Annotated in this window: 108 protein-coding genes, 2 tRNA genes and 1 pseudogene (2 of these 111 only partly in view); 57 read left to right on the top strand and 54 right to left on the bottom strand. The window is 60.7% G+C overall.

All coding sequences use genetic code 11. From position 1 onward, the window contains the following. From hutH to hutC, 8 genes are all read right to left on the bottom strand, one after another. Positions 1-353, bottom strand: partial view of a histidine ammonia-lyase gene (gene hutH, locus M1D99_RS28040; RefSeq protein WP_458132171.1) — the beginning only. Its footprint begins 1,171 nt before the window's first position; 353 of the gene's 1,524 nt are visible here — the first part of the coding sequence; it begins with the start codon at positions 351-353; its stop codon lies off the left edge, out of view. Between the two features lie 172 nt (positions 354-525). Then, positions 526-1,356, bottom strand: a complete 831-nt coding sequence (locus tag M1D99_RS28045; RefSeq protein ID WP_050586211.1) for a quaternary amine ABC transporter ATP-binding protein — start codon at positions 1,354-1,356, stop codon at positions 526-528. Further along, on the bottom strand, positions 1,353-2,204 hold the full coding sequence (locus tag M1D99_RS28050; RefSeq protein ID WP_181290757.1) for an ABC transporter permease: 852 nt from the start codon (positions 2,202-2,204) through the stop codon (positions 1,353-1,355). Before M1D99_RS28050 ends, M1D99_RS28045 begins: the two co-directional genes overlap by 4 nt. A 71-nt stretch (positions 2,205-2,275) precedes the next feature. Next, on the bottom strand, positions 2,276-3,244 hold the full coding sequence (locus M1D99_RS28055; RefSeq protein WP_458131122.1) for an ABC transporter substrate-binding protein: 969 nt from the start codon (positions 3,242-3,244) through the stop codon (positions 2,276-2,278). A 70-nt stretch (positions 3,245-3,314) separates the two neighbouring features. Continuing rightward, positions 3,315-4,781, bottom strand: a complete 1,467-nt coding sequence (locus M1D99_RS28060; RefSeq protein ID WP_434572926.1) for a purine-cytosine permease family protein — start codon at positions 4,779-4,781, stop codon at positions 3,315-3,317. 145 nt (positions 4,782-4,926) lie between these two features. Next, positions 4,927-6,615, bottom strand: a complete 1,689-nt coding sequence (gene hutU / locus M1D99_RS28065; RefSeq protein WP_434572928.1) for a urocanate hydratase — start codon at positions 6,613-6,615, stop codon at positions 4,927-4,929. Between the two features lie 467 nt (positions 6,616-7,082). Further along, entirely contained in the window at positions 7,083-7,652 is a 570-nt protein-coding gene (locus M1D99_RS28070) for a HutD/Ves family protein (RefSeq protein WP_434572930.1), read from the bottom strand. Next, a complete protein-coding gene (gene hutC, locus M1D99_RS28075; RefSeq protein ID WP_014336125.1) occupies positions 7,649-8,359 on the bottom strand; it encodes a histidine utilization repressor in 711 nt (236 codons plus the stop codon). Before hutC ends, M1D99_RS28070 begins: the two co-directional genes overlap by 4 nt. Before the next feature lie 143 nt (positions 8,360-8,502). Here hutC and M1D99_RS28080 point away from each other — a divergent pair, with 143 nt between their 5' ends. Further along, a complete protein-coding gene (locus tag M1D99_RS28080; protein ID WP_458131123.1) occupies positions 8,503-9,867 on the top strand; it encodes a formimidoylglutamate deiminase in 1,365 nt (454 codons plus the stop codon). 137 nt (positions 9,868-10,004) lie between these two features. On the opposite strand, the gene M1D99_RS28085 is transcribed toward M1D99_RS28080, so the two are convergent. Next, on the bottom strand, positions 10,005-10,574 hold the full coding sequence (locus M1D99_RS28085; protein ID WP_250961905.1) for a lipocalin family protein: 570 nt from the start codon (positions 10,572-10,574) through the stop codon (positions 10,005-10,007). Positions 10,575-10,605: 31 nt separating this feature from the next. Further along, positions 10,606-10,860: a hypothetical protein gene (locus M1D99_RS28090; RefSeq protein WP_003186715.1), complete on the bottom strand. Its 255-nt coding sequence runs from the start codon at positions 10,858-10,860 to the stop codon at positions 10,606-10,608. A gap of 284 nt (positions 10,861-11,144) precedes the next feature. On the opposite strand from M1D99_RS28090, the gene M1D99_RS28095 reads away from it, so the two are divergent. Then, positions 11,145-13,037 carry a methyl-accepting chemotaxis protein gene (locus tag M1D99_RS28095; RefSeq protein WP_458131124.1) on the top strand — a complete coding sequence of 631 codons (1,893 nt, stop codon included), beginning with the start codon at positions 11,145-11,147 and terminating at the stop codon, positions 13,035-13,037. Between the two features lie 398 nt (positions 13,038-13,435). Here the strand turns inward: M1D99_RS28095 and M1D99_RS28100 are convergent, their stop codons facing one another. The 5 genes from M1D99_RS28100 to M1D99_RS28120 form a co-directional block, all read right to left on the bottom strand. Beyond that, positions 13,436-14,032 carry a DUF924 family protein gene (locus M1D99_RS28100; protein WP_434572937.1) on the bottom strand — a complete coding sequence of 199 codons (597 nt, stop codon included), beginning with the start codon at positions 14,030-14,032 and terminating at the stop codon, positions 13,436-13,438. A gap of 3 nt (positions 14,033-14,035) precedes the next feature. After that, positions 14,036-15,046 carry a class 1 fructose-bisphosphatase gene (locus M1D99_RS28105; RefSeq protein ID WP_030141457.1) on the bottom strand — a complete coding sequence of 337 codons (1,011 nt, stop codon included), beginning with the start codon at positions 15,044-15,046 and terminating at the stop codon, positions 14,036-14,038. 239 nt (positions 15,047-15,285) lie between these two features. Beyond that, entirely contained in the window at positions 15,286-16,662 is a 1,377-nt protein-coding gene (locus M1D99_RS28110) for a DUF3999 domain-containing protein (protein WP_434572939.1), read from the bottom strand. Further along, positions 16,659-20,282, bottom strand: coding sequence for a DUF2339 domain-containing protein (locus M1D99_RS28115; protein WP_434572941.1), 3,624 nt, complete (start codon positions 20,280-20,282; stop codon positions 16,659-16,661). The genes M1D99_RS28110 and M1D99_RS28115 overlap by 4 nt, the downstream gene beginning before the upstream one ends. 319 nt (positions 20,283-20,601) lie before the next feature. After that, positions 20,602-23,052, bottom strand: coding sequence for a glycogen/starch/alpha-glucan phosphorylase (locus tag M1D99_RS28120; protein WP_434572943.1), 2,451 nt, complete (start codon positions 23,050-23,052; stop codon positions 20,602-20,604). 255 nt (positions 23,053-23,307) lie between these two features. On the opposite strand from M1D99_RS28120, the gene M1D99_RS28125 reads away from it, so the two are divergent. Continuing rightward, the gene (locus tag M1D99_RS28125; protein WP_003196865.1) at positions 23,308-23,745 is read left to right on the top strand and encodes a YkgJ family cysteine cluster protein; all 438 of its coding nucleotides are present in this window, start codon (positions 23,308-23,310) and stop codon (positions 23,743-23,745) included. 227 nt (positions 23,746-23,972) lie between these two features. Here M1D99_RS28125 and typA read toward each other — a convergent pair whose 3' ends face one another. Both typA and thiI read right to left on the bottom strand, forming a co-directional pair. Continuing rightward, the gene (typA, locus tag M1D99_RS28130; protein ID WP_250961897.1) at positions 23,973-25,793 is read right to left on the bottom strand and encodes a translational GTPase TypA; all 1,821 of its coding nucleotides are present in this window, start codon (positions 25,791-25,793) and stop codon (positions 23,973-23,975) included. 133 nt (positions 25,794-25,926) lie between these two features. Next, the gene (gene thiI / locus M1D99_RS28135) at positions 25,927-27,381 is read right to left on the bottom strand and encodes a tRNA uracil 4-sulfurtransferase ThiI (RefSeq protein ID WP_434572946.1); all 1,455 of its coding nucleotides are present in this window, start codon (positions 27,379-27,381) and stop codon (positions 25,927-25,929) included. Between the two features lie 328 nt (positions 27,382-27,709). Between thiI and glnA the strand changes: the two genes are divergently transcribed. From glnA to M1D99_RS28170, 7 genes are all read left to right on the top strand, one after another. After that, on the top strand, positions 27,710-29,116 hold the full coding sequence (gene glnA, locus M1D99_RS28140; protein WP_014336114.1) for a type I glutamate--ammonia ligase: 1,407 nt from the start codon (positions 27,710-27,712) through the stop codon (positions 29,114-29,116). A 122-nt stretch (positions 29,117-29,238) separates the two neighbouring features. After that, positions 29,239-29,802 (top strand): chorismate mutase, encoded by a 564-nt coding sequence (locus M1D99_RS28145; RefSeq protein ID WP_434572948.1) that lies wholly within the window; start codon positions 29,239-29,241, stop codon positions 29,800-29,802. A 327-nt stretch (positions 29,803-30,129) separates the two neighbouring features. Continuing rightward, on the top strand, positions 30,130-30,648 hold the full coding sequence (locus tag M1D99_RS28150) for a DUF4124 domain-containing protein (RefSeq protein WP_434576643.1): 519 nt from the start codon (positions 30,130-30,132) through the stop codon (positions 30,646-30,648). Beyond that, positions 30,645-31,268: a DUF4124 domain-containing protein gene (locus M1D99_RS28155; protein ID WP_434572950.1), complete on the top strand. Its 624-nt coding sequence runs from the start codon at positions 30,645-30,647 to the stop codon at positions 31,266-31,268. The genes M1D99_RS28150 and M1D99_RS28155 overlap by 4 nt, the downstream gene beginning before the upstream one ends. Positions 31,269-31,521: 253 nt before the next feature. Further along, positions 31,522-32,607, top strand: coding sequence for a nitrogen regulation protein NR(II) (gene glnL / locus M1D99_RS28160; RefSeq protein WP_003186732.1), 1,086 nt, complete (start codon positions 31,522-31,524; stop codon positions 32,605-32,607). Further along, positions 32,604-34,040 (top strand): nitrogen regulation protein NR(I), encoded by a 1,437-nt coding sequence (gene ntrC / locus M1D99_RS28165; RefSeq protein WP_186706133.1) that lies wholly within the window; start codon positions 32,604-32,606, stop codon positions 34,038-34,040. The genes glnL and ntrC overlap by 4 nt, the downstream gene beginning before the upstream one ends. 128 nt (positions 34,041-34,168) lie before the next feature. Further along, complete coding sequence (locus M1D99_RS28170) at positions 34,169-34,348, top strand: hypothetical protein (RefSeq protein ID WP_434572952.1); 180 nt, start codon at positions 34,169-34,171, stop codon at positions 34,346-34,348. A 202-nt stretch (positions 34,349-34,550) separates the two neighbouring features. On the opposite strand, the gene M1D99_RS28175 is transcribed toward M1D99_RS28170, so the two are convergent. Next, complete coding sequence (locus M1D99_RS28175; RefSeq protein WP_186706134.1) at positions 34,551-34,991, bottom strand: hypothetical protein; 441 nt, start codon at positions 34,989-34,991, stop codon at positions 34,551-34,553. Between M1D99_RS28175 and trmL the strand changes: the two genes are divergently transcribed. Beyond that, complete coding sequence (gene trmL / locus M1D99_RS28180) at positions 34,990-35,445, top strand: tRNA (uridine(34)/cytosine(34)/5-carboxymethylaminomethyluridine(34)-2'-O)-methyltransferase TrmL (RefSeq protein WP_434572956.1); 456 nt, start codon at positions 34,990-34,992, stop codon at positions 35,443-35,445. The two genes, M1D99_RS28175 and trmL, sit on opposite strands and share 2 nt — an antisense overlap. A gap of 124 nt (positions 35,446-35,569) precedes the next feature. On the opposite strand, the gene secB is transcribed toward trmL, so the two are convergent. From secB to M1D99_RS28195, 3 genes are read right to left on the bottom strand one after another with little or no spacing between them, the layout of a single operon-like run. Next, positions 35,570-36,052 carry a protein-export chaperone SecB gene (gene secB, locus M1D99_RS28185; RefSeq protein ID WP_058546235.1) on the bottom strand — a complete coding sequence of 161 codons (483 nt, stop codon included), beginning with the start codon at positions 36,050-36,052 and terminating at the stop codon, positions 35,570-35,572. A 40-nt stretch (positions 36,053-36,092) separates the two neighbouring features. Beyond that, entirely contained in the window at positions 36,093-36,347 is a 255-nt protein-coding gene (gene grxC / locus M1D99_RS28190; RefSeq protein ID WP_186710850.1) for a glutaredoxin 3, read from the bottom strand. 1 nt (position 36,348) lies between these two features. Continuing rightward, a complete protein-coding gene (locus M1D99_RS28195) occupies positions 36,349-36,762 on the bottom strand; it encodes a rhodanese-like domain-containing protein (protein ID WP_186710851.1) in 414 nt (137 codons plus the stop codon). A gap of 152 nt (positions 36,763-36,914) precedes the next feature. Here M1D99_RS28195 and gpmI point away from each other — a divergent pair, with 152 nt between their 5' ends. The 4 genes from gpmI to M1D99_RS28215 all read left to right on the top strand — a co-directional run bounded on the left by gpmI (position 36,915) and on the right by M1D99_RS28215 (position 42,113). Continuing rightward, positions 36,915-38,444: a 2,3-bisphosphoglycerate-independent phosphoglycerate mutase gene (gene gpmI / locus M1D99_RS28200; protein ID WP_186729733.1), complete on the top strand. Its 1,530-nt coding sequence runs from the start codon at positions 36,915-36,917 to the stop codon at positions 38,442-38,444. 238 nt (positions 38,445-38,682) lie between these two features. Beyond that, on the top strand, positions 38,683-39,975 hold the full coding sequence (locus M1D99_RS28205) for a murein hydrolase activator EnvC family protein (RefSeq protein ID WP_434572959.1): 1,293 nt from the start codon (positions 38,683-38,685) through the stop codon (positions 39,973-39,975). A gap of 31 nt (positions 39,976-40,006) precedes the next feature. Next, entirely contained in the window at positions 40,007-41,332 is a 1,326-nt protein-coding gene (locus M1D99_RS28210) for a S41 family peptidase (protein ID WP_434572961.1), read from the top strand. Between the two features lies 1 nt (position 41,333). Beyond that, positions 41,334-42,113 (top strand): divergent polysaccharide deacetylase family protein, encoded by a 780-nt coding sequence (locus M1D99_RS28215; protein WP_434572963.1) that lies wholly within the window; start codon positions 41,334-41,336, stop codon positions 42,111-42,113. 401 nt (positions 42,114-42,514) lie between these two features. On the opposite strand, the gene M1D99_RS28220 is transcribed toward M1D99_RS28215, so the two are convergent. From M1D99_RS28220 to M1D99_RS28250, 7 genes are all read right to left on the bottom strand, one after another. Beyond that, positions 42,515-43,261, bottom strand: coding sequence for a substrate-binding periplasmic protein (locus tag M1D99_RS28220; RefSeq protein WP_186707247.1), 747 nt, complete (start codon positions 43,259-43,261; stop codon positions 42,515-42,517). Between the two features lie 63 nt (positions 43,262-43,324). Continuing rightward, on the bottom strand, positions 43,325-44,095 hold the full coding sequence (gene hisF / locus M1D99_RS28225) for an imidazole glycerol phosphate synthase subunit HisF (protein ID WP_072409089.1): 771 nt from the start codon (positions 44,093-44,095) through the stop codon (positions 43,325-43,327). A 9-nt stretch (positions 44,096-44,104) separates the two neighbouring features. Then, positions 44,105-44,842, bottom strand: a complete 738-nt coding sequence (hisA, locus tag M1D99_RS28230) for a 1-(5-phosphoribosyl)-5-[(5-phosphoribosylamino)methylideneamino]imidazole-4-carboxamide isomerase (RefSeq protein WP_434572968.1) — start codon at positions 44,840-44,842, stop codon at positions 44,105-44,107. Between the two features lie 42 nt (positions 44,843-44,884). After that, positions 44,885-45,139 carry a DUF2164 domain-containing protein gene (locus tag M1D99_RS28235; protein WP_030141479.1) on the bottom strand — a complete coding sequence of 85 codons (255 nt, stop codon included), beginning with the start codon at positions 45,137-45,139 and terminating at the stop codon, positions 44,885-44,887. Continuing rightward, complete coding sequence (gene hisH, locus M1D99_RS28240) at positions 45,139-45,777, bottom strand: imidazole glycerol phosphate synthase subunit HisH (RefSeq protein WP_458131125.1); 639 nt, start codon at positions 45,775-45,777, stop codon at positions 45,139-45,141. Before hisH ends, M1D99_RS28235 begins: the two co-directional genes overlap by 1 nt. Continuing rightward, complete coding sequence (gene hisB, locus M1D99_RS28245) at positions 45,777-46,370, bottom strand: imidazoleglycerol-phosphate dehydratase HisB (protein WP_186707249.1); 594 nt, start codon at positions 46,368-46,370, stop codon at positions 45,777-45,779. Before hisB ends, hisH begins: the two co-directional genes overlap by 1 nt. A 283-nt stretch (positions 46,371-46,653) precedes the next feature. Further along, positions 46,654-48,315 (bottom strand): OFA family MFS transporter, encoded by a 1,662-nt coding sequence (locus M1D99_RS28250; protein ID WP_186707250.1) that lies wholly within the window; start codon positions 48,313-48,315, stop codon positions 46,654-46,656. Positions 48,316-48,701: 386 nt separating this feature from the next. Here M1D99_RS28250 and M1D99_RS28255 point away from each other — a divergent pair, with 386 nt between their 5' ends. From M1D99_RS28255 to M1D99_RS28300, 10 genes and pseudogenes are all read left to right on the top strand, one after another. Then, complete coding sequence (locus M1D99_RS28255; protein ID WP_434572971.1) at positions 48,702-50,933, top strand: AsmA family protein; 2,232 nt, start codon at positions 48,702-48,704, stop codon at positions 50,931-50,933. Further along, on the top strand, positions 50,930-51,997 hold the full coding sequence (gene mutY, locus M1D99_RS28260) for an A/G-specific adenine glycosylase (RefSeq protein ID WP_434572973.1): 1,068 nt from the start codon (positions 50,930-50,932) through the stop codon (positions 51,995-51,997). The genes M1D99_RS28255 and mutY overlap by 4 nt, the downstream gene beginning before the upstream one ends. Then, positions 51,994-52,266 carry an oxidative damage protection protein gene (locus tag M1D99_RS28265; RefSeq protein WP_003186755.1) on the top strand — a complete coding sequence of 91 codons (273 nt, stop codon included), beginning with the start codon at positions 51,994-51,996 and terminating at the stop codon, positions 52,264-52,266. The genes mutY and M1D99_RS28265 overlap by 4 nt, the downstream gene beginning before the upstream one ends. A gap of 102 nt (positions 52,267-52,368) precedes the next feature. Next, a tRNA-Phe gene (locus M1D99_RS28270) sits at positions 52,369-52,444 on the top strand. Between the two features lie 115 nt (positions 52,445-52,559). Continuing rightward, complete coding sequence (locus tag M1D99_RS28275) at positions 52,560-52,889, top strand: DHCW motif cupin fold protein (RefSeq protein WP_434572975.1); 330 nt, start codon at positions 52,560-52,562, stop codon at positions 52,887-52,889. A 65-nt stretch (positions 52,890-52,954) separates the two neighbouring features. Continuing rightward, complete coding sequence (locus tag M1D99_RS28280; RefSeq protein ID WP_250961883.1) at positions 52,955-53,362, top strand: hypothetical protein; 408 nt, start codon at positions 52,955-52,957, stop codon at positions 53,360-53,362. A gap of 278 nt (positions 53,363-53,640) precedes the next feature. Beyond that, positions 53,641-54,213, top strand: a pseudogene (locus M1D99_RS28285) (PDDEXK nuclease domain-containing protein); the annotation flags it as partial. A gap of 84 nt (positions 54,214-54,297) precedes the next feature. Beyond that, positions 54,298-54,903 carry a biliverdin-producing heme oxygenase gene (locus M1D99_RS28290; RefSeq protein ID WP_458131126.1) on the top strand — a complete coding sequence of 202 codons (606 nt, stop codon included), beginning with the start codon at positions 54,298-54,300 and terminating at the stop codon, positions 54,901-54,903. Further along, a complete protein-coding gene (locus M1D99_RS28295; RefSeq protein WP_458131127.1) occupies positions 54,900-57,134 on the top strand; it encodes an ATP-binding protein in 2,235 nt (744 codons plus the stop codon). The genes M1D99_RS28290 and M1D99_RS28295 overlap by 4 nt, the downstream gene beginning before the upstream one ends. 40 nt (positions 57,135-57,174) lie before the next feature. Further along, entirely contained in the window at positions 57,175-57,624 is a 450-nt protein-coding gene (locus M1D99_RS28300; protein ID WP_458131128.1) for a hypothetical protein, read from the top strand. A gap of 9 nt (positions 57,625-57,633) precedes the next feature. Here M1D99_RS28300 and M1D99_RS28305 read toward each other — a convergent pair whose 3' ends face one another. Continuing rightward, positions 57,634-58,083 carry a carboxypeptidase regulatory-like domain-containing protein gene (locus tag M1D99_RS28305; protein ID WP_458131129.1) on the bottom strand — a complete coding sequence of 150 codons (450 nt, stop codon included), beginning with the start codon at positions 58,081-58,083 and terminating at the stop codon, positions 57,634-57,636. A gap of 182 nt (positions 58,084-58,265) precedes the next feature. Here M1D99_RS28305 and vapB point away from each other — a divergent pair, with 182 nt between their 5' ends. The 12 genes from vapB (at position 58,266) to M1D99_RS28365 (ending at position 68,831) form a co-directional block, all read left to right on the top strand. After that, positions 58,266-58,496, top strand: a complete 231-nt coding sequence (vapB, locus tag M1D99_RS28310; protein ID WP_058546214.1) for a type II toxin-antitoxin system VapB family antitoxin — start codon at positions 58,266-58,268, stop codon at positions 58,494-58,496. Next, positions 58,496-58,915 carry a type II toxin-antitoxin system tRNA(fMet)-specific endonuclease VapC gene (vapC, locus tag M1D99_RS28315; RefSeq protein WP_458131130.1) on the top strand — a complete coding sequence of 140 codons (420 nt, stop codon included), beginning with the start codon at positions 58,496-58,498 and terminating at the stop codon, positions 58,913-58,915. Before vapB ends, vapC begins: the two co-directional genes overlap by 1 nt. A gap of 175 nt (positions 58,916-59,090) precedes the next feature. Next, positions 59,091-59,591 carry a hypothetical protein gene (locus tag M1D99_RS28320; RefSeq protein WP_434572985.1) on the top strand — a complete coding sequence of 167 codons (501 nt, stop codon included), beginning with the start codon at positions 59,091-59,093 and terminating at the stop codon, positions 59,589-59,591. Positions 59,592-59,892: 301 nt separating this feature from the next. Further along, a complete protein-coding gene (locus tag M1D99_RS28325) occupies positions 59,893-60,666 on the top strand; it encodes an ABC transporter ATP-binding protein (protein WP_079301527.1) in 774 nt (257 codons plus the stop codon). Positions 60,667-60,679: 13 nt separating this feature from the next. Beyond that, positions 60,680-61,432: an ABC transporter substrate-binding protein gene (locus M1D99_RS28330; protein WP_186707262.1), complete on the top strand. Its 753-nt coding sequence runs from the start codon at positions 60,680-60,682 to the stop codon at positions 61,430-61,432. Between the two features lie 78 nt (positions 61,433-61,510). Further along, positions 61,511-62,206 (top strand): ABC transporter permease, encoded by a 696-nt coding sequence (locus M1D99_RS28335; RefSeq protein WP_186707263.1) that lies wholly within the window; start codon positions 61,511-61,513, stop codon positions 62,204-62,206. Further along, positions 62,203-62,892 (top strand): ABC transporter permease, encoded by a 690-nt coding sequence (locus M1D99_RS28340; protein WP_039592683.1) that lies wholly within the window; start codon positions 62,203-62,205, stop codon positions 62,890-62,892. The genes M1D99_RS28335 and M1D99_RS28340 overlap by 4 nt, the downstream gene beginning before the upstream one ends. Next, positions 62,873-64,105 carry a methyltransferase gene (locus M1D99_RS28345; protein ID WP_458132172.1) on the top strand — a complete coding sequence of 411 codons (1,233 nt, stop codon included), beginning with the start codon at positions 62,873-62,875 and terminating at the stop codon, positions 64,103-64,105. The genes M1D99_RS28340 and M1D99_RS28345 overlap by 20 nt, the downstream gene beginning before the upstream one ends. 331 nt (positions 64,106-64,436) lie before the next feature. Then, positions 64,437-65,261, top strand: a complete 825-nt coding sequence (locus M1D99_RS28350; RefSeq protein WP_458131131.1) for an FkbM family methyltransferase — start codon at positions 64,437-64,439, stop codon at positions 65,259-65,261. A 75-nt stretch (positions 65,262-65,336) separates the two neighbouring features. Continuing rightward, a tRNA-Thr gene (locus M1D99_RS28355) sits at positions 65,337-65,412 on the top strand. Between the two features lie 164 nt (positions 65,413-65,576). Continuing rightward, entirely contained in the window at positions 65,577-66,905 is a 1,329-nt protein-coding gene (locus M1D99_RS28360) for a tyrosine-type recombinase/integrase (RefSeq protein ID WP_458131132.1), read from the top strand. A 1,272-nt stretch (positions 66,906-68,177) separates the two neighbouring features. Continuing rightward, positions 68,178-68,831: an RES family NAD+ phosphorylase gene (locus M1D99_RS28365; protein ID WP_458131133.1), complete on the top strand. Its 654-nt coding sequence runs from the start codon at positions 68,178-68,180 to the stop codon at positions 68,829-68,831. Between the two features lie 35 nt (positions 68,832-68,866). On the opposite strand, the gene M1D99_RS28370 is transcribed toward M1D99_RS28365, so the two are convergent. Next, positions 68,867-69,475, bottom strand: coding sequence for a hypothetical protein (locus M1D99_RS28370; RefSeq protein WP_458131134.1), 609 nt, complete (start codon positions 69,473-69,475; stop codon positions 68,867-68,869). 365 nt (positions 69,476-69,840) lie between these two features. Here M1D99_RS28370 and M1D99_RS28375 point away from each other — a divergent pair, with 365 nt between their 5' ends. Together M1D99_RS28375 and M1D99_RS28380 are read left to right on the top strand one after the other, a co-directional pair. After that, positions 69,841-70,497 carry a GNAT family N-acetyltransferase gene (locus tag M1D99_RS28375; RefSeq protein ID WP_458131135.1) on the top strand — a complete coding sequence of 219 codons (657 nt, stop codon included), beginning with the start codon at positions 69,841-69,843 and terminating at the stop codon, positions 70,495-70,497. A 725-nt stretch (positions 70,498-71,222) separates the two neighbouring features. Beyond that, positions 71,223-71,567, top strand: a complete 345-nt coding sequence (locus M1D99_RS28380) for an Abi family protein (RefSeq protein WP_458131136.1) — start codon at positions 71,223-71,225, stop codon at positions 71,565-71,567. Positions 71,568-71,795: 228 nt separating this feature from the next. Here M1D99_RS28380 and M1D99_RS28385 read toward each other — a convergent pair whose 3' ends face one another. Together M1D99_RS28385 and M1D99_RS28390 are read right to left on the bottom strand one after the other, a co-directional pair. Further along, positions 71,796-72,221, bottom strand: coding sequence for a type II toxin-antitoxin system HicB family antitoxin (locus M1D99_RS28385; RefSeq protein ID WP_458131137.1), 426 nt, complete (start codon positions 72,219-72,221; stop codon positions 71,796-71,798). 38 nt (positions 72,222-72,259) lie between these two features. Beyond that, a complete protein-coding gene (locus tag M1D99_RS28390) occupies positions 72,260-72,442 on the bottom strand; it encodes a type II toxin-antitoxin system HicA family toxin (protein WP_045154859.1) in 183 nt (60 codons plus the stop codon). 1,030 nt (positions 72,443-73,472) lie between these two features. Here M1D99_RS28390 and M1D99_RS28395 point away from each other — a divergent pair. Continuing rightward, positions 73,473-73,751 carry a DUF3077 domain-containing protein gene (locus tag M1D99_RS28395; protein ID WP_411386221.1) on the top strand — a complete coding sequence of 93 codons (279 nt, stop codon included), beginning with the start codon at positions 73,473-73,475 and terminating at the stop codon, positions 73,749-73,751. A gap of 230 nt (positions 73,752-73,981) precedes the next feature. Beyond that, positions 73,982-75,589 carry a methyl-accepting chemotaxis protein gene (locus M1D99_RS28400; protein WP_458131138.1) on the top strand — a complete coding sequence of 536 codons (1,608 nt, stop codon included), beginning with the start codon at positions 73,982-73,984 and terminating at the stop codon, positions 75,587-75,589. 138 nt (positions 75,590-75,727) lie between these two features. Here M1D99_RS28400 and M1D99_RS28405 read toward each other — a convergent pair whose 3' ends face one another. The 3 genes from M1D99_RS28405 to M1D99_RS28415 form a co-directional block, all read right to left on the bottom strand. Beyond that, on the bottom strand, positions 75,728-76,405 hold the full coding sequence (locus M1D99_RS28405) for an RES family NAD+ phosphorylase (protein ID WP_458131139.1): 678 nt from the start codon (positions 76,403-76,405) through the stop codon (positions 75,728-75,730). After that, positions 76,405-76,815, bottom strand: coding sequence for an MbcA/ParS/Xre antitoxin family protein (locus M1D99_RS28410; protein ID WP_060739641.1), 411 nt, complete (start codon positions 76,813-76,815; stop codon positions 76,405-76,407). The genes M1D99_RS28405 and M1D99_RS28410 overlap by 1 nt, the downstream gene beginning before the upstream one ends. Positions 76,816-77,167: 352 nt before the next feature. Beyond that, positions 77,168-77,689, bottom strand: a complete 522-nt coding sequence (locus tag M1D99_RS28415; protein WP_458131140.1) for a PBECR2 nuclease fold domain-containing protein — start codon at positions 77,687-77,689, stop codon at positions 77,168-77,170. A gap of 392 nt (positions 77,690-78,081) precedes the next feature. Between M1D99_RS28415 and M1D99_RS28420 the strand changes: the two genes are divergently transcribed. Next, positions 78,082-79,008, top strand: coding sequence for a LysR family transcriptional regulator (locus M1D99_RS28420; protein ID WP_458131141.1), 927 nt, complete (start codon positions 78,082-78,084; stop codon positions 79,006-79,008). Here the strand turns inward: M1D99_RS28420 and M1D99_RS28425 are convergent. The 9 genes from M1D99_RS28425 to M1D99_RS28465 form a co-directional block, all read right to left on the bottom strand. Continuing rightward, positions 78,925-79,242 (bottom strand): AzlD domain-containing protein, encoded by a 318-nt coding sequence (locus M1D99_RS28425; RefSeq protein WP_186707272.1) that lies wholly within the window; start codon positions 79,240-79,242, stop codon positions 78,925-78,927. The two genes, M1D99_RS28420 and M1D99_RS28425, sit on opposite strands and share 84 nt — an antisense overlap. Beyond that, the gene (locus tag M1D99_RS28430; RefSeq protein ID WP_186707273.1) at positions 79,221-79,934 is read right to left on the bottom strand and encodes an AzlC family ABC transporter permease; all 714 of its coding nucleotides are present in this window, start codon (positions 79,932-79,934) and stop codon (positions 79,221-79,223) included. The genes M1D99_RS28425 and M1D99_RS28430 overlap by 22 nt, the downstream gene beginning before the upstream one ends. Continuing rightward, complete coding sequence (locus M1D99_RS28435) at positions 79,931-80,368, bottom strand: GNAT family N-acetyltransferase (protein WP_434573011.1); 438 nt, start codon at positions 80,366-80,368, stop codon at positions 79,931-79,933. The genes M1D99_RS28430 and M1D99_RS28435 overlap by 4 nt, the downstream gene beginning before the upstream one ends. A gap of 13 nt (positions 80,369-80,381) precedes the next feature. Then, positions 80,382-81,128, bottom strand: a complete 747-nt coding sequence (locus tag M1D99_RS28440; RefSeq protein ID WP_186707275.1) for a 2OG-Fe dioxygenase family protein — start codon at positions 81,126-81,128, stop codon at positions 80,382-80,384. A 290-nt stretch (positions 81,129-81,418) separates the two neighbouring features. Beyond that, positions 81,419-82,705 carry an OprD family porin gene (locus M1D99_RS28445; RefSeq protein ID WP_434573013.1) on the bottom strand — a complete coding sequence of 429 codons (1,287 nt, stop codon included), beginning with the start codon at positions 82,703-82,705 and terminating at the stop codon, positions 81,419-81,421. 248 nt (positions 82,706-82,953) lie between these two features. Continuing rightward, positions 82,954-83,625 carry a DsbA family protein gene (locus M1D99_RS28450; RefSeq protein ID WP_458131142.1) on the bottom strand — a complete coding sequence of 224 codons (672 nt, stop codon included), beginning with the start codon at positions 83,623-83,625 and terminating at the stop codon, positions 82,954-82,956. A 303-nt stretch (positions 83,626-83,928) separates the two neighbouring features. Beyond that, complete coding sequence (locus tag M1D99_RS28455; RefSeq protein WP_057449186.1) at positions 83,929-84,129, bottom strand: hypothetical protein; 201 nt, start codon at positions 84,127-84,129, stop codon at positions 83,929-83,931. A 244-nt stretch (positions 84,130-84,373) separates the two neighbouring features. Next, complete coding sequence (aguA, locus tag M1D99_RS28460; RefSeq protein ID WP_458131143.1) at positions 84,374-85,480, bottom strand: agmatine deiminase; 1,107 nt, start codon at positions 85,478-85,480, stop codon at positions 84,374-84,376. A 271-nt stretch (positions 85,481-85,751) separates the two neighbouring features. After that, a complete protein-coding gene (locus tag M1D99_RS28465) occupies positions 85,752-88,664 on the bottom strand; it encodes an aminotransferase (RefSeq protein WP_458131144.1) in 2,913 nt (970 codons plus the stop codon). A 207-nt stretch (positions 88,665-88,871) separates the two neighbouring features. Here M1D99_RS28465 and rfbB point away from each other — a divergent pair, with 207 nt between their 5' ends. From rfbB to M1D99_RS28500, 7 genes are all read left to right on the top strand, one after another. Next, the gene (gene rfbB, locus M1D99_RS28470; protein ID WP_458131145.1) at positions 88,872-89,954 is read left to right on the top strand and encodes a dTDP-glucose 4,6-dehydratase; all 1,083 of its coding nucleotides are present in this window, start codon (positions 88,872-88,874) and stop codon (positions 89,952-89,954) included. Next, positions 89,951-90,826: a glucose-1-phosphate thymidylyltransferase RfbA gene (rfbA, locus tag M1D99_RS28475; protein WP_458131146.1), complete on the top strand. Its 876-nt coding sequence runs from the start codon at positions 89,951-89,953 to the stop codon at positions 90,824-90,826. Before rfbB ends, rfbA begins: the two co-directional genes overlap by 4 nt. Next, positions 90,823-91,368: a dTDP-4-dehydrorhamnose 3,5-epimerase gene (gene rfbC, locus M1D99_RS28480; RefSeq protein ID WP_458131147.1), complete on the top strand. Its 546-nt coding sequence runs from the start codon at positions 90,823-90,825 to the stop codon at positions 91,366-91,368. Before rfbA ends, rfbC begins: the two co-directional genes overlap by 4 nt. Further along, positions 91,365-92,249, top strand: a complete 885-nt coding sequence (gene rfbD, locus M1D99_RS28485; RefSeq protein ID WP_458131148.1) for a dTDP-4-dehydrorhamnose reductase — start codon at positions 91,365-91,367, stop codon at positions 92,247-92,249. The genes rfbC and rfbD overlap by 4 nt, the downstream gene beginning before the upstream one ends. Positions 92,250-92,317: 68 nt before the next feature. Then, positions 92,318-94,126: a sensor histidine kinase gene (locus tag M1D99_RS28490; RefSeq protein WP_434573030.1), complete on the top strand. Its 1,809-nt coding sequence runs from the start codon at positions 92,318-92,320 to the stop codon at positions 94,124-94,126. After that, entirely contained in the window at positions 94,123-95,514 is a 1,392-nt protein-coding gene (locus M1D99_RS28495) for a sigma-54-dependent transcriptional regulator (protein ID WP_458131149.1), read from the top strand. Before M1D99_RS28490 ends, M1D99_RS28495 begins: the two co-directional genes overlap by 4 nt. A 37-nt stretch (positions 95,515-95,551) precedes the next feature. Continuing rightward, positions 95,552-96,007, top strand: coding sequence for a YiiD C-terminal domain-containing protein (locus tag M1D99_RS28500; protein ID WP_186707286.1), 456 nt, complete (start codon positions 95,552-95,554; stop codon positions 96,005-96,007). A gap of 214 nt (positions 96,008-96,221) precedes the next feature. On the opposite strand, the gene cysQ is transcribed toward M1D99_RS28500, so the two are convergent. Both cysQ and nudE read right to left on the bottom strand, forming a co-directional pair. Further along, positions 96,222-97,049, bottom strand: a complete 828-nt coding sequence (cysQ, locus tag M1D99_RS28505) for a 3'(2'),5'-bisphosphate nucleotidase CysQ (RefSeq protein ID WP_458131150.1) — start codon at positions 97,047-97,049, stop codon at positions 96,222-96,224. Further along, positions 97,046-97,612, bottom strand: a complete 567-nt coding sequence (gene nudE / locus M1D99_RS28510) for an ADP compounds hydrolase NudE (RefSeq protein WP_186707288.1) — start codon at positions 97,610-97,612, stop codon at positions 97,046-97,048. Before nudE ends, cysQ begins: the two co-directional genes overlap by 4 nt. 88 nt (positions 97,613-97,700) lie before the next feature. On the opposite strand from nudE, the gene yrfG reads away from it, so the two are divergent. Then, entirely contained in the window at positions 97,701-98,363 is a 663-nt protein-coding gene (gene yrfG / locus M1D99_RS28515; RefSeq protein ID WP_186707289.1) for a GMP/IMP nucleotidase, read from the top strand. A 107-nt stretch (positions 98,364-98,470) separates the two neighbouring features. Here the strand turns inward: yrfG and lysM are convergent, their stop codons facing one another. Then, positions 98,471-98,911, bottom strand: coding sequence for a peptidoglycan-binding protein LysM (lysM, locus tag M1D99_RS28520; RefSeq protein WP_186707290.1), 441 nt, complete (start codon positions 98,909-98,911; stop codon positions 98,471-98,473). Between the two features lie 133 nt (positions 98,912-99,044). Here lysM and M1D99_RS28525 point away from each other — a divergent pair, with 133 nt between their 5' ends. The 4 genes from M1D99_RS28525 (at position 99,045) to M1D99_RS28540 (ending at position 104,056) form a co-directional block, all read left to right on the top strand. Further along, positions 99,045-99,932, top strand: coding sequence for a LysR family transcriptional regulator (locus M1D99_RS28525; protein WP_186707291.1), 888 nt, complete (start codon positions 99,045-99,047; stop codon positions 99,930-99,932). Positions 99,933-100,025: 93 nt separating this feature from the next. After that, positions 100,026-100,865, top strand: coding sequence for a formate dehydrogenase accessory sulfurtransferase FdhD (gene fdhD / locus M1D99_RS28530; protein WP_434573038.1), 840 nt, complete (start codon positions 100,026-100,028; stop codon positions 100,863-100,865). Further along, positions 100,862-103,210: an FdhF/YdeP family oxidoreductase gene (locus M1D99_RS28535; protein ID WP_458131151.1), complete on the top strand. Its 2,349-nt coding sequence runs from the start codon at positions 100,862-100,864 to the stop codon at positions 103,208-103,210. Before fdhD ends, M1D99_RS28535 begins: the two co-directional genes overlap by 4 nt. 360 nt (positions 103,211-103,570) lie before the next feature. Then, positions 103,571-104,056, top strand: a complete 486-nt coding sequence (locus M1D99_RS28540) for a glycine zipper domain-containing protein (RefSeq protein ID WP_053181061.1) — start codon at positions 103,571-103,573, stop codon at positions 104,054-104,056. 84 nt (positions 104,057-104,140) lie between these two features. Here M1D99_RS28540 and M1D99_RS28545 read toward each other — a convergent pair whose 3' ends face one another. The 4 genes from M1D99_RS28545 to M1D99_RS28560 all read right to left on the bottom strand — a co-directional run bounded on the left by M1D99_RS28545 (position 104,141) and on the right by M1D99_RS28560 (position 108,317). Beyond that, the gene (locus M1D99_RS28545) at positions 104,141-104,560 is read right to left on the bottom strand and encodes an acyl-CoA thioesterase (RefSeq protein ID WP_458131152.1); all 420 of its coding nucleotides are present in this window, start codon (positions 104,558-104,560) and stop codon (positions 104,141-104,143) included. A gap of 42 nt (positions 104,561-104,602) precedes the next feature. Further along, complete coding sequence (locus M1D99_RS28550; protein WP_458131153.1) at positions 104,603-105,829, bottom strand: 3-hydroxyacyl-CoA dehydrogenase NAD-binding domain-containing protein; 1,227 nt, start codon at positions 105,827-105,829, stop codon at positions 104,603-104,605. A gap of 109 nt (positions 105,830-105,938) precedes the next feature. Beyond that, positions 105,939-107,867: a RecQ family ATP-dependent DNA helicase gene (locus M1D99_RS28555; protein ID WP_458131154.1), complete on the bottom strand. Its 1,929-nt coding sequence runs from the start codon at positions 107,865-107,867 to the stop codon at positions 105,939-105,941. A 195-nt stretch (positions 107,868-108,062) separates the two neighbouring features. Further along, complete coding sequence (locus M1D99_RS28560) at positions 108,063-108,317, bottom strand: hypothetical protein (RefSeq protein ID WP_458131155.1); 255 nt, start codon at positions 108,315-108,317, stop codon at positions 108,063-108,065. Here M1D99_RS28560 and M1D99_RS28565 point away from each other — a divergent pair. After that, positions 108,316-108,669 (top strand): DUF1493 family protein, encoded by a 354-nt coding sequence (locus tag M1D99_RS28565; RefSeq protein WP_458131156.1) that lies wholly within the window; start codon positions 108,316-108,318, stop codon positions 108,667-108,669. The two genes, M1D99_RS28560 and M1D99_RS28565, sit on opposite strands and share 2 nt — an antisense overlap. Before the next feature lie 77 nt (positions 108,670-108,746). Here M1D99_RS28565 and M1D99_RS28570 read toward each other — a convergent pair whose 3' ends face one another. From M1D99_RS28570 to M1D99_RS28580, 3 genes are all read right to left on the bottom strand, one after another. Then, positions 108,747-110,291: a phosphoenolpyruvate carboxykinase gene (locus M1D99_RS28570; protein ID WP_458131157.1), complete on the bottom strand. Its 1,545-nt coding sequence runs from the start codon at positions 110,289-110,291 to the stop codon at positions 108,747-108,749. Between the two features lie 178 nt (positions 110,292-110,469). Continuing rightward, entirely contained in the window at positions 110,470-111,372 is a 903-nt protein-coding gene (hslO, locus tag M1D99_RS28575) for an Hsp33 family molecular chaperone HslO (RefSeq protein WP_458131158.1), read from the bottom strand. A 244-nt stretch (positions 111,373-111,616) separates the two neighbouring features. Next, on the bottom strand, positions 111,617-112,021 hold the full coding sequence (locus M1D99_RS28580; protein ID WP_060739670.1) for an RNA-binding S4 domain-containing protein: 405 nt from the start codon (positions 112,019-112,021) through the stop codon (positions 111,617-111,619). A gap of 237 nt (positions 112,022-112,258) precedes the next feature. Between M1D99_RS28580 and rimB the strand changes: the two genes are divergently transcribed. Together rimB and rimK are read left to right on the top strand one after the other, a co-directional pair. Continuing rightward, positions 112,259-112,741, top strand: a complete 483-nt coding sequence (gene rimB / locus M1D99_RS28585; protein ID WP_458131159.1) for a retropepsin-like aspartic endopeptidase RimB — start codon at positions 112,259-112,261, stop codon at positions 112,739-112,741. Then, a protein-coding gene (rimK, locus tag M1D99_RS28590; protein WP_053117324.1) for a 30S ribosomal protein S6--L-glutamate ligase crosses the window boundary here: on the top strand, positions 112,738-113,191 show its 5' portion. The gene runs 452 nt beyond the window's last position; the window shows 454 of its 906 coding nt (coding positions 1-454); the start codon lies at positions 112,738-112,740; its stop codon lies beyond the right edge, outside the window. Before rimB ends, rimK begins: the two co-directional genes overlap by 4 nt.

Here is a 113,191-nt window from a genome sequence, read left to right on the forward strand (position 1 = left end):
ATGCCGGACTTGCCTTGGCTGTAGTTGTGGATGGCCGCGCAGAGAATCGCCCGGGTCTGCTCGTCGCAGAGCACCGGGCCGACGCCACAGGCATGGCTGAGCAGGGTATTGCGCGACAGTTGGCTGAGTTGTTCGTCCTTGAGCGAGACATTGCACAAGGCGCCCAGGCCGGTGTTGACGCCATAGGCACGCTCGCCGCTGGCGACGATGCGCTGGACGATGGCCTGGGCATTGTCGATCCGTGCCCAGGTCTGGGTCGACAGCTCGAGCACAGCGCCGAAGCGGGCGACGGCGACCACGTCCTGCCAGCGCAACGGGGCGCCGGTGATGATGATTTTTTCAGCCTGGGACATCTCAAACCTCATGGAAAATTCTTTTCAGCAGCACATCTGGCTAAAGGCACAGCCTCTGTGGCGAGGGAGCTTGCTCCCGCTGGACTGCGCAGCAGGCCCAAAAGAAGCGGCCGCTACGCGCCCGAGCGGGAGCAAGCTCCCTCGCCACAAAAGCGCGCCAGCCACCACAACCTCAAACCACCGCAGCCCTGCGCTGCACGAACCGATCGACATACTCATCCGCCGGCGAGTGCAGGATCTCCCGCGGCGTGCCGACCTGGATCAGCTTGCCGTCCTTGAGAATCGCAATGCGATTGCCGATGCGCACGGCCTCGTCGAGGTCGTGGGTGATGAAGACGATGGTCTTGTGCAGGGTCTTTTGCAGTTCCAGCAACTGGTCCTGCATTTCCGCGCGGATCAGCGGGTCGAGGGCACTGAACGCTTCGTCCATCAGGATGATGTCCGTGTCCGCCGCCAAGGCCCGGGCCAAACCGACGCGCTGGCGCATGCCGCCGGAGAGCTGGTGCGGGTATTTGTTCTCGTAGCCTTTCAGGCCCACGGTGTTGATCCAGTGCAGCGCTCGCTCGGCGCACACCTGCTTGCTCTCGCCGCGCACTTTCAAGCCATAGGCGACGTTGTCCAGCACACTCTTGTGGGGCAGCAGGCCGAAGCTCTGGAACACCATGCTGATCTTGTGCCGGCGAAACTCGCGCAAGGCGTCCATGTCCAGTTGCAGGATGTCTTCGCCGTCCACCAGGATCGCGCCGCTAGTGGGATCGATCAGCCGGTTGAAATGGCGCACCAACGTGGATTTGCCGGAGCCGGACAGGCCCATGATCACGAAGATCTCACCGGTGCCGATGCTCAGCGACAGGTCGTTCACGCCGACCACGCAGCCGGTTTCGGCCAGCACCTGGTCCTTGGTCTTGTTCTGGCGGATCAGCTCCAGGGCTTCCTTGGAGCGGTTGCCGAAAATCTTGAAGACGTTTTTGACTTCTATCTTGCTGATGGCTGCGTTGCTCATTTGCTCACCTCATGCCGAGGACGACCATAGGCCTGGGTAATGCGGTCGATGACCACGGCGAGAATCACAATGGCCAGGCCCGCTTCCAGGCCACGCCCGACGTTGAGGGTCTGGATGCCCACCAACACGTCTTCACCCAAGCCACGGGCACCGATCATCGAGGCGATGACGACCATCGACAGGGCCATCATGGTGGTCTGGTTGATCCCGGCCATGATGCTCGGCAGGGCCAGGGGCAGTTGCACGCCGAACAGCTGCTGCCAGCGGTTGGCGCCGAAGGCGTTGATCGCCTCCATCACTTCGCCGTCCACCTGGCGGATACCCAGGTCGGTCAGGCGAATCAACGGTGGCGCGGCGTAGATCACCGTGGCGAAGATCGCCGGGACCTTGCCCAGGCCGAACAGCATCAATACCGGAATCAGGTACACGAAGCTCGGCATGGTCTGCATGATGTCCAGCAACGGCATCAGCACCGAACGCAGGCGATTGCTGCGCGCCGAGAGAATGCCCAGGGGAATGCCGATCATCACCGAGATCAGCGTCGCCACCAGCATCAGGGCGAGGGTCTGCATCAATTTGTCCCACAGGCCCACCGCACCCACCAGGAACAACAGGCCGACGATCACCGCCGTAGCGACGACCTTGCGGGTGGCGTGCCAGGCAACGCCGCCGACGATGGCCAGCATCAACCACCACGGCGCCATGCGCAGCAGGCCTTCGAGGTTGACGATGGCCCACAGCAGGGTGTCGGAGATGTGCCGGAACACATCGCCATAATTGGTCACCAGGGAATCGACCCAACCGTTGACCCAGTCGGCGATGGAGAAGGTAAAGCTTTCGGGAAACATAAGAGACTCTCGATCAGGTGGATGCGGTGAATGTCCCGGCCAGCCCCACGGTTGGCCGGGAAAGATTCGACCTACAGAGCCGCGTCGATTTTCTTGGCAGCGTCTTCACTGACCCAGGCGTGCCAGACTTCAGGATGTTCCTTCAGGAAGATCTTCGCCAGTTTCGGCGACTCGATCCGCTCTTTGGCCATGCGCCCGAGGTTCTGGTTCAGGATATCGATCGGCAGGTTGACCTTTTCCAGCACCGCCACCAGCTCCGGGGCTTCGTCGTGGAAGGTCTTGGACAGGCCGACCTTGATGCTCACGCTTTTATCCACGCCGGGTTTTTCTTCGAGTTTGACCAAGTCCACCTGGCCCATCAGCGGCGTTGGCGACCAGTAGTAGAACAGGATCGGCTCGCCACGCTTGTAGCTCGACAGCACCGCCGCATCCAGGGCCGGGCCGGTGCCTGGACGGAAGTTGGTGTAGGTTTTTTCCAGGCCGTAGCTCTTCAGCATTTCGCTGTTGTCCAGCTCGCAGGTCCAGCCGGCCGGGCAGTTGTAGAAGCGGCCCTTGGACGGCTCTTCCTGGTCCTTGAACACGGCGGCGTACTGGCCCAGGTCGGCGATGCTCTTCAGGCCCGGGGCCTTGGCTTCGAGCTTGCGCTTGGCATCGCCTTCGATCACGTAGCGCGGCACGTACCAGCCTTCGATGGCGCCCACCACCGGGGCTCCGACGCCGACCACCTTGCCGGCCTTCTCGGCCTTGTTCCAGACCTCACTGCGGCCGACCCACTCTTCGGCAAATACCTGGATGTCGTTGCTGCTCAGGGCGTTTTCCATGGTGATGGAGTTGCCGGGCAGGCTGTCGGTCTTGCAGTCGTAGCCTTTTTCCAGCACCACTTGCAGGACGTCGGTCAGCAGCATGCCGCTTTCCCAGTTCAGGCCGGCGAATTTCACCGGTTTACCCGACTCGCACCAACCGGCCGCTTGCGTGGCGCCGGCGCTGGCCAGCAGGCCCATGGAAAGCAATGTGGTCAGCAGGGTCTTGTTCGACTTCATTATGTGACGCTCCTAATCAGTTGGATTGGCTTACGGCAGTCAAGAGGCATCCAGCCCTGTCAACGTCCCATCAGACCGCTTGGATGCGGCCCGCCCTGCTCGGTTGTGCGTCAACCGCGTCCTGCTCGACCGGCAGGATCAATTGATCGGGTACTGCGCTGTGCCACTTCCTGGCGAGGACGTAATACAGCGCCGCCGGGACCACCAGGCCGATGATCCAGGAGATGTCCACACCGCCCATGGCTTTCACCAACGGACCGGTATAGAACTTGGTGGCAATGAACGGCAACTGAACCAATACACCAAAGACGTAGACGCTGATGCCGAGGGCATTCCAGCGACCGTAGCGACCCTTCGGATCGTTCAATGCCGGCACGTCATAGCGCTCGCGCGTGATGCAGTAGTAGTCCACCAGGTTGATTGCGCTCCACGGCGTGAAGAACGCCAGCAAGAACAAGATGAAAGACTTGAACGCACCGAGGAACGAGTGCTGGCCGAGCAGCGCGATCAAGGTCGCCGCGCCGACAATGAACAGCACGAACACCAGACGCTGCACACGCGTTACGTTCAGGTGCCCCCGGAACCCGCTGATGATGGTCGCAATGCACATGAAGCTGCCGTAGGAGTTCAGCGTGGAGATGGTGACCTTGCCGAACGCGATGCTGAAGTACAGCAACGCAGCCGTGGCACCGGTACCGCCCAGGCCAACGATGTAGGCCACTTCGTGACCGGCGAACTGCCCGTTGGCCGAGGCGGCGGCAAACACGCCGAGGATCATCGCCACTTGTGCGCCGATGACTGAACCGGCACCTGCGGCAAAAAAAGTTTTCACCGAAGAGGTCTTGCTCGGCAGGTAACGCGAATAGTCCGCCACGTAGGGGCCGAAGGCGATCTGCCAGGAGGCCGCGAGCGACACCGCCAGCAGGAAACTGCTCCAGCTGAAATGGCGGATTTGCAGGAGTGCGCCCACGTCGGTCTGGCTGATCAGGCGAGCAAACAGGTAAACAAAGGCAATCACACCAATCACGCTGGCGACACGGCCAATGAAGTGAATCACCCGATACCCGAGCACCGTGACCAACACGATGACACTGGCGAAAATGAGGATGCCGACACTGTCGCTGACGCCGAACAACTGGCCCAGTGCCTGGCCGGAAAGCACCGTGCCCGTTGCGGTGAAACCCAGGTACATCAGGCACACCAGCACGATCGGGATGGCCGCGCCATACACACCAAACTGCACCCGGCTGGAGATCATCTGCGGCAGGCCCAGCTTTGGCCCCTGGGCGGCATGCAACGCCATGACGCCACCGCCGAGCACTTGGCCTATCAGCAAACCGATCAACGACCAGAACACATCACCGCCCAGCACCACCGCCAATGCACCGGTGACGATTGCAGTGATTTGCAGGTTGGCCCCCATCCAGAGGGTGAACTGGCTCAACAGCCGACCGTGTCGCTCCGCTTCCGGGATGTAGTCGATCGAACGTTTCTCGATCAACGGCTTGCTGCTTGCGCGTGTGCTGGTGACAGCCATGGTTCAACCTCTGTGGATTGTTCGGGTTCGGGCGATATTTTTTTGTGGGAGCGGGCTTGCTCGCGAAAGCGGTGTGTCATTCAACACCTGCCTCGGATGTAAAACCGCCTTCGCGAGCAAGCCCGCTCCCACATGGAGTGTTGCGTTATTTGCCAGTAATCATCGGCAGGTTCAGCCCCTGCTCCTTCGCGCAATCAATGGCGATCTGGTAACCGGCATCGGCATGGCGCATCACCCCGGTACCCGGGTCGTTGTGCAGTACGCGAGCAATCCGCTCGGCCGCTTCGTCGGTGCCGTCGCAGACGATCACCATGCCCGAATGCTGGGAGAAGCCCATGCCGACGCCGCCACCGTGGTGCAGCGATACCCACGTCGCGCCGCTGGCGGTGTTGAGCAAGGCATTGAGCAGCGGCCAGTCGGAAACGGCGTCGGAGCCGTCCTGCATGGATTCGGTTTCACGGTTCGGGCTGGCCACGGAGCCAGAGTCGAGGTGGTCGCGGCCGATGACGATCGGCGCCGACAACTCACCGCTGCGCACCATCTCGTTGAACGCCAGGCCCAACTTGGCGCGCTGGCCCAGGCCAACCCAGCAGATACGTGCCGGCAAGCCCTGGAAGCTGATGCGCTCGCGAGCCATGTCCAACCAGTTATGCAGGTGGGCGTCGTCGGGGATCAGTTCCTTGACCTTGGCGTCGGTCTTGTAGATGTCCTGCGGGTCACCCGACAGCGCCGCCCAGCGGAACGGGCCGATGCCACGGCAGAACAGCGGACGGATGTACGCCGGGACGAAGCCGGGGAAGTCGAAGGCATTTTCGACGCCTTCTTCCTGGGCCATCTGGCGGATGTTGTTGCCGTAGTCGAAAGTCGGCACACCCATTTTCTGGAAGGCCAACATGGCTTTGACGTGGACGGCCATCGATTGCTTGGCGGCCTTCACCACGGCGGCGGGCTCGGTCTTGGCGCGGGCACGGTATTCGTCCCAGGTCCAGCCGGCCGGCAGGTAGCCGTTGAGGGGGTCGTGGGCGCTGGTCTGGTCGGTGACCATGTCCGGGCGCACACCCCGACGGACCATTTCCGGCAGGATTTCAGCCGCGTTCCCACACAGCGCAATGGAAATCGCCTTGCCTTCGGCGGTGTATTTCTCGATGCGCGCCAGGGCATCGTCGAGGTCGGTGGCTTGCTCGTCGACGTAGCGGGTTTTCAGGCGGAAATCGATGCTCACCTGCTGGCACTCGATGTTCAGCGAGCATGCACCGGCCAAGGTCGCGGCCAGCGGTTGTGCGCCGCCCATGCCGCCCAGGCCGGCGGTCAGGACCCAACGGCCCTTGAGGTTGGAATCGTAGTGCTGGCGACCAGCCTCGACGAAGGTTTCATACGTGCCTTGGACGATGCCCTGGCTGCCGATGTAGATCCAGCTGCCGGCGGTCATCTGGCCGTACATGGCCAGGCCCTTGGCGTCGAGTTCGTTGAAGTGCTCCCAACTGGCCCAGTGCGGCACCAGGTTGGAGTTGGCAATCAGGACGCGAGGCGCGTTGCTGTGGGTCTTGAACACACCCACCGGCTTGCCGGATTGCACCAGCAGGGTTTCGTCGTCGTTCAGGTGGGTGAGGCTTTCGACGATCTTGTCGTAGCACTCCCAGTTGCGCGCCGCGCGGCCGATGCCACCGTAGACCACCAACTCCTTGGGGTTCTCGGCCACTTCCGGGTCGAGGTTGTTCATCAGCATGCGCAGCGGCGCTTCGGTCAGCCAGCTCTTGGCGGTCAGCGTGTTACCGCGAGGGGCGCGAATTTCAACGTCACGGTATTTTTCGGGTTTGCGGGTAGCGTCGGTCACAGCAAAAACTCCTCAGCGATCAATCCAGACCAGCCCGGGCAGTGGGCAGCGATTTCTATGAACATTGCGTTGAATATCGGCGACTCATACGCATACGTCTTTACTTGTATGTACAAGCATATGCAATCAAGCGGCCAACTTGTTAGAGGTAGTGTTCAGAAACGGTTGGGGAATTGCTGAAAGCCTTGTGATTCAAGGGCTGCTGAGCGGCATGAAATTTTTGACGGGGGGTTTCAAAGGGAGGAATCGGGGGGACACAAAAGCGTGATATTGCGCCACGCTGGGGCATTCAGTAACAAGTTGGTGCGTGCGGAAGGAACAATAAACACGCTTTTTGTGGCGAGGGAGCTTGCTCCCGCTGGGCTGCGAAGCAGACCCCAAAAAACAGGGCCGCTGCGCGCTGGAGCGCCAGCCCGGCCCAGCGGGAGCAAGCTCCCTCGCCACAAAAGCTCTGTCGCAGGATTTCTTTAGTGGGCCGTCAGCTCGATCACGCAGCATTGGCCGTGGGTGGTGATTTCCAGCAGCCCGGTGTTGCCGCTCAGTTGCAGGCAGTCATAAAGCCCCAGCGCCTCGACAGCCTCATCCATCTTGATCCTCAGCGTCGGCGCGGCACTAAACACCAACACCGTTCCCGCCTCGCTGAAAAACCGCTGCTGCCCGCCCAACCATTGCAATCGCGCGCGGTAACGCTGCGGTGCGTAGATCAGGTTGAAGTCACGAATCGGTCCGCCCAGCAGCGTGCAATGCACATGGCTCTCGCCGCTGAACGCAAAAGCGTCCAGCGGATAAAGCGCCCGCGTAGCCTGACCATCGACATTCAACGTCATGCCGTCACCCTGCAAGACACTGATGACCCGCTCGTAGCCGGCGAAGGTGGAAAAACCACCCGACTCACCGATATCGGCAATCGACAGTCTCCAGCCGAAACCTTCCAGGCCCGTGCCGGCATCGCGAGTGATTTCCTCGGTGCTGCCGCCACCGTTCTTCCAAGGCATGCGCGGGTAATCCGCGGCACGTAACACTTTCAACTGGCTCATTTATGAAAACGCCCTTCCAGACTGTGACGGGAGCCCGGATGGATCAGGCGTGCGGCGGTGACCGGCTGGCGTCCAGACCAAGTGCGGCGGCGAATCAACAAGCACGGCTCGCCCCTTTCGATCTGCAACAGCTTGCACTCACTCGGCTCGGCCAGGATCGCCTCCACTACGTGCTCGCCTTCGGTCAGCGGTGCAACCTGGTTCAGGTAGGCGTAGGGGGTTTGCACGGTGAAGTCCTGCTTGAGGTACTCAGGTGCCACCAGTGCGTTGACGAAACGGTCCTCGATTTGCACGGGGATGTCGTTCTCGAAATGCACGATCAGTGAATGGAACACCTTCTGGCCTTCACGCATGTCCAGGGCCAGGGCCCGCTCGGAACCGGCCGCCTCTTCTTCCAGGGTGATGACCTTGCAGCTGTGACGATGACCACGGGAGGCGATTTCATCCGCGATGTTATGCACTTCGAACAACGCGGACTGGCTCTTGGGCTCGGCCACGAAGGTGCCGACACCCTGCATGCGCACCAACAGGCCGTCCGCGGTCATTTCCCGCAGGGCACGGTTGATGGTCATGCGGCTGAATCCCAGCTGGCTGACCAGCTCGCTTTCCGACGGCACACGGTAATGCGGCGGCCAGTTTCCACTGTCGATCTGCTGGGTGATCATTTGTTTAACGCGGGCGTACAAGGGCGCCGGACTGTCACCCATGTTTGCGGCCAGCGGTGGTTTGGCAGGCGGAGTCGGCACGGCGGTTCCCTGTTCTGCGAATAAGGTTGCTAGCTTGCCGGAGTTTACCGGCCAGGCAAACGTCTGTATATGTATATACAAATTACGCACGATGAGGTTGAACCATGTCCGCCTTCTTTGCCGAACGCGCGCTGCTGCCTAGTGGATGGGCCGATGATGTACGTCTTGAGGTGGATGCCGCAGGCGTCCTGACCCATATCCAGGTCGGCTCCCACGCAGACGGCGCCGAACGGCTGGGCGGTCCGCTATTGCCGGGCATGCCGAACCTGCACTCCCACGCCTTCCAACGGGCGATGGCCGGGCTGGCGGAAGTGGCGGGCAATCCCAACGACAGTTTCTGGACCTGGCGCGACTTGATGTACCGCCTCGTCGGAAAAATCAGCCCCGACCAACTCGGCGTCATCGCCCGCCAGCTGTACATCGAAATGCTCAAGGCCGGCTACACCTCGGTCGCCGAATTCCACTACGTCCACCATGACACCGACGGCGCGCCCTACGCCGACCCGGCGGAGCTGGCCCTGCGTATCAGCCACGCCGCCAGCGCCGCCGGCATTGGCCTGACGCTGCTGCCGGTGCTCTACAGCCATTCCGGCTTTGGCGGCCAGGCACCCAACGACGGGCAGCGCCGGTTCATCAACAGCACCGAAAACTACTTGAAACTTCAGTCGCGCTTGCAGCCGATCCTGGCCGGGCAAGCGTCCCAGGCGCTGGGCCTGTGCTTCCACTCCCTGCGCGCCGTGACACCCGGGCAGATCCAGGACGTGCTGGCCGCCAGCGACCGTGATTGCCCGGTGCACATCCATATTGCCGAGCAGCAAAAGGAAGTCGATGACTGCCTGGACTGGAGCGGCGCGCGTCCGCTGCAATGGCTGTATGACAACACCGAGGTCGATCAGCGCTGGTGCCTGGTCCACGCCACCCACGCCAACGCCCAGGAAGTCAGCCTCATGGCCAAGAGCCGGGCGATTGCCGGCCTGTGCCTGACCACCGAAGCCAACCTGGGGGACGGGATTTTCCCGGCCGTGGATTTCCTCGCCCAGGGCGGACGCCTCGGTATCGGCTCCGACAGCCATGTGTCCTTGAGCGTGGTCGAAGAATTGCGCTGGCTGGAATATGGCCAGCGCCTGCGGGATCAACGGCGCAATCGCTTGTATCGGGCGGATCAGCCGATGGTTGGTCGCACCTTGTTTGACGCCGCATTGGAAGGCGGCGCCCAGGCCCTGGGGCAGCCGATCGGCGCTCTCGAAATCGGCAAGCGCGCCGACTGGCTGGTGCTCGATGGCCACGACCCATACCTGGCCACGGCCCAGGGCGACGGGATCCTCAATCGCTGGCTGTTCGCCGGCGGCGATCGCCAGGTGCGCGATGTGATGGTCGGCGGACAGTGGGTGGTGCGTGAGAGGCGTCATGCCGGCGAAGAAGAAAGCGCCCGGGCGTTTACCCAGGTACTGCGCGAACTGCTGGGCTGACCCCAAGAATCAATGTGACAGATACCAAATGTGGGAGCGGGCTTGCTCGCGAATGCGTTGTACCAGACACCTAGATGTTGACTGATACACCGCATTCGCGAGCAAGCCCGCTCCCACACTATGATCCCAGGCGTCGCTTAGTCCGAAGTCTTGGCCATCTGCCGGTCCGACGCGCGCCAGACCAGGCGTGTCGTGTCGTAGCCCTGCTGGCGCGCCTTGCTCAGCAATTCCTCGCGCACAACGCTGTTGACGGTCGGTGTGCGGGACAGCAGCCACATGTAGCGACGGCTCGGGTCGCCGACGATGGCGGTCTTGTAGTCATCGCTGACATAGAGCACCCAGTATTGCCCCTTCGCCACGCCCGGGACGATCCGGGAAAACCAGTTATCAAATTCGACCCAGAGCTTGTCGGTCTTGCCCGGCACCTGCGGCGTCGCGGTGCCCCTGGCTTCTTCCCACTGCCAGTCCGAGGTCAGGCAGCGATTGAGCACGCCCACGTTGCCGTCTGGCTTGAGGGTGTAGTGCGCTTCCGATTGCGCGCAATTGCGCTGGAAATACATGGGCAGGCGGGCCAACTCATACCAGGTCCCCTGGTAACGCTTGAGATTGACGCTGTTGACCGTCTTGGGTGCCAACGGATCTTCGCCAGAAGTGGCACAGCCAGCCAATACCAGGCCAGCCAAAAGCACAAACACTAACCGCATCATTATTTTTCTCCCGCAGGCCACTGGCCTCGGTTTACTTCAGGCCTTGGCCGGAAAACATCAACACTTTGTCACCGGCGTACTGCACGCTGATAAAGCTTTTCTGGTCGCCCCAGGTGCAGCTGGACATGCCGAGGGCGCCTGAGCAATCGGTCGGTTTCCCCAGCAACGTTTCGACTTCGGCCTTGGGCATGCCAGCCGACAGCTTCGAATAGTTTTCCTGGTTGACCTTGCTGCATGCGGTCAGCACGACGCACATAAACAGCAGAGCGATAGAACGCAGCGACATGGTGTAACTCCTGGAGCGGAAGGGAGGTGGCAGGGTGCCAACCTGATCCTTAGAAGAGAAAACCCCTATCTGGTTCCCTCGCGCCGCCAGTATTTATTGGCCGTGCAGAGGTGTTTCATCGGTGAATCACTCGGTTTGTGACGCCGTCGTACCTTTCGTCGGGATTGGACCCTGGACGCCTGATGAGCCGGGCTTCTACGCCGATAAAAAGTCACAGCGCAAAATCCTGCGTTATGGCAAATTGACAGCCCGTCCTGACCCGTCCCTCCGCGGTAGTGTTCTTAATGACCAGAAACATGAAATTCAGCCATAAAATTCTGCTGGCTGCTGCCCTCGTGGTGGCTGTTGCTTTCGCCTGTTTCATCCTGTTCAACGACTATCGTCAACGCCAGAGCCTGCACGCCAGCACCGAGACTTCCATGCAGGAACTCGGCAGCCTGACCAGCCGTAACATCCAGACATGGGTCGACGGCCGCATCCAATTGCTGCAATCGCTGGCCCAACAGATCGCCGTGGACGGCAGCAGTGCCGACAGCCTCAAGCGCGCCGTGGGCCTGCCGGCCTATACCGGCAACTTCCAGCTCAGCTATTTCGGCGGCACCGACGGCGTGATGTTCTCGGTCCCGGCCGGCAATCGCGCCGCCGACTATGACCCGCGCGCCCGCGGCTGGTACAAGGCTGCCAACAGCGCACAGCAAACCATCGTCACTGAACCCTACATCGCCGCCTCGTCGGGCAAGCTGGTGATCACCGTCGCCACTCCGGTACAACGCCAGAACCAGATGATCGGCGTGGCCGGTGCGGACATCGACCTGTCCAACGTCAGCGCCATCATCAACTCGCTGAACTTCGGCGGCCACGGCCACGCGTTCATCGTCAGCGCCGACGGCAAGATCCTGATCCACCCCGACAGCAAGCGCGTGCTCAAGACCCTGGCCGAGGCCTACCCCAACGGCGCGCCGCAAATCAGCCCGGGCGTGAAAGAAGTCGATCTCGACGGCAAGTCCCAATTCATCTCCTTCACCCGGGTCAATGGTGTGCCGGGCGCCGATTGGTACGTGGCGCTGGTGCTCGACAAGGACACCGCCCTGGCGATGCTCAGTGAGTTCCGCACTTCGGCACTGATCGCCATGTTCATCGCCGTGGTGTTCATCATCGCTTTGCTGGGCATGTTGATCCGCGTGTTGATGCAACCGCTGCTGACCATGGGCCGCGCCATGCATGACATCGCCGAAGGCGAAGGCGACCTGACTCGGCGCCTGGTGATCCACGGCCAGGACGAATTCGGCGCCCTGGGCACGTCGTTCAACCGTTTTGTCGAGCGCATTCACACCTCGATCCGCGAAGTGGCCTCGGCCACCGGCCAGGTCAACGAAGTCGCCCTGCGCGTGGTCAGTGCATCCAACTCGTCGATGTTCAACTCCGACCAACAGGCGTCGCGCACCAGCAGCGTGGCCGCGGCCATCAACCAGCTCGGCGCCGCCGCCCAGGAAATCGCCCAGAATGCCGCCCTCGCCTCGCAACATTCCAGCGAGGCCCGCAACCTGGCCGAAGATGGCCAGCAAGTGGTGGATAAAACCATCGCGGCCATGCAGCAGTTGTCAGCCAAGATCAGCGATTCGTGCGGCAACATCGAAACCTTGAACAGCAACACGGTGAACATCGGCCAGATCCTCGAGGTGATCACCAGCATCTCCCAGCAAACCAACCTGCTCGCCCTCAACGCCGCCATCGAAGCGGCACGGGCCGGTGAAGCCGGGCGCGGCTTCGCGGTGGTGGCCGATGAGGTGCGCAACCTGGCCCACCGCACCCAGGACTCGGCGCAACAAGTGCAGAAGATGATCGAAGAACTGCAAGTCGGCGCACGGGAAGCGGTACTGACCATGACCGACAGCCAGCGCCAGAGCGAAGGCAGCGTCAGCATCGCCAACCAGGCTGGCGAACGACTGGGCAGCGTGACCCAACGCATCGGTGAAATCGACGGCATGAATCAATCCGTGGCAACCGCCACCGAAGAACAGACCGCCGTGGTGGAATCGATCAACGTCGACATTACCGAGATCAACACGCTGAACCAGGAAGGCGTGGAAAACCTGCAAGCCACCTTGCAGGCCTGTGCCGACCTCGAACAACAGGCGGCGCGGCTTAAGCAGTTGGTGGGCAGTTTCCGGATCTAGTGCTTTCAAGGGCCCTTTCGCGAGCAAGCCCGCTCCCACAGTTGACCGCGTTCCGTCAGGGAAACCTGATCAGCTGTGGGAGCGGGCTTGCTCGCGAAGAGGCCGGCACATCCAACATTTTCGTCGACTGTGGCACCCCTATCGCGAGCAAGCTCGCTCCCACAATGGTCTTGCGGTGTCACCGAATTGGATGAGATGGATCTTCAATGAGCGTACATGGAGAATTTACAGACTTGCCCCGCTCTTAAGCAGCAAGCATCGCGGTTGAAGCATCTGGCCCCATCGCGAGCAGGCTCGCTCCCACACTGGGTTTCTGTTGAGCAGCAAAAGGTGCGTCCGTGGAAGATCAACTGTGGGAGCGAGCCTGCTCGCGATGGCGATAGCGGCCACAACACTATTTAGAACCTGGACCCAGGCCTACTCAAGAACTCCACTTCCTCAGCCGTGGACTCGCGCCCCAACACCGCATTGCGATGGGGAAAGCGGCCAAACCGCGCAATGATCTTCTGATGCCGTTCGGCATAATCCAGGTTGTCCTCAAACACCGCACGCTGCGCCTCGGGCTGTTCTCGAACCAACTCGATGAACCGTGACACGGCTTCGTTCTGCACCGCGAGGTTTTCGCAGTGTTCGAGTACGAGGTAGATGAATACGCGCTGGATGGGTTTGAGTTGCCGGTCGAAGCCCGCCGCCAGTCCTTGAGCCACCAGCGCTTGGGCACGCAGGTCGCCGGAAAAACCTTCGGGGGTGTTGCGATAGATCATCCGGGGAAGTTGATCCAGTAGCAGCACCAAGGCCAGCCAACCTTCCGGGCGTTGCGCCCAATCGGTCAATCCGCCGGCCAGTGCCTGCTCGACCTGATCACCGAAGCGCTCTTCCGCCTGGCGATCATGGCCTTTGCCAAACCATAGCTTGCCCTTGTCAGCCGCGATCTCATCTGGTTTTTCGGCTGTGCCAAACCACCAATCGAGCAACGGCTGCCAGGGCTCGGCCATGATTTACTCCTTGTGGTAAGCCGTGGCGCGGGCCACTTCTTCCTTCGAACCGAGGAACACGGCCACGCGCTGGTGCAGGCCTTCAGGCTTGATATCGAGAATGCGCTGGTGCCCATCGGTGGAAGCGCCACCGGCCTGCTCCACCAGGAACGACATCGGGTTGGCTTCGTACATCAGGCGCAGCTTGCCTGGCTTGGAGGGCTCGCGGCTGTCGCGCGGGTACATGAACAGGCCGCCACGGGTCAGGATCCGGTGCACATCGGCAACCATCGCGGCGACCCAGCGCATGTTGTAGTTCTTCTTCAGCGGGCCTTCTTCACCGGCCAGCAACTCACTGACGTAGCGTTGTACCGGAGCTTCCCAGTGACGCTGGTTGGACATGTTGATGGCGAATTCCTGGGTGGTTTCAGGAATGGTGATGTCTTCGTGGGTCAGGACGAAGCTGCCCATCTCGCGGTCCAGGGTGAAGCCCTTGACGCCGTCGCCCAAGGTCAGCACCAGCATGGTCTGCGGGCCATAGATGGCATAACCGGCGGCAACCTGCTCGGTGCCTGGCTGCAAGAAGGCCTTTTCATTCAGGGCTTCGTTCTGGCTCAGGTACTCGTTCGGGCAACGCAGAACCGAGAAGATGGTGCCGACCGGCGCGTTGATGTCGATGTTCGACGAACCGTCCAGTGGGTCGAACACCAGCAGGTAGGCACCCTTGGGGTATTTGCCCGGGATCTGGTAGGCATTGTCCATTTCCTCGGATGCCATGCCGGCCAGGTGACCGCCCCATTCGTTGGCTTCGAGCAGGATTTCGTTGGACAGCACGTCCAGCTTCTTCTGCACTTCGCCCTGCACGTTTTCGGTGCCCATGCTGCCCAGGACACCACCCAAGGCGCCTTTGGAGACGGCGTGGCTGATCTCCTTGCACGCACGCGCCACCACTTCGATCAAAAAGCGCAGATCGGCAGGGGTATTGTTGCTGCGGGTCTGCTCAATCAAATAGCGACTCAAGGTAACGCGGGACATGGACGGCTCCGAAGAATAGGGGGCGGAAAACCCGCGCAGTTTAGCGCGAGTCGGGACTTAATTCCTCCTATGAGACGGGATATGGAGGATTGAGTTCACAGGCCGGCGGTTGCTCGTGGATTTTGGGTGGATGGAAGACCGCTTTCGCGAGCAAGCCCGCTCCCACATTGGAATGCGGACTCCTGTGGGAGCGGGCTTGCTCGCGAAACAGGCGACTCGGTTTATCGGTTGTCCCAAACTCAGGATTTGACCGGCGGCTTGCGCAGCAGGCTGAAGGCCATCGCCGCGAGGAACAGCACACTGAGCAGCAACACCGCCCACAAGCCGATTTTCTTCCAGTTGGTATCGACCGTCGCCGGCACAGTGGCAGCGGCCGCAGTCGGCGTCGAAGTGGCCGAGCCGTTCACTGTCGCCGTCCCCAGCGTCGCCAGGCGCGACGGCTTGTAATCGGGCACCAGCGTGGTCAATGGCAGGCTGGCCGTCTTGGCTGTCGCGCTGCCCAGCGCCAGGCGGTAGGGGCCTTCGCCCCGCGCCAGGAACACCACTTGGGTCGGACGCACGGCAAAGCGCAACGCCGGGGCTTCGGCTCCCAAGCCACCGCCGCGCTCGTCCACGGTCAATTTCAGTTGCTGCACGGTCTGGCCGGACAGTTGCAAACGGTTTTGCAGCACGTCCTGGCCGTTCTGGGTCAGGCGATAAAGCAAACCAGCGCCCAGCGGCTGCCACGGATGGCTGCTTTCGCGGCGGCCAGCCAGGGTCACCGGCGCCAGGCTGTTGGCCTGGCTCAGTTCGACCTCCACCTGTTCGATGTTCAGCCCCATGGGCAGCTGCCAGGTGTATTCACCGGTCTTCGTCGTGCTGCCGGCCAACGGCTGCGACCAGGCCAGTGGCAACGGCAGGTTTTCGCGGCTGGCGCTTTGCAACTGGGCCGAGGTCAGCACCGGCGCCGAGGATGGCGAATCCCACAGCAGCCGCAAATAGCGCGCCGGCTGCCCCGGCAGGTTCACTTCATGCTGTTCGACCTGCTCGTCGGCAAAGGTCAGGCGCGCCACCTGGCCTTCGCCCCATGACTGCCAGTGCTGCAAATCGTCGCTGGCTTCGATGGTGAATCGCTGGAAGCCGTCGCGCTCGCTGGTCCAGTCAAGGATCAACTGCTGCAGCGGTGCCTTGATCGCACTGGCATCCAACAACCAGCCACGCAACGCCTCTTCCCCGGCTTCGAGCCGGCTGGCGGGTTGGACTTCCACCAGGGTGCCATTGGCGTTCGATTGCACCCGCACACTAGGCGCACGCTCGTTATCATCGGCGGCGTTGTACAGCGGGAACCACTTCACGTCGGTGAGGGTGCGGTTTTCCCGGCTCTGGGCCGACTCGCGCACCAAGGCGTAGGCCTGGGCCTGGCCGGCGGCGTTGAAGACCCGCAGGTCACTCAGGTCGGTCTGCCGCGCTTGCAATTGAACGTCCAATGGCAATGGCAGGCGATACCACGGCCCTTCGCCGCTCAGGGCCAACGGCACCTGATGGGCGAAATCCGCCGGTTGCTCCTGGGCCGTAGCCGACAAGGCCACCCACAACCCGACCACACCCAGCCCGATCCGATTCAACGTGCGACTCAAGATGACACTCCCTCACTGACAGGCATCGGCGGCTCGACCGGTGAGGCCGTTTCCGGACGTTTTGGCGGCAGCGGCGCGAAGTAGCCCACCACCAGCAACAACACGCCCACGCCGATAAACGACACGATCCGCGCCAGACCGCCACGGTTACTCAATTCGACAAAGAACAGCTTCGCCACGACCACGGCGATCAACGCCGCGCCCACCAGCCACACTTCCCGGCGATGGCGCAGGTGCCCCCCGATCATCAGGCCCAGGGCGATCAGGGTCCAGACAATGGACAAGCCGGCCTGCACGAACATTGACTCGAGCAGCGCATCCAGCTCGTACGGGACGCCCATCCACTGGTGAGCCGTGCGCATCACCAGGGCAGTGAAGAAGGCGAACAGCGACACACCGGCGATCAACTGGGCGATGTGCCCGACGCGACTCCAGCGGTTCGTCGATTGCGCCACGGCGTTGCGGGCCCACACATAGATACCGAACAAGGCGAACAGCAGGCCCAGTTCCAGGGGATTGAGCAACGGCACATAAGGCAGTGGCTCTGAGTTGCCATCGCTGAAGGTGTTGGTCAGCCAGAACCAACCGAGCATCAACAGCGCCATGGGCGCCGCCGCATAGACCCGGTATTCGCGCGGCTGGGCCGAGACCGGCCATGGCAAGGTACGCGGCGTGGCCATCAGCACCAGGTACAAGCCAGGCAGGATCGCCCAGGCCAGCCAGCGCCAGGCATTGTACTGCTCGGACAGCAACAGCAGGCCGTAACGCAACTCCAGCATCAACACCGCCATCAGCAACCAGCAACCGAGGACGTGGGCCGTGCTGCGCGCCTGCGCCGGCAGCGTCTCGGCCAAGCGCTTGAGCGAGAGGAAATGCACGGCGAATACCGCCAGCCAGGCCAGCCAACCAAAGTTCGCCGCCGGGTGGTAATGGCTGTGCCCCGTTGCCACCAGCACACAACCCGCCGCCGGGATCAACAAGGTGCACAGCAGCCCCAGCGCCGGCCATTTCAAGCGCAGCGACAATACGCTCCACACCGCCACGCTGAGCGCCGCGACCGCCAACAACAAGCTGCCTTGCAGATTCGCCGGGGCGAAGCGCAGCACTTCGCTGACCCACGCCAGCGCCCACCAACCGGCGCCCCAGATCAGCAACAGCTCGGACAGGCGCTGCAAGCTCAAGGCATCGAGTTCCTGCGCCGCATGCGCCCGCTGCAGGCGCCATGCCCCTACCAGCGCTGCCAGCCCCAGCACCAACGGCGTCCAGAAGCCGCTATGGGCCAGGGGCCGCAGGTCCTCGGCATTGAGCGGCCCCAACAGCGCCGGCCCCGCCGTCAGGAACGCCGCACCGCCCAGCAGTTGCAGCAGCAGGCCGAAGACAAAGCTCACCCGTTGTTTCAGGTACAGGCTCAGCCAGATGATCAACAGGCCGCTGGCCGCCCATACGCCGCTCGCCGTTTGCCACGGCAGGACGAACAGCACCGCGAGATTGATCAGCACCAGCCCCGCCAGCAATACCACCGACAAGCCGCGCAGCAACCGCACATCGTTGCGCACCATGTCGTCGCGCGCCGCCAGCAACATGCCGCCGATCAACGCCAGGCCGATCAGCGAGGCACTGAGCAAACCGCTCCAACCCGCGCTGAACACCGCTGACGCATCGCCCTCGGCACCTTGCAAGCGCAACAGGAACAGCGCGCCGCCGAGCAATTGCACCGCAAACGCCGTGAACAGGAAGCTACGCGATTGCAGGCGCAGGCCGACAAACAGCGTCGCCAAACCGGCGAGGGCCCAGGCAATGGCAGTGCCGTGGGTGAGGAAGAACAGCGGCGCCAGCAGATAGAGGAAACTCAGCCCCAGCACCGCCAGCATCGGCCGGCCTTGGCGTTCCCAATGCGAACAGTGTCCGGGCTCAGCCTTGAGCAACTGGTAGAAGGTGAACAGCAAGGCGCCGCCGAGCATCAATGCTCCCAGCGGTGAACCATCGAGCAGGCTGCCGTCGCCAGTGCGCAACTCGCTGAGGAACGCCAGTGCCGAACCCAATTGCAGCAACAAGGCAAAAGCCCGGGCCAATGGACGTTGCTGGCGCAGGCCCAGCCAGAAGATTCCCGCGCCTTCCACGGCCCACGCAGCCGCGGTCCAACGGGCATCGAGCCCCAACGGGATCGCCAGGCTGGCAAAAATCACCCCCAGGGCCAGGCAGGTTTCCGCCAACAGCAGGGCGCGCCCACCCATCAATAGCCGAGCCAGGCCCATGTAGATCATACCCAGGGCCAGGGCGCTGAAGGCGGCGGCGAAATCCAGGTGCTGCACCAACGCGAACTGCAAGCCGAAGCCCACCAGCGGCGGGCCGAACAGCATGCTGCCGTCCACGTAATCGCCCTTGCGCGCCGACCAGCGCAGCAACGCCTCGCGGCTAGCGTCTTCGGGAGCGTCGCTCATTTCCAACAATTTGCGCCGCGTGAACAGCAAGCCAATCGCCAGGTAGATGAGGAAGAACAGGATCAGGAACGGCTCGGTGCTCCACAGCAGTTCCGGTGCGTAGGAACGCAGGCCCCAGGCGAAACCGATGCCGAAGGTACCGACAAAACCGATCAGGTTGAGCAGGCGCCAGGCCTTGAACCAGGCGATTGCAAGGATGCCGGCATTGAGCAGGATGAAATAGCTGAACAGGGCAACGTGGTTGCCGCTGCCGGTGGAGGTCAGGATCGGGGCGGCAAACCCGCCCAGCGCCGCCGCAGCAGCCAGGCCCATGGCGTTCTGGGTAACCGCGAGGATCGCCGAGAACACCGTGACCGCCACCAGCAAACCCAGGGCCGCCTTGGAGTCGAGCAACGGATGCAGGCGCATGGCGGCGAACACCGTCAGGTACAGCACGGCGATCCCGGTCCCCTGGAGCATCAGCGCATAACTGCTGTTGCGTTGGCGCAACCACCAGCCCAGGCCCAGCAGGCCCAACGCACTGGCCGCGACACCGGCATAACGCACTTCGATTGGCACCACCATGCCTTCGGTGGCGTAGCGCAGCAGGAACGCCAGGCCGAGGAACAACAGCAGCACACCGACTCGCAGCACGGTGTTGCCGCCAAACAGCCAGTTGCGCGCGCCCGTCACGGCGCGGTCGAACAGATTCGGGCCACGCGGGGCCGCCGGCTCCGCAGCGATCGGCTCCAGGGGCAAAGGGGCAAAGTCGCGGTTGGCACGTCGACTGGACGTCTCTGGCGCGGGTTTCCAAATGTTCTCGGGCAACGGCTGGCTGGCCTGGCTGGCCATCGCGGAAACGGGTTCGAGGTCTGTCGGCAATTCCCAGACGAGCTGCGGCTCGCTACGCGTCGCGGGCTGCGCGGCCTGGGGCACGGCAACCTCGGGCGCTGGCGTCGGATCAGGCGGTTCGGCCACCTTGCCGCGTTCGAGAACCGCCAGGCGGGCTTCCAACGTGAGCACGCTCTGCTGGGCTTCCTGCAACAAGATCTGTTGCTTGGCCGCCTGGACTCCCAGGCGCCCCAGTCGAAACGCCTGGGCGATGCCAAGCCCCACCAGTGCGCCTATCAGCGCATCGGCGAACGACTCGTCCACCACCCAGCCGAGTGCCAGGCCCAACAACGTCAAGATCCATTGCATGGTCGATATCCCTAAGCGGCCCGTTGCGGGCGTAACCGGGGTGATGCGGTGCCTGGATCAGTCTAGTGGAAAACCCCCAAGCCCTGTGGGAGCGAGCTGTGTGGGAGCAAGGCTTGCTCGCGATCCAGGCGCTGCGGTCCTCAAGAGACCGCGGCGTTTTCATCGCGGGCAAGCCTTGCTCCCACACAGTTCGCTCCCACATTGGATGGTTGGCATTTCCAGTACCGAGTCCGGCTGCACAGCCCGGCGAAACTGGCGCCTAGTATATCGACGAAGCCCAACCGCCGTTGGGCTTCGCTCACATTTCTTGCAGTAAAGGCTATTCCAGGGCTTTCCAGATGTCGGTGGCGTATTCCCGGATGGTCCGGTCCGAGGAGAACCAGCCCATGCGCGCGGTGTTGAGCACCGCCGAGCGCCACCATTGCTTGGAGTCGTGCCACTTCTCCTCGACCTTGGCCTGGGCGTTCCAGTAGGCGTCGAAATCGGCGCACACCAGGAAGCGGTCGTAATCCACCAGCGAGTCCACCAGCCCGGTGTAGCGCATCGGATCGTCCGGCGAGAACACCCCGCCACGAATCGCCTGCAGCACATCATTGAGCCGATGGGACGCGGCGATGTCCGGCGCGGCGCTGAATTCGCCGTTGCGCTTGCGCGCCTCCACCTGCTCGGCGGTCAGGCCGAAGATGAACATGTGCTCGCCACCGACGCGGTCATGCATCTCCACGTTGGCGCCGTCCATGGTGCCGATGGTCAGCGCACCGTTGAGGCCGAACTTCATGTTGCTGGTACCCGAGGCCTCGAAACCGGCGGTAGAAATCTGCTCCGACAAGTCCGCCGCCGGGATGATGCTTTCGGCCAGGCTGACGTTGTAGTTGGGCAGGAACACCACCTTGAGCAAGCCGCGCACGGTCGGGTCGTTGTTCACCACCCGGGCGATGTCGTTGGTCAATTTGATGATCAGCTTGGCCTGGTGATAACTGGCGGCGGCCTTGCCGGCGAAGATCTTCACCCGCGGCACCCAGTCCACTTCCGGCTCGGCACGAATCGCCTGGTACAGCGCCACGGTGTGCATCAGGTTGAGCAACTGGCGCTTGTACTCGTGGATCCGCTTGACCTGCACGTCGAACATCGCCGCCGGGTTGACGGCGATGCCCAATCGTTCATGAATCAAGTAAGCCAGGGCCTTCTTGCTGTGCAGGCGCTGCTCGGCGAACTGCTTGCGAAACGCCGGCTTGTCGGCAAACGGTTCCAGTTCGATCAAGCGCTCCTCTGGGTTGTCGAGCACGCTCGGGCCGAGGGCGTCGACCATCATCGACGTCAATTCAGCGTTGGCCTGGAACAGCCAGCGGCGGAAGGTGATGCCGTTGGTCTTGTTGTTGATCCGCTCCGGATAGAGCTTGTGCAGCTCGGAGAACACCGTGCTGCGCATCAACTGGGTATGCAGCCCGGACACGCCATTGACGCTGTGGGAACCGAGGAACGCCAGGTTGCCCATGCGCACCCGGCGGCCGTTGTCCTCCTCGATCAGCGACACCGCGCGCAGGACGTCGAAATCGTGCACACCCTTGGCCCGCAGCGAATCGATGTGCTGGGCGTTGATCAGGTAGATGATCTGCATGTGCCGGGGCAACATGCGCTCCATCAACCCCACCGGCCAGGTCTCCAGGGCTTCGGGCAACAGCGTGTGGTTGGTGTAGGACAGCGTGTCCTGGGTGACCTGCCAGGCCGCGTCCCAGGCCACGTCGTAGACGTCCACCAATTGCCGCATCAACTCGGCCACGGCAATGGACGGGTGCGTGTCGTTGAGCTGGATGGCCGCGTGATCGCCCAGGGTCAGCACCGAGGTGTGCATGTTGCGATGCCGGCGCAGCAAGTCCTGCAACGAGGCGGCGACGAAAAAATACTCCTGGCGCAGGCGCAGCTCCTGCCCGGCTTCGGTGCTGTCGGCTGGGTACAGCACGCGGGAAATACTCTCGGCCCGGGCCACTTCCGCTACCGCGCCCAAGTGGTCGCCGGCATTGAAGCGCTCCAGGTGCAACTCTTCCATGGCCCGGGCACGCCACAGGCGCAGGGTGTTGACGCTCGCGCCGCGCCAGCCCACCACCGGCGTGTCATAGGCAATGGCCCGCACGGTTTCGGCCGGAGACCAGACCTGGCGGGTCTTGCCGGTGTCGTCGGTGACGGTCTCGACGCTGCCGCCAAAGCCGATCGGGTAGACCACTTCCGGACGTTCGAACTCCCACGGGTTGCCGAAATCCAGCCAGTGCTCGGTCTGCTCCTGCTGCCAGCCGTCGACGATGGCCTGGCGGAACAAGCCGTGTTCGTAACGAATACCGTAGCCATGGCCGGCGATACCCAGTGTGGACATGCTTTCCATGAAGCACGCCGCCAGGCGGCCAAGGCCACCGTTGCCCAGCGCCGCGTCGGGCTCGAGCAGGCGGATGCGCTCCAGGTCCACGCCCAGCTCAGTCAAGGCCTCACGGGCGGTGTCCAGCAAGCCGAGGTTGCTCAGGCTGTCGTAGAGCAAGCGACCGATGAGAAATTCCAGGGAAAGGTAATAGACCCGCTTCTGGCCCTTGCGGTAGATCTGCCGCGTGTGGTCCATCCAGTGTTCGACCATGTGGTCGCGGGCGGCGAGGGCAATGGCTTCGAACCAATCGTGATCAAACGCATGATCGGGGTCCTTGCCGACGGCATAAGTGAGTTTGGTCAACACGGCGTCGCGAAATGCCGCAACTTCAGCTTCGCGAACAAGTGGTTCTTGAGTCATTGATAAGACCTCGAACGAGCATGGAATTGTCTGAGCCTAGACGGTCTGACAGACGGTACAGGCTCTTGGTTCGGTGGATTTCCCCGAGTGCCGGAGAATCGCCGCCATGAAATTGCCGGATGGCCGAATGAATGCAGGGGCCGTGCCGGTCCGGACAGGTTTTACCGGGATGCAAAAAAAAACCGGCAGATGGTCGTTCAAAATTTCACCAGTCCCGGTATGATCGCGCGCCCTGATGCATGCTGGTAAACCGTGATGATGAAGCCCAACCTGATCGCCGCCGCGGAGATCGACCGACTCGATACCTGGGCCAAGTACTCCGCCCCGATGTGCGGTTCCTGCGTGTCGAGCTGCTGCACGCTGCCGGTGGAGGTCAAGATCAAGGACCTGATCCGCATTGGCATCGTCGATGAGTTCGAACTGGGCGACCCACCGAAGAACATCGCCAAGCGCCTGCAAAAGGAAGGGATCGTCGAGCGCTACAACCAGAAGTCGGAAATCTTCACGCTCCAGCGCATGAGCAACAACGATTGCCTTTATCTGGACCGCAAGAGCCGGTTGTGCACCATTTACGAAAAGCGCCCGGACACCTGCCGCAACCATCCGCGGGTCGGGCCACGGCCAGGCTATTGCGCCTACAAGCCCAAGGAAGTGGAGCGCGAGCGCAACCCGCGGACGTTGGACAAGTTTTGATCAACTGATAGTTTCTGCGGCGTTTGGCCGATAGCTTTCGCGAGCAAGCCCGCTCCCACAATGGATCTACGGCGGATACAAAATCTGTGCCCACTGAAAATCAACTGTGGGAGCGGGCTTGCTCGCGAAGGGGCCCTATCAGACACCCAATAATTCCCAGGCATAAAAAAACGCCCCTGATCTCACGACCGGGGGCGTTTTTTTTCAGCTGCTAACTAAGTCGAAACTCAGTTGCCGCTTTTCTTGGCAGCGCGGGTACGCTCGCTTTCGCCAAGGATTTTCTTACGCAGGCGAATCGACTTAGGCGTCACTTCACACAGCTCGTCTTCCTGTACGAACTCCAGCGCTTGTTCCAGGGTGAACTTGACCGGCGGAACCAGGGCGATGGTTTCGTCCTTGCCCGAAGCACGCATGTTGTCGAGCTTCTTGCCTTTGGTTGGGTTCACGCCCAGGTCGTTGTCGCGGCTGTTCAGGCCGACGATTTGACCTTCGTAGATATCCTGGCCGTGCTCGACGAACAGCTTGCCGCGCGCTTGCAGGGTCTCCAGCGAGTAGGTCAGGGCCTTGCCGGTGGCAACCGATACCAGCACGCCGTTCTGACGGCCGGACATGTCGCCGGACTTCATCACGTCGTAACGATCGAAGATCGAGGTCAGGATGCCGCCACCGGAGGTCAGGGTCAGGAACTCGTTACGGAAACCGATCAGGCCACGGGCCGGGATGTTGTACTCAAGGCGCACACGGCCCTTGCCATCCGGAACCATGTTGGTCAGGTCGCCTTTACGCAGGCCCATTTGTTCCATGATCGCGCCCTGGGATTCTTCCGGCAGGTCGATGGTCACGTTTTCGTACGGTTCGTGCTTGACGCCATCGACCATGCGGATGATCACTTCAGGACGACCCACGCCCATTTCGAAGCCTTCGCGACGCATGGTTTCGATCAGTACCGAGAGGTGCAGCTCACCACGGCCGGAGACCTTGAACTTGTCGGCCGAGTCGCCTTCTTCAACGCGCAGGGCAACGTTGTAGAGCAGTTCCTTGTCCAGGCGTTCCTTGATGTTACGGCTGGTCACGAACTTGCCTTCGCGGCCGCAGAACGGCGAGTCGTTGACCTGGAAGGTCATCGAAACGGTAGGTTCGTCAACGGTCAGCGGCTTCATCGCTTCGACGTTCAGTGGGTCGCACAGAGTGTCGGAGATGAACAGCTGGTCGAAGCCGCTGATGCAGACGATGTCGCCGGCCGCTGCTTCTTCAACGTCGATGCGGTGCAGGCCGTGGTGACCCATCAGCTTGAGGATACGACCGTTGCGCTTCTTGCCTTCAGCGTCGATGGCAACCACCGGGGTGTTCGGCTTGATGCGACCACGGGCGATACGGCCAACACCGATCACACCCAGGAAGCTGTTGTAGTCCAGTGCCGAGATCTGCATCTGGAACGGACCGTCACGGTCGACTTTCGGTGCCGGTACGTCGTCGACGATCGACTGGTACAGCGGGGTCATGTCTTCCGCCATGGCGGTGTGGTCCAGGCCGGCAATGCCGTTCAGGGCCGAGGCGTAGACGACTTTGAAGTCCAGCTGTTCTTCGGTGGCACCCAGGTTGTCGAACAGGTCGAAGATCTGGTCCAGAACCCAGTCCGGACGCGCGCCTGGACGGTCAACCTTGTTGATGACCACGATCGGACGCAGGCCGGCTTCGAACGCCTTCTTGGTCACGAAACGGGTTTGCGGCATAGGGCCGTCTTGAGCGTCAACCAGCAGCAGTACGGAGTCGACCATCGACATCACGCGCTCTACTTCACCACCGAAGTCGGCGTGGCCCGGGGTGTCCACGATGTTGATGTGGTAGCCGTTCCAGTTGATGGCGGTGTTTTTCGCCAGGATGGTAATACCGCGCTCTTTTTCCTGGTCGTTGGAGTCCATCACGCGCTCGTCGTTGAGCTCGTTGCGCTCCAGGGTGCCGGATTGACGCAAGAGTTTGTCTACCAGGGTGGTCTTACCATGGTCAACGTGAGCAATGATGGCGATGTTGCGTAGATTTTCGATCACTTGTGTATCTCGATCAGAGGATTCGGTGTGCTGACAGGTCGTGGCAGCGATTTACGTTGAGTCCGACAGTTACAGCGTGTCGGCGGCGTCGGGGGGCCGGTGACGCAGGCCACAGGCAAACAGCCCCGGGCACTTAGCTCGGTCGATAAACGCGCACATTGGCATGCCCCTCACTGAGCAAATGGTGGGCATGCAGGCGACTCATCACGCCTTTGTCGCAATACAGCAGGTACTGGCGAGTAGGGTCCAGTTCCTTGAAACGCGCGTTCACGGCATAGAACGGCATCGTTTTTACCTCGATGCCGGCGACACTCAGCGGGTCGTCTTCAGCATCATCCGGGTGGCGGATGTCGATGATGATCTGACCGGCCAGCGCTTCGCCGACTTCTTCAATTTGAACATCCTGGCCCAATTCATCGATAACCCGATCAATCGGCACCAGCCTGGCGTTTTCGAGCGCACGCTCGAGCACCGCCATGTCGAATTCTTTCTCTTCGTGCTCTACCCGCCCGCGCTTGGCCGCCGTCTTCGGATTGACCGAGATGACGCCGCAATACTCCGGCATGTGCCGGGCAAACTCGGCGGTGCCGATTTCATTGGCCTGGTCGATGATGTCCTGCTTGTGGCTGGCGATCAGTGGACGCAAGACCAGCTTCTCGGTCACGCAGTCGATCACCGACAGGTTCGGCAACGTCTGGCTCGACACCTGGGAGATCGCCTCGCCGGTCACCAGCGCGTCGATTTGCAGGCGGTCGGCAATTCGTGAAGCGGCGCGCAACATCATACGCTTCAAAATGACGCCCATATGACTGTTATCGACTTTGCCGAGAATCTCGCCCAGGACTTCCTCGAACGGCACACTCACAAATAACACGCGTTGGGAGCTGCCGTACTTCTTCCAGATGAAGTGCGCCACTTCCATCACGCCCAATTCATGGGCGCGCCCGCCCAGGTTGAAGAAGCAGAAATGGCTCATCAACCCGCGACGCATGATCTGATAGGCGGCTACCGTGGAGTCGAAGCCACCGGACATCAGCACCAGGGTCTGCTCCAGCGAACCCAGCGGATAACCGCCGATGCTGTTGTGCTGGCTGTGGATCACGAATAGCCGCTGGTCGCGAATTTCGATGCGGACTTCGATTTCCGGATCTTTCAACGAAATACCGGCCGCGCCGCATTGCCGGCGCAATTGGCTGCCGACGTACTTCTCCACATCCATCGAGCTGAACGCATGCTTGCCCGCACGCTTGCAACGCACCGAAAAGATCTTGCCGGTCAGTGCGTCACCATAATGAAGCATGCACTTGGCAAGGATGTCGTCGAAATCACCCAACGGGTATTCATCGACTTGCAGAAAATGCGCGATGCCCGGCATGCAGCTCAGGCGCTCGGTCATTTCCTTGAGGACCTTGGGTTCGCTGACACGGGTTTCCAGCTCGAGGTTGTCCCACACGCCATTCACCACCACAGCCGGGTCCAGGTCTCGGAGCACGGCACGGATGTTCTTGGCCAACTGGCGGATGAAACGCATCCGTACCGGGCGGCTCTTGATGGTGATCTCGGGGAAGACTTTTACGATTAGTTTCATGAAAACAGCGCGCGAACGGCCAGCCGAAAAAGGGGGGCGCGGATTATAGCGGAAATTGCTCAAGGTTTAACCAGTTTCTGTGCAGATGGTTTTGCATGCACCAAAACAGGTCATTATCGATTGACGGCGCCACATTGCAGTGCGTTATTGTCTGACAATCTGTGATTTACGCCTTTAAAAGCGAGGATTTGGTGCAAAAAACCCATGGTGGGGCACTGGCATGCAATTTGCTCCCTTGTGAGGCAGGTTGCCTTGGCAGAGTATTCGCGCCGGCATCACCCATATCTAAGGGCACTCCACTACCCGCCCGAAGCCACCCGGAGGACATATGTCGAAGTCGGTTCAACTCATCAAAGATCATGACGTCAAGTGGATTGATCTGCGCTTCACTGACACCAAAGGCACTCAACATCACGTGACCATGCCGGCCCGTGATGCGCTGGACGACGAATTCTTCGAAATCGGCAAGATGTTCGACGGTTCCTCCATCTCCGGCTGGAAAGGCATCGAAGCCTCCGACATGATCCTGATGCCGGACGACGAAACCGCCGTCCTGGACCCGTTCACCGAAGAGCCGACCCTGATCCTGGTCTGCGACATCATCGAACCTTCGACCATGCAAGGCTATGACCGCGACCCACGCGCCATCGCCCACCGTGCCGAGGAATACCTGAAGTCCACCGGTATCGGCGACACCGCTTTCTTCGGTCCTGAGCCTGAGTTCTTCATCTTCGACTCGGTCAAGTTCAAGTCCGACATCTCCGGCTCGATGTTCAAGATCTTCTCCGAACAAGGTTCGTGGATGTCCGACCAGGACGTGGAAGGCGGCAACAAAGGCCACCGCCCAGGTATCAAGGGCGGTTACTTCCCGGTTCCACCGTTCGACTTCGACCACGAGATCCGTACCTCCATGTGCAACGCACTGGAAGAAATGGGCCAGACCGTCGAAGTTCACCACCACGAAGTGGCGACTGCCGGCCAGAACGAAATCGGCGTGAAATTCAACACGCTGGTCAAGAAGGCTGACGAAGTTCAGACCCTCAAGTACTGCGTGCACAACGTGGCTGACGCCTACGGCCGCACCGCGACCTTCATGCCGAAGCCTCTGTACGGCGACAACGGTTCGGGCATGCACGTTCACATGTCGATCTCCAAGGACGGCAAGAACACCTTCGCAGGCGAAGGCTATGCCGGCCTGTCGGACACTGCCCTGTACTTCATCGGCGGTATCATCAAGCACGGTAAGGCCCTGAACGGCTTCACCAACCCGTCGACCAACTCCTACAAGCGTCTGGTCCCAGGCTTCGAAGCACCGGTCATGCTGGCCTACTCGGCTCGCAACCGTTCCGCCTCGATCCGTATTCCTTATGTGAACAGCCCTAAAGCCCGCCGTATCGAAGCACGCTTCCCGGATCCGGCTGCCAACCCGTACCTGGCTTTCGCTGCACTGATGATGGCCGGCCTGGATGGTATCCAGAACAAGATCCACCCTGGCGATGCTGCTGACAAAAACCTGTATGACCTGCCGCCTGAAGAGGCCAAGGAAATCCCACAGGTCTGTGGCAGCCTGAAAGAAGCCCTGGAAGAGCTGGACAAGGGCCGTGCCTTCCTGACCAAGGGCGGCGTATTCAGCGATGACTTCATCGACGCTTACATCGCACTGAAGAGCGAAGAAGAAATCAAGGTTCGCACCTTCGTACACCCACTGGAATATGAGCTGTACTACAGCTGCTGATCCAGTAAGCGCCGCCACGCACGGCGTGAACTAAAGAGAGGCCTCCTTCGGGAGGCCTTTTTTATGGGTGCAGGTTAAGTGCATGATGCCTCGTCGCTCCCCCACAGAAGACGAGACTGACCATGACGTTGCGCTTCAAGCTCTGCCTTGCCCTGTCTGCCGCGCTGCTGGCTACCACCGCCGAAGCCGCCTCGACCCGCGCCCCTGACGACCTCACCCCGCTGCTCAACGCCATTGGCGAACGCCTGGCCATCGCCGACCAGGTAGCGTTGAGCAAATGGGACAGTGGCAAACCTGTGGAGGACCGTCAGCGCGAGCGTGAAGTCATTGCCGCCGCCGTTGCCCAGGCGCCGGCCTACAAGCTGAGTGGTGAAACCGTGGAAGCGTTTTTCGCCGCCCAGATAGAAGCCAACAAAATGGTGCAATACATCAACTTGTCCGACTGGGCCCTGGACGGCAAGGCCCCGGACCTGCCACGCCCGGACTTGGTAGGCGAGATCCGCCCACAACTTGATCGACTGCAAAAACGCCTGCTGCAACAACTGGCCGATTTCGCCCCCTACCGCACCGACCCGCACTGCCCGCAATGGCTGGCCCAAGCCACCCACCACAACAAACAGCACCCGGTGCACCGCCTCGCGCTCATCCGAGCGACCGGAGGACTGTGTATCTCCACAAAAGCTTAAGACAGCCCCCCCTTCCCTTGTGGGAGCGAGCCTGCTCGCGATGAGGCCTGTACATTCAACATATCAGCGTCTGACACACCGCTTTCGCGAGCAGGCTCGCTCCCACAGTGGTTATGCATCGGGCACAAGATTTGTGTTCACTGCAGATCCCCTGTGGGAGCGGGCTTGCTCGCGAAGGGGCCGGCACATTCAATATCTCAGCGACTGACACACCGCCTTCGCGAGCAAGCCCGCTCCCACAGGGGATTTGCTGTGAACACAACACTGGGCCAACCATCCGCCCTGGCCTATGCTGCATCCATCACTTTGGTTTTCGGTCGATTTCCCATGGGTCGCGGTTTTTCAATCATCCTGTTGTTGCTGCTGGCACTGCCCGCCGCCGCGCAGATCTACAAGTACACCGACGCCGAGGGCAACACCGCCTACAGCAACCAGCCGCCCCAAGGCGTACCGGCGCAGACGGTGGAGTTGCCGCCGCTCAACAGCATCGAACGTCAATCCCCGACCAGCCCGGACACGCCACCAGCCCCCGCGAACAGCGACGAGCCGCGCAATGCCTATGAGATCCTGGAACTGATCGACATCCCCACCGAGGAGGCCCTGCGAGCCAACAACGGCACCTTCACCGTGGGCGTGCATGCCCAACCGCGCCTGCGCAGCCCCCATCTGTTCCGCTTGCTGCTGGACGGGCAGCCCTACGGCCAGCCGAGCAACCTGCCGCGCCTGCAATTGGTGAATATCGATCGGGGCGAACACAGCCTGGCGGTTCAGGTCATCGACGGACAGAACCTTGTGCAGCAAAGCGAAACCGTCACGTTCACCGTGCAACGGGTGCACCGACCATGATCCGCTGGTGGCTCGCCCTTGGCCTGGCATTGGCGGCGCTGCCCGGGGTGGCGCAGGTCTACACCTACATCGATGCCCAGGGTAATCGTGTGTTCACCGATCAGCCGCGCCCCGGCAACGCAAAGAAAGTCCAAGTGTCACCCGGCAACCGGATGCCGACGCCGCCCGCGAGCACACCCTCGGTGCCTGCGGCCGAAGCCCGGCCCGAGCCGCTGTTCCATTACGAAATGCTCCGGCTGTTGATACCCGAGCCGGACGCGACGATACGCAGCACCGCAGGCGAACTGATCGTCAGCGTCACCAGCGAGCCCGGCCTGAGAAAAGGCCACCGCTACCGCCTGTTGCTCGACGGCCAGCCGACGGGCGCGCCGGGGTCGAGCCCGGTATTCGCCTTGAGTAATATCGATCGAGGCACTCATCACCTGGCGGTCGAAATCCTCGACGAGCAGGACCGCATCGTCGAGCGCACCGCCAACCAGCCCTTCCACATGCAGCGCATGTCCCTGGCGCAAAAGCGCCGCATCAAGCCCTGCGCCACGGCCGACTACGGTCAAAGGCCCGAGTGCCCTCTCGCCGAAAAACCTGAAGAAGAAAAAAGCAGCATCTTGCCGTTCTTCTAACACCGCCCACACCGACGCACTATATTGGTGCAACAGCTTGCACGATACCCAGTTCTAAAACCCATTTTGGTTCGAAAGTACCCGAAAAAGCTGGCAGAACGCCACGCAACCGACCGAAAAACACCCTTTTGAGGCTCTAAACGCTTCTTTTCGGAGCCTTGGTTTGGTTTTTGCATTTTCCTCGCAACAGCGCATTAATCGCGCGCGCAATTTGGGATCGGTCCCCAGTTGCTACGCTCCAAAAGAGGTCCTGATGACCATTAGCGACGCACTACACCGCTTGCTGCTCGACAACCTCACCACCGCGACCATCCTGCTCGACGCCGAATTGCGCCTCGAGTATATGAACCCGGCGGCGGAGATGCTCCTGGCCGTCAGCGGCCAGCGCAGTCACGGGCAGTTCATCAGCGAGTTATTCACCGAATCCGCCGAAGCGCTCAACTCCCTGCGCCAAGCGGTGGAGCAGGCCCACCCGTTCACCAAGCGTGAAGCAATGCTCACCGCCCTGACCGGCCAGACGCTGACCGTGGATTACGCAGTCACGCCGATTCTGAACAACGGTGCCACTTTGCTGCTGCTGGAAGTCCATCCCCGTGATCGGCTGCTGCGCATCACCAAGGAAGAGGCGCAATTGTCCAAGCAGGAAACCAGCAAGATGCTGGTGCGTGGTCTCGCCCATGAGATCAAGAACCCCCTCGGCGGGATACGTGGCGCGGCGCAGTTGCTCGCCCGTGAACTGCCGGAAGAAAGCCTCAAGGACTACACCAACGTCATCATCGAGGAAGCCGACCGCCTGCGGAACCTGGTGGACCGCATGCTGGGATCGAACAAGCTGCCGTCCCTGGCGATGTGCAACGTCCATGAGGTGCTGGAACGTGTCGGCAGCCTGGTGGAAGCCGAAAGCCAGGGCTGCATCACCTTGGTGCGCGACTATGACCCGAGCATTCCCGATGTCTTGATCGACCGCGAGCAGATGATCCAGGCCGTACTGAACATTGTGCGCAACGCCATGCAGGCCATCAGCAGCCAGAACGAACTGCGCCTGGGCCGCATCAGCCTGCGGACCCGCGCCATGCGCCAGTTCACCATCGGCCATGTGCGCCATCGCCTGGTGACCAAGATCGAAATCATCGACAACGGCCCGGGCATCCCAGCCGAGCTGCAGGAAACCATCTTTTTCCCCATGGTCAGCGGCCGTCCGGACGGTACCGGGCTGGGCCTGGCCATTACCCAGAACATCATCAGTCAGCATCAGGGCTTGATCGAATGTGAGAGCCACCCCGGCCACACCACCTTCTCGATCTTCCTGCCACTGGAACAAGGAGCCACATCGACATGAGCCGTAGTGAAACCGTGTGGATCGTCGATGACGACCGTTCTATCCGTTGGGTCCTGGAGAAAGCCTTGCAACAGGAAGGCATGACCACCCAGAGCTTCGACAGCGCCGATGGGGTGATGAGTCGCCTGGCGCGTCAGCAACCGGACGTCATCATTTCCGACATCCGCATGCCGGGCGCCAGCGGCCTCGATCTGTTGGCGCGGATTCGCGAACAGCATCCGCGCCTGCCGGTGATCATCATGACCGCCCATTCCGACCTGGACAGCGCCGTGGCGTCCTACCAGGGCGGCGCTTTTGAATACCTGCCCAAGCCATTCGACGTCGACGAAGCGGTGTCGCTGGTCAAGCGCGCCAACCAGCACGCCCAGGAGCAACAGGGCCTGGAAGAAGTGCCGGCCTTGGCCCGCACCCCGGAAATCATCGGCGAAGCGCCGGCGATGCAGGAAGTGTTTCGCGCCATCGGGCGCTTGAGCCACTCCAACATCACCGTGCTGATCAACGGCGAGTCGGGCACTGGTAAAGAACTGGTGGCCCACGCCCTGCACCGCCACAGCCCACGGGCGGCGTCGCCGTTCATCGCGTTGAACATGGCGGCGATTCCCAAGGACCTGATGGAGTCCGAACTGTTCGGCCATGAGAAAGGCGCGTTCACCGGCGCGGCCAACCTGCGCCGCGGGCGCTTCGAGCAAGCCGACGGCGGCACGCTGTTCCTCGATGAAATCGGCGACATGCCGGCTGACACCCAGACCCGCCTGCTGCGCGTATTGGCCGATGGCGAGTTCTATCGGGTCGGCGGCCATACGCCGGTCAAGGTCGATGTGCGCATCATCGCCGCGACCCACCAGAATCTGGAAACCCTGGTACACGCCGGCAAATTCCGTGAGGACTTATTCCATCGCCTGAACGTGATCCGCATCCATATCCCGCGCCTGGCGGACCGTCGTGAAGACATCCCGACCCTGGCCCGGCACTTCCTCAGCCGCGCGGCCCAGGAACTGGCGGTCGAGCCCAAGCTGCTCAAGAGCGAAACCGAGGAATACCTCAAGAACCTGCCGTGGCCGGGCAACGTGCGCCAGTTGGAGAACACCTGCCGCTGGATCACGGTGATGGCTTCGGGTCGCGAAGTGCACATCAGCGACCTGCCGCCGGAGCTGTTGAGCCTGCCGCAGGATTCGGCCCCGGTGACCAACTGGGAACAAGCCCTGCGCCAGTGGGCCGACCAAGCCCTCGCCCGTGGCCAGTCGAGCCTGTTGGACAGTGCCGTGCCCAGCTTCGAGCGGATCATGATCGAAACCGCCCTCAAGCACACCGCCGGCCGCCGCCGCGACGCCGCCGTGCTACTGGGCTGGGGCCGCAATACCTTGACCCGCAAGATCAAGGAACTGGGGATGAAGGTCGATGGTGGGGATGATGATGATGGGGATGAGGGCTGATCAGCCTTCGCCCCTGTGGGAGCGGGCTTGCTCGCGAAAGCGGTGTATCAGACAAAGTGATGTCGACTGATACACCGCATTCGCGAACAAGTCGGATCGCCGCACCGCCGCTCCCACATTGGATCTTCATGCACCGCATCAATGCACTGCGAACCGCAATTGCACATGCACCGCAAGCCAAACCCCATCGGCACAGCTCGAAAAAAACCGCACAAACAAAAGCAAAAGCCCCGAAATACGGGGCTTTTCACATTACCAGCAATGTTTTTGTGACAAGCCATTTAAAACTGGCACGCCCCCTGCAATAGCTAGATCACTACCCAGTTTCGGGGACCTTGGTACAGGCAGGCCGGGGATTCCCCATTTTATACGGGCTCAGTGAGCCCACTGTTTTGGGGGCCTTGATACAGGCAGGTCAAGGTTTCCCTTCTTTATACCCAGGGCCATGCGCCCAGCGCGCGCCCTCCCGTTTTGGGGACCTTGGTACAGGCAGGCCGGGGATTCCCTCTTTTATTGCTCCTGGAGACGGACCTCCAGCCGCCAGCGATCATCGACTTCGCTGCCGGTCCACTCCCCTCGCAACGGACGCGCCGCCACCAGCGTCAGCAACAACCCCTTGTCACTCAAACGCACCCGCCAGTTCACGTCCTTGCCGTTGACTTTCAACTGGCCCTTCTGCGGCCGGCCTTCTGCCTGGAACAGCAGCGCCACCGAGCCGTCGACGATTTCCCCATGGAGCTTGGGTTCATTGTTGAACCAGGCCACCAGCACCCCGTCTGTCACTTCGACCTGTTGCAACGCGCTCGGGTCGGGCGTGGTCAGGCGCCCGATCATCAGCCCCACCATCATGCCGACGATCGCCAACGAACCCATCACCCGAGGCATTAGCTTCGAACGTCGGTCGGTTTGCGGCGTAGAATGCCGCTCATCTTTATCTGCGGAGCCGTGCATGTTTCACGTCATCCTTTTTCAACCGGAAATACCGCCCAATACCGGCAACGTCATCAGGCTGTGCGCCAACAGCGGCTGCCACCTGCATTTGATCGAACCGCTGGGCTTCGACATGGACGACAAACGCCTGCGCCGCGCCGGCCTCGACTACCACGAGTATGCCACCTTGCAGCGTCACACCGACCTCGCCAGCTGTCTGGAGAGCCTCGGGCATCCGCGCCTGTTCGCCTTTACCACCAAGGGTTCGCGGCCGTTCCATGACGCCAGCTTCGTCGCTGGTGATGCGTTCCTGTTCGGCCCGGAAAGCCGTGGCCTGCCGGCTGACGTGCTGGACGCCCTGCCCGCCGAGCAGCGCCTGCGCCTGCCGATGCGCGAAGGCTGCCGCAGCCTGAACCTGTCCAATACCGTGGCGGTGGCGGTTTATGAGGCGTGGCGGCAGAACGGCTTTCAATAACACCGCATAACAAATGTGGGAGCGGGCTTGCTCGCGAAAGCGGTGTGTCAGTTAACATCAATGTCGCCTGACACACCGCTTTCGCGAGCAAGCCCGCTCCCACATTGGACTTGCGCCGACCGGTTTACTGAACGGTCGCGCCGCCTTCCTGTTGCATGCGCTGCAGTTCTTGCGCATACAGGGCATCGAAGTTCACCGGAGCCAGCATCAGGGCCGGGAACGAACCGCGGGTCACCAGGCTGTCCAGGGTTTCGCGGGCGTAAGGGAACAGGATGTTCGGGCAGAACGCGCCCAGGGTGTGGCTCATCGAAGCGGCGTCCAGGTTCTTGATCAGGAAGATACCGGCCTGTTGCACTTCGGCGATGAACGCCACTTCGTCACCGTTCTTCACGGTCACCGACAGGGTCAGCACCACTTCGTGGAAGTCATCTTCCAGGGCTTTCTGACGGGTGTTCAGGTCCAGGCCTACGCTCGGCTCCCACTGCTGGCGAAAGATCGCCGGGCTTTTCGGGGCCTCGAAGGACAGGTCGCGAACGTAAATGCGCTGCAAGGAGAATTGCGGTGCGGCTTCTTCTTCAGTGGCAGCTGTGTTCTGTTGGTCAGTCATCGCAGATCCTTCTTACTTTCAGGTTCTATTAATTGGGAATTCAGGCCTTGAGCAGCGCGTCGAGCTTGCCGGCGCGCTCCAGGGCGAACAGGTCATCGCAACCGCCCACGTGGGTGTCGCCGATCCAGATCTGCGGCACGGAGGTGCGCCGGGCCTTCTGGGTCATTTCGGCGCGCAGTTGCGGCTTGCCGTCGACCTTGATCTCTTCGAAAGCCACGCCTTTGTTCTGGAGCAGGTGCTTGGCTCGGGAGCAATAAGGGCAGTAATCGCTGGAATAGACAACTACGTGGGGCATGTCACTTCACCAGGGGCAGATTGTCGGCTTTCCAGCTCGCAACGCCACCGGACAGTTTGGCGGCGGTGAAGCCGGACTTCATCAGTTCGCGGGCAAGGGTACCGGCCTGCTGGCCCTGGGCGTCCACCAGAATCAGCGTCTTGGCCTTGTGCTTTTCCAGTTCGGCCGCACGAGCGATCAGTTTGTCCTGGGGAATGTTCAGCGCGCCGACAATGTGACCGGCGGCGTAGTCCTTGCTCGGGCGGATATCGACCACGACGCCGGCGTCCTTGTTGACCAGCGCGGTCAGCTCGCCGGTGCTCAGGCTGCGTCCGCCGCCCTGCATCGTGTGGGCAACCAGCAACGCCAGCAGTACGACGAAGATACCGACGAGAATGTAGTGGTTAGTGGCAAATTCAATCAGGTGAGCAACCATCGAAGGAGGTTCCAGGGCGTTAAAATGTCGGCCAGTATACACAGCACGCAAGGCCGGCCAAACCCCGCCCGGCGGTGACGCCGTCGGAACTTACCTTTAAACTGCCCGTCCCTTTTCCATCGTCTTCTTTTAACCCGCCACGAGTGGATTCCATGACTACCACGCCTAAACCTTTGGTCCTGATGATTCTCGACGGCTTCGGTCACAGTGACAGCCACGAATCCAACGCCGTGTATTCGGCCAACAAGCCGGTGCTGGACCGTTTGTGGGCCACCGTGCCCAACGGCCTGATCTCCGGCAGCGGCATGGATGTCGGCCTGCCGGACGGGCAGATGGGCAACTCCGAAGTCGGCCACATGAACCTCGGCGCAGGCCGTGTGGTGTACCAGGACTTCACCCGCGTGACCAAATCGATCCGCGACGGCGAATTTTTCGAAAACCCGACCATCTGCGCCGCCGTGGATAAAGCCGTGGCCGCCGGCAAGGCCGTGCATTTCATGGGCCTGTTGTCCGACGGCGGCGTGCACAGCCACCAGGATCACCTGGTCGCCATGGCCGAACTCGCTGCCAGGCGTGGTGCTGAAAATATTTATCTGCACGCCTTTCTCGATGGCCGCGATACGCCACCGAAGAGCGCCGAGTCGTCGATCAAAGTATTGGACGACGCGTTCAAGGCGCTGGGCAAAGGCCGGATCGCCAGCCTGATCGGTCGCTACTTCGCCATGGACCGCGATAACCGCTGGGACCGAGTCGCCCAGGCTTACAACCTGATCGTCGATGGCAATGCCGAGTTTCACGCCGCCACCGCGCAAGAAGGCCTGCAAGCCGCCTACGAGCGCGGCGAAAGCGACGAATTCGTCAAGGCCACCACCCTCGGCGCGCCGGTTAAAGTCGAAGACGGCGATGCCGTGGTGTTCATGAACTTCCGCGCCGACCGCGCCCGCGAACTGACCCGCGTATTTGTCGAAGACGATTTCCAGGAATTCGAACGCGCCCGCCAGCCGAAACTGGCCGGTTTCGTGATGCTGACTCAATACGCCGCCAGCATTCCCGCGCCATCGGCCTTCGCCGCCGGCAGCCTGGAAAATGTGCTCGGCGACTACCTGGCGAAAAACGGCAAGACCCAGCTACGCATCGCCGAGACCGAAAAGTACGCCCACGTGACGTTCTTTTTCTCCGGTGGCCGTGAAGAACCTTTCCCGGGTGAGGAACGCATCCTGATCCCGTCGCCAAAAGTCGCCACCTACGACCTGCAACCGGAAATGAGCGCGCCGGAAGTGACCGACCGCATCGTCGATGCCATCGAGAACCAGCGCTACGACGTCATCGTTGTGAACTATGCCAACGGCGACATGGTGGGCCATAGCGGCGTGTTCGAGGCGGCGGTCAAGGCCGTGGAATGCCTGGATGCCTGCGTGGGTCGCATCGTCGAGGCTTTGGAAAAAGTCGGCGGGGAAGCGTTGATCACGGCCGACCACGGCAACGTCGAGCAAATGTCCGACGAATCCACCGGCCAGGCCCACACCGCCCACACCACCGAGCCAGTGCCGTTCATCTATGTCGGCAAGCGTGACTTCAAGGTTCGCGACGGCGGCGTGCTGGCTGACGTAGCGCCGACCATGCTGATGTTGCTGGGCATGGAGAAGCCGGCGGAGATGACCGGGACGTCGATCCTCGTCTGACGAAACACAAATCCCGCAAACCTGTGAGAGCAAAGCTTGCTCGCGATAGCAATCCAACCATTTACATCTTCGTTGGATGTGCCGACGTCATCGCGAGCAAGCTTTGCTCCCACAGGGGTTTGGCGGGAAATGAGTGCCTTGCCCTGCTCCAGTTATCACACAGCCCCAAATGGGCGTTTTTTTTGCAGCGTGGGGCGGGCATACTAGGCCGTCCCTTTCCCTGGTGTCGCCCGCCTCTATGCTTCGCGTCCTGATAGCCCTCGCTCTGACCTGCCTGCTTCAACCGGCCTTTGCCGACGAGCGCGCGCAAACCCAACAGCAGTTGGAAGCCACGCGCCAGGACATTGCCGAGCTGAAAAAACTGCTGGGCAAGTTGCAGGAAGAAAAATCCAGCGTGCAGAAAGACCTGCGCGGCACCGAAACCGAGATGGGCAAGCTGGAGAAGCAGGTCGACGCCCTGCAAAAAGAGCTGAAGAAAAGCGAATCCGAGCTGCAGCGGCTCGATGGAGAGAAAAAAAAACTCCAGGGCGCGCGCACTGAGCAGCAAAAGCTGATCGCCATCCAGGCCCGGGCCGCCTACCAGAACGGCCGCCAGGAATACCTCAAGCTGCTGCTCAACCAACAGAACCCCGAGAAATTCGCCCGCACCCTCACTTATTACGACTACCTGAGCCAGGCCCGCCTGGAGCAACTCAAGAATTTCAACGAAACCCTGCGCCAATTGGCCAATGTCGAAAAAGACATCGAGCTGCAGCAAGCCCAGTTGCTGGTGCAGAAAAGCAGCCTCGACACCCAGCGTGAAGAACTCGAGAAGGTTCGCAAGGAGCGCCAGGTGGCCCTGGCCAAGCTCAATGACGACGTGAAGGCCCGCGACAGCAAGCTCAAAGCTCGCGAGCAGGACCAGGCCGAACTGGCCAATGTGTTGAAAACCATCGAGCAAACCCTGGCCCGTCAGGCTCGAGAGGCAGAAGAAGCGCGTCAGAAAGCGCTGATCGCCCAGCAGGAAGCCGAAAAAAAGCGCTTACGTGAAGCCCAGGCCGACGCGGACGCCGGCGACGCTCCGCGCAAACCGGCAAAAACCAGCCCCGGCGCGCTGGTTTCCAGTGATGGCGAAACCTTCGGCGGTGCTTTTGCTTCAGCCCGAGGCAAACTTCCATGGCCGGTCAATGGTCGATTGCTTGCGCGCTTCGGTGAAACCCGCGGCGACGACACCCGCACCAAGTGGGACGGGGTCATGATCAGCGCTTCCGCCGGCAGCCAGGTGCATGCCGTGCATGGCGGTCGCGTGGTATTCGCCGACTGGTTGCGTGGCGCCGGCCTGTTGGTGATCCTCGATCACGGCAACGGTTATTTGAGCCTGTACGGCCACAACCAGACGCTGCTCAAGGCGGCGGGCGATGTGGTCAAGGCCGGTGAGTCCATCTCCACGGTCGGCAACAGTGGCGGGCAGGATACGCCAGCGCTGTATTTCGCTATTCGTCAGCAGGGTCGCCCCAGTGACCCGGCCCAATGGTGTCGTGCGCAAGGATAGCGCGCCCATCCTATTAAGGAGTTCGTTCGACATGCTGCATTTGTCCCGCCTCACCTCGCTGGCCCTGACGATCGCCCTTGTGATCGGTGCGCCCCTGGCTTTTGCCGCCGAACCGGCCCCATCGGCACCCGCCGCCACCGCCGCCACCGCCGCGACCACCAAGGCCCCGCTGCCGCTGGACGAACTGCGCACCTTTGCCGAGGTCATGGACCGGATCAAGGCCGCCTATGTCGAGCCCGTGGATGACAAGATGCTGCTGGAGAACGCCATCAAGGGCATGCTCAGCAATCTTGACCCGCACTCGGCCTACCTGGGGCCGGAGGATTTTGCCGAGTTGCAGGAAAGCACCAGCGGCGAGTTCGGCGGCCTGGGCATCGAAGTCGGCAGCGAAGACGGTTTCGTCAAGGTCGTCTCGCCGATCGACGACACGCCTGCCTCGAAGGCTGGCATCCAGGCCGGTGACTTCATCGTCAAGATCAACGGCCAACCGACCCGCGGCCAGAGCATGACCGAAGCCGTGGACAAGATGCGCGGCAAGATCGGCCAGAAGATCACCCTGACCCTGGTACGCGACGGCGGCACGCCGTTCGATGTGACACTCACCCGCGCGGTCATCCAGGTCAAGAGCGTGAAGAGCCAGTTGCTGGAATCGGGCTACGGCTATATCCGCATCACCCAATTCCAGGTCAAGACTGGCGAAGAAGTCGCCAAGTCCCTGGCCAAGCTGCGCAAGGACAACGGCAAGAAACTCAACGGCCTGGTCCTGGACCTGCGCAACAACCCCGGCGGCGTGCTGCAATCAGCGGTGGAAGTGGTGGATCATTTCATCACCAAGGGCCTGATCGTCTACACCAAGGGGCGCATCGCCAATTCCGAACTGCGTTTCTCGGCCACTGGCAACGACTTGAGCGAAGCCGTGCCACTGGTGGTGCTGATCAACGGCGGCAGTGCCTCGGCCTCGGAAATCGTCGCCGGCGCCCTGCAGGACCAGAAACGCGGCGTGGTCATGGGTACCACCAGCTTCGGCAAGGGCTCGGTGCAGACTGTGTTGCCACTGAACAACGAGCGCGCCCTGAAGATCACCACCGCGCTGTACTTCACGCCTAACGGCCGCTCCATCCAGGCCCAGGGCATCGTCCCGGACATCGAAGTGCGCAAGGCCAAGATCACTAGCGAGGCGGATAGCGAATACTTCAAGGAAGCCGACCTGCAAGGTCACTTGGGCAATGGCAACGGTGGTGCCGACAAACCGACCGGCTCCGGCGCCAAGGCCAAGCCAATGCCGCAGGACGACGACTATCAATTGGCCCAGGCCTTGAGCTTGCTCAAGGGGTTGAACATCACGTCCGGCCGCTGAGATGGGCTTGCGCTTCACCTTCGTCCTGCTGTGCCTGCTGGCGGGAGCCGTTAACGCGGCCCCCGCCACACCTTCTTCGCCGCACAAGGCGTACCTGAGCCTGATCATCGACGACCTGGGGCAGAACCTGCCTCGGGATCGCCGGGTATTGGCCCTCCCTGGTCCGGTCACCGCCGCGATCATGCCCGACACGCCCCATGCCGCCGAGTTCGCCCGCGAAGCCCATCGCGCCGGCAAGCTGGTCATGCTCCACATGCCCATGGACCCGGCCACCGGGCCATTCGCCTGGCATCCGGAACTGCCCATCGAAGAACTGGGCAAACGCCTGGACGCCGCGTTCGCCGCCGTGCCCTATACCAGCGGGATCAACAACCACATGGGCAGCCGCATGACCGCCCAACCCCAGGCCATGGCCTGGCTGATGGCGAATTTGCAGCAGCGTCACAAGTTTTTCGTCGACAGCCGCACCAGCGCCCAAACCGTCGCCGCCGCCGAGGCGCAGAAGATCGGCCTCGCCAGTGTGTCGCGGGATGTGTTCCTGGATGACGAGCGCACCGAAGCCGCCATAGCCGGCCAGCTCCAGATCGCCATTGACCTGGCCCGCCGGCAAGGCTCGGCCGTGATGATCGGCCACCCCTACCCGCAGACCCTGGCCGTGCTCGAACGCGAACTGCCCAAGCTCAAGGCCCAGGGCATCGAATGGATCGACATCAAATCGATGATCAGCCTGCGCAGCAACCGGGCGATGGTTGGGCATGGGAAAGATGGGGTTTATCGGTAGCAGCCCATCGCGAGCAAGCTCGCCCCCACAGGGGATCTGAGATAGGCACCGCAGTGAACACCCGGGCAACCTTGTGGGAGCGGGCTTGCTCGCGAAGGGGCCAGCACATCCAACATCTCTGCAAGCTGATCCACCGCATTCGCGAGCAGGCTCGCTCCCACAGGGATTCTGAGGTGGGCATCGTATCTGTGAACACCCAGGCAACTTTGTGTGCGGGCTTGCTCGCGAAGGGGCCAGCACACTCAACACCTCTGCAAGCTGATTCACCGCTTTCGCGAGCAAGCCCGCTCCCACATTTTGATCTGTGGTGAATGCAGTATCTGGGGTCGCCCCGATACCTGTGGGAGCGAGCCTGCTCCGGGCGGCGATCCGACGAAGGCAGCAGCGCGGCGGCTGAAGTTCTAGAGATACCGCGCCATGATCGCGTCCACTTCACCTTCCTTGCGCAGCTCATCCAAGGCCTTTTGCAGCCGGGCAACCACGTCGTCAGGCACGTCCTTGTTCAAGGCCAAGTACAGCTCGGCACTGTTGAAGCGCAGCACAGTCTTGAGATCGCTCACCCCTTCCTGTCGCGCCAGGTACCGCCCGGCCGGGTCACCGGTGGCCCACAGGTCGATCTGGCCATTGACCAGCTTGCGGGCATTGTCCTGGTCACGCAGCACGACCATCGGCTTCAGCCCTTGCTTGGCCAACGTCTCGGCGATCGCGTCGCCCTTGTAGGCACCGATCTTGTATTGGCGCGCCTGCTCCAGCGAGTCGAGGGCGATCTTGCTGTCGGCCTTGGCGAGCAAGATCCAGTCGTCCGGACCAATGGGGCCGACCCATTTGAACAGTTTTTCACGCTCCGGTAACCGCGCCATGACAAACACACCGTAACCCGGACTTTCCAGGGCGAGTTTGTAGATGCGCTCCCAAGGGAAACGCAGCGTCAAGCTGTAGGAGATATCGGCACGCTTGAATATTTCCCGGACGATGTCCACGGCAATGCCATGGATGTTCTCGTCCTGGGCGAAGTTCTTGCCGTTCTTGGCCATGTTGTACGGGGGGAAGTTTTCCGTCAGCAACACCAGCGAAGTATCAGCGGCACGGACGGTGCCTGCGAGCAGCAACGTGGCACCGGCAAAGGCAAGAACGAGGCGTTTGAGCATGTCGGGCTACCGCAATCCATGGTGTGCCCAAGAGTGCCTTGGGCCCGCCATGGTGTCCAGCGATCAGCGAATGCAGATACCGCGATGAGCCATGTAGGCCTTGGCTTCCGGCACGGTGTATTCACCGAAGTGGAAGATGCTCGCCGCCAGCACCGCGCTGGCATGGCCTTCGAGGATGCCGTCGGCCAGGTGTTGCAGGTTGCCGACGCCGCCGGACGCGATCACCGGAATGCCCAGGGCATCGCTGATGGCGCGGGTGACACCTAGGTCAAAGCCGTTCTTCATGCCGTCCTGGTCCATGCTGGTCAGCAGGATTTCACCGGCCCCGAGGCTTTCCATCTTCTTCGCCCACTCGACGGCGTCCAGGCCAGTGGGTTTGCGCCCACCGTGGGTGAAGATTTCCCAGCGCGGGGTTTCGCCCGGGCCGGAGACCTTCTTCGCATCGATAGCCACGACGATGCACTGCGAGCCAAAGTGCTGGGCCGCTTCGCCGACGAACTCCGGGTTGAACACCGCCGCGGTGTTGATCGACACCTTGTCGGCCCCGGCATTGAGCAGGTTGCGGATGTCTTGCACGGTGCGTACGCCACCGCCCACGGTCAGCGGGATGAACACCTGGCTGGCCATGCGCTCGACGGTATGCAATGTGGTATCGCGGCCATCGACGCTGGCCGTGATGTCGAGGAAGGTAATCTCGTCCGCACCCTGTTCGTCGTAGCGACGGGCGATTTCCACCGGGTCGCCGGCATCACGGATGTTCTCGAACTTGACGCCCTTGACCACCCGGCCGTTGTCCACGTCCAGGCAAGGGATGATGCGTTTGGCCAGCGCCATGGTGAGTCCTCAGCCTTTATAGGTGTCGCAGAAGGCCTGGGCCTCGGCGACGTCCAGGGTGCCTTCGTAGATCGCGCGACCGGTGATCGCACCGATGATGCCCGGCGCCTTGGCGTCGAGCAGCGCCTTGATGTCACCCAGGTTGTGGATGCCACCGGAAGCGATGACCGGGATCTTCGTCGCGGCGGCCAGGGCGGCGGTGAACGGGACATTGCAGCCCTGCATCATGCCGTCTTTGGCGATGTCGGTGTAGACGATGGCAGACACGCCGTCGGCTTCGAAACGCTTGGCCAGGTCGATCACCTGCACGGTGCTGATTTCAGCCCAGCCATCGGTGGCGACGAAACCGTCTTTGGCATCCAGACCGACGATGATTTTGCCGGGGAACGCGCGACAGGCTTCGGCGACGAAAGCCGGGTCTTTCACCGCCTTGGTGCCAATGATCACGTAGCTCACGCCAGCCTTGACGTAGTGCTCGATGGTTTCCAGCGAGCGAATGCCGCCGCCGATCTGGATCGGCAGGTTCGGATAGCGCTTGGCGATGGCCGTAACCACTTCGCCATTGACCGGCTGCCCTTCGAAGGCGCCGTTGAGGTCGACCAGATGCAGGCGACGGCAGCCGCCCTCCACCCACTTGGCGGCCATGCTCACCGGGTCATCGGAAAACACCGTGGAGTCTTCCATGCGGCCCTGGCGCAGACGGACGCAAGCGCCGTCCTTGAGATCGATAGCGGGGATAATCAGCATCTGGCAAACCTTCAAATACGAATATTCAGCTTGGCTCGAAAATCAGTTTTTCTCGAGCGCCCACAAGTCGCTTTCAATGCTTTCGAACCTTTCTTTAAGGTGCGCCTGCACATCGAAAATCGCCCTGTTGTAATAATGCGGAGCAATTTCGCGGGTAAACAGGTCAAGAATTTCCGCCGCCTCGAACGAGCCAAGGTCCAGCTCGAAACGTTCCTCCATGAACCGCTGGATCTTGCGGTTCGCTTCACTCTCCTGCTCGGGCGTGAGGGTGAGGATCGGCGGTTTCTTGCGGGCCATTACCAGCGCCCGTCCCATGCCGCGAAGTTCTGCAACAGTTGCAGGCCGTGGGTATGGCTCTTCTCCGGGTGGAATTGCACGGCGAAGCGCGAACCGTCGGCCAGGGCCGCGGCGAAATCGACGCCATAGTGACCGCTGCCCACCACCTGCCGCGCATTACCGGCGGCGATGTAGTAGCTGTGCACGAAGTAGAAACGCGCCAGGTCCGGAATGTTGTGCCACAGCGGGTGATCCACCGCCTGCTTCACTTCGTTCCAGCCCATGTGCGGGACTTTCAAGTGCTCGCCGTCTTCATGCAGGCCCTTGCCAAAGAACTTCACCTGGCCTGGGAGCAGCGAAATGCAATCGACACCGTCGTTCTCTTCACTGCGATCGAGCAAGGCCTGCATGCCCACGCAAATTCCGAGGAATGGACGGTCCAGGCTGACTTCGTGCACCAGCTTGTCGAAGCCCAGGCGACGAATCTCGGCCATGCAATCACGAATCGCCCCGACGCCGGGGAACACCACCCGGTCGGCTTCGCGAATCACGTCGGCATCGCTGGTGATCAGTACCTTGCCGGCGCCCACGTGCTCGAGGGCCTTGGCCACCGAGTGCAGGTTGCCCATGCCGTAGTCGATAACCGCGACCGTCTGCATTACAGGACGCCTTTGGTGGAAGGCATCTGGCCGGCCATGCGGTCGTCGAGCTCCACAGCCATGCGCAGCGCGCGGCCGAACGCCTTGAACACGGTTTCGATCTGGTGGTGGGTGTTGTGCCCGCGCAGGTTGTCGATGTGCAGGGTCACGTTGGCGTGGTTGACGAAGCCCTGGAAGAATTCCTGGAACAGGTCAACGTCGAAGCCGCCGACGGTGGCACGGGTATAGGGCACATGCATTTGCAGGCCAGGGCGACCGGAGAAGTCGATGACCACGCGCGACAGCGCTTCATCGAGCGGCACGTAGGCATGGCCGTAGCGGCGGATGCCTTTCTTGTCGCCGACGGCCTTGGTAAAGGCCTGGCCCAAGGTGATACCGACGTCTTCCACCGTGTGGTGGTCGTCGATATGCAGGTCGCCCTTGCTGACGATGTCCAGGTCGATCAGCCCGTGACGGGCGATCTGGTCCAGCATGTGCTCAAGAAAAGGCACACCGATATCAAACCGGGCCTTACCGGTGCCATCCAGGTTGATCGAGGCTTTGATCTGGGTTTCCAGAGTGTCGCGCTCGACAGACGCCTTACGTTCGGCCATCACCAGCTCCGCAAAATCATTGGGCGAAAAAGGCAGCCATTATAGGGGCGCGAGCGGCAAACAGAAACAAAAGAGGTGACATCACTGACGGGCTGAAGTCCGGGCTGTCGGTGCTAGACATGTCCATACAAGCCTAAGCCATGCCCATAAACAACTGTGGGAGCGGGCTTGCTCACGAAAGCGGCGTATCAGTCGACATCATCGTTAACTGACACACCGCTTTCGCGAGCAAGCCCGCTCCCACATTTTGTGCTGCCCTGGCCTGATGGCCAGGGCGACGGTCTTAGCGGAACAACACCGCCGTCTTCTGCAGGGTCACCCACACACCCCACGCCAACGGAATGCCCACCACCAGCCAGGCCGCGATCGCCAGGGGCTTGGTGCCCGGTGCGGCTTTCCATTCCAGCGAAGTGGTGCTGTCGGCGCCTTTGTCATGGCCCAGCGCCTGTTCGGCGGCCAGTTCGGCGTCGGTCATGAAGTACTTGTCGGCGACCGGACGGACCAGCAGGTTGCACAGGAAACCCAGCACCAACAGGCCGGCAAGGATATACAAGGTGATGTCATAGGCCGCGGCACGTTCAACGCCGATGCTCAACTGATATTCACGCAGGTAGTTCACCAGTACCGGACCCAGCACGCCCGCAGCAGCCCAGGCAGTCAGGAGACGACCGTGGATTGCGCCAACCATTTGCGTACCGAACAGGTCCGCCAGGTAGGCTGGCACGGTGGCGAAACCGCCGCCGTACATCGACAGGATGATGCAGAACGCCGCCACGAACAGCGCGACGCTGCCCAGGTGACCGAGGTTCGGGATCAGCGCGTACAGGGCAAAGCCCAGGGCGAAAAACACGAAATAGGTGTTTTTACGACCCAGGTAATCCGAGAACGAGGCCCAGAAGAACCGACCGCCGATGTTGAACAGGCTCAACAGACCGGTGAAGCCGGCCGCGATGGCCGCGATCTGGCCCAGTTGCACAGCGTCCAACTGACCGAACGGCAGGTCATTGCCCAGCAGCTTGCCGCCGAACACTTCCTGCAACAATGGCGAAGCCATGCCGAGGATGCCGATACCCGCCGATACGTTCAGGCACAGCACCAGCCATACCAGACGGAACTGCGGGGTTTTCCAGGCCACGTTCACGTGAACGTGGCGATGGGTAATCATCGCGTTCGCGGCTTTCTTCGGTGCCGGAGTCCAACCTTCAGGCTTCCAGCCGGTTGGCGGAACGCGGTACGACAAAGCGCCACCGATCATGAACACGAAGTAGATCGCAGCCATGACCAGGAAGCTCTGCCAGACGCCCACGCCAGTCGGCGAAGCGAAGTGGTTCATCAGCGCAGCAGCCAGCGGAGCACCGACCATCGCACCACCGCCGAAGCCCATGATCGCCATGCCGGTCGCCATGCCGCGCTTGTCCGGGAACCACTTGATCAGGGTCGACACCGGGGAAATGTAGCCCAGGCCCAGGCCGATACCACCGATCACCCCGGAACCGACCCACATCAGCCAGATCTGGTGGGTATAGATACCCAACGCGGAAATCAGCAGGCCACCGCACCAGCACAAGGCCGATACAACGCCGGCCTTGCGCGGCCCGGCGTGCTCCAGCCAGCCGCCCCAGATGGCTGCCGAGCAACCCAGGAAGATGAAGAACAGGGTGTAGATCCAGCCGAGCATCGAGATCGGCCAGTCACATTGGGACGAAAAGACTTGCGAGATGAAGCTCATATCCGGTGCACAGGCCACAGGCTTGGTGATACCCAAGGCTTTGGACAGTGGCAACCAGAACACCGAGAAGCCATAGGCCATGCCGATGCAGAGGTGAATGGCCAGTGCGGCCGGTGGAACCAGCCACCGGTTGAAACCCGGCTTGGCGATGATGCGCTCCTTGGAGAGGAACGCTGGCTGGTCGGCGACGCCGCCCGCCGTGATGCTCGTGCTCATTGTGTATCCCCCAGTTATTGGAATGGTTCGTCAGCCACGCATCACCCTCAGCCTTCATTGCACGCAGGCATGGCTGTATTTTCTGGTGAAGCTCCATAGTGTGCGACATCAAGTCGCAGAAGGACGGACGAACGGGCAAAGGTTACCATTTGCTCGTGGCAGAAAAACCAAAGTGATATCACCTTTTTCGTGCCATCTGTCTTATCGCACGCTTGCTCGCTTTCTGTAGGGGACTAACGATTTATTTTTTCCGCGGCTGAAACCAGCCCCGTCCCCATGGGTCTTTGTTCGGCAGGCCTGCCGGAAGAACGATCACTCAACGCGCCACCAACTCGGGGCGTTATACTCGCGGCTAAATTTTGAACTCAACCTACAAGGATTCGCCCATGAAAGCGTTCGGCAAAATCCTGGGTCTGGTACTTCTCGGGCTGTTGCTGATCATTGTGGCCCTGGGCTTTGCCCTGACCCACCTGTTCGATCCCAACGACTACAAAGAAGAGATCCGCCAGATAGCCCGCGACAAGGCCCACATCGAGCTGACCCTCAATGGCGATATCGGCTGGAGCCTGTTTCCATGGCTGGGCCTGGAGTTGCACGACGCCAGCGTCGCGACCTTGGCCAATCCAACCCAACCTTTCGCCGACCTGCAGATGCTCGGTCTTTCGGTCCGGGTCATCCCGCTGCTGCGCCGGGAAGTGCAGATGAGCGATGTGCGCGTCGAAGGCCTGAACCTGCGGCTCAACCGTGACAAGAACGGTCACGGAAACTGGGAAGACATCGGTAAAGCGCCGGCCTCCGCGACGACGGCGAACACCCCGGCACCGACGCCGGCCGAACAGCCAGCCCCGCCTGCTAGCACCCCGGCAGAAAAACCTGCCCAGCCGACCCGCCTGGACATCGACAGCCTGACCGTGAACAACGCCCGGGTCGAATACACCGACGAGCAGACCGGCAAGCTGTTCACCGCCGAAAGCATCCAACTGAGCACCGGCCCGGTCCACGACTCCACCAATATTCCGGTGACCCTGACTGCATTCCTGTCCAGCAACCAGCCGGCCGTGCGCGTACGCACCGAAGTGACCGGTGAACTGCGCTTCGAGCGCGCCTTGCAGCGCTACAAGTTCGAAGACCTGAAACTGTCCGGCGAGGCCACCGGCGACCCGTTGCAGGGCAAGACCCTGAATTTCGCTGCCCAAGGCCAACTGTTCCTGGACAAGGCGGCCAACGTCGCCGAATGGACCGGCATCAAGCTGTCGCTCAACCAACTGCGCGCCCTCGGTGAGCTGAAGGTCAACGACCTCGACAAGACCCCGCAATTGAATGGCGGAATATCGATCGCCCAGTTCGATCTGGCGAAGTTCATCGACAGCGTCGGCCAGACACTCCCGGCCATGGCCGAAGGCAGCCTGAGCAAGGTCGAATTGGCCAGCCGCATTGCCGGCACGCCAAGCAGCGTCGAACTCAACGACATCAACCTGAAGGTCGACGACAGCCACTTCAGCGGTCGTATCGCCGTGGCAGACTTTGCCAAGCAGGCCTTGCGCGTGCAGCTCAAGGCCGACACCTTCAACGTCGACCGCTACCTGCCGCCAAAATCCGCCGAAGCCGACAGTTCCAAGGCGGCCCGTGAGGCTGAAGTCAGCAACACCGAAGCCAGCGCCATGGCCGGTGCCGGCAGCACACCGTTGCCGAGCGCTCCGACCCAGGGTGCCTGGAGTAACGATCGGCTGTTTCCGGTGGAGCGCCTGGGCAAGCTGGACCTCGATGCCGACCTGACCTTCGGGCAACTGACCCTCGATAAACTGCCGATCGAGAACGCCGCGCTCAAGGCCAGCGGCCTGGGTGGCCTGCTGACCCTGGAGAACCTGCGGGGTGACCTGTACAGCGGCAACTTCGAAACCAAGGGCACCCTGGATGTACGTCAGCCTACGCCACAGTTGAGCCTGCAAACCCGCATCAACCGGGTCCCCGCCGAGAAGATCATCGAAAGCCAGGGCAAGAATCCGCCGGTCAAAGGCCTGGTCACGCTCAACAGCACAATAACCGCCAATGGCAATAGCCAGAAGGCCCTGATCGACAGCCTCAACGGCAACGCCGGGTTCGTCATCAACGATGGCGTGCTGCTCAATGCCAACCTTGAACAGCAATTGTGCAAAGGCATCGCCACCCTCAATCGCAAGTCCCTCAGCGGCGACCCCCGGGGCAAGGACACGCCGTTCCAGCAACTCAACGGCAATCTCACCTTCAACAATGGCGTTGCCCACAACCCGGACCTGAAAGTCCGCATCCCCGGCATGACCGTCAACGGCAACGGCGACATCGACTTGCGAGTGCTGGGCATGGACTACCGTGTCGGCGTCATCGTCGAAGGCGACAAGAGCGACATGCCCGACCCGGCCTGCCAGGTCAACGAGCGCTATGTCGACGTCGAATGGCCGTTGCGCTGCCGCGGTCCCCTGGAGCTGGGGGCGAAGGCCTGCCGCCTGGACAACGACGGGCTGGGCAAGGTCGCGGCGAAGCTGGCCGGCGACCGGCTCGGCGACAAGATCGATGAGAAGCTCGGCGACAAGGTCAGCCCCGAACTGAAAGATGCGCTCAAGGGGCTGTTCAAGCGATGAGAGCCGAGCAGTTTTCCACGGCCGTCCTGGATTGGTTCGACCGCCACGGGCGTCACGATTTGCCTTGGCAACAAGGCATCTCGCCCTATCGGGTGTGGGTCTCGGAAATCATGTTGCAGCAGACCCAGGTCAGCACCGTGCTCAATTACTTTGACCGGTTCATGGCCTCGCTGCCCACCGTTCAAGCCTTGGCCGCCGCGCCGGAGGACGAAGTGCTGCACCTGTGGACCGGGCTGGGTTACTACACCCGTGCGCGCAACTTGCAGAAGACCGCGAAAATCGTCGTCGAGCAGTACGGCGGCGAATTCCCCCGGGACGTGGAAAAACTCACCGAGTTGCCGGGCATCGGCCTGTCCACCGCCGGCGCCATCGCCAGCATCAGCATGGGCCTGCGGGCGCCGATCCTCGATGGTAACGTCAAGCGGGTGCTGGCGCGTTTCACCGCCCAGGAAGGCTACCCAGGCGAACCCAAGGTGGCGAAACAGCTCTGGGCCACCGCTGAGCGCTTCACGCCGCAGGACCGAGTCAACGCCTACACCCAGGCGATGATGGACCTTGGCGCCACGCTCTGCACCCGCAGCAAGCCCAGTTGCCTGCTCTGCCCGCTGAAGCAAGGCTGCGAGGCGCATATGCTGGGCCTGGAAACCCGCTACCCGATCCCCAAGCCGCGCAAGGAGGTGCCGAAAAAGCGCACCTTGATGCCAATGCTGGCCAACCACGAGGGCGCGATCCTGCTTTACCGTCGCCCTTCCACCGGGCTGTGGGGCGGGCTGTGGAGCCTGCCGGAACTCGACGACCTCGACGACTTGCAGCACCTGGCCCTGCAACACTCGCTGGAACTGGGCAGCCAACACGAAATGCCGGGCCTGGTGCACACCTTCAGCCACTTCCAGCTGGCGATCGAACCCTGGCTGGTCCGGGTCCGGGAAACCGGCCATCACGTGGCCGAGGCCGACTGGCTCTGGTATAACCTCGCCACCCCGCCGCGCCTGGGCCTTGCCGCCCCGGTCAAAACCTTGCTCGAACGCGCGGCCGCCGTAATGAACGCAGGAGAGTTGCAATGACCCGCACCATCATGTGCCGCAAGTACAAAGAACAACTGGAAGGCCTGGAGCGTGCCCCATTCCCGGGCGCCAAGGGCCAGGACATCTATGACAACGTCTCGGCCAAGGCCTGGGGCGACTGGCAGAAACACCAGACCCTGCTGATCAACGAAAAGCGCCTGAACATGATGAACGCCGAAGATCGCAAATACCTTCAGGGCGAGATGGACAAGTTCTTTTCCGGCGAAGAATACGCCAAGGCCGAAGGCTACGTACCGCCGTCCGAATAAGCTGTTCAGCGCGGGGGCGGATCGTAAGCGACGGTAATAATTAAATATTTTTTGAAAACTTGCTTGACGCCCCCCTGAAAAACCCGTTTAATGCGCCCCGTTGCCCAGATAGCTCAGTCGGTAGAGCAGGGGATTGAAAATCCCCGTGTCGGCGGTTCGATTCCGTCTCTGGGCACCAAATACCGAAAACCTCGATCAAGTAATTGATCGGGGTTTTTTATTGCCTGGATTTTCTTCCTCCGCCTTAACGACTCAGCTACATTCGTCCGCTCCCCTCCAGCAAGCGAGTCGACATGGACATCACGGGCATTCCCTTCGGCACCACCGATTGGTCAACCATCGAACCCACCGAGCACAAGGGCGTCACCGGAACTGCCTATTGGCGCACGCGGCAATTCGGAAACATTCGGGTGCGGATGGTGGAATACACGGCCGGGTATCTGGCCGACCATTGGTGCACCAAGGGCCATATCCTGTTTTGCCTCAAGGGCGAGCTCAATACTGAACTCGAAGACGGTCGGCAATTTTTGCTCAAGGCCGGCATGAGCTACCAGGTCGCCGACCAGGCCGAACCCCATCGATCCTCCACTTCGTCGGGGGCTACGCTCTTCATCGTGGATTGAGATTCGAAGCGTCCGCGTTGAAGCTGTAGGATAGGTGGCCTTATTTTCCAGCAAGGAACCGACCCATGGCATCGGTCAACAAACAGCAGAAACGAAACCAGCGCGCCAAGGTGAAAGCCAAGCAGAACCGGGTTAAGCGCGCCACTGCGCCGAATGACTTCCTCGACCCGAACGATGAGCGCATCGATCTGGAAACCGTGGACCTATCGGACCTGTTCCAACTGATGGGTGCCGCCGAAAAGATCAGCCAACAGGCCATGTGCACGGCCTTCCTGGGCCATCCACTGCTGGAGTTGGTGCTGGAGCAGGAAGGTGAGGAAGAAGCCACTGACTTCATCATTACCGCCCTGATCGAATATCGCCGCCTGACCACGGGTGTCGATGAGCAGACGGCGCTGGACTGGGTGGAGAGCAAGCAATTCCAGGCTGACTATGTCGCTGCCTCCCAGGCTCTGGCGCAAGGTAAGGTCTGAGCAGCGAAGGGACTCGCGCTTGACTACAGGCTGTAGGGATAGCTCCTACACACCAAGGCCAACGGACATAGGACGGCGTCATCCCCGTCCTGCATAAATCAGTTATTTTTCCCTCCAAGCAATCAGCCCCGTCCGGCATCATCGAAACGTCGCCTGGAGCATCCTTGCGGTCCGCCCCCTCTCAATGGCTGGATACCGCGATGACGCCACTGCTGCCCCAGGATGACCCACAGCTTGCCCCCTTGATCAACGAACTCGGCGAGCTGATTCGTCAGGCTCGCCAGAAGGCCATCACCCATATCAGGGAAATGAACCTCGGTACAGAGGACGTCATCAGGGATCCGGCAGTCCTGAAACTCCTCGGGCTGCCCCTTGCTGGTCCCCTTCTGGAAAGGGGACTGGAGCAGGCCTTGATCGACTATCTGCAGGGCTTCCTCCTTGAACTGGACAAGGGCTTCGCCTTCGTCGCACGCCAACAGCGCATCAGCACCGAAAGCAAAGACTTCTACATCGACCTGGTCTTCTACAACTACCTGCTCAAGTGCTTTGTGTTCGTCGATCTCAAGCGCGGCGAGCTCAGCCACCAGGACATCGGCCAGATGGATATGTATGTGCGTCTCTACGATGACCTCAAGCGCGGCCCCGACGATAAACCTACCGTGGGCATCATTCTCTGCGCTCAAAAGGATGAGTCGGTGGCGCGTTATTCCGTGTTGCAGGGCAATGAACAGCTATTCGCCAGCCAGTATCAATTGGTGCTCCCCACCGAAGAAGAGCTGCGCAACGCGCTGGATCGCGAACAGGCACGCCTTGAGGAAGGGGCAATCGGGCGCAGTGACTTCAAGGAATAAAAGCTGATCGCGCACTCAGAAAACCCATGTAAGCTTGATGCGCTTTTTTTCCAGCAACGCTCCAGTCAATGAGCTCCATCTTGCATGTCACCGGCCTCTTCCCCCCCTTCCTTGATCCAGACATTGCGGACCGAAACCGCGGAGCTGCACGTCGCCCTGGAAAAACGCCTGCCGTTTTTCTCGCCAGAGTTGGACCTGGATCTATACCGGCGCTTGATGGCGGCCTACTACGGTTTTTATCAGCCCCTGGAGCAGCGGCTTCACAGGCTGGCGCTGATTCCAACCGGGCTGGACCAATCCTTGCGCATCAAACTCCCGGTATTGCGGGCCGATCTCGCGGCTCTGGGCCTGGATGACGCCGCTATAGAGGCACTGCCCACCTGCCAGGCACTGCCACGAATAGACTCCCGAGCCGCCGCCCTCGGCGTTTCCTATGTGTTGGAAGGCGCAACCCTCGGCGGGCAGATCCTGCGGCGCAGGGTGGCCGAGCAGCTCGGTCTTGATGCGTCCAGTGGCGCGGCCTTTCTCGATGTGTATGGCGAACTCACCGGCCGACGTTGGAAGGATTTCCTCCAATACCTGGACGACAGGAACCTTGGCGAGGCCCGGACGCTCGAAGTCACACGCGCCGCCAAGGCGACGTTCACTCATTTTGAACACTGGCTGGACAGCCAAAAGGTACTGTTATGACCTCGGAAAACCAGGAAGCCTTCGAAGAACTGCTGGCCAATTGCGCAGACGAACCGATTCGCTTCCCCGGGGCCATCCAGCCTCATGGTGTGTTGTTGATGCTGTCCGAGCCCGATTTCGTGATCCGTCAGGTCAGTGCCAACGTGTTGCAATTGATGGCGCACGATCCCCACAGGCTGTTGGGCCAGACCCTCGACGCACTGTTGGGGCTGGAACAGGCCGAGGCGATCCTCGTCGCCTGTCGCGCCGCCCCGGATAGCGACAACGTGCCCGTGGCCATTGTCGTGAACCAGCAGCGCTTTGATGCCCTGGTGCATCGCCATCAGGGGGCCCTGATCGTCGAACTGGAACAGCACCTGAGCGACTATCGTCCCGAAGGCGTCAGCGGCGAGGCCAACCTGGGCCGCATGCTGCAACGCCTGCAAAGTGCGAAGACCCTCCAGGCCTTGTATGAAATCAGCGTGCGGGAAATCCAGGCCATGACCGGTTACGACCGGGTGCTGATCTATCGCTTCGAGGAAGAAGGCCACGGCCAGGTGATCGCCGAGGCCAGCGCACCTTCAATGGAACTCTACAAAGGGCTGTTTTTCCCAGCGTCGGATATTCCCGAACAGGCCCGTGAGCTGTATCGCACCAACTGGCTGCGGATCATCCCCAACGCCGACTACGCACCGGTGCCGCTGGTCCCGGAGCTGCGGCCCGACACCCTGGCGCCCCTGGACCTGAGCTTTGCCACATTGCGCAGCGTCTCGCCGATCCACCGTCAGTACATGAAAAACATGGGCGTGTTGTCGTCCATGAGCATCTCGTTGATGGACGGCGAGCGCTTGTGGGGGCTGATCAGTTGCGGCAATCGCCAGCCATTGCTGGTGCCCCATGAAATGCGCATGGCCTGCCAGACTATCGGCCAGGTGCTGTCGCTGCAGATCAGCGCCATGCAGGCGCTGGAACTCACCCGGCAACGGGACGCCAAGCTGGAAGACCTCAAGGTCCTCGCCACTGCCATGGTCGAGTCCAGCGACAATGTCTTCGATGGCTTGTCCCACGAGCCGCAACGCCTCATGGACCTGACCGGGGCCGGCGGTGTCGCGATTTTCGAGGACAACAAGCTGCATCGCCACGGCCAATGCCCGGAACCTGAGCAAATCCGCGAGCTGCACCAATGGATTCTGGAAACCGGCCAACCGGTGTTCGCCCACCACAACCTGGGCAGCGTCTTCGCACCTGCCAAGGCTTATCAGGATGTGGCGAGCGGCGTGTTGGCGATCCACCTGCCCAAACCGGTAGAAAACGGCGTGCTGTGGTTCCGTCCCGAAGTGAAGCAAACCCTCCAATGGAGCGGCGACCCGCAAAAACCCCTGGACCTGGAAAACAGCGAGACCGGCCTGCGCCTGCGACCCCGGACATCTTTCGAGATCTGGAAAGTCGAAATGGCCGGCATCAGCACCCAATGGACCCATGGCGATCTGTTCGCCGCCAACGACCTGCGGCGCTCGGCCCTGGAAAACGACCTGGCCCGTCAGGTGCAAAAGGAACGCCAGGCCGTGCAAGCCCGCGATGAACTGGTGGCCGTGGTGTCCCATGACCTGCGCAGCCCGATGACGGTCATTTCCATGCTCTGCGGCATGATGCAAAAGGCCTTCAGCTCCGACGGCTCCCACAGCTCCAAACGAATCTCTTCCGCCATCGATACCATGCAGCAGGCCACCAGCCGCATGAACGCGCTGCTTGAAGACCTGCTAGACACCTCGCGCATCGATGCCGGGCGCTACACCATCAATCCCCAGCCGACTAATGTCAGCCAGATCTTCGAAGACGCCTGTTCGCTGCTGACACCGCTGGCCACCGCCAAGGCCATCGATATGTCCTTCCATGCCGAACCCAACCTGCGGATCAACGCCGACCCCGAGCGGCTGTTCCAGGTACTGTCCAACTTGATCGGCAATGCCATCAAGTTCACGCCGCAACAGGGCTCGGTGGGGATCAGTGCGATGTCCGTCGGTAACGAGATCGTGTTCAGTGTCCGCGACACCGGTGAAGGAATTGCGCCAGAGCAATTGCCTCATGTTTTCGAGCGCTACTGGACGACCAAGGAAGGCAACCCGAACGGCACCGGGCTGGGGTTGTACATTTCCAAGGGGATTGTCCAGGCCCATGGCGGTAAACTGCACGCCGAAAGCCGGCCAGGCCAGGGCAGCGAATTCCGCTTTACCGTGCCGAAAATCGACTGAGCCGGGCACCGTCCCCTAACGAATTGGAAACCGAAGCCCAATGGCCTCACTGAACAAACAGCAAAAACGCGCCAAGCGCGCCAAAGACAAAGCCAAGCAAATCCGCATGACCGGGCGCAAATCGATCCCGATGTATGGCGACCCGGCCCACGCCACCGCCCAGCCTCCAGTCTACGTGCTGGAATTGTTCGCCAAGTTGCGCGACGCCGAGGCCATCAGCCGCAGTGAAATGCTTGATACGCTGCTGGCAAATGTTAGCGAAATGATCATCGAACGCCCGGGTCTGCTCGACCTGAAAAACGCCGAAAACGAAAGCATGGCGGCGACCAACCTGGCCGCCGACATGTTGGTGGACTACCGCATGTGGGTCGATGAGATGGACCGCGAGACCGCCCAGCGCTGGCTTAGCACACCGGAGTTCATCAAGGACTTCAGCGAGGCGCTGGACCGCTATCGCCAAGTCCTGGAAAAAGAATCCGCCGCCGAATAAGCCGGCCGGCTATTCGTCACTGTTCCAATGGAACACCAGTTTGCGCGCGGCCCCGCTGCCTACCTCAGCCGTGTCGCGCCGCGCTTCACCATTGCGCGTCGCCACCACGTTGTACTTGCCCGGTGGCAGTTGCACATAAACCAGCGGCCCTGCATCGCTGAGGGTCAGCACTATTTCTCCCGATACCTTTTGCACGGTCACGTCCACGTCCGGGACGTATTTGTTTTCCGGGCCGATCGCAAAGGTCATGTGCAAGTTGTAACCCTGGGCCTGCTCGATGGCCCGGGCTTCGTCCTCGCCGATACCGCCGGACAGATAAGTGATGCCGTTCTGCTGCATGGGTTGGACTTGGACGCCTGTGTTGTCTACAGAGGTCAGGTTGGTGGCGTTGAGGGCGATGGGGAACAGCAGAACGCTGATGGCGATGAAAGGTAATACGACATAATGAATGAGCTTCATGGCGAGGACTCCAAGTTCTGGAAACAACTCACATGAGTTTTTGTTGGAGCACAGCTGCGCGTTGAGGTTTAGATCGATTAGGACTATTGGCTAGGACGAGATCATTCCTGCAGCCGGTATATCCCATTGACATATCCCTTCATTATCCTATGCTTCCCATTGCATTTAGTGGAGGACTGCACATGGAACAAACCACCCTTTTCATGAGCAACCGCAGCCAAGCGGTCCGGCTCCCCAAAGCAGTGGCGATGCCAAGCGACGTAAAGCGTGTAGATGTGATCGCCATAGGCAGAGCGCGCATCATTACACCGGCCGGCGAAGCGTGGGACAGCTGGTTCGACGGCGATAGCGCGACAGCAGACTTCATGGCAGAGCGTGAGCAGCCTGCCGATCAGGAGCGCGAGTCTTTCTGATGATCAAATTCATGCTCGACACCAACGTCTGTATTTTCACCATCAAGAACAAACCTCAGGTCGTTAGAGAAGCCTTCAATCGTCATCACGGCCAGCTCTGCATCAGCGCCGTCACGCTGATGGAGTTGATCTACGGTGCAGAAAAATCATCCGCCCCAGAGAAAAATCTCAGCGTCATCGAAGGGTTCTGTGCCCGACTTGAGGTTTTACCTTTTGGTTATAAGGCTGCAGCACATACCGGAATGATCCGGGCAGAGTTGGCAAAGATTGGCAGACCAATCGGCCCCTACGACCAGATGATTGCTGGCCATGCCCGTTCCCTCGGGCTGATCGTGGTCACTAATAACCTGAAAGAATTCGAAAGAGTCCCCGGACTGCGCATCGAAGATTGGAGCACTGCGCCGAAGCCGGGGTTGTAACTTCGGTGGTTTGAAGTTAAAAAAACCGCTCCATCGAGCCTCCTATGGGAGTGAGCTTGCTCACGATGAGGCCATCAACTTCACATCTGCGTTGGCTTTTCTGCCGCTATCGCGAGCAAGCTCGCTTCCACAAGTTTTAGGGCCACTTTCTTTAACGAGTAACGGAACCACACCCATGGCCTCCGCGAACAAGCAACAAAAACGCGCCAAGCGTGCAAAAGCAAAAGCCAAGCAAATACGCGTCAGTCGTACAAAGCCTGCTGCCACCACGTTTGATCTTCCCGAATACGACGATCCCTACTTCCTGGATGCCCTGCAAGACGAATTCGCAGAACGCCCCAGAGACTTCCTGTCGCTGTTTTATGAAATGCGAGACGCCGAAGAAGAGGCGGGGCGCATCGACATGATGGTCAGGATGATGGGATTACTTCTTGCCATGACGAGTGAACAGCCCGAGCTGCTGGATAATGAAAATGCTGAAAACGAAGCCATGGCGGTCCAGATTCTGACCGAAAACACCCTGGTCGCTTACCGAAAGTGGGCTGACGATATCGATCAGGAAGCAGCGGAAGATTGGCTTCACAGCCCTGAAGTGCAGGCGGATTTCGTAACTGCAAAAGCCAGCTTCAAAGAGGTGCTCAAAATACTGTGGGATCTGGAGGACGCTCCCGAATAACCCAACAGACTTTTGATTGCGGCAACGCTCATCCGGTTAACCCTTCCAACCCCCGCCCAAAGCTGGCACCATCGCGCCTTTTTTTACGCGACTCCCCAGGCCTTTCACCGGTAACCAAAGTTCAAACGGCCGTTCGGTTGTTGATGGCGCGACAGTCTGCTGTGCCGATGCGACAACCTGCCGCACATCACCGGTTTACCGCCCGTCGCGCTGTTGGCGGCCATTCGGACGCATGCTAGCTTGGCCGCCTCGCCAAGGAAGGCTGCCAACAGCAAGGGAGCACATACCATGAGGACCGCACATGGCCCAGGCCACGCCCGCGCTTGAAATCCGCAATTTGCACAAACGCTACGGACAGCTGGAGGTGCTCAAAGGCGTCTCGCTGACCGCCCGCGACGGCGATGTGATCTCGATCCTCGGATCCTCCGGGTCCGGCAAGTCCACATTCCTGCGTTGCATCAACCTGCTGGAAAACCCCAACCAGGGCCAGATCCTGGTGGCTGGCGAAGAGCTCAAGCTCAAGGCCGCGAAAAACGGTGAACTGGTGGCCGCCGACGGCAAACAGATCAATCGCCTGCGCAGCGAGATCGGTTTTGTCTTCCAGAACTTCAACCTTTGGCCGCACATGAGCGTGCTCGATAACATCATCGAAGCCCCGCGCCGGGTGCTTGGCCAGAGCAAGGCCGAAGCCGTCGAAGTGGCCGAAGCGCTGCTGGCCAAGGTCGGTATCGCCGACAAGCGCCACGCCTACCCGGCCGAGCTGTCCGGCGGCCAGCAACAACGCGCCGCCATCGCCCGCACCCTGGCGATGCAGCCCAAGGTGATTCTGTTCGACGAACCCACCTCCGCCCTTGACCCGGAAATGGTCCAGGAAGTACTTAGTGTGATCCGCGCCCTGGCCGAAGAAGGACGCACCATGCTGCTGGTCACCCATGAAATGGGCTTCGCCCGTCAGGTTTCCAGCGAAATCGTGTTTCTTCATCAAGGCCTGGTCGAGGAGCAAGGATCGCCACAGCAGGTCTTCGAGAACCCGCTTTCGGCGCGCTGCAAACAATTCATGTCCAGCAACCGCTAACGGAGCAGTACACATGCAGACCTACAAGAAATTCCTCATGGCCGCAGCGGCCAGCCTGGTCTTCTCGGCCAGCGCCATGGCGGCCGAAAAACTGAAGATGGGCATCGAAGCGGCCTATCCGCCGTTCAACAACAAGGACGCCAGCGGCCAGGTCGTAGGGTTCGATAAGGACATTGGCGATGCCTTGTGCGCCAAGATGAAAGTCGAGTGCGAAGTGGTCACTTCCGACTGGGACGGCATCATCCCGGCCCTGAATGCCAAGAAGTTCGACTTCCTGGTCTCGTCGCTGTCGATCACTGAAGAACGCAAGCAGGCCGTGGACTTCACTGACCCGTACTACTCCAACAAACTGCAATTCATCGCGCCAAAAAATGTCGACTTCAAAACCGATAAAGCCTCACTCAACGGCAAGGTCATCGGGGCACAACGCTCCACCCTCGCCGGCACCTGGCTGGAAGATGAAATGGGCAGCGACATCACCACCAAGCTTTACGACACCCAGGATAACGCCTACCTGGACCTGACCTCCGGCCGCGTCGACGCGATCCTGGCGGACAAATACGTGAACTACGACTGGCTGAAAACCGATGCTGGCCGTGCTTACGAATTCAAGGGCGACCCGGTGGTGGAAAGCGACAAGATCGGTATCGCCGTGCGCAAGGGTGATCCGCTGCGCGACAAGCTGAACGCTGCCCTGAAAGAAATCGTGGCCGACGGCACCTATAAAAAGATCAACGACAAGTACTTCCCGTTCAATATCTATTGATATTGACGTGCCTGGCCGGCGCAGCTCTCTGGCGGCGCCGGCCCTTAGCAAAGCCTGCCGCGATATGAATTCCTACCCATGATGATCGATCTCTACGGATTCGGCCCGGCGCTTGCCGCCGGCGCGCTGATGACCGTCAAGTTGGCGCTCACGGCCCTCTGCCTGGGGCTGGTACTCGGCCTGCTCGGCGCCTTGGCCAAGACCTCGCCGCACAAGCCGCTGCAATGGCTGGGCGGCACCTATTCGACGCTGGTTCGCGGCATCCCGGAATTACTCTGGGTACTGCTGATCTATTTCGGTACCGTCAACCTGATGCGTGCCCTGGGTGAGTATTTCGGCAACCCCGACCTCGCCCTCGACGCCTTCGCCGCCGGGGTCATTGCCCTGGGCCTGTGCTTTGGCGCCTACGCCACCGAAGTGTTTCGCGGCGCGATCCTGGCGATCCCCAAGGGCCACCGCGAGGCCGGCGTCGCCCTCGGCCTGTCGAAGTGGCGGATCTTCACCCGGTTGATCATGCCGCAAATGTGGCGCATCGCCCTGCCTGGCCTGGGCAACCTGTTCATGATCCTGATGAAGGACACCGCGCTGGTCTCGGTGATCGGCCTGGAAGAAATCATGCGCCATGCGCAAATCGGCGTGACCGTATCCAAGCAACCGTTCACCTTCTATATGGTCGCCGCCTTCATGTACCTGGGCCTGACGGTGCTCGCCATGATCGGCATGCACCTGCTGGAACGACGCGCCGCCCGTGGATTTGCCAGGAGCACCCAATGAACTGGGACGTCATCATCAAGTGGCTGCCGAAGCTGGCCCAGGGCGCGACGCTGACCCTGGAACTGGTGGCCATCGCCGTGATCGCCGGGCTGCTGCTGGCGATTCCACTGGGCATCGCCCGCTCTTCGCGCCTGTGGCAGGTGCGGGCATTGCCCTACGCCTACATCTTCTTTTTCCGTGGCACACCGCTGTTGGTCCAGCTGTTTTTGGTCTACTACGGCCTGGCGCAATTCGATGCCGTGCGCAGTAGCGCGCTGTGGCCGTACCTGCGGGATCCGTTCTGGTGCGCCACGGCCACCATGACCCTGCACACGGCTGCCTACATCGCCGAGATCCTGCGCGGCGCGATCCAGGCCATCCCCCGTGGCGAGATCGAAGCCGCGCGGGCCTTGGGCATGTCGCGGCCCAAGGCGCTGTTCTACATCATGCTGCCCCGCGCCGCGCGCATCGGCCTGCCGGCCTACAGCAACGAAGTGATCCTGATGCTCAAGGCCAGCGCCCTGGCGAGCACCGTGACCCTGCTGGAACTCACCGGCATGGCCCGCACCATCATTGCCCGGACCTATATGCCGGTGGAGATCTTCTTCGCGGCGGGTATGTTCTACCTGCTGATGTCCTTCGTCCTGGTTCAAGGTTTCAAGCAACTGGAACGCTGGTTGCGTGTCGATGCCTGCCAAGGACGCTGACAGCGGCGTTCTGACGGGCGAGGCACTGCTCGCCCGCTTCACGGCGCTGGAGGTTTTTCTCACAGCGCACCAGGCACTGTGGAAACCACGTCCGTTCACCCATCTGCATCTGCCTTGGGAAACATCCCACCCGCAATTGGCCCAATGGCTACGCCAGCGATCGCTGGAAGCGGCGGAACACGATCATCACCAGCCATGGTTGATGGAAGACGCGCCAGCGCCCTTCCCGGAACTGGCCGCTACCTCTCGCGCGTTGAGCGCTGTCGCAGCATTACCCGCCAACACGCTCGAAGCGCCAAGCCATCGCCTGAACGTCGACGTACCCGGGCGTAAATGGCAACAGATCGAAGCCTTCGCCAGCCGCTTGCACTTCGCCACCCAGCCAACTCACTGGCTCGATTGGTGCGCCGGCAAAGGCCATCTCGGTCGCCGCTTGGTGCAAGGTGAGCAGCAACTGACCTGCCTGGAGTACGATCCTACGCTGGTCGCCAGCGGCCAATTGTTGAGCCAGCGCCATTACCTGCCCGCCACGCACCTGCAACAAGATGTGCTCGCGGCGGACGCGGCCCAGGCACTGCATCCGGGACACACCCCCGTGGCCCTGCACGCCTGCGGCGACCTGCATGTGCGCCTGATGCACCTGGCCAGCGCCGCTGGCTGTGCACAACTGGCTATCGCGCCATGCTGTTACAACCGCATCAGCAGCGAGCGCTATCAAGCGCTGTCCGACGCAGCCAACGTCTCTGCCCTACAGCTATCACTCGACGATCTCGGCCTGCCGCAGACCGAAACCGTCACCGCTGGCGCGCGTGTAAGAAGACAGCGGGACCAATCGATGGCCTGGCGCCTGGGTTTCGACCTCCTGCAACGGCAGATCAGAGGGTGCGACGACTACCTGCCCACCCCGTCGTTGCCCAGCGCCTGGCTGGAAAAATCCTTCGCCCAGTACTGCACCGATCTGGCGGCCCTGAAAGACTTATCCACAGTCGGCACGCCTGATTGGGTCGCTCTGGAAGCAGCAGGTCACCAGCGCCTGGCCGAGGTGCGCAACCTGGAGTTGCTGCGAGGCCTTTTCCGACGGCCACTGGAGCTTTGGCTGGTGCTGGACCGAGCACTTTTGCTCACGCAAAAGGGCTACGACGTTCGCCTTGGCACCTTCTGCGAAACACCCCTGACGCCGCGCAATCTTCTGTTGCTGGCAGAGCGTTACTGAGACGAAACAGCCTGTGGATAACTCTGTTGATGAAATAAACTCGGATCCAAGAAATCCGCGATTTCCTGACCGAATCAGCATTGGTCATTTTTTGTTCATATGGATAAAAAACCATGAAAACAGGTATTTGCGACGAAACGCGAAAGCGGTCACAAAATCGCAAGATACCCTGCGCGTCATCCAGCCCGTTGTGCATAAGCGTCTAAGCAAAACGACATAACCGCCGAATTCAGTGCTGCCCCGCGCCAATAATTGCGTCCACCGCGCCCGTGCTATACAACAGCCCCACGTATCGTGATTGACACAATGCCGACACACTCAAGGACTGGCCGTGACGTTCATTTCCTACGCACAAAACTTCGAAGACATACGCCTGTGGCGCGCCCTTCAATCGGTGGAAAACGGCTTTTACCTCGACGTCGGCGCCAACCATCCGACAGATGATTCGGTCACCCGCGCGTTTTACGACCGCGGCTGGCGCGGCATCAACATCGAACCGGTACCGGCCTACCACGACGCACTCTGCCAACAACGCCCGGACGACATCAACCTGCAATGCGTGGCCGGCGAAAACGCCGACAGCCTGACTTTCTACACCATCGCCGACACAGGCTTATCCACAGTAGAAACCAGCGTCGCCCAACAACACCGCGACGCCGGCATGGACGTGCGCACCCAGACCGTCCAATCCCGCACCCTGGCCTCCATTTGCGAGCAATACGCCCAGGACCGCCCCATCCACTTCCTGAAAATCGACGTCGAAGGCCATGAAGAAACCGTGCTGCGCGGCATGGACTTCAGCCGCTGGCGCCCTTGGATCATCCTCATCGAAACCCCATGGACCCGCGACCAGACCTGGGAAAACCTGGTAACCGACGCCGGCTACCAATCCATCCTGTTCGACGGAATCAACACCTACTACCTCGCCGAAGAACACCTGGCCCTCAAACCCGCCTTCGACATCCCCCCGTGCAACCTCGACGGCTTTCAACTTTGCAAAGGCCACAAACTCAGCCACCCCGTCGACGATGCAGACCTACAGCTCAGCGCCGCAGTGCAACGGGCGGAACAGGCCGAAGCCCAACTTCACGCCATGCAAAACAGCCGTGCGTGGCGAGCCTTGCAGAAAGTACGCACCCTGCTGCGCCGCGCTTGAGCATGGGTCATGCAAAAATAGTCAGAATTCAGGGGTTTACAGAACGCGCCCAATCGCTATAATCGTCGCCCACACGCCGGTATAGCTCAGTTGGTAGAGCAACTGACTTGTAATCAGTAGGTCCCGGGTTCGACTCCTGGTGCCGGCACCACATTAGGCTCCATTGCATTCCACTGAATGCCCTGGAAGCCCCGAAAACCCGCCCTTTGGCGGGTTTTTTCGTTCCAGGACCCTCTGTCGGGATCCAACAAAATCCCCCTTCCCCGAGGGTATGTTAGAGGTACTGCGATTTTCCGGTCAGGAGCGCGTACCCCTATGCCACGTCTAGCGATCCCCCTCAGCGACCTGCAATGCCGCACGGCCAAAACCCGCGAACGCGCCTACAAACTGTTCGACGGCGGCGGCATGTACCTTTTCGTCAAGCCCAATGGCGTAAAGACCTGGCGCTTGAAGTACACCAAGCCCAGCGGCAAGGAAGGTACGCTCATCATCGGCAATTACCCCATCGTTACCCTTTCCGTCGCACGGCGTAAGCGAGACGAAGCCAAGGCGTTGCTGCTAGACAACCTCGACCCAATGGAAGAAAAAAAGAAGGCCAAGATCGTAGCCCAGCGGGCGGCATTGCTTTTCGAAACCGTTGCTCTGGAGTGGCACGCCGACATGTCCCGTCGCTGGACCGAAGGACACGCAAAAACCGTGATGAGCCGACTGCGTACCCACGTCTTCCCGCTGATCGGCCAACGGCCCATCGCCGAGCTCGATACCCACGACCTTCTAGAGATCACCCAGCGCATCAAGGAACGCGGCACCATGGATGTAGCGTTAAGGGTACAGAACTACTTATCCACCATCATGCGCGGGGCCAAAAGGGCTCGGCAGATCACCATGAATCCTGCACTGGATCTGGCAGGCTCGATTCACGCGCCGCGCACAGTCCATCGCCCGGCCCTATCCCTCAACCGCCTACCCGAACTGCTACACCGTATCGACAACTACAACGGCCGCGAGCTGACACGCCTTGCCGTCCTGTTGACGCTGCATGTATTCGTCCGCTCCAGCGAACTGCGCTTCGCGCGATGGAGTGAGTTCGACCTCCAACGCGCCATGTGGGAAATCCCCGATACGCGTGCATCGATTGAAGGGGTACGCAACTCCACACGCGGTACCAAGATGAACGGCGACATTCAAATGGTTCCGCTGTCCCCGCAGGTCATCGAAATACTGGAGCGCCTGCGCAGCCTCAGTCGCTTTTCAGAGTTGGTGCTACCGGGCGACCACAAGTACTGGAAGCCCATGTCCGAGAATACGGTGAACACCATGCTCCGCAACGTCGGCTATGACACCAGCAAGGAGGTGTGCGGCCACGGCTTCAGGACCATGGCCTGTAGCGCTCTGCTGGAGTCCGGGTTATGGACCGACGCAGCCATCGAAAGACAAATGAGCCACAAGGAACGCAACCGTGTGCGTGCCGCGTATATCCACAAGGCCGAATTCCTCGAACAGCGCAGGCTGATCATGGCGTGGTGGAGCAACTACATCGACGCCAACCGCCATGGGCATGTGACACCCCACGAATTCGCTCACCCAGTCGGCGACAACATCACAGCCCTACAAAATAGCCGTGGCGCATCCAAACGTGGGTAAGCCAATGAGATCACCGCAGTCCGCCCTTCCACGCGGGTCCATCCAAGCGGGGCTGCAAAGCCGCCCCGCTTGGATGGACCTCACTTAAAAAATCTAAAGCCCACGCAAACTGTCTGTGGAAAACCACAGATTTCCACCGGTGGGTAATTTCATCCACAGCCGCAGAATTCCCGAAAATTCGAGCCTTGACCCAAATTATCCACAGGCGTAGAAAAGATCGGGCAAAGCGCTGTCGTCGACAGCAACCCAGGTAGCCAGAACCTTTGAGGCTACGCCACACCGTGGTGGTTCTCCCAAAGTGCGATTAGCGTCCGGCGGCTCGCACGGTCACTCACCGAGTGATGGATGCCTTCTTCAGATCGTTGCCATTGCGGCAAATACATCCCCCTACCCAGCTGCCCTGCAGCAACCTTTCCGCTTGGCCATTTCACTGCGCCAACCTGCGCCCGTCTCTTTCTCCCGGAAAGAGACGGGCGATCCAACTGCTGCTGCAGCCCAACTCGTACAAGGCTTTGCGGCATTCCCCCTCGTGACAATCGGCGTGACAAACACCGAAGTCACCAGCAACAGCGATGCAGATGATGGTGCCGCAGCCCAGGGAATGGACTGCACCTGACTGACAGTCAGGCACGCCCCGGTCATCACATCACTGCCTTCACCCGACTCAGGATCTCGCGGTGCTGGTCTCGTCAACCAGTGCAGCCTCCACCCGCCCACTTCCTCGGAAGTGCTCAGGAGGCCAGATCATGAGATGCCCAAGCTCCCGGTCGTAAGGAGCCGCCAGTCCCGCGTTAGAGGACATCCCCACAGGTCGCAGGGGCCTTGATCCCTGATAACACTCAACATTCTTGGCGGGATGACGTGGGGCGAGGACTGGAGAACGGAAGATGAGGTGACTGACATGGCATTGGTGGGTAGGCGCGATGGCCGTAATTCTGGTTACGGCTGGCAACTGAGCTGCGCAGGACCGCAGGCGCTGAAAGACATGTTCCGCGGCGGTCATCACGACTTCCATAGGGAATCCAGGTTTTTTTAGCGCGGAGCTTTCTCGAATAGCGGCCCACGCATCCGGCTGACATCTCAAAAAAGAAAAATCGGATACGTGTCTAAGCCTTCCGGGCGATGGCCCTTTGCCTTATATTCCGTCTCGGCCCGCTTGGGCCACACATGTCTCGCGCAGGAGTTCCAGCGCGGGCAAACCCAATCAGCAAGGGAAGTAACCCATGCGTACTCAAATCCCCCGACTCATTTTCTATCTGGAGACACACAACGGTGATCATCGATGTTAACGAAAAAGATGTAGAACTGGCCCTGGAACGCGCCCCGCGCACGCGCCTGAGCCTCGCTGTACACACCGCACTTTACCGGGTCCAGTCGTCGAAACACGACGCCAATCCCATCAACTATCGGCTTAACGCGGGTGGTCGCTTTCAGCACCCAGAAGAGCTGGTACCTGTTGCTTATTACGGCCTTAGCCAAGAGGCAGCGATCGCAGAATCGATCCAGCCCAATTATGGCGAGCCGGAACGGAAGGTGGTGAAATACTCGACGCTTTGCAAAACGTCCTTGCACACCCTGCGGACGGATCGGGTATTGCACTTGGTGGATGCAGCGGAATTAGTAACGCTGTTCGGCTTCATGCCCTACGAGCTTATGCTGCCGAAAGGCGACAAGCTGCAGGGTTACCAGCTTCCACGGTTGCTGACGAAGGTAGTCTCGGCATTGGGGTACGATGGCATCATGTACAACTCTGCCATGTACTGCCCAGCTGGCAGCCAGAACGGTCGGAACGTAGCACTCTTCGGAGGGCGGGCCAAGCAACTCTCGCCAGTCAGCTATCACACGCTGCTGGAGTATGTGCTGCCTACCAAAGAAACCGTTCTCGAATTCCTCGATAGTCGGGGCGTGATCGTAGAGGCAGGGTGATCCATGACCGGACCTTTCGCAAGAGAGGTCCGGTTTTAAAGGCCCGTTTCGATCTCTGAATCCCAATCGTTTTTAAGCAACGCATCTGCAGCAGGATCTTCAAGCAGCGTAAAGCGCCTGACGACGTCGCTGGATTCCCCAGCGCTTGGACAATCGACATCGTCGACCAAATGCTGAACCAGCATGTTCATGGCCTCAATATCTTGCGGATCTACCCCCAGCTCGGAAATCAGACGCGGGATCGCAGGGAGCACCTTATTTTTTCTGAACTGGAACGCTGGATAATGCTTTCGTCCATTGTTGGTGTAGACAACGATTCGTCCAGCCTTCACCCACTGACTAAGCGTCTCCCGACTGATGCCCAGCAGCTCGATGGCTTGGCTGCTCTTGAGCAGGTCACATCTACCCTGGACGCGTTCAAACGCCTTGACTCTCATCCGAGCCATAACCAGCTGATTTCGAGTTTCGATGCTTAGAGGTTCTTCCTTGCCCGCTTTAGCTACCTCGATAAGGCCATCCGGATGAGCAAGAACGAGGGCCTTTTCCAACGCTGGCATTGGGACTCTATTCAGGAACACCCGGTAGCGCCGGACAAGCTCCTCCACAAGAGTCTCTCGGGAAATTTCGGTGGTGTTAGCGGACATGGAACCTCCTAACGGGTTCAGACGACGGGTAACCTTCGGATATCAATATGAAGGCAACTTAACAAAACGTCAAGATGTCAGGCTGTCAGTTCGTCAGGTTTTTCTTGTCGAAATTGCGTTCACGAGTGGGCGCAAGACGGAGCACATAGGTGAAAAGTTTGTCAAGACGGGCCAATATCCGTGAGGATTTGCTCTCGTCGTCGGCCCTAGGAACGCTATGACCAACTCGACCAATCGACCGATAGAGAAACGACCATCTCAGCGCCAAGGGGTGCGCAAGGGCCGAAAGATCGACTTGCCATTCATCAAGGAATGGCTTGCAGCCGAAGTCCAGGGGGGGCCGGGGATTCATCCATAATTGGCGCATGATTGAGGAGGCTTGCGCCGAAGGACAAATGTTGGTCTGGATTGATCAGCAAGGCCCGGTCGGCTTCCTTACCCATGGGATATCGCCAAGCTCCATTCTACAGGTCAAGACCGATCGGAAGCGGCGTGGGATAGGCCGTGCATTAGTAGGGCGGGCAATCAAGGCCGAAGAAGCCCGTGATAATGCCGTCCTGGTTGTCCAATGCGAACCAGCGACCTCGATTGAGTTCTGGAAAAGCATGGGCTTTGAAACACATCGGAATAACCCGCATGACCGTATTGTGTATATGCAACGGCTTTCGACCAAGCGCCATTCACAAGTCACCGGGGATGAGATGGTCTTGATTACAATCCAGGTATTCGCTGAGGCTGTCCTCTACAACGAGGGCGCACCGCACACAGCCATCCCAGACCGCGTCTATCATGTGCATGGACGATACGATGATAGAACGCACGACATCGCGCTGGTCCACCGCGTTTCCATCAGCCATGAGCCAGCTTTAAAAGATCCGGTCATCGAAATAAACATGGGCGGTTTTGAGATCATGCCCAGGATGAAGGCCAAGCGAGAAGCGGCCAGAGCGGCGGGGGTTGTCGAGACTGACTATGGTTGGTACATCGACGTGATCAAGAGAAGCGCAGAGCCAAAGACGTAGAACACCCCATCGGGGGGGGAAAGCGGGGCGTTTGCACACAGCCTGAATGGTTCCTTATTTCGTAGTCGGTTCCGAACGCCTATTTTCTGCCTTTTTCTGCCGTTTCTCAGCTAGCATTTTTAGCGGGTGGTCGCAGCTCCCCCTAAAGCCCTTTCAAGATCTCATATCGGCAGCAGCAGACATCCGCTCGCAGTGCATCAATCAAAAGAGCCCAAAAAATTCCCGATTCGATTCCACGGAAAGCCATAACTAGCTGATTTATTTATAGATACCCTTTGAGGTACGTCAAAAAATCCACCAAATTCCAGCCCCGCGAAAACCGGGCCCTAGCGGCCAACAACCGTTCGTCTGGTGCCGGCACCATACAAAACGAAGCCCTCGCAGAAATGCGAGGGCTTTGTTGTTTCTGGAAGAATTCAAATCTCCTGAAAGCCGGATAAAGGCCAACACCGCCTTATCAGCATCGACAGCCCAGCGTTGCTCGACCGTCTGCTCGTTACAATTTCACGTCAGTGCAACGTTGACGGTCTCTTACACCTACCTATAATGCATCCCAACACACCCGCCAAGCCTAGGTTGACCCAGTCAGCAAGCTCAAATCGTGCGGGTTTTTTTTTGCCTGGAGAAAACTACATGAGGCCCTTCGACAAACCGGCCCTCAGCGTAGAACAGCATTGGAACTGCTAAAACAACGAGGCTTGCACATCGCCAACGATGATCGAGCCATGCGTTTTCTCGAAGTGGTCACGCTGTTTCGCCTGAGTCCCTACATGCGCCCCTTTCAGGAGCCAGGCCCTGAACATACTTTCAAGCCCGGCAGCACACTGAAGGCAATCGTCGACATCTACCGCTTCGATGGTTCATTGCGGCGCATCACCATGGATGCTATCGAACGTGTCGAAGTCGCCATACGAGCGGTACGCCGAATTTTCCAGCAAACACCAGATGCCCGAAAAACCTACTCTCGCCGAAACATACCGTTCGTCTGGTGCCACCATACAAAACGAAGCCCTCGCAGAAATGCGAGGGCTTTGTTGTTTCTGGGCGTTCACTTTTCCTCCACCCCCTGAAAACCTGTGGGAGCGAGCTTGCTCGCGATGAGGCCATCAAACCCATCGACAATCTTTCAGCCAGGACAATCGGCAGCCTTTCCTGGACCCGCTCAACCAAACAGCATCTTTTGCCAATGATCCTCACCCACAATGGCAATCGAAGCACCCGCCTCCCAATGTCCAGGTACAAAAATGCCCCCGACAGCGACGTTGTGGGGGCTTGTCACCAGCGATCAGCCACTGGGCCTAGGCTGCTTCCACTGAAAGCGAGAGGCGGCGACCGAGTTGCTCCAAGGCGCGCTCGACGTTCTCGATCTTGGAGTGGTGTAAGAAGTCGACCAGACGATCTACTTGAGGCCTTTGTACGTCCAGGCGGCGCGCCAGTTCGGCTTTGCTCATTCCAGACTCCAGAAGCGCATTCCACAGCCCAACCTTGGCTGCAGTTAGAGCAGGCAGGCGGAGCACGAAATGGCCTGTCTTCCCACCTGGTTTACCGTCGGGAATTGCCCGACGTTCATCGACGTAGATGGACAGTGCTGTCTCGATCGCATCAAGGGCGCCGTCCAAGGCTTCTGCGAGATTATCGCCAGCGGCGTGAATTTCCGGAATTTCCGCGCACGACAGCCAGACGCAGCCCGGCTCCTCGTGAATTTCCAACGCATATTCAAACATGCCGCTTCTCCTCTGCCTCAACTACGTACAGCTAGGCCTCAGTCCTTGAGGCCCAGTTGTTTGATTATCGATTTTCTCAACCCTTCGCCCATTTCCTTGGCTCCATGGTCGGGAAACACAGTTGACTTGCCATTCAAGGAAACCTTGAAGTGACTGCCCTTCCCGGGTTGAAACTCAACCCCTTGGGCTTTCAACCATCGCCGAAACTCGCTGTATTTCATTTGCATACCTCGCCGTTTCAGCGAGGCAATCGTGCAACAAAAAAGTTGCATCAGCAACATTTATGTTGCGCATCGATTCGCCGGGCGACGCCCGTCAGTCTCCGATGGTCCAAATGACCATCGGATATCGAGATCACCGGCGAGGAATGAAATAGGCCACGTGTCCGATCGTCATCAACCAAACAGGCGAGGCTATAAGTCGTCTAGCGAAACCTTAACCCGCCGCGGGGCTGCGGACGTTCGCTTGAATTTCCAACTCGTGCTCACGACGCTTTTCGTTTCAGGCTCATCTGCTTCGCAGCGCCTGCTTGGGAGTCACCGGATGAACATTCGTCTATTTCACGGGAGCCGGGAAGACCCAGGAGCCTGTCGACTCGCTTCACTTCGACGCGGGATACCCGAGACGCTGGGCGCTCGTCACGCTCAATTTCGCTCATCTGGGTCATGCTCTCGACCAGACGCTTGAATAGACACTTTTCCATTGTGGTCCTCTGTTTCAACTCGCTCAGTCAGGTGATCCGTTTTTCGACTGTCAGATTATGCATGGATGCAAGCAAGCCCTATTGCCGGTTTTTTCACCCGTTTTTCTTGTATCCGACGTCGGATCGATCTCGATGGAGAGCCAAACTATTACCTGAGCGTACCTAAACCTCACCCGCCAGCATCGCGCCACGATTGCACCCTACCCAATCGCCCGCTACTCTCCAACCGTCGCTGCCAATTCAGCGACCGGGCCTGAGAACCCGAGTAAGATGCAGGCGCTACAGCGCCAGAACCACGTTTTGCGGCGTTTTTTTATGTCCGCATTCCGTGCAATGGCGGCTGTGCGTGGGAGACCTTCGGGTCTGCCGGGTTCCTGTATCTCCGGTTTCTCAGCCTGCGCACAGCTGCCACCCATTCGCCTGAGAACGAACGTGGCAGCTCTCATTTGATATGGGAGTTTATCGATGCACGCCATGGATCTGCTGCAGCCTCGCTTTATCGCTTTGCTAGCCACCACCCGCTGCCAATTGGCAAATGGAGGTGCGCAATGACCCATCCCAGAGACCTCAAAACCCCAGGCCTAACCCCCTTCTGCTACCACTCCGACCGCCCGCTCTTCCGCGTCAACAGCGGGATCCCCATCGGCGAAGCCCTGTCCCACGCCTCCGACCTGCTCCACGTTGCCAAGGTCCTGGCCGAGGACGCGGCGATGATTCGCAGTACGGATCGGTATGCCTGGGCGTCGTGTTATTTGCAGGATATGAGCAAGGCCGTCATCGATGATGTGGTGAAGGTGCTGGAGGCGCCGGGGAGTAATCCGGCTTAAGGGCCGCAGGCGCAATGCTGCTCACGAGCGGGGCAGCGTTGGGCTTTCCTCAGTCACCACGAAATAAAGAAGGGCTGCTGCGCAGCCCAGCGGGAGCAAGCTCCCTCGCCACGGCTCATCTAATCATTCCCCCCGCCGATAGCCTCGAATAAGGGCATTGCCTGTTCCAAGGCTCCGCTTGCGCTCAACTACACTTCCCAGAATTCCCCCGCTCCAAGGAGCAGTAAGCGATGAAAATCCGCACCAAGGTCATAGGCTCGGGGTTGGTCAGTCTTTCTTTTGCGCTGTTGCTCGGCGGTATCGGGCTGTGGGGTTATCACTCGATGACCGAGGCCCTGGTGCAGAACGAAACCAGTATTTCGGCCATGCGCAAGCACATGGAAGCGGACATGATGCACGACGCCATTCGTGCCGATGTGCTCGCCGCCCTGCTGGTGAAGCCGGGGGATGCCCAGGGGGCGAAGGAAGTGTTGGAGGCGTTCGATGAGCACACGCAGCGAATGCGCAAGGTCATCGCCGAAAATGCCGAGGCGAAGTTGCCGGGGGATGTCGCCAAGGCGATTGGCGAGCTCAAGCCCCAGGTCGAAACCTACATCGATAAAGCCAAGCAAGTCATTGGCAAGGCGCTGAACGGCGCCCAGGATGGCCAGGCCTTGCGGGCGGAGTTCGACGGGGCGTTTTCGGCGCTGGAGGAGCGCAACGAAGCGGTGAGCGAGCTGATCGAAAACCAGGCGCAGTCATCGCGAGAGCATCAGGACCACAGCATTCACACCTCGGAGCGCTGGCTGATCGCGACGTTGCTGGCCACTTGTGTGGCGCTGGCGCTGTTGTCGTGGAGCCTGCTCAAGGCGGTGCTGACGCCGCTGAACAAGATCATCCTCAATACCCAGGCGATTTCCCAAGGGGATTTGCAGCGCTCGATGGGGGCCCAGAGCAAGGATGAGCTGGGTCAGTTGCAAGGCGTGATCGAGCAGATGCAGACCAATCTACGGCAGATGATCGCCACGATCCGCAGCCAGAGCGATCAATTGCACGGCACCTCCCAGAATTTGGGTAATACGGCCCGGCAGATTGTGTCCAGCGCCGATCAACAGGCCCAGAGCGCGACCAGCATGGCCGCGAGCATGGAGCAGATGATGGCGAACATCAGCCAGATCCATCAGCACGCCGACAGCGCCCGGACGATTTCAGCGCAGTCCGAGCATTTGGCGAGCAGCGGTGGCCAAGTGATCCTCGGGGTGGTGGAAGGCATGAACCGGATCGCCGAGGTGGTCAACCAATCGTCCAGCAAGATCACGGCGCTGGACGCCTCATCCGAAGACATTCATTCGATTATCCAGGTGATCAAGAGCATCGCCGAACAGACCAACTTACTGGCCCTCAACGCCGCCATCGAGGCCGCTCGCGCCGGTGAGGCGGGCCGTGGTTTTGCGGTGGTGGCCGATGAGGTGCGCAACCTGGCGGCGCGCACGACGCAGTCCACCCAGGAAATCACTGCGATGATCGAGCGCATCCAGTCCAGCGCCCGAGACGCGGTGGCGAACATGCAGGCCTGCGTCAGCCGTGTGGACGAAGGCGTCAACCTGGCCCAGCAGGCCGGGGTGTCCATCAGCGAAATCCGCACCGGTGCCCGGCATGCGGCCGAAGTGGTGGAGGAAATTTCCCAGACCATTGCCGAACAGTCCAAAGCCAGTGATGAAATGGCCCAGCGTGTGGAGTCGATTGCCGAGCAGTCTCGCGAGAACACCCGTTCCATTCACAATCTGACGCAAACGGCGGATCAATTGAACGATGCGGCGGGGTCGATGCAGGCTTCGGTGCAGCAGTTCAAGATTTGATCAATAGACACTCTTGTGGCGAGGGAGCTTGCTCCCGTGGGCTGCATAGCAGCCTCTGGTTTCAATAATCGCGAATTATTGAAAATTATGGCTGGGCAATAATTATTGCCCAGCCATAAAACACCCCAAAAACCTGACTCACACCTCGCTCACCTCAAACACAAACGAAATCTCCCGCTTCTGGGCGCTCCAGACGTACCGGATATGCTTGCCCTGCACGGGGATCGAAACCGCTGGCGGGCGAAACGCGGCCACGCATTCGTGGCCGGTCAATCGGACGCTGTTGTACAGCAGCCCCCATGACAGGGTTTCACGCAGTTGTCGGGCGAACACTTGGGATGGACCGTAGGCGGTAGGGTCCGGGTCGTGGAGGTGGGGATAGTCGTGGCGGATGTCGTGCAAGGGTTTGACGACCTTGTTGACGTAAGTGCGCATGGTCAACTCAAGGTCGGGCTCGTTGGTCGCGCCGAGGAATCGTGCCTGGTGATAGCAGGTTTCGGCGATGGCCGCTTCCTGGCTGCTGGCGGCGTAGTAGACGCCGAAGGTGCCATCGCTGAAGCGGCTGCTCTTGCCGATGTGAGTAAACGCCGCCATCACCGGCGAGGAACCGGGCCCGGAAATACGGTCCTCGGGGCGTACCCGGGACAGCACCCCAGCCTGTTCCATCAGCCGATCGTTGGTCAACGCTTCCAGCGCGTAGGCGGTGGGCAGGTCTTCAGGGTCGAGTACGTCTTCAAACAGCGAAATCGGCGGGAAGCTGCTGTTGACGATCCGATAGGCCCGTTTCCATTGCGGGTCCGCCAGTGGTGGCACCATCAGCCGCGTACTCCGTCGAGGTATCGCCGCACATCAGCGATGTCCACCACCCGACCGGTCAACATGTAGGACAGCGCCGACTGGCCGTTGAACGGTGCCGCAGTGTTGGGGCTGCTGACCCACTGATAGGCACGGTCCCGGCTGTTGCTGAAGATGATGCTCAGCGCCTTGTGGATACCCATGAGGTAGGAAATGCGCTCCAGCGTATCGCGAGGCAGCCTCACGTTTTCCGGCAATTGTTTGTACTTGTAGAAGGTCGTATTTCCCACCTTGCCCAACAGCGTACGCTGCTGTTCGACGCTGCAGCCCCAGAGCGCCATGAGATTGAAGAAAAACTTCAACGCGACTCGGCCCGCGTCCGGGGAGTCCAATTGTTGCTGTGCGTTGAGGGTAATGGAGGAAGTCGCCATGGGGTTGGGCTCCTTTATAGCGGGGTGACGTTTAGAGGATAGTACAGATATGGATTATTTTTAAGTTTTTATTCGCAAGCGAACAAAAACCTGAGTAAATCATTTCCGGGCTTCTCCTTGTTACATTTCTGACATAAAGAAGAGCACGGGCCCGGATTGACATAAACCTTAGCCATGCCGGAAAATCGGCTTCAAGAGCGCGAAACCGACTGCCTTCAGGTGGCGATAGTCGGCGTTAGGAACCCCGTTGATAACCTGAACATCAGCGCTCGGGTGAGACCTCTTCTCCCCTGCTTGAGGGAGCACAATATCAAGCGCCTCTTCAAAGAAAGCAGCCCTTGGGCTGCTTTTTTCATTCTTGGGGGGCCAGGCATCGCTGATAAACCAAATGGCCATGCCTGTGCTTGTTGAGTGCTTTCTTATCGCAATTCATGAAATTCCAGAGTACGTGTCCATGATCGACATTGATCACCACAAGCATCTGGTATTTCGCCGCGTAAGCGCCGATGAACGCGAGGCGATACGAACCATCAGAATAGAAAACCCGCCAAATCTCCAAAGGGTTGCGCACCGTATCCACTGCAAATTCCGTGAAGCGCTCTCGGGCGTTGGGTCTTTTCTCAACGATATGTAAAAGGTCGCGCCGTCTGACAATCACCGGCACATAAGGTGTGTCTATCCAGACGGTATCCATACCTTCCTGCAGCCCAAAACCCAGGGCTACTTGTTTCAGGGCGCTGTCGAAGTCAACTGCACCGGGTAATTCCCGCACCGGGGAGGCCGTTGGTGTGACTGAAATATTTCGAATATCGAGCAAGCCAAGATCTTTCCAGCTTGTTTGCCCAGACACCTCCTTCGTCCCAGGAAGATTCATGCAAGTGACCTTCAGCAACCACTTGCATGTTTCGTAGACGCCGGCAATTGCCTTTATCCAACCGATCCAGACGTGGCGATGCCTCTTTAATGTAAGCGCCACATTTCAACCGTTCGAACAACGCGCGGATATCAGCCAGAGTCTTTTCTTTCCTGGGAAATTTCTGACAAAGTTGCAGGCAAAGCGGTAACCAGGCGAACGATGCAAGCCAATTCACGCCAAACCGGCAAAATCCCCAAATCCCGCATAAGCTCCAACCATCGCCGGCCAGCGCTTTTCGACACAAAATCGCGACAAGCGTGAAAAGGTGCATGATGATAGCCACCATGACCACCTGGCCCGGCCCAGGTGCACAACAATAGCGAGCCCACTTAAGCAGAGGGCATTACCTCATGGATAGCAGAACCCTACGCAACCTCATGCGTATCGTGCAGACCGGCTCGTTGTCGGCAGCAGCCGAGCATTCGTGCCTCACGGTGCAGGCGTTGGCGGCGCAATTGAACAAGGTCGAGGAACAGTTCGGTTTCCGGTTGTTCCGGCGTTCGAACAAAGGCCTGACGTTGACGAGCCAGGGCTCGGAACTGACGCCCTTCATGGACCAGGTGCTGGTTGCCACCCGACAATTGGAAGAAAAAGTCGCAGCGCTCAAGACGCCGCGACAGCGCACGCTCAAAGTGGCGCTCAATACCACCCTGCCGACGGAGTTCAACCGGCGGATGATCGATCGGTTGATCGCTGTATTCCCCCAGTATCAGCTGGAATTCAGCTATGCCGAGTCGATGGAGAACCTGAGCAAGCTCAAGAACGAAGATTTCGATCTGGCGATCCTGATCGGGCAGCAACAGGGCGGTTTTACCAGCATCACCATGCCGGATGTGCAGGTGCGCGTGGTCGGTGCCCATTGTGGCGACGAAGACGACTCCCTTGGTTTGCTCGGCGACAAGTTTCAGGTGCGTCCGGCAGAAGAATGTCCGTATTCCCACAGCTTCCTGCGTTTTCTCGACGCTGGCCTGGGCGAATACGGGTCGAGCCAGCGCATGGTGTATTCCTGCAGTGAGACGCTGACGCTGTCGTTGATCACGCAGCTCGATGGCCTGGGGCTGGTGTCCCGGGAAGCGGCGCTGCGCAACGGCCTGGCGATTTTTCCGGACTTCGAGGACTTTCTTGAAGTCCGCCTGGCGGTGAACAATGCGGAGTTGTCTGGCCAGGCGCTGCACGATGTGGTGGACCTGAGGCTACAGGAACGAGCCGAGCGCGATGTACGCCGCCGTGCCCAGCGCCACACTGAGAAACAGGTTGCGGCTGAAATACGCACATAACAGCGTCGGAATCGCGGCATAAAACTCAGGGCGATCGAGTTGTATCTGCTGGTCCTTGATCAACAATGGCGTCAGGCTGATGGCAGCGACGATCGCCACGGGCAGGTATTCCAAGGCACGGGCGACGAAGGGCGGCCAGTGGTCGGTATTGATCTGCAACGGCAGGGCGCGCGGCAGGAAGGTCACGGCCATCATCAGGACCACGACCAGGATCAGGAACGTTTGGTCAGGCATACGCCTACCCCGCAGCCAACGAACGTGGCGATGAAGACGTTGAACGGCGAGTTGCCCAGCAGGCTCAGCCCGCCCATGCAGACGACAGCCGCCAGGGCCGCGATCAGTTTGTTGCGGGTGTCGCACAACGAAACCAGCACATAGAGCATCATCGCCGTCAGGGCATAGTCGAGTTGGTATTTGATGAGGTGCGCCGCGTATTGCGCACACACTGCGCCCAGCAAGCCACCGAGCACCCAGGATGTATGGCAGAACAGGTTGAAGCCGACCAGGTAGCGCACGCTCACCGGCGCCCCGCTGCCGAGCTTGACGCTGTGGAACGCGAATGACTCGTCCGTCAGCCCCGCCGCGTAGCACCAGCGTTCGAAACGACTGAGCCCCAGCGCGCGCAGGGCCTTGGCCATGTAGACCGACATCAGCATGTGCCGCGCATTGATCAGGAACGTGGTGAGCACGATGGTGGTCAGCGAGGCACCGCTGGAAATCAACGCCAGCGCTGCGAATTGCGAAGCGCCCGCGTAGACGAACAGGCACATCGCCACCGGCAACCACAGGGGCAGCCCGGCGTTGACCGCCATCAGACCGAACACAAACGAAACCGTGAAATAACCCGCTACCACCGGACTGGCTTCAGCAAAGGTACGCGAGGCTTGTGGTTCGACCGCCAGCGGCTGGCTGGAAGTCTTGTTCATAAATCCCTCTCGAAGGTGATTTCACCCCGAGGCTCACAGAACCCCTGAGCGGCCCAGAAACGCTTGCCGGCCAGATTAGCATCGTCGACGAAAAGGAACATGCGCAGCACGCCCACCCGCTTCATGTCTGCCGATGCCGCTTCGACCAGACGCTGGCCCAGGCCTTTGGTGCGATGGTGCGGGCTGACCGCCAGGTGATTGATCGTGCCGCGGGTGCCGAGCATGCCGCCGATCACCGCGCCCACCACTTCACCGCTCGCATCGATGGCCAGGTACGCGGTGGTGGTGTCCTGCAACAACACGCCGCGCAAGAATCGGGCATCCTGCCATTCGCAGAACGACACTTCGTCGAAACCGCGAAAGAATCGCTCCAGCCGCTCGGCGTCCCGGACCATGGCCCGACGCAACAGGACTTGCTGCGTCAGGTCGTCCATGGGTTCGAGCCGTTCAGCGAACAATGTCGAAAGCGGTCCCGGGCCGCGAGAAGGAAATGGCGAGGATCTGCCGGTACGCCATGTCATGGCTATGGGTGTTGCGCGCCGGGGTTACGTAATGGCGCATGTCGCGATCCAGGAAAAACGTGGTGTCGAGAATGTCCTCGTAAGTCGTCGCCGCCAGTTGTTCTTCCTGGGCGGTGTACAAGCGGCTTTCCGCCCCCGCCACATTCTGACGACCCCAGAAGTGCACGCCGCTGAACGGATAACCGTCGCAGTGAATCCCTTCAGGGGTGATTTCCAGCTGTTTGCCCGGTTTGATCTCGATGCGGATCTGATGGATCTGGCACTGCCAGATTTCATCGTGCAGTTCCTGCGGCAGGACGTTCTTGTACACCTCGAAGTCCGTGTCGATCAGGCTGCGCATCACCGGCGAGTTGATCACTTCGTTGGAGAAATCCTCGAAGTGCCGCTCCAGTCCGCCGACATAGCTGTTGTTGGCCTTGGACTGAACGTAGGCCCGGTGCTCGAGCTGCTTGAGCTCACGGGTCGTTGGGTTGTATTCGAAGTCGCTGTAGCGGCGAAAACGCATGCCTGACTCGGCCTGGCCGTAGTAACTGTCGGGCTCCATGTTTTCCCAGCTTTTGGTCAGCCGGACAAAGTCGCCGAAATGACCGTAGAGGTTGAAGTCCCCACCGCGAACGTTGACGTATTTGTCACGTCTCAGCGCTTCGCCCACTTCCCTGTTCAGAACGATCATTTTTCATAGGTCTCCACTGCGTTGAGCGGCCTAATCTAGTAGGTGCAGGATTTACGTCCATGAGAAAGTATTTGAGGCATTTCAAGCGGCGCTTGAAACGGCGGGCAACGTTACATAAAGACGACTTTTTCTCGGGGAAACAGGCGATTCCAGCGGCTTTTCTTGAGCTAAAAGCAAAAAGAACCCGAGCTTGGCGTCGCCATGCTGTTCACTTCAGGCAGGCATGAATCAACGGTGGCGAGGGAGCTTGCTCCCTCGCCACCGTTATCGACTTACAACCTGATCAGGCATCAGAAGACGCTGATCGGATAATCCACGAACACCCGCAGCTCATTGCCGCTGACGTTGTACTCGCTGGATTTCTGCGACACCCGCAACACAGAGCTGCGCAACCTGACACTCAAGTCCTTGGCCGGGCCGTTCTGGACCACGTACTTGAACTGGTTGAAGATCTCGCGCTCGGTCCCGCCTTCGCTGGTGGACGTGGTGATGTTATCGCCACGTACGTAAGCGACGTTATAGGTCAGGCCCGGTACGCCGAAGGTGGTGAAGTCCAGGCCGTAGCCCAACTGCCAGCTGCGCTCGTCCTCAGCGTTGAAGTCGGACCAGTAGGAGTTGGCCAGGTAGATCGTGTTACCGCCATCACCCACACGGTTCTGCTCGCGCTGATAGCCGCCGTAGGCGTAGCCCAGGTTGCTGTCGCCGGTGCTGCGCTGATGGGCGAGTGTGAAGCTGTGAGGGCCGGTGGCGAAAGTAGCGGCCAGGCTCCAGATCTTGTTGTCGTCGCCGGTGACGTTGTTTTCACGAACGTAGCTGTCGTCCAGCTTGGTGCGATAACCGTTGAAGTCCAGGGTCAGGGATTGATCCTTGGCCAGTGGGAACACGTAGTTGGCGTTTACGTATTGCTTCTTCAATACGTCTTCGACATCCGAGGCGTAGAGCGAAGCCTTGAACTGCTCGGTGAATTGATAGCTGCCGCCCAACACGTTAATCGATTTCAGGCCACCGCTGTCACGGCCTTCGGCGCTCTTGCGCGATTCGGCGGTGAAACGGCCGGCGTTCAGTTCCAGCCCCTTGATCTCCTTGGAGGTGATCAGCGTGCCGGTGTAGCTTTCCGGCAGCAGGCGCGAGTTGTCATAGCTCAGCACCGGCAGGGCCGGCATCTGGTCACCGTAGGCCAGTACGGTATTGGAAACGCGGAACTTGACCGCCGCACCGAACTTGGACAAGTCATCGGCCGCGCTGCCGCTGTCGCCTTGCTTGAAGAAATCGATGCCTTGCGCACCGCTACGCCCCTTGCCGCCATCCAGACGCAACGCGTACAGGCCAAAGGCATCGACACCCACGCCCACCGTGCCTTGGGTGAAACCGGACGAGAACGTACCGATGGCCGCCTGGCCCCATTCGGCCTTGTCTTCTCTGCCGTCCTTGTAGTCGCGGTTCATATAAGCGTTGCGCAACAGCACTTTCAAGCTGCTGTCTTCAACGAACCCCTTTGACTCCGCCTGGTCATTGGCCATGGCGTGTGTCGTGCTCAAGATCCCCAGTGCGATCAAACTAATGCGCTTGTTCAACATGATTATTTTCCTTGTACGGGTTGATACGCACCGCGGCGAGCAGCCGAAATGGCGCTTTGCGCTCTTTTTCGGACTCTTGCTCCTGGAAATAATGAAAAGGCCCGCCCACGAGTGATCGTGTCGGGCCTTTTTATTATTTAAGAATCATGGCTGTCAGCCACAGGCGTAGGGCGAATCCTAGTCGCGCCCTTAAGAGCGTGTCAATTTCGTGAATCGTCTTTAATTAGGCAAAAAATGTCTAAGAACATTCAAAACGAACAACCATCCAAACCGCAAGTGGCTGATGGCGCAGAGGCCTGCTCCGGCAGGGCTTGCTTCAACCATTGGGCGAATGCCTCGGGCTTACCCAGCCAAGGACCGATGTCGATCAACGAGAACTGGCCGTCCTGCTCCAGAGCCAAGGTTGGAAAGCCCTGGCCGCCAACCTGGGCGAGCAAGGCGCGACTGGCCTTGATATGCCCTTGCACATCAGCCGCGCGGAACGCCGCCAGGAACGCCTGGGCCGGCAGGCCAATGGATTGAGCGAGCTCCAGCAGGACGGTTTCGTCCGCAATGCGCCGCCCTTCGACGTAGTGTGCGGTTTGCAACCGTCCTAGCAGTTCCAGGCCATGGCCGCCGAGCTGTTCGGCCGCAAGGACGGCGGCGGTCGGCGGCGCCGAATCGAACACCGCGCTCTGATCGCGCAGCAAACCGTCGAAATAGGCCTCGCCAAAGGGTTGCCCGGAGTATTCGGCGATGCGCCGGTCGTGGGGCATTACATAATTGCGCAGTTGTGGCGAGACCTGCTGGCGATTGGTACCGGTCATCATGCCGCCGCCATGGGCGATCACTGGCATTACAGCCTGGGCCGCCTGCACCAGCGGCTTGGCGCCGTAGCACCAACCGCACAGCGGGTCGTAGAGGTAATGGAGAGTGGTCATGGAAAACTCCGCTAGCCATGGGGATTCGATGGCAGCAGGGTAGCCTCGCGAGCGCTGCGGAAAAACGCCGGAACGGCTTTCAGTGTGTTTCGTGGATCGGGCGAATGCCCAGAATTGAACACCATCCTCTGTGGGAGCGGGCTTGCTCGCGAAAGCGGTGTGTCAGTCACCGCATAGGTAGCTGACCCGACGCCTTCGCGAGCAAGCCCGCTCCCACAGGGAAATTGCATCAATCCACAAATCCAGCGGACACAAAAAAAGCGCTGCCATCCCGGCCAGCGCTTTTTATCAATCCGTCGAATTCTATCCTTGCATCACATCCCACAGCGCTTCCAGCTCAGCCTCGCTGAACAGGCCAGCGGGGTAGCGCTCAACGATCATCCGGCGCGGATCAGGTTCTCTGATCTGACGCGTTCCGTTGGACTTCAACCACTGCGCCAACGCTTGAAGCGACTCACCATTAACGGCCAAGGGATGGCATGTGCGCTCGCTTGTCATATTCATTCCAGCGCCCTCTCCTGGTTGATGAGCGGCTAATTTATCCAAGGTTTATGACAAAACAACTCAGTTCCCTTCCCCGGAACTGCTGCTGATCCAATACAAGAGCTATGCCAATCCATCCCTGCCCACCCACGAACGGACACAAAAAAACCCGCGACCCAATCGGGCCGCGGGCTTGCCGGGATGGATCCAAAATCACCGGTTTAGAGCCGGCGCTGGCGATATCACCGTGCTGTTACATCGCCACTCACTTTGTCCGCGGCGCGGGTTGCTGTTGGGTAAGGCAATGGATATTGCCGCCGCCCAGTAACAGTTCGCGTCCTGGCACCATGGCCACTTCGTGCTGCGGGAACAGGTTCTGCAGGATGTCCCTGGCCGGTGCATCCAGCGGGTCGTCAAAACTCGGCGCGATGATGCCGCCGTTGACGATCAGGAAGTTCACATAGGAACCGGCCAGTCGCACGCTTGGGTTGCGTTCCTGGGAACCCTCCACCGCATCCACGCCAGCGCATTCCTCTGCGGTGGCATACAACGGCCCCGGGATCGGCATTTTATGCACTGTAAACGAGCGCCCCTTGGCATCCGTGCTGTTTTGCAGCACGTCCAACGCCGCGTGGCAGCGGGTGTAGTTCGGGTTTTGCGGGTCGTCGGTCCAGGCAAGCAGGACTTCGCCAGGCCGTACGTAACAGCAGAAGTTATCCACATGACCGTCGGTTTCGTCATTAAACAGACCGTCCGGCAGCCAGATGATCTTATCCACGGCCAATTGCGCACTGAGCACCGCCTCGATCTCCTCACGGCTCATGTGCGGGTTGCGATTGCGGTTGAGCAGGCACTCCTCGGTGGTGATCACGGTGCCTTCGCCATCCACATGGATCGACCCACCCTCGAGCACGAAACCTTCGGTGCGATAACGTGGGCTGCGCTCGAGCTCGAGGATTTTGCCAGCCACTTGCGAATCACGGTTCCACGGCGCGTACAGGCCGCCGTCAAAGCCGCCCCAGGCATTGAAGTCCCAGTCGATACCGCGCACTTCACCGCTGTCGTTGATCACGAACGTCGGGCCGGTATCGCGGACCCAGGCGTCGTCGCTGGACATTTCCACCAGGCGGATATTCGGCACGTCGAGGCGCGCCCGGGCATTTTCGTATTGGCTCGCGGACACCGCCACGGTCACCGGTTCAAAACGGGCGATGGCCTTGGCGACCGCCACGTGGGCAGCCTGTGCGGGCTTGCCGCCCAGGCGCCAGTTGTCCGGGCGCTCGGGCCAGATCATCCAGACCTGGGTCTGGGTCGCCCATTCGGCAGGCATGTGGAAACCATCCGCGCGCGGAGTGCTGTGCAACGTTGTCATGGGTCATCTCCTGGGCGATAGGCAGTGGTCACTTTATAGACGATAAATATCGACTAATAAAGTCACAAAAACCAAAAGCAATCAAAAAACCTCTTAAAACATCGACAAAAATCGACAAAAATCGATTTTATGACGAGAAAACCTGTGGGAGCGGGCTTGCTCGCGAAGGCGGCGGCACATTCAGCATCAATGCCATCTGAACCACCGCTTTCGCGAGCAAGCCCGCTCCCACAGGGGGAATACAGCTTCACAGCTCGGCATTCCAGATCGATTACAGCCCCTCGTCCAATACCTTCATCAGCATATCGACAAAGAAATCCACACTCTGGCGCGTAGTCACCATCGGCGGTTTGATCTTGAGGATGTTCAGGTAATCACCCGTCGGCTGCATGAAGATGCCCAGCTCCCGCAAGCGATTGCACAGCACAGTGGTTTCCTCGGTGGCCGGCTCCAACGTGTCGCGGTCGCGGATCAGCTCCACGCCCAGGTAGAACCCTGAGCCGTGCACTGCGCCGACCAATGGATACTGATCGATCAAGGCCTCCAGTCGAGCCTTGAAATGCCCGCCAACCACCCGGGCGTTTTCCCAGAGATTGTCTTCTTCCATGACATCCAGCACCGCCATGCCGATCTGGCAACTGACCGGGCTGCCGCCGGCCGACGAAAAGAAATACCCCTCGGCCTCCAGCGCCTCGGCGATTTCCCGGCGAGTGATGACCGCGCCCAGCGGCTGGCCGTTGCCCATGCCCTTGGCCATGGTGATGATGTCCGGCACCACGCCTTGCTCTTCGAAGCCCCAAAAAAATTCGCCCATGCGCCCGTAACCGACCTGCACCTCGTCGGCGATGCAGACCCCACCGCGCTCGCGCACCATCGCGTAGACCTGCTTCAGGTAACCGGGCGGCAGTGCGATCCCACCGGCGTTGCCGTAGACCGGCTCGCAGATGAAACCGGCCAGTTGGCGTTTGCTCTCGGCAATTTTCGCCAGGTTGTGTTCGACGCTGCGCACGTAGTCCGGCGCACTGTCGGGGCCGCGGAATTCGCCGCGATAGGTGTTCGGCGCGGTCACCGGGTGCACCCAGTCCGGGCGACTGCTCAGGGCCTGGGGGTTGTCGGCGATGGAGGTGGATACCGCATCGGCGGCCACCGACCAGCCGTGGTAAGCCTCCAGCACGCTGAGCATGTCCCGTCCGCCGCTGTAGGCCCAGGCCAGGCGGATCGCCAGGTCGTTGGCCTCGGTGCCGCTGTTGACCAGGAACACTCGGTCCATGTTGGAGGGCGACAGCGCCAGCAGGCGCTCGGAAAACTCGGCAATCGCCGCATAGTGGAAACGCGAGTTGGTATTGAGCAGCGACCATTGCCGGGCAGCCACCGCCGCCATGCGTGGATGGCCATGGCCCAGCACCGCGACGTTGTTGAGCATGTCCAGGTAGGAGCGCCCCTGCATGTCGATCAGGTGGTTGCGCCAGCCACGCTCGATGCGCGGCGGATCGACGTAATAGTGTTTCTGCGAACGGGCAAAGCTCGCATCGCGACGAGCCAGCAGCGCCTCGGGATCGGTCTCCGGCTCGGCATCGCACGCCAGCCCCAGCAGCATCGCCGGCGAAGGGCAAAGCGCCTGCCAGGCCAGGGCCCTGGAGGGCGTGCAGAACAGAGGCGGATTCACGTGGGCGCCCCGGCACAACTGGACACACAGCGACCCCGTCACTTCGCCCAGCACCTGCCCCTTGACCAGCGCCGCGCCGGAATGCAGCGGCGACGTCACCCCCCACAAGCGCACGCTCAACTGTGCACTGTCCAGTTGCAACATGCCGTCGGCAGACGTGTGCACAACCCCGGCGAACGGAGATTCGAGCGGCGTTCCCCGCGGCACACTCAACGCCACGTGCAAGGGATAAGTGTCGGGTTCGACGGCGCTGTCCGGCCGAGTGCGAGACAAGCGGTACTGCCCATAGCGACTGGCCGCCAGGCCGTGAATACCCGCGGCTTCATCCAGCAGGCGCTGGTCGATCCCCGACTGCTCCCAATTGCCGGCCTCGAAATGCGGGCTCAGCACCCCCAGGTCGATCAGGGCGAACTCGCGCCCTACCAGGGTCGGTAAGAGTGGCGCAAAGCCCTCGCTGGCAATGGCTGGCAGGTTGTGGCCGACGGCGGTGAGAATCGCCGCTTCCATGAGTTCGAAGGGCACCGAATGGGCGACGCGGAAAATCTCCCACTCATGGGCCAGGTTGTCGCGGCTGTAGTGGTTGTCCGGGTCGATGGAAACCTGCTGCTCACCGCTGAGCACCAGCACTGCGGCGCGCGCCACGATCAGCGGCCACAGCGCCAACAGTTCCTGGCGCTGCAAGGGGTTGACCGCGTGGTAGGCCTTGATCGCCGGCAAGATAAAGAACGGGTCGCCGTCGGCGTGATGCAGCAGGGCTGCGCACGTCACCGACAAGTCAGTGATGCGCCAGGTACGGATCAGGTCGCCGAAATCGATAACGCCCTGCAATTGCCATTGGCGCTGGGCATCGCGCTGCCAGACCACGTTGTCATCAGTGATGTCCATGTGGATCGCCTGCACCGGCAGGCTGGCCTTGAGCGGCTGCAAGCGCCGCTCGGCCTGTTGCGCGACCTCGGCGACCCGATGCCGTCGTGTTTCATCCTTGATGACAGGCAGCAGGTAATCGACCAGGGCCGGGGCGTGGCGCGCGTCCCATTGCAGGGTGCGCTCCAGGCCCGGGTGGTCGAATGTGGCCAGGGCCAGGTCCATTTCCGCGCACAGGCTGCCCAGGCCAATAACAAGCTCGGGGGGCAGGTGCTTGAGCTGCGTGAGGGACTGGCCGTCGATGTATTCCAGCAGACGCATGTGAATCGCTTGGCCGTCGACGTCCAAGGTCAGCAGGTCCTGGCCATTCATCGCCGCAATGACCCGCGGCACTTTCACCGCGTCGTGTCCGGCCAAGTGCTTGAGGGCGGCATGTTGGGCCTGGATTTCCTGGACAGCGTAGTCGCCGTGGCAAATTTTCAACACAAAGCGTCCGCGCTCGCTGTCGACGCGGTAGTTGAGGTCCTGGTTGCTGCCAAGGGGTCGCAGGTCGCCGCTGAGTCCGTAATTCGAGCGCAACAGCACCAGCGCTTGCTCGGCGCTGATCTGTGGGCTTGGCAAACTGGCGCGGTGAACCAACGTAGCGAGTGGCATACAACGACCCCTGAGGTGGTTTTGTTCGGATGCCTATCTCGCCACCGAGTCGGGGGATAAGCAACCCCCCTGTTCAAAAATATGCACAGCCCTCCTGGGAAGCTGTATAGGAGGCTGTGTCCATGGGATATTCGCTTGCACCGCTCCCGCCATGCCGACAAGCTATGCTCCTACGCTTTGTCGTACCACGGAAAAAGGCTTACCCGGATGCGCATTCTCATCACTGGCGGTGCTGGCTTCATCGGCTCGGCGCTCATACGGCACTTGATTCTCGATACCGAACATCAGGTCCTGAACCTCGACAAGCTGACCTACGCTGGCAACCTCGAGTCTCTGAGCAGCATCGATCACGACAGCCGCTACGAATTCGTCCAGGCCGACATAGTGGATCAAGCGGCTGTCAGTGCGGTGCTGGCGCGATTCCAACCTGACGCCATCATGCACCTGGCGGCCGAGTCCCATGTGGACCGCTCCATCGATGGCCCGGCGGACTTCATCCAGACCAACATCGTGGGCACCTACAGCCTGCTGGAAGCCACCCGCGCGTATTGGCAGGCTTTGGCAGAACCGCATAAGCGCGCGTTTCGTTTCCACCACATCTCCACCGATGAAGTGTATGGCGACTTGCACGGCGTGGATGACCTGTTCACCGAAACCACTGCCTATGCCCCAAGCTCCCCGTATTCGGCGAGCAAGGCGGCGTCCGATCATCTGGTCCGCGCCTGGCAACGCACCTACGGCTTGCCTGTGCTGTTGACCAACTGCTCGAACAACTACGGGCCGTTCCACTTCCCCGAAAAACTGATTCCCCTGGTGATTCTCAACGCGCTGGCCGGTAAACCGCTGCCGGTCTACGGCAACGGCCAGCAAGTGCGCGACTGGCTGTTCGTCGAAGACCATGCCCGGGCGCTGCTCAAAGTCGTCACCCAAGGTGCGATCGGCGAGACGTACAACATCGGCGGGCACAACGAGCAGAAAAACATCGACGTGGTGCGCAGCATCTGCGCGCTGCTCGAAGAACTGGCGCCACGCAAACCCGAAGGCGTCGAGCACTATGCCGACCTGATCAGCTTCGTCCAGGACCGCCCCGGCCATGACCTGCGTTACGCCATCGACGCCAGCAAGATCGAACGGGAACTGGGCTGGACACCTCAAGAAACCTTCGAGACCGGGCTGCGCAAGACGGTGCAGTGGTATCTGGAAAACCTGCTGTGGTGCCAACGGGTCCAAGACGGCAGTTATCAGGGCGAGCGCCTGGGCTCGCTCGACCACAAGGATGCAATCGCATGATGAAAGGTATTGTCCTGGCCGGCGGTTCCGGCACCCGCCTGCACCCGATTACCCTCGGGGTTTCCAAGCAGCTATTGCCGATTTATGACAAACCGATGATCTATTACCCGATCTCGGTGCTGATGCTCGCGGGTATCAAGGACATCCTGGTGATTTCCACTCCCCAGGACCTGCCGCAATACCGCAACCTGTTAGGCGACGGTCAGCAGTTTGGTGTGAATTTCAGCTATGCCGAGCAGCCGTCGCCCGATGGTCTGGCCCAGGCGTTTCTGATCGGCGAGCAGTTCATTGGCAGCGATTCGGTGTGCCTGATCCTGGGCGACAACATTTTCCACGGCCAGTATTTTGGCGAGCAACTTCGGACCGCCATCAACCGACCGAGTGGCGCCACGGTGTTCGGGTACTGGGTCAAGGACCCTGAGCGATTTGGCGTGATCGACTTCGATGCAGAAGGGCGGGCGATGTCCATCGAAGAAAAACCTACCGCACCCAAATCCAGCTACGCGGTGACCGGCCTGTATTTCTACGACAATGATGTGATCGAGATCGCCAAGGCCATCAAGCCATCCAAACGCGGCGAACTGGAAATCACCGACGTCAACAATGCGTACCTGCAACGCGGCGACCTGCACGTCGAGCGCTTCGGCCGTGGTTTCGCCTGGTTGGACACCGGCACCCACGACAGCCTGCTGGAAGCCTCGCAATACGTACAGACCATCGAACATCGCCAAGGCCTGAAAGTGGCATGCCTGGAAGAAATTGCCTACCAGCAAGGTTGGGTCAGCCGCGAGCACATCCTTGAGCGCGCCCAGTATTTTGGCAAGACCGGCTACGGCCAGTACCTGTTCAAGATCGTCGGAGAAACACGTTGAACGTCATCGCCACCCGTTTGCCGGACGTCTTGATCATCGAACCGAAAGTCTTCGGTGATGATCGGGGGTTTTTCTACGAAAGCTTCAATGCCCGGGCATTTGCCGAGGCGACCGGCAGCACCCTGCCGTTCGTCCAGGACAATCACTCACGCTCCACGCGGGGCGTGCTGCGGGGCCTGCACTACCAGATCGAACAGGCCCAGGGGAAACTCGTGCGCGTCACGGCGGGGGAGGTGCTGGATATCGCGGTGGACATTCGCCGCAGCTCGCCGACCTTCGGCCAATGGGCGGGCGTTCGCCTGTCGGCGCAAAACCATCGGCAGCTGTGGGTGCCGCCAGGGTTTGCCCACGGTTTCGTCGTGCTCAGCGAATCGGCGGACTTCCTCTACAAGACCACCGATTACTACGCGCCCTCAGCTGAACGCTGCATCCGCTGGGACGATCCGCAACTGGCCATCGATTGGGCGCTGGACGACGCGCCGATCCTCTCGGCCAAGGACCAGAACGGCAAGGCCTTGCACGAGGCAGACCTGTTCCCATGAGTACTTCCTTGCGCATCCTGATCATCGGCCGCAATGGCCAGGTTTCCCGAGCGCTCCAGTCGCGCCTGAGCGGCATGGGCGAGTTGCTCGTACGCGGCAGCGACCAGCTTGACCTGGCGCAGGCGGATTCCTTGCGCGCCCCCATCAAGGCCCTGAGACCCGACGTGATCATCAATGCCGCCGCCCACACGGCCGTCGACCAGGCTGAGAGCGAGCCGGAACGGGCGTTCGCCATCAATGCCACGGCGCCGGGCATCCTGGCCCAGGCAGCGGCCGAACTGGGCATACCGTTGATTCACTACTCCACCGACTACGTCTTCGATGGCCTCAAGCCCACCCCCTACACCGAGGACGACACGCCCAACCCGCTGAGTGTCTACGGGCGCAGCAAACTGGCCGGCGAAAATGCCATCCGCCAGGCTGGCGGCCAGCACCTGATCCTGCGCACCAGTTGGGTGTATTCCACCGAGGGCCGCAATTTCCTGTTGACCATGCAGCGCCTGTTGCAGGAAAAACCGCAGCTGCGGGTGGTTGCCGATCAGATTGGCGCACCGACCTGGGCGGGCACCATTGCCGACAGCACCGTCCAACTGATCGAACGCTGGCAGAGCGGTCAAACCGGAGCCTGGGGCACCTATCACCTGACCGCCCGGGGGGAGACGTCCTGGTTCGGTTTCGCCCAGGCCATCGGCGAAAACCTGCTCGAGCGACACAAGCCGTGCGCGCTACTGGAGCCCATTGCGTCCAGCGACTATCCGACGCCGGCCCCTCGACCGTTGAACTCGCGCCTGGATTGCAGCCGCCTGTCCACGGAATGGGTGGTGAGCCAGCCCGACTGGCGAAGCGCGTTGCAGCGGTGTCTGGCCGGACAAGCCTGGTAAGGCCTTACAAATAGTATTTGCGAGACAACTAGGCATAATACGCCTGACACCACAGGCGCCCCATGTTCATGAATTCCACCCTTCCTCGCAGACCCCGTTGGCGCAGCCTGGCCTTGCTCGCGCTGTGCCTGGCGCCGTTGCTGTGGCCGTTGGAGCACCTGGCCGAGCGTTATTACCGCAGTGAGCTGGCCGGCCAGAACCGCCAGACCCTGGACCTTTACGTCGCCAACCTGCTGGGCACGCTGCACCGCTATGAAGTGTTGCCACAGATCCTCGGCGAGCTGCCGGCCTTGCGCGCCACCCTGTCGGCCCCGGACGACGGCGTCACCCAAGGCAACGCCAACCGGCTGCTGAAAAACATCAGCGCCCAGACAGGCGCAGAAGTCATGTACCTGATGGACCCTTCCGGCAAGACGCTGGCCGCGTCGAACTGGGACAAACACGACAGCTTCGTCGGGCGCAATTTCGCCTTCCGGCCGTACTTCATCGAAGCCATGGCCGGGCGCCTGGGGCGTTTCTTCGGTTTGGGCACGACGTCGGCCAAGCGCGGTTATTTCTTCGCGGCCGCCGTGCACGACCGCGAAAAAGTCATCGGCGTGCTGGTGGTCAAGGTCGACCTCGACCACACCGAAAGCCTATGGGGCAAGACCCCGGAACAATTGCTGGTGACCGACCACAACGGCGTGGTCATTCTCACGTCGCGCCAGGAATGGCGCTTTCGCGCGACCCGGCCGCTCAGCGACGACGAGCGCAAGGCCATCAGCGCGGTACAACCTTATCCAACCCGCGACCCCAAGCCGCTGAACCTGGATGCCAACGCCTGGCTGCCCCAGACCCAATCCATCGAAGAAACCGGCTGGAGCGTGAGCATCCTCGCCCCGCGCACGCTGATCGACCGTCCCGTGCGTACCGTGGTTGCCACCGGTGGCGCGGCCTTGCTGGTGTTGATGCTGTTGCTCGGGTTGATGATGCAACGCCGGCGCCACTATCTGGACCGGATCGCCTTCGAAGCCAAGGCCCGCCAGGAGCTGGAGGGCCGGGTGGCCGAACGGACCAGCGACCTGGAAGGACTGAACCGGCGACTGAGACAAGAAGTGCTGGAGCGCGAGCAGGCCCAGCAGGAATTGGTCCGGGCCCAGGATGACCTGGTGCAGGCCGGCAAGCTGTCGGCCCTGGGCACCATGTCGGCGAGCATTAGCCACGAGCTCAACCAGCCACTGGCGGCGATTCGCAGCTACGCGGAAAACGCCGAGATCCTGCTTGACCACCAACGCACCGAAGACGCCCGCGGCAACCTCAAGTTGATCAGCGAACTGACCGGGCGCATGGCATCGATCATCGCCCACCTGCGCGCTTTCGCCCGTCGCGACCGTCATGCCCCGGAAAGCGTCGCCCTGCAGCCGGCGCTGGACGATGCCCTGGCGCTGCTCGCCAAACGCCGGCGCAGCATGGAAGTGGAGCTGATCCGCGACTTGCCGGCCGCCACGCTGTGGGTCGAGGCCGGCGAAACCCGCCTGCGCCAGGTACTCGGCAACCTGCTGGCCAACGCCCTCGATGCGCTCACCGAGAAGGGCCCGCCGCGCAAACTCTGGATCAGTGCCCAGGCCACCGACACCGGCGCCAACCTGTACATCCGTGATAACGGTCCAGGGTTTTGCATGGAAGCCTTGGGCCGCGCCGGCGAGCCTTTCTACACCACCAAGACGCGCACCCAGGGCCTTGGCCTCGGGCTGGCGATCTGCGACACCCTGATGCGCGCCTTTGGCGGCGAATTGTCGTTCGCCAACCACAAGGAAGGCGGCGCCCTGATTACCCTGAAGCTGCGCGCCGGTGCGCCCGGGGTGAGCCTGCAACCGTCCGAGGACCGAAGTGTATGACCATCGACAACCGGATTGAGGTGGTGCTGATCGATGACGATCCCCATCTGCGTCAGGCCTTGAGCCAGACCCTCGACCTGGCCGGCCTGAAAATCCTGCCCCTGGCCGAAGCCAAGGGCGTGGCCGGGCAACTGTCCCGTGACTGGCCGGGGGTGGTGGTCAGTGATATTCGCATGCCGGGCATGGACGGCCTCGAACTGCTGGGCGAACTCCAGGCGCAAGACCCGGAACTGCCGGTGCTGCTGATTACCGGCCACGGTGATGTGCCGCTGGCGGTGCAGGCGATGCGCGCCGGGGCCTACGACTTCTTGGAAAAACCGTTCGCCAGCGATCATCTGCTCGACAGCGTACGCCGCGCCCTGGCCTTGCGCCGCCTGGTGCTGGACAACCGCAGCCTGCGCCTGGCCCTGAGCGATCGCCATGAACTCAGTGCCCGCCTGGTCGGCCAATCGACCCCAATGCTGCGCCTGCGCGAGCAGATCGGTGCGCTGGCCGCCACCCGTGCCGACGTGCTGATCCTCGGTGAAACCGGCGCCGGCAAGGAGGTGGTCGCCCGCGCCTTGCACGACCTCTCCGGCCGGCGCAACGGCCCCTTCGTGGCGATCAACGCCGGTGCCCTGGCAGAGTCGGTGGTGGAGAGCGAACTGTTCGGCCACGAACCCGGTGCTTTTACCGGCGCGCAGAAACGCCGCATCGGCAAGTTCGAGTTCGCCAACGGCGGCACGCTGTTCCTGGATGAAATCGAGAGCATGAGCCTGGATGTCCAGGTCAAGCTGCTGCGTCTGCTGCAAGAGCGCGTGGTGGAGCGGCTGGGCGGCAATCAACAGATTCCCCTGGATATCCGTGTCATCGCCGCGACCAAGGAAGACCTGCGCCAGGCCGCCGACCAGGGGCGTTTTCGCGCCGACCTGTATTACCGCCTCAACGTCGCGCCGCTGCGCATACCGCCGTTGCGCGAACGGGGCGAGGATGCGCTGATGCTGTTCCAGCATTTCGCCAACGAAGCCAGTGCCCGACATGGCCTGCCGCCCCACGAATTACAGCCGGCGCACCGGGCGTTGCTGCTGCGCCACAGCTGGCCGGGCAATGTGCGAGAACTGCAGAACGCCGCAGAACGCTTTGCCCTGGGCCTGGAGCTGGCCCTGGACAACAGCGCGCCCGACGGCAACCCTGGGGCACCGGTGGAACTGGTCAGCGGTGGCTTAAGCGAGCAGGTGGAAAACTTCGAGAAAACCCTCATCGCCGCCGAATTGGCCCGCCCCCACAGCTCGGTGCGCAGCCTGGCCGAGGCCTTGGGCATTCCCCGCAAGACCCTGCACGACAAGTTGCGCAAGCATGGCCTGACCTTCGGCGACAGCAGCCAGGGGTCGGCCGATGAATCCGATTGAATTATCGTCACTACCCTGCCAAGCAAGAGGCCCCGCAATGAACCGCGACAGCCGTTACCTGGAATCGATCCTGCACCACGATATCCCCTTGACCCGGGACATGGGCCTCAAGGTGCTCGATTGGCAGGCCCGGCAACTGCGCCTGTCCTTGCCGCTGGCGGCCAACGTCAACCACAAGAGCACCATGTTCGGCGGTAGCCTGTACTGCGGCGCCGTACTCGGTGGCTGGGGCTGGCTGCACCTGGCCCTGCGCGAGGAAGGCATTGAAGACGGGCATATCGTGATTCAAGAAGGGCAGATCAGTTATCCGTTGCCGGTGACCCGCGATGCGGCCGTTGTCTGCCAAGCGCCTGAGGAAAAGCTCTGGAAACGCTTCCTGGCCACCTACCGGCGTTACGGACGGGCGCGGCTGGCCTTGCAGACCCAGGTGATGAACAGCGGGAGCGAGGACGTGGCGGTACAGTTCGAGGGGCAATACGTGTTGCACCGCTGAAACAGCACATGGCTTGGATTGTAGGGGTGGGTAGCCCCTGTGACCTGGATTGGAGGGTGGGGTAGCCCCTGTGGTGAGGGAGCTTGCTCCCGCTCGGTTGCGCAGCAACCGCCAAAGCAGGGGCTGCTTCGCAACCCAGCGGGAGCAAGCTCCCTCGCCACAAAAAGCACTCTTGCCAGACAAAAAGCTTTTGCCACAAGAATCCGATAGGGGTTCAGGAACGAGCAAGCTCCAACACCTTTGCACGCCACGCCGCTTTCGCCGGCAACGCCAGGAACGACGCATTCAACAGCGACTCACGCGGTGGATAACAGAACGGCTCGCCGCTCAAATCCAGCACCGCGCCTCCCGCACCTTCCAATACCCCCTGGGCGGCGGCGGTGTCCCACTGGGAGGTTGGCGCCAACCGTGGATAACAATCCGCCGCGCCTTCGGCCACCAGGCAAAACTTCAACGAGCTGCCAATACTGGTCAGTTGCAATTCGCCCAGGCTCGCGCTCAAACCATTGAGTAGGCGCTCCTGCTCCGGGCTGGTGTGCCGGCGACTGGCGACCACGGTGAACGCCTCGCCCGGCGCCACTGCGTCACGTACCGCGATAGGCAAAGGTACGCCCCCCTTGTCACCACGCCAGGCACCCAGCCCGGCGCCACCCACGTAGAAACGACCATTGGTGGGCATCGACACCACGCCGAACACCACACGCCCCTGCTCTACCAAGGCGATGTTGACGGTGAATTCCTCGCTGCCGGAAATGAATTCCTTGGTGCCGTCCAACGGGTCCACCAACCACCAGCGTTGCCAGCCGGCCCGCACGCTTTGCGCAATATCGGCGTCTTCTTCGGAAAGGATTGGAATGTCCGGGGCCAGCGCCGCCAGCCCGGCCACGATCACATCATGGGCCGCCATGTCGGCAGCGGTCACCGGCGACTCGTCGGCCTTGTGGTTGACCAACACGTTGGCGCGCCAGAACGGCAGGATCGCCTCGCCGGCCTTGAGCGCCAGCTCGACCACCGGGGCCATCAGCGAATGAGGAAATGTCATGACAGGAATGCTCCACGCTGGGCCAGCAGGTCACGGGCCAAGTACAGCGCCGCCAAGGCCCGGCCCTCGGTGAATTGCGGGTTTTGCGCCAGGGCCGACAGCTCGTGCAGGTTGACCTTGTCCACGCGCATCGGCTCGGGCTCGTCGCCCTCCAGGCGCTCTTCATACAAATCGGTCGCCAGCACCACTTGGATCTTCTGGCTCATGTAGCCGGGGGACAGCGACAACTCGGTCAGATGTTCCAACTGTCGCGCCCCGAAACCGGCCTCTTCCTTGAGCTCCCGCTCGGCCGCCGCCAGTACATCTTCCCCTGGCTCGATCAAGCCCTTGGGCAGGGACAACTCGTAAGCATCGGTGCCACCGCAATACTCTTCCACCAGCACCGCATGGTCGGCGTCGAGCATCGCCACGATCATCACCGCGCCGTAGCCCGCCCCTTTGCTCGCCAGACGCTCATAAGTGCGCTCCACACCGTTGGAAAACCGCAATTTCAGTTCTTCCACACAGAACAGGCGGCTGGTAGCGACGATCCGGCGATCGAGTATGGTGGGTTTCTGGCGCATAAACGGCTCCCTGGGCGATAGCGGGCTACTATACCCGGCCTATTCTGATTGTTTGTGTCGGATATCCGATGACCGCTGGAGAAGTTTTATGGCCTTGCTGCCCTGGCATGAGATCGATACGGTTCTGCTGGACATGGACGGCACCCTGCTGGACCTGCATTACGACAACCACTTCTGGCTCGAACACCTGCCCCAGCGCTACGCCGACCTGCATGGTGTGAGCCGGGCGATGGCCGAGATGGAGCTGCAGCCATTGTTCGAGCGCAACGCCGGCCAGTTGCAATGGTATTGCCTGGATTTCTGGAGCGCCGAGCTGAAACTGCCGGTGCGCGAACTGAAGTTGGAAACCGCCCACCTGATCGCCTTGCGCCCGGACGCCGATACGTTCCTGGCCGCGATTCAGCGCGCCGGCAAACGCGTGGTGATGATCACCAACGCTCACCGCGATTCGTTGTCGCTGAAGCTCGAACGCATCGAACTGGCTCCCTACTTCGAGCGTTTGATCAGCTCCCACGACTACGGCTTCCCCAAGGAAAATCCGCAGTTCTGGGACGCATTGCAAGCCGACCTGAACTTCGACCCGGCCCGCAGCCTGTTCATCGACGACACCCTCCCGGTGTTGCGCAGCGCCCGGGATTTCGGCGTGGCGCACCTGCTGGCGGTCAGCGAGCCGGACAGTCGCAAGGGGCCGAAGGATACGGGGGAGTTCGAGGCGGTGACGGATTATCGGGAGTTGATCGAAGGGCTTTGACAGGATCAGTGTGGCGAGGGAGCTTGCTCCCGCTCGGCTGCGCAGCAGACGCATTGGGGCCGCTTCGCAGCCCAGCGGGAGCAAGCTCCCTCGCCACAAGGGACCAGTTATTCAGGGATACGCAGCACCTGCCCCGGATAGATCTTGTCCGGATGCGACAGCATCGGCTTGTTGGCCTCGAAGATCTTGTTGTACTTGTTCGCGTCGCCGTACTCGGCCTTGGAGATGGCGCTGAGGGTGTCCCCCTTCTTCACAGTCACGAAACGCGCCGCTTGTGCCACTGGGCCAGTCACGGTGATCTGGTCGTCTACGCTACCGACACCGGCGATATTACCCACCGCCAACAGGATTTTTTCCTTCTCTTCCTGGCTCGCCACTTCACCTGTGACGATGACTTTGTCGCCCTCGATGGTCGCCTGTACATTCGGATTACCCAGGCCGACCTTTGCAATGTGCTCTTTCAGTTGTTCGCTGGCATTGGCGTTACCGGGGGTCAGCAGGTCGATCAGCTTTTCACCGGCTTCCTTCACAAAGCTAAAGATACTCATGGCACATGCTCCTTGATTTAAGTGTCCAGACGCAAAGACTAGACCAGGCGAGACGAACCCGGTTCCCAGCCGACCAATGACCCCGCCACGCGCAAGCGCTAGAATCCGAATCTTCCCGCGCCCTGGAGCGAAGATGGACATCAAGCAGCTGAAATTTCTCATCGCGCTGGACGAAACCCGTCACTTCGGCCAAGCCGCCGCACGTTGCCATATCACCCAGCCGACGTTGTCGATGCGCCTGCGCAGCCTTGAAGAAGAACTCGACTTGCCATTGGTCAACCGCGGCCAGCGCTTTGAAGGTTTTACCGCGCCGGGGGAACGGGTGCTGGCCTGGGCACGCACGGTGCTGGCGGCTTATGACGGGCTGCAGGCCGAAGCAGCGGCCTGCCGCGGCAACCTGGTGGGTACGCTGCGCCTGGGCGTGGTGCCGTTGTCGGACTTCGACCCGCTGGCGATGATGCAGCGCTTGCACACCGAACACCCCAGCCTGCGTTTCGAATTGTCGTCCCTGAGTTCCGAACGCATCCTCGAACAGTTGGCGAACAACCGCATCGACCTGGGCATTTCCTACTTGGAGCGGCTGGACAATGAACGCTTCGAGGCCCTGCCCTTCAGCCCCACCCGCATGGGCTTGCTTTACGACCAGCGGTATTTCTTTTTCGGTGAACAACCGCTGAGCTGGGAAGCGTTGATCGAACTGCCGCTGGGCATGCTCACCAGCGGCATGCATTTTCGCCAGTCCATTGATCACAATTTCCACAGCCGGGGTCTGACGCCCCAACCGCTGTTGCAAACCGACGCGGTGCATCAATTGTTACAAGCTGTGCATGGGGGCTTGTGTTGCGCGGTGATGCCCCTGGACAGCGGCCTTAATGTCCTGACCGAAGACTTGCGCATCCAGCCCATTGAAAACGCCCAGACGTTGGTTTCGCTGGGCCTGATCATGCGGCGCGGTGCCCCCCGCTCGGCGTTGGCCGAGGCCTGTTTTGCCCTCTATCAGAAATCAGCGACGACTTCTTGATCGACGTCATCTATTGGAAGATCAGTAATAGCGATTAGACGTGGCAGATTGCCGCATTTAGTCTTAGCACTATTCCTACTTTCAGTGATGCCTATGAACGACAAGCCTCCGGTCAGTCCAGCGCCTGCGATGGAAACATCCGCGCCGGCCGCCAGCCAGAGCTATCGCTACTGCAATCTGGACCACGCCCAATCGGACAGCACCGCGCTGGCCGAGGAAGTGGCGCTGGCGATTGCCTATAACGGCATTAGCCAGGCGGTCATGCTGGTCACGCCCACCGACCTTGAAGACTTCATCGTCGGCTTCAGCCTCGGCAGCGGCATCATTGAAGACTCATCGGACATCTACGACCTGCAACTGAGCGGCACCGGTGCCGCGCACTACGCCCAGGTAACCATCGCCAACCGCGCCTTCTGGAACCTCAAGCAGCAACGCCGGCAGTTAGCGGGCACCAGTGGCTGCGGGTTGTGCGGTGTGGAAGCGGTGGAACAGGCCTTGCCCAACCTCAAGGTGCTGCCCGGCGCGCCCTTGCCTGCCGCGCAATGGCTCGATGGCCTGCGTGACCGTATCGGTCAGTTCCAGCCCTTGGGCCAACATTGCGGCGCGGTGCATGCAGCCTTGTTCATGAATGCCCAGGGTGAGTTGCTCCTGGGCCGCGAAGACATTGGTCGGCACAACGCCCTCGACAAACTGATCGGCGCGCTGATCCGGCAACAAATCCCGGTGGCCGGTGGCGTGGCGATCGTCACCAGCCGTTGCAGCCTCGAACTGATCCAGAAAGTACTGCGCGCCGGCATCCAGACCCTGGTCAGCCTGTCGTCGCCCACGGGCCTCGCCGTGCAATGGGCCCGTCAACACAACCTCAACCTCATCCACCTGCCGCAAAAAAGTGCGCCGCGGGTCTACAGCCCTGCGATGGAGAAACAAGCGTGAGCAATCATCAACAAGCCGACCAGAAACCCGTACCACGCTACAAGCCCTACAAGGGCCCGGCCGGTGGTTGGGGTGCGCTGATCAGTGTCGCTCAGGCCTGGTTGACCAGCGACAACGCGCTGAAGAACATCCGCATGATGCTCAAGACCAACCAGAACGGCGGTTTTGACTGCCCAGGTTGTGCCTGGGGCGACTCGCCGGAAAGCGGCATGGTCAAGTTCTGCGAGAACGGCGCCAAGGCCGTGAACTGGGAGGCTACCAAGCGCCGTGTCGATGCCGCATTTTTCGCCAGACACAGCGTGACCTCGCTGCTGGAACAGAGCGACTACTGGCTCGAATACCAAGGTCGCCTGACCGAGCCAATGCGCTACGACGCCGAAACCGACCGCTACAAGCCCATCAGTTGGGAAGCGGCGTTCGCCCTGGTTGGCAAGCACCTGCAGGGGCTGTCCAGCCCCAACCAGGCCGAGTTCTACACCTCGGGCCGGGCCAGCAACGAAGCGGCCTATTTGTATCAACTGTTCGTACGCGCCTATGGCACCAACAATTTCCCTGACTGCTCGAACATGTGCCACGAGGCCAGCGGCGTAGCGCTGGCCCAGAGCGTGGGCGTGGGCAAGGGCACAGTGACGTTCGACGACTTCGAGCACGCCGACGCGATTTTCGTCTGGGGCCAGAACCCTGGCACCAATCATCCGCGAATGCTCGAACCACTGCGCGAGGCGGTGAAGCGCGGCGCCCAAGTGATCTGCATCAACCCGCTCAAGGAGCGTGGCCTGGAGCGCTTCCAGCATCCGCAGAGCCCGATCGAAATGCTCACCAACGGCAATAAGCCGACCAACACCGCGTATTTCCGCCCGGCCCTGGGTGGTGACATGGCGATCTTGCGCGGCATGGCGAAGTTCCTGCTGCAATGGGAGCGGGAGGCGCAGGACAGCGGTGCGCCGGCCGTGTTCGACCACGCGTTCCTCAACGAACACAGTGCCAACGTGCTGGATTACCTGGCGGCGGTCGACGATACACCGTGGGCGCAGATCGTCGAGCAATCGGGCCTGACCCTGGTCGAAATCGAACAGGCGGCGCGCATGTACGCCAGAAGCAAGAACGTGATCATGTGCTGGGCGATGGGCATCACCCAGCACCGTCACTCGGTGGCGACCATCCAGGAAATCGCCAACGTGATGATGCTGCGCGGCAACATTGGCCGGCCAGGCGCAGGCCTGTGCCCGGTCCGCGGCCACAGCAACGTGCAGGGCGACCGGACCATGGGCATCAACGAACGTCCGCCAGTGGCGTTCCTCGACACGCTGGAGCGGCGCTTCCAGTTCAAGGTTCCGCGTGAGAACGGCCACAACGTGGTCGAGGCGATCCACGCCATGGCCGACGGCCAGGCGAAAGTGTTCATCGCCCTGGGCGGCAACTTCGCCCAAGCCACGCCGGACAGCCACCGCACCTTCCAGGCCCTGGCCAATTGCGATCTGACAGTGCAGATCAGCACCAAGCTCAACCGCAGCCACCTGGCCCACGGCAAGGACGCGCTGATCCTGCCGTGCCTGGGCCGCACCGACATCGACCTGCAGACCGAAGGGGCGCAAGCGGTGACCGTGGAGGACTCCTTCAGCATGGTGCATGCCTCCATGGGTCAGTTGCAGCCGCTGTCGAACCAGATGCGCTCGGAACCGTGGATCGTCGCCGGTATCGCCGCCGCCACGCTGGGTAGCCGCCCGGTGGATTGGAACTGGCTGGTGGCCGACTACAGCCGCATTCGCGACCTGATCGCCGAGACCGTCCCCGGCTTCAAGGACTTCAACGAAAAGCTGAAGAACCCCGGCGGATTCTACCTGGGCAACAGCGCCGGCTCGCGACGCTGGAACACCCCGTCGGGCCGCGCCAACTTCAAGCCGAACCGGTTGCCGACCGACCTCGTGCATGAGCGCACCCGTGCCACCGGCCAGTTGCCCGACCTGATCATGCAGTCCATGCGTTCCCACGATCAGTACAACACCACCATTTACGGCCTCGACGACCGCTATCGCGGTGTAAAGGGCCAGCGCGACGTGTTGTTCGTCAACGAAGCGGACATCATTCGCCTGGGCTTCAAGCCGGGGCAGAAAGCTGACATCGTCTCGCTCTGGGAAGACGGTCGCGAGCGTCGGGTCAAGGGGTTTACCTTGCTGGCGTTCGACATTCCGGCCGGGCAGGCTGCGGCCTACTACCCTGAAGTGAACCCGCTGGTACCGCTGGAAAGCACCGGTGATGGCAGCCATACGCCGACGTCGAAATTCGTCGCGATCCGCCTGGAAGCGGCGAGTAAGAACGGACTGATCCTGGCCAAGTCGGCTTGATACAACCTTTTGGATCATGGTGGTCGTGTGGCGAGGGAGCTTGCTCCCGCTGGGCTGCGTAGCAGCCCCTTCCATCCATTCACCTGAAACGCCGAGATGCTAAGCTTCAGGGCCGCTTCGCGCCCCAACGGGAGCAAGCTCCCTCGCCACAAACGACTTTTCGAACGGGCACAAAAAAGGCCGTTCCCCATGGAAAACGGCCTGTCTCAAGTAGCTAAAGACCGGCCAATTCACCTTAAGTTCCCACCGAAAAACAATAACTTAGAGAATTGTGCACAAGTCGTGCTACTCGTCGGATTTCGATTGTAAGCAAGCGAAGCCAGCCTCAGGATCGCGCCGTCATCCCTTTGAGGCTCCTCTATGAAGTTCTCCTCCATTCTCTTGTTGTCCCTTAGCCTGGCCAGTGGCATCGCTTCCGCCGGTGGTACTGCCGAAGCAGGTGTGGGCGGCGCATTAGGCGGGGTTTTGGGTTCGGTCGTCGGCCAGTCCCTGGGCGGCAATACCGGTTCCACTATCGGCGCGGCGCTGGGCGGTGCAGGCGGTAGTGCAGTCGGTGCAGACAGACACAGCCGCGGCGAAGCGGCAATCGGCGGCGCGCTGGGTGCGGCCGGCGGCAACGTGGTCGGCCGTAGCGTCGGCGGCAGCACCGGCAGCCTGATCGGTGCGGCAGCGGGCGGTGGCGCCGGTGGCGCCCTGGGTAACTACATGGGCAAGGACGATGACGATGACCGCCGTTATGACGGCCGCCGTGGCGACCGCCGCTACTACCGTGACGGCCATCCGGGTCGCGGCCATGCCTATGGACATCGCAAGCACAAGCATAAACATCGTTATTACGACGATTGATCGCTGGCTTTGATATCCGCCGGTAAAAGATCGCAGCCTTTGGCAGCTCTTCACAGAGCCTGACCGGAGGCTGCGATTTTCGTTTCAGATCACCAAACGCTCCATCGCCCCACGCAGCCGATCCGGAATCGCCACCGGCCGATTCGATGCCCGATCCACGAATACGTGGACAAAACGCCCCGCCGCGCAGGCCTCTTCCTCGCCGGCCTTGAACACCGCCAGCTCGTACTGCACCGAACTGCTGCCCAACTTGCCGACCCGCAGGCCGATTTCAATCCGGTCTGGAAAGGCGATCGAGGCAAAGTAGTCGCAGGCCGAACTCACCACGAACCCCACCACCTCTCCGTCATGGATATCCAGGCCACCGACCTCGATCAGATAGGTATTCACGGCGGTATCGAAGAAGCTGTAGTAAGTGACGTTGTTGACGTGACCGTACACATCGTTATCGTGCCAACGCGTGGTGATGGGTTGCAAGTGTGGGTATTCGCTACGTTGGGGCATTAAGTGCTCTTCATGGTTGTTCAATGACTTCAGGATGACGGCCTACCGGCTCGCGAACCCCTTGCCCTGCGCCGCCAGTTCGCCGATCAGGCGCGCGGGCTGCCACTGGTCGCCCTGCTTCGTTTCGAGCTCCAGCAGGCGCTCGTGGATAGCTTCCAGCCCCTGCCCGTCGGCCCAGGCCATCGGCCCGCCCTTGTCCGCGGGAAAGCCGTAGCCATTGAGATAGACCAGGTCGATGTCGTGGGCCGACTCGGCAATGCCTTCCTGCAGGATCTTCGCCCCCTCGTTGACCAGCGCCAGCAAGCAGCGCTCAAGGATTTCCTCCGGGCCGACCTCGCGGCGCTGGAACCCCAGCGCTTCGCTGACCCGCAGCACCAGCGCATCGACGTCGACGTCATGCTCGGCCTGTCGGCTGCCCGGCTCGTAATGATAGTACCCATTGCCGCTTTTCTGGCCGAACCGCCCCAGTTCACACAAACGGTTGTCCACCTGCACCTCAGGCGCGTCCTGGCCTTTACCCGCCAGCTCACGGGCACGCCATTCCAGGTCGATGCCGACCACGTCGTACATGCGGAACGGCCCCATGGCGAAGCCGAAGCCTTGCAACGCCGCATCCACCTGGTAGGGGAACGCCCCCTCCAGCAGCATCTTGCGCGCTTCCAGCACATACGGGTGAAGCATCCGGTTACCGATGAAACCATGGCAGTTGCCCGATATCACGCTGACCTTGCCCATGCGCTTGCCCAGCACCAAGGCCGCGTCCAGAACCGCTTTGGAGGTTTGCGCACCGCGGACGATTTCCAGCAGCTTCATGATGTGCGCCGGGCTGAAGAAATGCAGGCCCAGGACTTGGGCTGGCCTGCGAGTGACAGCGGCGATGGCATCGATGTCCAGTGCCGACGTATTGCTCGCCAGGATCGCCTCGGGCTTCAGCAGGCCGTCCAGCTCGCGAAAGATAGTCTGCTTGAGCTCCAGGTTTTCGTAGACCGCCTCGATCACCAGGTCCACGTCGCGGATCGCCGCGTAATCCTGTGCCCGCGTCACCCGGGCGATCCGCGCATCCGCCTCACCCTGGTCGATACGGCCCTGGCGCACGCCATGGGCGTAGGTCTCGGCTACGGCGGCCAACGCTTGCTCGAGCATTTGCGGATTGTTGTCGACCCATTGCACCGCCACGCCGGCATTGGCCAGGCACATCACGATGCCCCGACCCATGGTGCCTGCACCGACCACCGCGGCGCGCTGAATATCGAAGGGTGTCTGGCTCATGTCTGCTCTCTTGTTTTGGCGATCCGAAGACAGCCTTCACCTTAGTCAGCCAACGAATGTTTTTGAAATTTATTCGTGTGATGAGGGGCATTCAGCGGATGGATGCAGCTCACAGGTGCGCTTGGGCCCACTGGCGAACTTCAGCGTATGGATAGGTTTCCAATGCGGCATATCCATGGATCTTCCGTGCCTTCAAACGGGTGAACAGCGGCACGCTGATTCCGCACAGGAACCGGGTGAGGCGCTCGGCAGACGGCACGCTGCCGCTGTGCTGCTCATGCTTGTGGATAAAATCGCCACACAGCGCCTCGAAATTTTTATCCACAAGCGCCGGCAACACGGGCGGCTCCGGCAGGCGAGCAACATGCCCATGGCACACCGAACAATGACCGCACTGGCGGGGCGCATTGTCGTCGCCGAAGTACTCCGCCAAGCGATGCCCCAGACAACGGTCAGTGGCAAACAATTGGAGCATGGCGTGGATCCGCGCGATCTCACCGTGTTCGTGCCGGGTGAAGTAGGCGTGTAGCTCGGCGCTTAAGACCTGCGCATCCAGATCCGCTTCCAGCACGCTGTACACCTCGGTCATCTGTTTGCTTTCCAGCTCGATCCAGCCCTTTTCCTGGAAATAATCCAGCGCCTTCACCACCCGATTACGCTCGGCGCGATACTGCTGGTACATCCCGTCAAAATCCACCGTGGCCCAACTCCGGGCGCGACTGGAGGTTTGGATGATGGCCGCGACGAAGTCCCGTCGCTCGCCTTCGAAGCGCTCCAGCAGCTCGTGCGGCTCGGTCAGGAACTTGAAGCGATACTCCGCGAAATAGGCATAACGCGGCGCGATCAGCCGGCGCAATTCCAACTGGACCAGCAGCGTCTTGAGCGGCAGTTGCCGGATGTTGCTCTGGTCCGCCAGCGGTCCCAACAAGAATTCCCACTGCCCGTCGGCTGCCGCGGCCTTCAATTCATCGAGCACGCAACGAATGCCGGTAAGCTCCGGCGTATCGCCATACACGAAGTTTTCCAGCACGTTGAGGCTGTCGCGGTTGGCCAGCACCAGGCAATCGGAGGGCTTCCCGTCCCGTCCGGCGCGGCCGATCTCCTGGCTGTAGTTTTCGATGGACTTGGGCAAGTCGAAATGCACGACGTTGCGGATATCACTCTTGTCGATGCCCATGCCAAAGGCGATGGTCGCGACGATGCAATTGGATTGGCCGCCCATGAATCGCCGCTGGATGGTTTCGCGCTGTTCATGAGGCAAACCGGCGTGATAGGCCTCGGCCTGGATACCGTGCCGCCCCAAGTGCTCAGCGATCTGCTCGGCGGTTCGCTGCAAGGTGACGTAGACGATGCTCGGCTGCCCGGCACGCTCGCCCAACCACTGCACCAGTCGCGCGCGCTTGTCGGCACCGCGCACGGGCTCGACCAGCAGATTGAGGTTCGGTCGGTAGAAACCGGTCGTCACCACATCGACGGCAGCGATGGCGAATTTCGCCTGCATATCGGCGATGACCTTGGGTGTCGCGGTGGCCGTCAGCAGCAATACCTGGGGAATATTGAACTGGTGCTGGTAATCGGGAAGCTTGAGGTAATCAGGTCGGAAGTTATGCCCCCATTCCGAAATGCAGTGGGCCTCGTCCACCACCAACAACGAGATCGGCACCTGCTGGAGGAAATTGCGAAAGCGCTCGTTCTTCAGGCGCTCCACGGAAACCATCAGGATCTTCAACTCACCTGAACGGGCCCGCGCCATGGCGTCGTTGGCTTCGTCACGGCTCTGGGCCGAATCGATGCTGGCCGCCGCGATGCCGTGGCGCTGGAGGAACGCCAACTGGTCCTGCATCAACGCCAGCAACGGTGAGACCACCAGCGTCAGGTGCGGCAAGAGCAGGGCCGACAATTGATAACACAGGGACTTGCCCGATCCGGTGGGAAAGATGGCCGCCGCCGACCGACCGGCCAGTACGGCACCGATGACCGCCTCCTGACCGGGACGAAACTGTGGATAACCGAAAACCTCTTCCAGGGTGCTGTGCATGCGCGGTCGCTCCTTTGACTGCTGCGATGCCCAAAGCCTAGCGGGACAATGCGGCGAGTCGAGAAAAGGTCGGGGTCGAATCGATACGGGATGATACAGCCTGAATGGTCGCGACGCGGATCGACTCAAGAGGCAACGCAAGCGCGAAGACGTTTGATAACTGACCGTTTGAGCTTGGCGTTCAGTCATAAGACGTTAAATAAAGATCCAGCCCCTGCGGAAACTCAATGAGGCCAATCGTTCAATTTCAGGCACCTGCTCTGCAGCAGCGCTGGCAGCAGCACCAAGGGAAACCGGCATAGTCCGATCCAGGGCAAACGTGCCGAAGCTTGCCGGCAACGACCCGCCGATGTTCTTAAGCTGATCTTTCTTCTTTTTCCAATGGCCAGCGATTCCCCCTAAACTTTCCCTCCAGACGAACACACGCCAACGCCCCGGAAACCTCGCCATGCACCTCGCCCCAGACTTCCCTGACGATCACATCATGCGCCAGCTCATGGAGCTGCTCCACGAAGAAATCGGCCTGCCTGAACGCAAGACGATTCGCCTGGACACCGCGATCAATCTCGACTGGGGTTGTGACGGCGCGGACGCTCGGCATCTGATGGAAGCAGTGGAGGAACGATTCGCCATCGAGTTCATCGACTACGACGCCTATCGCTATTTCCAGCCTGAAGGATTCGATGTGTTTCAAAAGCGCAGGGCCAAGGGCCGGGGGAACAAGCTGCCATTGACCATCGGCATGCTTTACAAGGCGATCAAGGCACAGCGATGGGATACGCGGGAAGTGGAAGAGGCCTAGCTGATCGGGGTGCCTCGAATAACCATGCATAAAAAAACCGCCCATTGAAGGGCGGTTTTTTATTCACCAACCAAGCCTTACAGCTGTGGACCTGCCGCCTTGATCGCGTCGCTCACGTCGAACTTCTTGAAGTTCTCGGTGAACAGACCGGCCAATGCCTTGGCGGCTTCGTCGTAGGCGGCTTTGTCGGCCCAGGTGTTGCGTGGGTTCAACAGGCCAGTCTCGACGCCTGGAACTGCCAGCGGCACGTCCAGGTTGATGATGTCCAGGTGTTCGGTTTCAGCACCGATCAGCGCGCCGCTCTGGATCGCTGCGATCACAGCACGGGTGGTCGGGATGTTGAAGCGCTTGCCGACGCCGTAGCCACCACCGGTCCAACCGGTGTTGACCAGGTAGACCTTGGAGCCGAAACCGCGGATGCGCTTGATCAGCAGCTCAGCGTATTCACCGGCTGGACGCGGGAAGAACGGGGCGCCGAAGCAGGTGGAGAAAGTCGACTTGATGCCGCTGCCCGAACCCATTTCGGTCGAGCCCACCAGTGCGGTGTAGCCGGACAGGAAGTGGTAGGCGGCTTGTTCTTCGCTGAGGATCGACACCGGCGGCAAAACGCCGGTCAGGTCGCAGGTCAGGAAGATCACGGCATTTGGCTCGCCACCGAGGTTTTTCGGTGCGCGTTTTTCGATCAGCTCACGCGGGTAGGCGGCGCGGCTGTTCTGGGTCAGGCTGTCGTCGGCGTAGTCGGCTTTCTTGGTGACGGGGTCCAGAACGACGTTTTCCAGTACGGCACCGTGCTGGATGGCTTTCCAGATGACCGGCTCGTTCTTCTCGGACAGGTCGATGCACTTGGCATAGCAACCGCCCTCGATGTTGAAGACCACGCCCACGCCCCAGCCGTGCTCGTCGTCACCGATCAGGTAACGGCTTTCATCGGCGGACAGGGTGGTCTTGCCGGTGCCCGACAAGCCGAAGAACAGGGTCACATCGCCCTCTTCGCCCATGTTCGCGGCGCAGTGCATCGGCAGCACGTCAACAGCCGGCAGCAGGAAGTTCTGCACGGAGAACAGGGCTTTTTTCATCTCACCGGCGTAGCGCATGCCGGCGATCAGCACTTTCTTGGCCGCAAAGTTGATGATCACGGTGCCGTCGGAGTTGGTGCCGTCGCGCTCAGGCTCGCAAACGAAATTCGGCGCGTTGAGGATCTGCCATTCGTCCTTGCCACCGGCGTTGTACTGCTCGGGGTTGATGAACAGGCAACGGCCGAACAGGTTGTGCCACGCCGTCTCGGTGGTCATCTTGACCGGCAGGTAGTGCGCAGGATCGGAGCCTACATGCACATGGGATACAAAACGCTCGCGCTCGCCCAGGTAGGCTTCAACGCGGCTCCACAGGGCATCGAACTTGTCGGCCGGGAACTTGCGGTTGATCGGGCCCCAGGCGATGGCGTCCTGGGTGGTTGGCTCTTCCACAATGAAACGGTCGACTGGCGAGCGACCGGTACGATGACCGGTACGGACAACCAGCGCGCCAGTATCGGCAAGCTCGCCTTCACCGCGATTCAGGGCTTCTTTGACCAGATCATCGACACTCAGATCGGTGTACACGGCGTTATTGGCTTGCGTCATGAGATTCCCCGTCGGCCCGTGGCCGAGTGCTCCAAACGTTTTGTAGTAGGAAGTCGCGCACTACTACCCGAAAAAAGTGGGCCGGATTATGCCAGAAAACCCCAAAAAGAGTAGGGCCCTCCCGTCAGTACGGCGTAAATCCGGCGTTTGCCAGGAGATTTACCTGCGCTGAACCGTTTTAGTGTCGAGTATCTGACGGTGTGTCGACACCCGCACCGGCGAACAATTGAGCGATGTCCGCCGCGTCGAACAGGTAGCGTTCGTTGCAGAACTGGCAGTCGACTTCGATGGCGCCGCCATGCTCGATCACCAGTTGCTGCGCATCTTCCAGACCCAGACTGACCAGCGCATTGCCGGAACGTTCACGAGAGCAACTGCATTGGAAGCGCAACGGCTGGCCGTCGAACAAGCGTACCTGCTCCTCGTGGTAGAGGCGATGCAGCACCGTTTCGTTGTCCAGGCCCAGTAGCTCATCGGCGCTCAAGGTGCTGGCCAGAGCGGTAATGTGCTGCCAGCTAGCATTACGTTCTTCCGGGTCACGCAGGCGATCGGCAGGCAGCTGTTGCAGCAGCAAACCACGCGCGCGCCGCCCGTCGGCGTAGAGCCAAAAGCGGGTATTGGTCTGCTGGGACATGACGAAGTAGTTGGTGAAGCATTCAGCCAGGGTCGCCCCGTCCAGATCGACGATGCCCTGGTAACGCTGGCCTTGGGTCGGATCGACCGTCAGGGCCAGCACGCCGTTGGGCATCATGTCGGCCAGGGTGGCGTCGGGCGCGATCTGTTCGGCGTCATACCGGGCCAGGCCACGGATCTCACGCTCGCTGGAGCATTCGATCATCAGCAGCGGGACCGGACCTTCGGAGCGCGCCTGGAGAATCAGCAAGCCATCGAACTTCAAGGTGCCCACCAGCAACGCTGCGGCCGCCATCAGCTCGCCGAGCATTTGTGCGACCGGCTCCGGATACGGGTGCTTGGCGAGGACTTCGGCGTAGCTACGCTCCAACGCCACCAGCTCGCCACGGGCGTCGCTGTCATCGAAGATGAAACGCTGGGTGTAGTCGGTATCCGGTAAATCAGTCATAGGGTCTGGTATCTGAAGTGATGACAAATGATGGCAGGCATTTTAGGGGCATTCAGGGTGGGTTCCAAGCAAGGCTTGGGTTTGCCTGACGGGAAGGGACTGACGCCCATCTGAATGTGTAGGCTGACACATTGTGGCGAGGGAGCTTGCTCCCGCTCGGTTGCGCAGCGACCGCAAGATTTCGGGGCCGCTGCGCAGCCCAGCGGGAGCAAGCTCCCTCGCCACGGCTGACATGACCGGCGTTTTATTCGTTGTTGCTGCCATGAAACTTGAACAGGTCCCGGCGCTGCTTCTTGCTCGGTTTGCCGTCGGTGCTGACCCCCAGGGCGCCGGCCTTGCGTTGCGCGGCGGCGGCTTCGCGCTTGGCGATGCTGGCTTCGGTTTCACGATACAGCGCCTGTGCTTCAGGCGCGCCGCGCCGCACGATCGACAGGGCCTCGACCACCACGGTCTTTTCATCGAACCCGGTGCGGATGACAAACTCATCGCCGATACGTGGCTCCTTGCCCGGCTTGCAACGTTCTCCCCGGTGATGGACCTTGCCGCTTTCGATGGCGGTCTTGGCCAGGGCCCGCGTCTTGTAGAATCGCGCCGCCCATAACCATTTATCGAGACGGACCTTGTCGTCCTCTTCCTTTTTTTGTGCCACTGCCATTCCTCTTTTCTGCCAATAGCCGGAACTGTACTACCGTTTTTGTCGGGCGCACGAATCCGGCCCGACGGATAGAATGCCCGTCAAACCGACGCCGTACGCATCGCTGGGGTCGGAATCGGTTACAAGCACAAACAAGTGCGTAGATAACTGTCGCCATTTTGTGATTATTCTGCGTGAATACCGCGATTCGCGGAGTCCACGATCCGATGTGCCAATTTCAGGTTGTTCTTATTGAAGACTTTTGACCATCTGACCGTCGTCGGTCTGCGCGAATGGGTGGCGCTCCCGGACCTGGGAGTCGCGGGCCTGCGGGCAAAAATCGACACCGGGGCCAGCACCTCCAGCCTGCATGCCACTGACATCGAACCCTTCGAGCGCGATGGCGAAAAGTGGGTACGCTTCACCGCGCACCTCGGCACGGTGGTGCAGTTGCGCCATCGCCGCTGCGAAGCCCCCTTGGTGGCGCGCAAGACCATCAAGAGTTCCAACGGCCACGCTCAGGTCCGCTACGTGATCAGCACCACGTTGGCGCTGGGCGACCGGATCTGGCGGGTCGAGTTCACCCTGGCCTGCCGCAAATCCATGCGATATCGCCTGTTACTGGGTTCCAAAGCCTTGATCGACGGCCAACTGGTGGTCAATCCGGGTAGCAAATACGTTCAAGACAAGCCGGCATTCCCGGTGTCCACTACCTCTGCCACAGGTGTTGCATGAAGATCGCTGTGCTGTCGCGTAATCCGCGTCTGTATTCCACCCGTCGCCTGGTCGAAGCAGGGACCGAACGTGGCCATGAAATGGTGGTGATCGATACCCTGCGCGCCTACATGAACATCGCCAGCCACAAGCCGCAGATCCATTACCGTGGCAAACCGCTGGAAGGGTTCGACGCGGTGATCCCGCGGATCGGCGCATCCGTGACGTTCTATGGCTGCGCGGTGTTGCGCCAGTTCGAAATGATGGGGGTGTTTCCCCTCAACGAGTCGGTAGCCATCGCCCGTTCCCGGGACAAATTGCGCTCGTTGCAGCTGCTGTCACGGCGTGGGATCGGCCTGCCGGTCACCGGTTTTGCCCACTCCCCCGACGATATTCCCGACCTGATTGCGATGGTCAACGGCGCACCGCTGGTGATCAAGGTGCTGGAAGGCACCCAGGGCATCGGCGTGG

Source organism: Pseudomonas sp. R3-41 (assembly GCF_054161485.1).

Excerpts from the sequence above, each read along its gene's own strand:
- M1D99_RS28115 (WP_434572941.1), bottom strand. The coding sequence starts at position 20,282 with ATGCAATGGATCTTGACGTTGTTGGGCCTGGCACTCGGCTGGGTGGTG.
- M1D99_RS28440 (WP_186707275.1), bottom strand. The coding sequence starts at position 81,128 with ATGATCGTTCTGAACAGGGAAGTGGGCGAAGCGCTGAGACGTGACAAA.
- M1D99_RS28390 (WP_045154859.1), bottom strand. The coding sequence starts at position 72,442 with ATGAAATACAGCGAGTTTCGGCGATGGTTGAAAGCCCAAGGGGTTGAG.
- M1D99_RS28380 (WP_458131136.1), top strand. The coding sequence starts at position 71,223 with ATGCGTTTTCTCGAAGTGGTCACGCTGTTTCGCCTGAGTCCCTACATG.
- M1D99_RS28170 (WP_434572952.1), top strand. The coding sequence starts at position 34,169 with ATGCACCGCATCAATGCACTGCGAACCGCAATTGCACATGCACCGCAA.
- M1D99_RS28325 (WP_079301527.1), top strand. The coding sequence starts at position 59,893 with ATGGCCCAGGCCACGCCCGCGCTTGAAATCCGCAATTTGCACAAACGC.
- M1D99_RS28570 (WP_458131157.1), bottom strand. The coding sequence starts at position 110,291 with ATGACGCAAGCCAATAACGCCGTGTACACCGATCTGAGTGTCGATGAT.
- hslO (WP_458131158.1), bottom strand. The coding sequence starts at position 111,372 with ATGACTGATTTACCGGATACCGACTACACCCAGCGTTTCATCTTCGAT.
- M1D99_RS28305 (WP_458131129.1), bottom strand. The coding sequence starts at position 58,083 with ATGAAGCTCATTCATTATGTCGTATTACCTTTCATCGCCATCAGCGTT.
- M1D99_RS28335 (WP_186707263.1), top strand. The coding sequence starts at position 61,511 with ATGATGATCGATCTCTACGGATTCGGCCCGGCGCTTGCCGCCGGCGCG.
- M1D99_RS28550 (WP_458131153.1), bottom strand. The coding sequence starts at position 105,829 with ATGAGCCAGACACCCTTCGATATTCAGCGCGCCGCGGTGGTCGGTGCA.
- trmL (WP_434572956.1), top strand. The coding sequence starts at position 34,990 with ATGTTTCACGTCATCCTTTTTCAACCGGAAATACCGCCCAATACCGGC.
- M1D99_RS28385 (WP_458131137.1), bottom strand. The coding sequence starts at position 72,221 with ATGTTTGAATATGCGTTGGAAATTCACGAGGAGCCGGGCTGCGTCTGG.
- nudE (WP_186707288.1), bottom strand. The coding sequence starts at position 97,612 with ATGCGCCAGAAACCCACCATACTCGATCGCCGGATCGTCGCTACCAGC.
- hutC (WP_014336125.1), bottom strand. The coding sequence starts at position 8,359 with ATGGGTGACAGTCCGGCGCCCTTGTACGCCCGCGTTAAACAAATGATC.
- M1D99_RS28345 (WP_458132172.1), top strand. The coding sequence starts at position 62,873 with ATGCCTGCCAAGGACGCTGACAGCGGCGTTCTGACGGGCGAGGCACTG.
- cysQ (WP_458131150.1), bottom strand. The coding sequence starts at position 97,049 with ATGACATTTCCTCATTCGCTGATGGCCCCGGTGGTCGAGCTGGCGCTC.
- M1D99_RS28265 (WP_003186755.1), top strand. The coding sequence starts at position 51,994 with ATGACCCGCACCATCATGTGCCGCAAGTACAAAGAACAACTGGAAGGC.
- M1D99_RS28300 (WP_458131128.1), top strand. The coding sequence starts at position 57,175 with ATGGCCTCACTGAACAAACAGCAAAAACGCGCCAAGCGCGCCAAAGAC.
- M1D99_RS28415 (WP_458131140.1), bottom strand. The coding sequence starts at position 77,689 with ATGAATCTTCCTGGGACGAAGGAGGTGTCTGGGCAAACAAGCTGGAAA.
- rfbB (WP_458131145.1), top strand. The coding sequence starts at position 88,872 with ATGCGCATTCTCATCACTGGCGGTGCTGGCTTCATCGGCTCGGCGCTC.
- M1D99_RS28205 (WP_434572959.1), top strand. The coding sequence starts at position 38,683 with ATGCTTCGCGTCCTGATAGCCCTCGCTCTGACCTGCCTGCTTCAACCG.
- M1D99_RS28280 (WP_250961883.1), top strand. The coding sequence starts at position 52,955 with ATGGCATCGGTCAACAAACAGCAGAAACGAAACCAGCGCGCCAAGGTG.
- glnL (WP_003186732.1), top strand. The coding sequence starts at position 31,522 with ATGACCATTAGCGACGCACTACACCGCTTGCTGCTCGACAACCTCACC.
- M1D99_RS28255 (WP_434572971.1), top strand. The coding sequence starts at position 48,702 with ATGAAAGCGTTCGGCAAAATCCTGGGTCTGGTACTTCTCGGGCTGTTG.
- M1D99_RS28545 (WP_458131152.1), bottom strand. The coding sequence starts at position 104,560 with ATGCCCCAACGTAGCGAATACCCACACTTGCAACCCATCACCACGCGT.
- M1D99_RS28150 (WP_434576643.1), top strand. The coding sequence starts at position 30,130 with ATGGGTCGCGGTTTTTCAATCATCCTGTTGTTGCTGCTGGCACTGCCC.
- M1D99_RS28050 (WP_181290757.1), bottom strand. The coding sequence starts at position 2,204 with ATGTTTCCCGAAAGCTTTACCTTCTCCATCGCCGACTGGGTCAACGGT.
- M1D99_RS28100 (WP_434572937.1), bottom strand. The coding sequence starts at position 14,032 with ATGGCCGAGCCCTGGCAGCCGTTGCTCGATTGGTGGTTTGGCACAGCC.
- M1D99_RS28060 (WP_434572926.1), bottom strand. The coding sequence starts at position 4,781 with ATGGCTGTCACCAGCACACGCGCAAGCAGCAAGCCGTTGATCGAGAAA.
- M1D99_RS28215 (WP_434572963.1), top strand. The coding sequence starts at position 41,334 with ATGGGCTTGCGCTTCACCTTCGTCCTGCTGTGCCTGCTGGCGGGAGCC.
- M1D99_RS28195 (WP_186710851.1), bottom strand. The coding sequence starts at position 36,762 with ATGGTTGCTCACCTGATTGAATTTGCCACTAACCACTACATTCTCGTC.
- aguA (WP_458131143.1), bottom strand. The coding sequence starts at position 85,480 with ATGACAACGTTGCACAGCACTCCGCGCGCGGATGGTTTCCACATGCCT.
- M1D99_RS28420 (WP_458131141.1), top strand. The coding sequence starts at position 78,082 with ATGGATAGCAGAACCCTACGCAACCTCATGCGTATCGTGCAGACCGGC.
- hisF (WP_072409089.1), bottom strand. The coding sequence starts at position 44,095 with ATGGCGCTGGCCAAACGCATCATCCCTTGCCTGGACGTGGACAACGGC.
- hisH (WP_458131125.1), bottom strand. The coding sequence starts at position 45,777 with ATGCAGACGGTCGCGGTTATCGACTACGGCATGGGCAACCTGCACTCG.
- M1D99_RS28400 (WP_458131138.1), top strand. The coding sequence starts at position 73,982 with ATGAAAATCCGCACCAAGGTCATAGGCTCGGGGTTGGTCAGTCTTTCT.
- M1D99_RS28220 (WP_186707247.1), bottom strand. The coding sequence starts at position 43,261 with ATGCTCAAACGCCTCGTTCTTGCCTTTGCCGGTGCCACGTTGCTGCTC.
- M1D99_RS28090 (WP_003186715.1), bottom strand. The coding sequence starts at position 10,860 with ATGTCGCTGCGTTCTATCGCTCTGCTGTTTATGTGCGTCGTGCTGACC.
- M1D99_RS28210 (WP_434572961.1), top strand. The coding sequence starts at position 40,007 with ATGCTGCATTTGTCCCGCCTCACCTCGCTGGCCCTGACGATCGCCCTT.
- thiI (WP_434572946.1), bottom strand. The coding sequence starts at position 27,381 with ATGAAACTAATCGTAAAAGTCTTCCCCGAGATCACCATCAAGAGCCGC.
- M1D99_RS28275 (WP_434572975.1), top strand. The coding sequence starts at position 52,560 with ATGGACATCACGGGCATTCCCTTCGGCACCACCGATTGGTCAACCATC.
- M1D99_RS28425 (WP_186707272.1), bottom strand. The coding sequence starts at position 79,242 with ATGCCTGACCAAACGTTCCTGATCCTGGTCGTGGTCCTGATGATGGCC.
- M1D99_RS28295 (WP_458131127.1), top strand. The coding sequence starts at position 54,900 with ATGACCTCGGAAAACCAGGAAGCCTTCGAAGAACTGCTGGCCAATTGC.
- M1D99_RS28395 (WP_411386221.1), top strand. The coding sequence starts at position 73,473 with ATGACCCATCCCAGAGACCTCAAAACCCCAGGCCTAACCCCCTTCTGC.
- M1D99_RS28045 (WP_050586211.1), bottom strand. The coding sequence starts at position 1,356 with ATGAGCAACGCAGCCATCAGCAAGATAGAAGTCAAAAACGTCTTCAAG.
- M1D99_RS28375 (WP_458131135.1), top strand. The coding sequence starts at position 69,841 with ATGATTGAGGAGGCTTGCGCCGAAGGACAAATGTTGGTCTGGATTGAT.
- vapB (WP_058546214.1), top strand. The coding sequence starts at position 58,266 with ATGGAACAAACCACCCTTTTCATGAGCAACCGCAGCCAAGCGGTCCGG.
- M1D99_RS28555 (WP_458131154.1), bottom strand. The coding sequence starts at position 107,867 with ATGCACAGCACCCTGGAAGAGGTTTTCGGTTATCCACAGTTTCGTCCC.
- M1D99_RS28320 (WP_434572985.1), top strand. The coding sequence starts at position 59,091 with ATGGCCTCCGCGAACAAGCAACAAAAACGCGCCAAGCGTGCAAAAGCA.
- M1D99_RS28330 (WP_186707262.1), top strand. The coding sequence starts at position 60,680 with ATGCAGACCTACAAGAAATTCCTCATGGCCGCAGCGGCCAGCCTGGTC.
- M1D99_RS28290 (WP_458131126.1), top strand. The coding sequence starts at position 54,298 with ATGTCACCGGCCTCTTCCCCCCCTTCCTTGATCCAGACATTGCGGACC.
- M1D99_RS28340 (WP_039592683.1), top strand. The coding sequence starts at position 62,203 with ATGAACTGGGACGTCATCATCAAGTGGCTGCCGAAGCTGGCCCAGGGC.
- M1D99_RS28360 (WP_458131132.1), top strand. The coding sequence starts at position 65,577 with ATGCCACGTCTAGCGATCCCCCTCAGCGACCTGCAATGCCGCACGGCC.
- M1D99_RS28445 (WP_434573013.1), bottom strand. The coding sequence starts at position 82,705 with ATGTTGAACAAGCGCATTAGTTTGATCGCACTGGGGATCTTGAGCACG.
- M1D99_RS28450 (WP_458131142.1), bottom strand. The coding sequence starts at position 83,625 with ATGACCACTCTCCATTACCTCTACGACCCGCTGTGCGGTTGGTGCTAC.
- ntrC (WP_186706133.1), top strand. The coding sequence starts at position 32,604 with ATGAGCCGTAGTGAAACCGTGTGGATCGTCGATGACGACCGTTCTATC.
- M1D99_RS28500 (WP_186707286.1), top strand. The coding sequence starts at position 95,552 with ATGAACCGCGACAGCCGTTACCTGGAATCGATCCTGCACCACGATATC.
- M1D99_RS28085 (WP_250961905.1), bottom strand. The coding sequence starts at position 10,574 with ATGATGCGGTTAGTGTTTGTGCTTTTGGCTGGCCTGGTATTGGCTGGC.
- rfbA (WP_458131146.1), top strand. The coding sequence starts at position 89,951 with ATGATGAAAGGTATTGTCCTGGCCGGCGGTTCCGGCACCCGCCTGCAC.
- M1D99_RS28105 (WP_030141457.1), bottom strand. The coding sequence starts at position 15,046 with ATGTCCCGCGTTACCTTGAGTCGCTATTTGATTGAGCAGACCCGCAGC.
- M1D99_RS28540 (WP_053181061.1), top strand. The coding sequence starts at position 103,571 with ATGAAGTTCTCCTCCATTCTCTTGTTGTCCCTTAGCCTGGCCAGTGGC.
- M1D99_RS28080 (WP_458131123.1), top strand. The coding sequence starts at position 8,503 with ATGTCCGCCTTCTTTGCCGAACGCGCGCTGCTGCCTAGTGGATGGGCC.
- vapC (WP_458131130.1), top strand. The coding sequence starts at position 58,496 with ATGATCAAATTCATGCTCGACACCAACGTCTGTATTTTCACCATCAAG.
- lysM (WP_186707290.1), bottom strand. The coding sequence starts at position 98,911 with ATGAGTATCTTTAGCTTTGTGAAGGAAGCCGGTGAAAAGCTGATCGAC.
- M1D99_RS28490 (WP_434573030.1), top strand. The coding sequence starts at position 92,318 with ATGAATTCCACCCTTCCTCGCAGACCCCGTTGGCGCAGCCTGGCCTTG.
- M1D99_RS28235 (WP_030141479.1), bottom strand. The coding sequence starts at position 45,139 with ATGGCCCGCAAGAAACCGCCGATCCTCACCCTCACGCCCGAGCAGGAG.
- fdhD (WP_434573038.1), top strand. The coding sequence starts at position 100,026 with ATGAACGACAAGCCTCCGGTCAGTCCAGCGCCTGCGATGGAAACATCC.
- rfbD (WP_458131148.1), top strand. The coding sequence starts at position 91,365 with ATGAGTACTTCCTTGCGCATCCTGATCATCGGCCGCAATGGCCAGGTT.
- M1D99_RS28455 (WP_057449186.1), bottom strand. The coding sequence starts at position 84,129 with ATGAATATGACAAGCGAGCGCACATGCCATCCCTTGGCCGTTAATGGT.
- M1D99_RS28465 (WP_458131144.1), bottom strand. The coding sequence starts at position 88,664 with ATGCCACTCGCTACGTTGGTTCACCGCGCCAGTTTGCCAAGCCCACAG.
- gpmI (WP_186729733.1), top strand. The coding sequence starts at position 36,915 with ATGACTACCACGCCTAAACCTTTGGTCCTGATGATTCTCGACGGCTTC.
- M1D99_RS28405 (WP_458131139.1), bottom strand. The coding sequence starts at position 76,405 with ATGGTGCCACCACTGGCGGACCCGCAATGGAAACGGGCCTATCGGATC.
- M1D99_RS28525 (WP_186707291.1), top strand. The coding sequence starts at position 99,045 with ATGGACATCAAGCAGCTGAAATTTCTCATCGCGCTGGACGAAACCCGT.
- hisA (WP_434572968.1), bottom strand. The coding sequence starts at position 44,842 with ATGCTGATTATCCCCGCTATCGATCTCAAGGACGGCGCTTGCGTCCGT.
- M1D99_RS28145 (WP_434572948.1), top strand. The coding sequence starts at position 29,239 with ATGACGTTGCGCTTCAAGCTCTGCCTTGCCCTGTCTGCCGCGCTGCTG.
- grxC (WP_186710850.1), bottom strand. The coding sequence starts at position 36,347 with ATGCCCCACGTAGTTGTCTATTCCAGCGATTACTGCCCTTATTGCTCC.
- M1D99_RS28430 (WP_186707273.1), bottom strand. The coding sequence starts at position 79,934 with ATGAACAAGACTTCCAGCCAGCCGCTGGCGGTCGAACCACAAGCCTCG.
- secB (WP_058546235.1), bottom strand. The coding sequence starts at position 36,052 with ATGACTGACCAACAGAACACAGCTGCCACTGAAGAAGAAGCCGCACCG.
- mutY (WP_434572973.1), top strand. The coding sequence starts at position 50,930 with ATGAGAGCCGAGCAGTTTTCCACGGCCGTCCTGGATTGGTTCGACCGC.
- M1D99_RS28250 (WP_186707250.1), bottom strand. The coding sequence starts at position 48,315 with ATGAGCACGAGCATCACGGCGGGCGGCGTCGCCGACCAGCCAGCGTTC.
- M1D99_RS28120 (WP_434572943.1), bottom strand. The coding sequence starts at position 23,052 with ATGACTCAAGAACCACTTGTTCGCGAAGCTGAAGTTGCGGCATTTCGC.
- M1D99_RS28560 (WP_458131155.1), bottom strand. The coding sequence starts at position 108,317 with ATGGCGAGGTTTCCGGGGCGTTGGCGTGTGTTCGTCTGGAGGGAAAGT.
- hisB (WP_186707249.1), bottom strand. The coding sequence starts at position 46,370 with ATGGCCGAACGTAAGGCGTCTGTCGAGCGCGACACTCTGGAAACCCAG.
- M1D99_RS28055 (WP_458131122.1), bottom strand. The coding sequence starts at position 3,244 with ATGAAGTCGAACAAGACCCTGCTGACCACATTGCTTTCCATGGGCCTG.
- M1D99_RS28370 (WP_458131134.1), bottom strand. The coding sequence starts at position 69,475 with ATGTCCGCTAACACCACCGAAATTTCCCGAGAGACTCTTGTGGAGGAG.
- glnA (WP_014336114.1), top strand. The coding sequence starts at position 27,710 with ATGTCGAAGTCGGTTCAACTCATCAAAGATCATGACGTCAAGTGGATT.
- M1D99_RS28495 (WP_458131149.1), top strand. The coding sequence starts at position 94,123 with ATGACCATCGACAACCGGATTGAGGTGGTGCTGATCGATGACGATCCC.
- M1D99_RS28155 (WP_434572950.1), top strand. The coding sequence starts at position 30,645 with ATGATCCGCTGGTGGCTCGCCCTTGGCCTGGCATTGGCGGCGCTGCCC.
- M1D99_RS28410 (WP_060739641.1), bottom strand. The coding sequence starts at position 76,815 with ATGGCGACTTCCTCCATTACCCTCAACGCACAGCAACAATTGGACTCC.
- M1D99_RS28175 (WP_186706134.1), bottom strand. The coding sequence starts at position 34,991 with ATGCACGGCTCCGCAGATAAAGATGAGCGGCATTCTACGCCGCAAACC.
- M1D99_RS28435 (WP_434573011.1), bottom strand. The coding sequence starts at position 80,368 with ATGGACGACCTGACGCAGCAAGTCCTGTTGCGTCGGGCCATGGTCCGG.
- M1D99_RS28070 (WP_434572930.1), bottom strand. The coding sequence starts at position 7,652 with ATGAGCCAGTTGAAAGTGTTACGTGCCGCGGATTACCCGCGCATGCCT.
- M1D99_RS28565 (WP_458131156.1), top strand. The coding sequence starts at position 108,316 with ATGCACCTCGCCCCAGACTTCCCTGACGATCACATCATGCGCCAGCTC.
- yrfG (WP_186707289.1), top strand. The coding sequence starts at position 97,701 with ATGGCCTTGCTGCCCTGGCATGAGATCGATACGGTTCTGCTGGACATG.
- M1D99_RS28125 (WP_003196865.1), top strand. The coding sequence starts at position 23,308 with ATGATGAAGCCCAACCTGATCGCCGCCGCGGAGATCGACCGACTCGAT.
- M1D99_RS28095 (WP_458131124.1), top strand. The coding sequence starts at position 11,145 with ATGACCAGAAACATGAAATTCAGCCATAAAATTCTGCTGGCTGCTGCC.